The organism is Flagellimonas abyssi, assembly GCF_019457905.1.
GTDB classification, from domain to species: domain Bacteria; phylum Bacteroidota; class Bacteroidia; order Flavobacteriales; family Flavobacteriaceae; genus Flagellimonas; species Flagellimonas abyssi.
Genome location: NZ_JAHZSV010000008.1, coordinates 1 through 115,343, shown reverse-complemented (window position 1 = coordinate 115,343; position 115,343 = coordinate 1). Strand labels below are relative to the sequence as shown.

The 115,343-nt window shown below is 41.6% G+C and carries 90 protein-coding genes and 1 pseudogene; 60 read left to right on the top strand and 31 right to left on the bottom strand.

Annotated elements, in window-relative coordinates:
* Nucleotides 1-208: 208 nt before the first annotated feature.
* The 4 genes from K1F36_RS08070 (at nucleotide 209) to arsM (ending at nucleotide 4,827) form a co-directional block, all read left to right on the top strand.
* Nucleotides 209-2,254, top strand: coding sequence for a response regulator (locus tag K1F36_RS08070; protein ID WP_220113368.1), 2,046 nt, complete (start codon nucleotides 209-211; stop codon nucleotides 2,252-2,254).
* Between the two features lie 130 nt (nucleotides 2,255-2,384).
* Nucleotides 2,385-3,053, top strand: coding sequence for a TIGR04282 family arsenosugar biosynthesis glycosyltransferase (locus K1F36_RS08065; RefSeq protein ID WP_258538986.1), 669 nt, complete (start codon nucleotides 2,385-2,387; stop codon nucleotides 3,051-3,053).
* Nucleotides 3,050-3,865, top strand: coding sequence for a purine-nucleoside phosphorylase (locus K1F36_RS08060; RefSeq protein ID WP_220113367.1), 816 nt, complete (start codon nucleotides 3,050-3,052; stop codon nucleotides 3,863-3,865). The genes K1F36_RS08065 and K1F36_RS08060 overlap by 4 nt, the downstream gene beginning before the upstream one ends.
* Entirely contained in the window at nucleotides 3,862-4,827 is a 966-nt protein-coding gene (gene arsM / locus K1F36_RS08055) for an arsenosugar biosynthesis arsenite methyltransferase ArsM (protein ID WP_220113366.1), read from the top strand. The genes K1F36_RS08060 and arsM overlap by 4 nt, the downstream gene beginning before the upstream one ends.
* A 1-nt stretch (nucleotide 4,828) precedes the next feature.
* Here the strand turns inward: arsM and K1F36_RS08050 are convergent, their stop codons facing one another.
* The 3 genes from K1F36_RS08050 to K1F36_RS08040 form a co-directional block, all read right to left on the bottom strand.
* Nucleotides 4,829-5,851, bottom strand: a complete 1,023-nt coding sequence (locus K1F36_RS08050) for an N-acetylmuramoyl-L-alanine amidase family protein (RefSeq protein WP_220113365.1) — start codon at nucleotides 5,849-5,851, stop codon at nucleotides 4,829-4,831.
* Nucleotides 5,852-6,784: a hypothetical protein gene (locus tag K1F36_RS08045; protein WP_220113364.1), complete on the bottom strand. Its 933-nt coding sequence runs from the start codon at nucleotides 6,782-6,784 to the stop codon at nucleotides 5,852-5,854.
* A gap of 100 nt (nucleotides 6,785-6,884) precedes the next feature.
* The gene (locus K1F36_RS08040; protein WP_220113363.1) at nucleotides 6,885-7,898 is read right to left on the bottom strand and encodes a glycoside hydrolase family 113; all 1,014 of its coding nucleotides are present in this window, start codon (nucleotides 7,896-7,898) and stop codon (nucleotides 6,885-6,887) included.
* 128 nt (nucleotides 7,899-8,026) lie between these two features.
* Between K1F36_RS08040 and K1F36_RS08035 the strand changes: the two genes are divergently transcribed.
* The 23 genes from K1F36_RS08035 (at nucleotide 8,027) to K1F36_RS07925 (ending at nucleotide 36,647) form a co-directional block, all read left to right on the top strand.
* Nucleotides 8,027-9,376 carry an NAD(P)/FAD-dependent oxidoreductase gene (locus K1F36_RS08035; protein WP_220113362.1) on the top strand — a complete coding sequence of 450 codons (1,350 nt, stop codon included), beginning with the start codon at nucleotides 8,027-8,029 and terminating at the stop codon, nucleotides 9,374-9,376.
* A 107-nt stretch (nucleotides 9,377-9,483) separates the two neighbouring features.
* Nucleotides 9,484-11,094 carry a 4Fe-4S binding protein gene (locus tag K1F36_RS08030; protein ID WP_220113361.1) on the top strand — a complete coding sequence of 537 codons (1,611 nt, stop codon included), beginning with the start codon at nucleotides 9,484-9,486 and terminating at the stop codon, nucleotides 11,092-11,094.
* Between the two features lie 92 nt (nucleotides 11,095-11,186).
* Nucleotides 11,187-11,876: a glycosyltransferase family 2 protein gene (locus tag K1F36_RS08025; RefSeq protein ID WP_220113360.1), complete on the top strand. Its 690-nt coding sequence runs from the start codon at nucleotides 11,187-11,189 to the stop codon at nucleotides 11,874-11,876.
* Complete coding sequence (locus K1F36_RS08020; protein WP_207035271.1) at nucleotides 11,876-13,360, top strand: cellulose synthase family protein; 1,485 nt, start codon at nucleotides 11,876-11,878, stop codon at nucleotides 13,358-13,360. Before K1F36_RS08025 ends, K1F36_RS08020 begins: the two co-directional genes overlap by 1 nt.
* 9 nt (nucleotides 13,361-13,369) lie before the next feature.
* Entirely contained in the window at nucleotides 13,370-14,722 is a 1,353-nt protein-coding gene (gene mptB / locus K1F36_RS08015) for a polyprenol phosphomannose-dependent alpha 1,6 mannosyltransferase MptB (protein ID WP_220113359.1), read from the top strand.
* Between the two features lie 221 nt (nucleotides 14,723-14,943).
* On the top strand, nucleotides 14,944-15,558 hold the full coding sequence (locus K1F36_RS08010; protein WP_220113358.1) for a GNAT family N-acetyltransferase: 615 nt from the start codon (nucleotides 14,944-14,946) through the stop codon (nucleotides 15,556-15,558).
* A gap of 129 nt (nucleotides 15,559-15,687) precedes the next feature.
* A complete protein-coding gene (gene argG / locus K1F36_RS08005; protein ID WP_220113357.1) occupies nucleotides 15,688-16,875 on the top strand; it encodes an argininosuccinate synthase in 1,188 nt (395 codons plus the stop codon).
* Entirely contained in the window at nucleotides 16,872-17,846 is a 975-nt protein-coding gene (argC, locus tag K1F36_RS08000) for an N-acetyl-gamma-glutamyl-phosphate reductase (RefSeq protein ID WP_220113356.1), read from the top strand. The genes argG and argC overlap by 4 nt, the downstream gene beginning before the upstream one ends.
* Before the next feature lie 108 nt (nucleotides 17,847-17,954).
* A complete protein-coding gene (gene proC, locus K1F36_RS07995; protein ID WP_220113355.1) occupies nucleotides 17,955-18,749 on the top strand; it encodes a pyrroline-5-carboxylate reductase in 795 nt (264 codons plus the stop codon).
* Between the two features lie 100 nt (nucleotides 18,750-18,849).
* The gene (locus K1F36_RS07990) at nucleotides 18,850-19,974 is read left to right on the top strand and encodes an aspartate aminotransferase family protein (RefSeq protein ID WP_220113354.1); all 1,125 of its coding nucleotides are present in this window, start codon (nucleotides 18,850-18,852) and stop codon (nucleotides 19,972-19,974) included.
* The gene (locus K1F36_RS07985) at nucleotides 19,974-20,912 is read left to right on the top strand and encodes a Rossmann-fold NAD(P)-binding domain-containing protein (protein WP_220113353.1); all 939 of its coding nucleotides are present in this window, start codon (nucleotides 19,974-19,976) and stop codon (nucleotides 20,910-20,912) included. Before K1F36_RS07990 ends, K1F36_RS07985 begins: the two co-directional genes overlap by 1 nt.
* Nucleotides 20,909-21,655: an SDR family NAD(P)-dependent oxidoreductase gene (locus K1F36_RS07980; RefSeq protein ID WP_220113352.1), complete on the top strand. Its 747-nt coding sequence runs from the start codon at nucleotides 20,909-20,911 to the stop codon at nucleotides 21,653-21,655. Before K1F36_RS07985 ends, K1F36_RS07980 begins: the two co-directional genes overlap by 4 nt.
* 1 nt (nucleotide 21,656) lies before the next feature.
* Nucleotides 21,657-22,436, top strand: a complete 780-nt coding sequence (argB, locus tag K1F36_RS07975; RefSeq protein ID WP_220113351.1) for an acetylglutamate kinase — start codon at nucleotides 21,657-21,659, stop codon at nucleotides 22,434-22,436.
* Nucleotides 22,433-23,503, top strand: coding sequence for a M20 family metallo-hydrolase (locus K1F36_RS07970; RefSeq protein WP_220113350.1), 1,071 nt, complete (start codon nucleotides 22,433-22,435; stop codon nucleotides 23,501-23,503). The genes argB and K1F36_RS07970 overlap by 4 nt, the downstream gene beginning before the upstream one ends.
* 94 nt (nucleotides 23,504-23,597) lie before the next feature.
* Nucleotides 23,598-24,884: an argininosuccinate lyase gene (argH, locus tag K1F36_RS07965; RefSeq protein WP_220113349.1), complete on the top strand. Its 1,287-nt coding sequence runs from the start codon at nucleotides 23,598-23,600 to the stop codon at nucleotides 24,882-24,884.
* Between the two features lie 187 nt (nucleotides 24,885-25,071).
* On the top strand, nucleotides 25,072-25,635 hold the full coding sequence (locus K1F36_RS07960; protein WP_220113348.1) for a hypothetical protein: 564 nt from the start codon (nucleotides 25,072-25,074) through the stop codon (nucleotides 25,633-25,635).
* A 353-nt stretch (nucleotides 25,636-25,988) separates the two neighbouring features.
* Nucleotides 25,989-27,584, top strand: coding sequence for a M1 family metallopeptidase (locus tag K1F36_RS07955; RefSeq protein ID WP_220113347.1), 1,596 nt, complete (start codon nucleotides 25,989-25,991; stop codon nucleotides 27,582-27,584).
* A 122-nt stretch (nucleotides 27,585-27,706) separates the two neighbouring features.
* A complete protein-coding gene (locus K1F36_RS07950; RefSeq protein ID WP_220113346.1) occupies nucleotides 27,707-27,901 on the top strand; it encodes a hypothetical protein in 195 nt (64 codons plus the stop codon).
* A 367-nt stretch (nucleotides 27,902-28,268) separates the two neighbouring features.
* Nucleotides 28,269-31,700 (top strand): AAA domain-containing protein, encoded by a 3,432-nt coding sequence (locus K1F36_RS07945; protein WP_220113345.1) that lies wholly within the window; start codon nucleotides 28,269-28,271, stop codon nucleotides 31,698-31,700.
* A 271-nt stretch (nucleotides 31,701-31,971) separates the two neighbouring features.
* On the top strand, nucleotides 31,972-33,144 hold the full coding sequence (locus K1F36_RS07940; protein ID WP_220113344.1) for an XRE family transcriptional regulator: 1,173 nt from the start codon (nucleotides 31,972-31,974) through the stop codon (nucleotides 33,142-33,144).
* Nucleotides 33,144-33,653 carry a DUF4411 family protein gene (locus K1F36_RS07935; protein ID WP_220113343.1) on the top strand — a complete coding sequence of 170 codons (510 nt, stop codon included), beginning with the start codon at nucleotides 33,144-33,146 and terminating at the stop codon, nucleotides 33,651-33,653. The genes K1F36_RS07940 and K1F36_RS07935 overlap by 1 nt, the downstream gene beginning before the upstream one ends.
* A gap of 272 nt (nucleotides 33,654-33,925) precedes the next feature.
* Nucleotides 33,926-36,115 carry a DUF5916 domain-containing protein gene (locus K1F36_RS07930; RefSeq protein ID WP_220113342.1) on the top strand — a complete coding sequence of 730 codons (2,190 nt, stop codon included), beginning with the start codon at nucleotides 33,926-33,928 and terminating at the stop codon, nucleotides 36,113-36,115.
* 100 nt (nucleotides 36,116-36,215) lie between these two features.
* Nucleotides 36,216-36,647 carry a hypothetical protein gene (locus K1F36_RS07925; RefSeq protein ID WP_220113341.1) on the top strand — a complete coding sequence of 144 codons (432 nt, stop codon included), beginning with the start codon at nucleotides 36,216-36,218 and terminating at the stop codon, nucleotides 36,645-36,647.
* Nucleotides 36,648-36,661: 14 nt separating this feature from the next.
* On the opposite strand, the gene K1F36_RS07920 is transcribed toward K1F36_RS07925, so the two are convergent.
* The gene (locus tag K1F36_RS07920) at nucleotides 36,662-38,518 is read right to left on the bottom strand and encodes a hypothetical protein (protein WP_220113340.1); all 1,857 of its coding nucleotides are present in this window, start codon (nucleotides 38,516-38,518) and stop codon (nucleotides 36,662-36,664) included.
* A 204-nt stretch (nucleotides 38,519-38,722) separates the two neighbouring features.
* On the opposite strand from K1F36_RS07920, the gene K1F36_RS07915 reads away from it, so the two are divergent.
* Both K1F36_RS07915 and K1F36_RS07910 read left to right on the top strand, forming a co-directional pair.
* Nucleotides 38,723-40,360 carry a glycoside hydrolase family 43 protein gene (locus tag K1F36_RS07915; RefSeq protein WP_313790066.1) on the top strand — a complete coding sequence of 546 codons (1,638 nt, stop codon included), beginning with the start codon at nucleotides 38,723-38,725 and terminating at the stop codon, nucleotides 40,358-40,360.
* Nucleotides 40,361-40,578: 218 nt separating this feature from the next.
* Nucleotides 40,579-41,337: a class I SAM-dependent methyltransferase gene (locus K1F36_RS07910; protein WP_220113339.1), complete on the top strand. Its 759-nt coding sequence runs from the start codon at nucleotides 40,579-40,581 to the stop codon at nucleotides 41,335-41,337.
* A 75-nt stretch (nucleotides 41,338-41,412) separates the two neighbouring features.
* Here the strand turns inward: K1F36_RS07910 and K1F36_RS07905 are convergent, their stop codons facing one another.
* The 4 genes from K1F36_RS07905 to K1F36_RS07890 form a co-directional block, all read right to left on the bottom strand.
* A complete protein-coding gene (locus tag K1F36_RS07905; protein ID WP_220113338.1) occupies nucleotides 41,413-42,255 on the bottom strand; it encodes a pseudouridine synthase in 843 nt (280 codons plus the stop codon).
* A gap of 60 nt (nucleotides 42,256-42,315) precedes the next feature.
* A complete protein-coding gene (locus K1F36_RS07900) occupies nucleotides 42,316-43,221 on the bottom strand; it encodes a geranylgeranylglycerol-phosphate geranylgeranyltransferase (protein WP_220113337.1) in 906 nt (301 codons plus the stop codon).
* A gap of 10 nt (nucleotides 43,222-43,231) precedes the next feature.
* Nucleotides 43,232-44,170, bottom strand: a complete 939-nt coding sequence (locus K1F36_RS07895) for a mevalonate kinase family protein (RefSeq protein ID WP_220113336.1) — start codon at nucleotides 44,168-44,170, stop codon at nucleotides 43,232-43,234.
* Between the two features lie 142 nt (nucleotides 44,171-44,312).
* Nucleotides 44,313-45,398: a diphosphomevalonate decarboxylase gene (locus K1F36_RS07890; RefSeq protein WP_220113335.1), complete on the bottom strand. Its 1,086-nt coding sequence runs from the start codon at nucleotides 45,396-45,398 to the stop codon at nucleotides 44,313-44,315.
* A 94-nt stretch (nucleotides 45,399-45,492) separates the two neighbouring features.
* Here K1F36_RS07890 and K1F36_RS07885 point away from each other — a divergent pair, with 94 nt between their 5' ends.
* Nucleotides 45,493-45,969 carry a TspO/MBR family protein gene (locus tag K1F36_RS07885; protein ID WP_220113334.1) on the top strand — a complete coding sequence of 159 codons (477 nt, stop codon included), beginning with the start codon at nucleotides 45,493-45,495 and terminating at the stop codon, nucleotides 45,967-45,969.
* On the opposite strand, the gene K1F36_RS07880 is transcribed toward K1F36_RS07885, so the two are convergent.
* A complete protein-coding gene (locus tag K1F36_RS07880) occupies nucleotides 45,966-46,520 on the bottom strand; it encodes a DUF1697 domain-containing protein (protein ID WP_220113333.1) in 555 nt (184 codons plus the stop codon). The two genes, K1F36_RS07885 and K1F36_RS07880, sit on opposite strands and share 4 nt — an antisense overlap.
* 45 nt (nucleotides 46,521-46,565) lie before the next feature.
* Here K1F36_RS07880 and glpK point away from each other — a divergent pair, with 45 nt between their 5' ends.
* Together glpK and K1F36_RS07870 are read left to right on the top strand one after the other, a co-directional pair.
* Nucleotides 46,566-48,062: a glycerol kinase GlpK gene (gene glpK / locus K1F36_RS07875; RefSeq protein ID WP_220113332.1), complete on the top strand. Its 1,497-nt coding sequence runs from the start codon at nucleotides 46,566-46,568 to the stop codon at nucleotides 48,060-48,062.
* Between the two features lie 36 nt (nucleotides 48,063-48,098).
* Nucleotides 48,099-48,827: an MIP/aquaporin family protein gene (locus tag K1F36_RS07870; protein ID WP_220113331.1), complete on the top strand. Its 729-nt coding sequence runs from the start codon at nucleotides 48,099-48,101 to the stop codon at nucleotides 48,825-48,827.
* Nucleotides 48,828-48,829: 2 nt separating this feature from the next.
* Here K1F36_RS07870 and K1F36_RS07865 read toward each other — a convergent pair whose 3' ends face one another.
* From K1F36_RS07865 to K1F36_RS07850, 4 genes are all read right to left on the bottom strand, one after another.
* Nucleotides 48,830-50,095, bottom strand: a complete 1,266-nt coding sequence (locus K1F36_RS07865; protein ID WP_220113330.1) for a BaiN/RdsA family NAD(P)/FAD-dependent oxidoreductase — start codon at nucleotides 50,093-50,095, stop codon at nucleotides 48,830-48,832.
* Nucleotides 50,095-50,790, bottom strand: a complete 696-nt coding sequence (locus tag K1F36_RS07860; RefSeq protein ID WP_220113329.1) for a glycerophosphodiester phosphodiesterase — start codon at nucleotides 50,788-50,790, stop codon at nucleotides 50,095-50,097. Before K1F36_RS07860 ends, K1F36_RS07865 begins: the two co-directional genes overlap by 1 nt.
* Before the next feature lie 109 nt (nucleotides 50,791-50,899).
* Nucleotides 50,900-52,714 carry an alpha-amylase family protein gene (locus K1F36_RS07855; protein ID WP_258538992.1) on the bottom strand — a complete coding sequence of 605 codons (1,815 nt, stop codon included), beginning with the start codon at nucleotides 52,712-52,714 and terminating at the stop codon, nucleotides 50,900-50,902.
* An 86-nt stretch (nucleotides 52,715-52,800) separates the two neighbouring features.
* Nucleotides 52,801-53,820 carry a LacI family DNA-binding transcriptional regulator gene (locus K1F36_RS07850; protein ID WP_176619330.1) on the bottom strand — a complete coding sequence of 340 codons (1,020 nt, stop codon included), beginning with the start codon at nucleotides 53,818-53,820 and terminating at the stop codon, nucleotides 52,801-52,803.
* A 371-nt stretch (nucleotides 53,821-54,191) separates the two neighbouring features.
* On the opposite strand from K1F36_RS07850, the gene K1F36_RS07845 reads away from it, so the two are divergent.
* The 9 genes from K1F36_RS07845 to recQ all read left to right on the top strand — a co-directional run bounded on the left by K1F36_RS07845 (nucleotide 54,192) and on the right by recQ (nucleotide 71,148).
* The gene (locus K1F36_RS07845) at nucleotides 54,192-57,317 is read left to right on the top strand and encodes a SusC/RagA family TonB-linked outer membrane protein (protein WP_220113327.1); all 3,126 of its coding nucleotides are present in this window, start codon (nucleotides 54,192-54,194) and stop codon (nucleotides 57,315-57,317) included.
* Between the two features lie 10 nt (nucleotides 57,318-57,327).
* Entirely contained in the window at nucleotides 57,328-58,905 is a 1,578-nt protein-coding gene (locus tag K1F36_RS07840) for a RagB/SusD family nutrient uptake outer membrane protein (RefSeq protein ID WP_220113326.1), read from the top strand.
* Between the two features lie 82 nt (nucleotides 58,906-58,987).
* A complete protein-coding gene (locus K1F36_RS07835; RefSeq protein WP_220113325.1) occupies nucleotides 58,988-59,248 on the top strand; it encodes a hypothetical protein in 261 nt (86 codons plus the stop codon).
* A complete protein-coding gene (locus K1F36_RS07830; RefSeq protein WP_220113324.1) occupies nucleotides 59,245-62,592 on the top strand; it encodes a VCBS repeat-containing protein in 3,348 nt (1,115 codons plus the stop codon). Before K1F36_RS07835 ends, K1F36_RS07830 begins: the two co-directional genes overlap by 4 nt.
* Nucleotides 62,585-65,824: a VCBS repeat-containing protein gene (locus tag K1F36_RS07825; protein WP_220113323.1), complete on the top strand. Its 3,240-nt coding sequence runs from the start codon at nucleotides 62,585-62,587 to the stop codon at nucleotides 65,822-65,824. Before K1F36_RS07830 ends, K1F36_RS07825 begins: the two co-directional genes overlap by 8 nt.
* 12 nt (nucleotides 65,825-65,836) lie before the next feature.
* On the top strand, nucleotides 65,837-67,168 hold the full coding sequence (locus K1F36_RS07820) for a vanadium-dependent haloperoxidase (protein WP_220113322.1): 1,332 nt from the start codon (nucleotides 65,837-65,839) through the stop codon (nucleotides 67,166-67,168).
* Nucleotides 67,169-67,190: 22 nt separating this feature from the next.
* Nucleotides 67,191-68,090, top strand: coding sequence for a GyrI-like domain-containing protein (locus K1F36_RS07815; RefSeq protein ID WP_220113321.1), 900 nt, complete (start codon nucleotides 67,191-67,193; stop codon nucleotides 68,088-68,090).
* A complete protein-coding gene (locus K1F36_RS07810; protein WP_220113320.1) occupies nucleotides 68,083-68,940 on the top strand; it encodes an NHL repeat-containing protein in 858 nt (285 codons plus the stop codon). The genes K1F36_RS07815 and K1F36_RS07810 overlap by 8 nt, the downstream gene beginning before the upstream one ends.
* Nucleotides 68,941-69,063: 123 nt before the next feature.
* Nucleotides 69,064-71,148 carry a DNA helicase RecQ gene (gene recQ / locus K1F36_RS07805; RefSeq protein ID WP_220113319.1) on the top strand — a complete coding sequence of 695 codons (2,085 nt, stop codon included), beginning with the start codon at nucleotides 69,064-69,066 and terminating at the stop codon, nucleotides 71,146-71,148.
* An 18-nt stretch (nucleotides 71,149-71,166) separates the two neighbouring features.
* Here the strand turns inward: recQ and K1F36_RS07800 are convergent, their stop codons facing one another.
* Entirely contained in the window at nucleotides 71,167-74,880 is a 3,714-nt protein-coding gene (locus K1F36_RS07800; RefSeq protein ID WP_220113318.1) for a metallophosphoesterase, read from the bottom strand.
* A 53-nt stretch (nucleotides 74,881-74,933) separates the two neighbouring features.
* Here K1F36_RS07800 and K1F36_RS07795 point away from each other — a divergent pair, with 53 nt between their 5' ends.
* Entirely contained in the window at nucleotides 74,934-76,127 is a 1,194-nt protein-coding gene (locus K1F36_RS07795; protein WP_220113317.1) for a Pycsar system effector family protein, read from the top strand.
* Between the two features lies 1 nt (nucleotide 76,128).
* Here the strand turns inward: K1F36_RS07795 and K1F36_RS07790 are convergent, their stop codons facing one another.
* On the bottom strand, nucleotides 76,129-78,504 hold the full coding sequence (locus K1F36_RS07790) for a GAF domain-containing protein (RefSeq protein ID WP_220113316.1): 2,376 nt from the start codon (nucleotides 78,502-78,504) through the stop codon (nucleotides 76,129-76,131).
* Nucleotides 78,505-78,621: 117 nt separating this feature from the next.
* Between K1F36_RS07790 and K1F36_RS07785 the strand changes: the two genes are divergently transcribed.
* The 4 genes from K1F36_RS07785 to K1F36_RS07770 all read left to right on the top strand — a co-directional run bounded on the left by K1F36_RS07785 (nucleotide 78,622) and on the right by K1F36_RS07770 (nucleotide 82,651).
* Nucleotides 78,622-79,518, top strand: a complete 897-nt coding sequence (locus tag K1F36_RS07785; RefSeq protein ID WP_220113315.1) for a metallophosphoesterase — start codon at nucleotides 78,622-78,624, stop codon at nucleotides 79,516-79,518.
* 2 nt (nucleotides 79,519-79,520) lie between these two features.
* A complete protein-coding gene (locus K1F36_RS07780; protein WP_220113314.1) occupies nucleotides 79,521-80,684 on the top strand; it encodes a helix-turn-helix domain-containing protein in 1,164 nt (387 codons plus the stop codon).
* Nucleotides 80,685-80,773: 89 nt separating this feature from the next.
* Nucleotides 80,774-81,907: an acyltransferase family protein gene (locus tag K1F36_RS07775; RefSeq protein ID WP_220113313.1), complete on the top strand. Its 1,134-nt coding sequence runs from the start codon at nucleotides 80,774-80,776 to the stop codon at nucleotides 81,905-81,907.
* Nucleotides 81,908-81,988: 81 nt separating this feature from the next.
* Nucleotides 81,989-82,651 (top strand): hypothetical protein, encoded by a 663-nt coding sequence (locus K1F36_RS07770; RefSeq protein WP_220113312.1) that lies wholly within the window; start codon nucleotides 81,989-81,991, stop codon nucleotides 82,649-82,651.
* Between the two features lie 8 nt (nucleotides 82,652-82,659).
* Here K1F36_RS07770 and K1F36_RS07765 read toward each other — a convergent pair whose 3' ends face one another.
* Together K1F36_RS07765 and K1F36_RS07760 are read right to left on the bottom strand one after the other, a co-directional pair.
* Nucleotides 82,660-84,834: an acylase gene (locus K1F36_RS07765; protein WP_220113311.1), complete on the bottom strand. Its 2,175-nt coding sequence runs from the start codon at nucleotides 84,832-84,834 to the stop codon at nucleotides 82,660-82,662.
* Nucleotides 84,835-84,885: 51 nt separating this feature from the next.
* Entirely contained in the window at nucleotides 84,886-86,001 is a 1,116-nt protein-coding gene (locus K1F36_RS07760; RefSeq protein ID WP_258538982.1) for a TPM domain-containing protein, read from the bottom strand.
* Nucleotides 86,002-86,045: 44 nt separating this feature from the next.
* On the opposite strand from K1F36_RS07760, the gene K1F36_RS07755 reads away from it, so the two are divergent.
* Nucleotides 86,046-87,782 (top strand): ABC transporter ATP-binding protein, encoded by a 1,737-nt coding sequence (locus K1F36_RS07755; protein WP_220113310.1) that lies wholly within the window; start codon nucleotides 86,046-86,048, stop codon nucleotides 87,780-87,782.
* On the opposite strand, the gene K1F36_RS07750 is transcribed toward K1F36_RS07755, so the two are convergent.
* The 4 genes from K1F36_RS07750 to K1F36_RS07735 all read right to left on the bottom strand — a co-directional run bounded on the left by K1F36_RS07750 (nucleotide 87,779) and on the right by K1F36_RS07735 (nucleotide 90,673).
* Nucleotides 87,779-88,111, bottom strand: coding sequence for a 2Fe-2S iron-sulfur cluster-binding family protein (locus K1F36_RS07750; RefSeq protein ID WP_220113309.1), 333 nt, complete (start codon nucleotides 88,109-88,111; stop codon nucleotides 87,779-87,781). The genes K1F36_RS07755 and K1F36_RS07750 overlap by 4 nt on opposite strands.
* A 52-nt stretch (nucleotides 88,112-88,163) precedes the next feature.
* Entirely contained in the window at nucleotides 88,164-89,222 is a 1,059-nt protein-coding gene (locus K1F36_RS07745; RefSeq protein WP_220113308.1) for an NAD(P)/FAD-dependent oxidoreductase, read from the bottom strand.
* Between the two features lie 63 nt (nucleotides 89,223-89,285).
* Nucleotides 89,286-89,522 carry a NifU family protein gene (locus K1F36_RS07740; RefSeq protein WP_108246045.1) on the bottom strand — a complete coding sequence of 79 codons (237 nt, stop codon included), beginning with the start codon at nucleotides 89,520-89,522 and terminating at the stop codon, nucleotides 89,286-89,288.
* Between the two features lie 11 nt (nucleotides 89,523-89,533).
* On the bottom strand, nucleotides 89,534-90,673 hold the full coding sequence (locus K1F36_RS07735) for an Mrp/NBP35 family ATP-binding protein (RefSeq protein ID WP_220113307.1): 1,140 nt from the start codon (nucleotides 90,671-90,673) through the stop codon (nucleotides 89,534-89,536).
* A gap of 224 nt (nucleotides 90,674-90,897) precedes the next feature.
* On the opposite strand from K1F36_RS07735, the gene K1F36_RS07730 reads away from it, so the two are divergent.
* Nucleotides 90,898-92,559: an amidase gene (locus K1F36_RS07730; protein ID WP_220113306.1), complete on the top strand. Its 1,662-nt coding sequence runs from the start codon at nucleotides 90,898-90,900 to the stop codon at nucleotides 92,557-92,559.
* Between the two features lies 1 nt (nucleotide 92,560).
* Here K1F36_RS07730 and K1F36_RS07725 read toward each other — a convergent pair whose 3' ends face one another.
* From K1F36_RS07725 to trmB, 3 genes are read right to left on the bottom strand one after another with little or no spacing between them, the layout of a single operon-like run.
* Nucleotides 92,561-92,884, bottom strand: coding sequence for an MGMT family protein (locus K1F36_RS07725; protein WP_207030647.1), 324 nt, complete (start codon nucleotides 92,882-92,884; stop codon nucleotides 92,561-92,563).
* Nucleotide 92,885: 1 nt separating this feature from the next.
* Nucleotides 92,886-93,521 (bottom strand): LysE family transporter, encoded by a 636-nt coding sequence (locus K1F36_RS07720; RefSeq protein WP_207030648.1) that lies wholly within the window; start codon nucleotides 93,519-93,521, stop codon nucleotides 92,886-92,888.
* Nucleotides 93,522-93,524: 3 nt separating this feature from the next.
* Complete coding sequence (gene trmB, locus K1F36_RS07715) at nucleotides 93,525-94,193, bottom strand: tRNA (guanosine(46)-N7)-methyltransferase TrmB (protein WP_220113305.1); 669 nt, start codon at nucleotides 94,191-94,193, stop codon at nucleotides 93,525-93,527.
* Between the two features lie 85 nt (nucleotides 94,194-94,278).
* On the opposite strand from trmB, the gene K1F36_RS07710 reads away from it, so the two are divergent.
* A complete protein-coding gene (locus K1F36_RS07710) occupies nucleotides 94,279-95,421 on the top strand; it encodes a glycosyltransferase (protein WP_220113304.1) in 1,143 nt (380 codons plus the stop codon).
* On the opposite strand, the gene K1F36_RS07705 is transcribed toward K1F36_RS07710, so the two are convergent.
* Complete coding sequence (locus tag K1F36_RS07705; RefSeq protein WP_220113303.1) at nucleotides 95,316-96,401, bottom strand: sensor histidine kinase; 1,086 nt, start codon at nucleotides 96,399-96,401, stop codon at nucleotides 95,316-95,318. The two genes, K1F36_RS07710 and K1F36_RS07705, sit on opposite strands and share 106 nt — an antisense overlap.
* Nucleotides 96,401-97,087: a response regulator transcription factor gene (locus tag K1F36_RS07700; RefSeq protein ID WP_220113302.1), complete on the bottom strand. Its 687-nt coding sequence runs from the start codon at nucleotides 97,085-97,087 to the stop codon at nucleotides 96,401-96,403. Before K1F36_RS07700 ends, K1F36_RS07705 begins: the two co-directional genes overlap by 1 nt.
* 178 nt (nucleotides 97,088-97,265) lie before the next feature.
* On the opposite strand from K1F36_RS07700, the gene K1F36_RS07695 reads away from it, so the two are divergent.
* The 7 genes from K1F36_RS07695 to K1F36_RS07665 all read left to right on the top strand — a co-directional run bounded on the left by K1F36_RS07695 (nucleotide 97,266) and on the right by K1F36_RS07665 (nucleotide 106,987).
* Complete coding sequence (locus tag K1F36_RS07695) at nucleotides 97,266-100,169, top strand: TonB-dependent receptor (RefSeq protein WP_220113301.1); 2,904 nt, start codon at nucleotides 97,266-97,268, stop codon at nucleotides 100,167-100,169.
* Between the two features lie 48 nt (nucleotides 100,170-100,217).
* Nucleotides 100,218-103,160 (top strand): beta strand repeat-containing protein, encoded by a 2,943-nt coding sequence (locus K1F36_RS07690; RefSeq protein WP_220113300.1) that lies wholly within the window; start codon nucleotides 100,218-100,220, stop codon nucleotides 103,158-103,160.
* A 136-nt stretch (nucleotides 103,161-103,296) separates the two neighbouring features.
* Nucleotides 103,297-104,400, top strand: coding sequence for a thrombospondin type 3 repeat-containing protein (locus K1F36_RS07685; protein ID WP_220113299.1), 1,104 nt, complete (start codon nucleotides 103,297-103,299; stop codon nucleotides 104,398-104,400).
* Nucleotides 104,401-104,448: 48 nt separating this feature from the next.
* On the top strand, nucleotides 104,449-104,970 hold the full coding sequence (locus K1F36_RS07680; protein WP_220113298.1) for a hypothetical protein: 522 nt from the start codon (nucleotides 104,449-104,451) through the stop codon (nucleotides 104,968-104,970).
* 174 nt (nucleotides 104,971-105,144) lie between these two features.
* The gene (locus K1F36_RS07675) at nucleotides 105,145-105,456 is read left to right on the top strand and encodes a T9SS type A sorting domain-containing protein (protein WP_220113297.1); all 312 of its coding nucleotides are present in this window, start codon (nucleotides 105,145-105,147) and stop codon (nucleotides 105,454-105,456) included.
* Between the two features lie 147 nt (nucleotides 105,457-105,603).
* Nucleotides 105,604-105,927, top strand: a complete 324-nt coding sequence (locus K1F36_RS07670; RefSeq protein WP_108245916.1) for a T9SS type A sorting domain-containing protein — start codon at nucleotides 105,604-105,606, stop codon at nucleotides 105,925-105,927.
* A 73-nt stretch (nucleotides 105,928-106,000) separates the two neighbouring features.
* Nucleotides 106,001-106,987, top strand: coding sequence for a LuxE/PaaK family acyltransferase (locus tag K1F36_RS07665; RefSeq protein WP_220113296.1), 987 nt, complete (start codon nucleotides 106,001-106,003; stop codon nucleotides 106,985-106,987).
* A gap of 1 nt (nucleotide 106,988) precedes the next feature.
* On the opposite strand, the gene tyrS is transcribed toward K1F36_RS07665, so the two are convergent.
* Nucleotides 106,989-108,287, bottom strand: a complete 1,299-nt coding sequence (tyrS, locus tag K1F36_RS07660; RefSeq protein ID WP_220113295.1) for a tyrosine--tRNA ligase — start codon at nucleotides 108,285-108,287, stop codon at nucleotides 106,989-106,991.
* A gap of 85 nt (nucleotides 108,288-108,372) precedes the next feature.
* Between tyrS and K1F36_RS07655 the strand changes: the two genes are divergently transcribed.
* Nucleotides 108,373-109,374, top strand: a complete 1,002-nt coding sequence (locus K1F36_RS07655) for an NAD-dependent epimerase/dehydratase family protein (protein ID WP_220113294.1) — start codon at nucleotides 108,373-108,375, stop codon at nucleotides 109,372-109,374.
* On the opposite strand, the gene K1F36_RS07650 is transcribed toward K1F36_RS07655, so the two are convergent.
* Genes K1F36_RS07650 through K1F36_RS07640 form a run of 3 tightly spaced genes read right to left on the bottom strand, consistent with a single transcriptional unit; the run spans nucleotide 109,361 to nucleotide 111,881 of the window.
* Nucleotides 109,361-109,813 carry a DUF4296 domain-containing protein gene (locus tag K1F36_RS07650; RefSeq protein ID WP_220113293.1) on the bottom strand — a complete coding sequence of 151 codons (453 nt, stop codon included), beginning with the start codon at nucleotides 109,811-109,813 and terminating at the stop codon, nucleotides 109,361-109,363. The two genes, K1F36_RS07655 and K1F36_RS07650, sit on opposite strands and share 14 nt — an antisense overlap.
* Nucleotides 109,814-109,815: 2 nt before the next feature.
* A complete protein-coding gene (locus K1F36_RS07645; RefSeq protein WP_220113292.1) occupies nucleotides 109,816-111,150 on the bottom strand; it encodes a dihydroorotase in 1,335 nt (444 codons plus the stop codon).
* Between the two features lie 2 nt (nucleotides 111,151-111,152).
* The gene (locus K1F36_RS07640; protein WP_220113291.1) at nucleotides 111,153-111,881 is read right to left on the bottom strand and encodes a polyprenol monophosphomannose synthase; all 729 of its coding nucleotides are present in this window, start codon (nucleotides 111,879-111,881) and stop codon (nucleotides 111,153-111,155) included.
* A 120-nt stretch (nucleotides 111,882-112,001) separates the two neighbouring features.
* On the opposite strand from K1F36_RS07640, the gene K1F36_RS07635 reads away from it, so the two are divergent.
* The 3 genes from K1F36_RS07635 to K1F36_RS07625 are packed head-to-tail and all read left to right on the top strand — an operon-like array spanning nucleotide 112,002 to nucleotide 115,063.
* Nucleotides 112,002-113,657, top strand: a complete 1,656-nt coding sequence (locus tag K1F36_RS07635) for an ArnT family glycosyltransferase (protein WP_220113290.1) — start codon at nucleotides 112,002-112,004, stop codon at nucleotides 113,655-113,657.
* Nucleotides 113,657-114,313 (top strand): DUF4271 domain-containing protein, encoded by a 657-nt coding sequence (locus K1F36_RS07630; RefSeq protein ID WP_220113289.1) that lies wholly within the window; start codon nucleotides 113,657-113,659, stop codon nucleotides 114,311-114,313. The genes K1F36_RS07635 and K1F36_RS07630 overlap by 1 nt, the downstream gene beginning before the upstream one ends.
* A 6-nt stretch (nucleotides 114,314-114,319) precedes the next feature.
* Nucleotides 114,320-115,063, top strand: coding sequence for a uroporphyrinogen-III synthase (locus K1F36_RS07625; RefSeq protein ID WP_220113288.1), 744 nt, complete (start codon nucleotides 114,320-114,322; stop codon nucleotides 115,061-115,063).
* 58 nt (nucleotides 115,064-115,121) lie between these two features.
* On the opposite strand, the pseudogene K1F36_RS07620 reads toward K1F36_RS07625, so the two are convergent.
* A pseudogene (locus tag K1F36_RS07620) lies at nucleotides 115,122-115,343 on the bottom strand (phosphoenolpyruvate carboxykinase (ATP)); the annotation flags it as partial.

The window sequence follows — 115,343 nt, the reverse complement described above, 5'->3', positions numbered from 1 at the left end:
CAGAGCATATAGGTTGGTGAACGATTTTGTGATGTTTTACCAAATACGCAGTGTGAAGCACAATTTTTTTGGCAAAAAAGTGTTTGATAGTAATAACTGATAAATTTTCTTACGACACCAAGTGCGGCGGAAAAATATAGAATGTTCGCTGTTTTGAACAGATGAGTTGACAAGTATTAATAATAAGCTCCCGATTTAGATACTTAACATGCCGTTGATATCCTCAAAAAAAGAACTGATTTTTCCTTTGGCAATATTTGTCTTTTTTATCGCCATAGTATTCGCCCTGTGGAACAATTCGCTCAATACCCAGAAATCAAGCTACGTTAGGGAAATACAAAATACGGGAAGTCTAAGGGCAAAGGAATTCTTCTCCTTGGTAGAGTACAACATCAAATCCTTGGAGAACCTGAAACAGCGAATTGAAATGACCAATGGGTCTTACTTTGATTATTGGGAACGGGATGCCACCTTGATTATGGCACAAAATTCATCCTTTAGGTTTGTGGAATGGCTGGATAGTTCCATGGTCATACAAAAAGTTATCCCTATTGAGGAAAACAAAGCTGCCATTGGGCTAGATCTTACCACCCACCCCAGATATCCCGAATGGAAAAAACACATAAGCGATTCAATCACCAATATTTCACCCTGGACAAAACTGTACCAAGGAGGCAGTGCCTTTCTAGTGGATGCACCTGTCTATTTGAACGGTCGTTTTATGGGTTCGGTAACAGCGGGCATGGATTTTACTGCACCATTTAATGAGTTGGCGGCCGATTTGGACAAGTATGCAATTCAAGTAGAGGACGAGAAAGGCACTATATTTTATTCCAAAAACAATCCGAGAACAAACGAAATCGGAAAAGAATTTATTTTCACCACATCTTTTGAGGTGGACGTACTTGATGGACAAACATGGAAGTTCTCCCTTATGCCCGCCGAGTTAAACTTTTTGGCCGAAAGAAAACAATCCACTTACATCTATTTGGCATTTGGGCTACTGCTTTCCCTGCTAACCAGTTCCTTGGTATACTTTTACAGATCTTCCAGAAAAAAGAACAAGAACTTGCACGATGCCAACCTAAAATTAAAAGACCTCAACACATCCTTGAAAAAAGAACAGTTGAGAGCGGAAAAGGCATCCAGATCAAAAACGGAGTTCATATCCAATATGAGCCATGAAATTAGGACCCCATTAAATGCAATCATTGGGTTTATTGAAGTTTTAAAACTTTCGGAGATACAGAGTTCCCTGCAAGAATATCTTTCCCTTATGGATATTTCCTCCAAAAAACTGCTCCTTTTGGTGAACGACATCCTTGAAATCGACAAAATAGAATCCGGCAAAACAACTTTTAGGAACGACATTTTCTCTCCATTGGATGAACTAAAAAACATTATCAGGATTTATAGGCGAACTGCTGAAGAAAAATGTCTCTATATCGATTTGAACCAAGTATCGCAAAGCCAAGTGGAAGCCTTTGGGGACATCGGGAAATACGGTCAGATAATAACCAATATTTTACGAAACTCCTTGAAATTCACAGAAACGGGAGGAATTACCATCTCCTACGAAGAACATGTAGTGGATAACTACCTTTCAATTGCCATTTCCATAAAAGATTCTGGAATTGGCATCCCAAAAGATAAACTAAATACCATTTTTGATCGATTTACACAAGTAGAGGTCGGAAAAGCCAAACGTCATGAAGGCAGCGGACTTGGATTGTACATTACCTCCAAACTTGTAGAACTCCTAGAGGGGAAAATTGATGTGACAAGTCAAGAAAACATAGGAACCGAATTTCATTTATCCCTTAAATTCCCTGTTTCGGACAGTAGTGGCTCCGTAAACAGTAAAGGACAAGAATCGATTGATTTGAGCGGCTGTCGGGTTTTGATTGTAGATGATAACCGAGTGAATGTAATTGTACTACAAAAGACTCTCGAAAATCTGGGGGTCCATTCCGATTCGGTCTCCAATGGGGTCGAGGCCATTGAAGCTGTTAAAAAGAGCGACTATCTTTTGGTCTTCATGGATGTCCACATGCCAAAAATGGATGGATTCAAAGCCACCAAGGAGATTAGAAAGTTTAATGAAACCATCGGAATTATTGGCCTTTCGGCAGATGTAACAAAAGAGGCGATCGATGAGGCCAAGGGTGTTGGCATGAACGACTACTTTACTAAACCCATTTCTTTTGACAAGCTAAGAAAACACTTGCCCAATTACCTCATCAAAATATCCTAAAGCTTCCCTCCTATTTTTTCTGCACAATACCAAAAAGTCAACTATTGTACATTTAAAAAATCATAATGGTAGTATATTTGGGTAGATGAACAAAAGATGACCATTCTTTGCACAAAATGAAAAGTAAGTATTGGATCGTCTTGCTGACCAACAGCTTAAAGTGTCGGTTACCAAAACAAAGCAATTGAGCAAAAACCTACTTTTGATCCTTACCCGTAACCCCGAACTTGGTAAATGCAAAAGCCGATTGGCCGCCAAAGTGGGAGACCAAGCAGCTTTGGACATTTATAACTTTTTATTGGACAAGACCGTGTCGTTTACCAAAGATTTGAAGGTCGAAAAATGGGTCTATTATTCAGAAACCATTTGGATGGATGATATTTGGGACAACAAGGTCTACAAAAAGAAACTTCAGGTCGGGAAAGATTTAGGCGAACGGATGATAAATGCTTTCGATGAAGGATTCATGGCGGGTTTTGAGAACATCATCATTATAGGCAGCGATATGTTTCACCTGGACCAAACCGATTTGGAAGCAGCTTTCTCCAAACTAATGGACCACGACTTTGTTTTGGGGCCCGCAGAAGATGGTGGATACTACCTTTTGGGGATGAAATCCTTAAAAAAGGAACTGTTCCAAAACAAAGAATGGGGCACAAATACTGTACTTGCTGATACATTATCCGACATAAAAGATGAAAAGTTTGTGCTTTTAGATGAGAAGAATGATGTGGATTACTACGAAGACATTAAAGACATTGAGGCCTTTGCGCCTTTCTTAAAACATATGGAAGAATGACAAAAATACAGATAGCAGAATCCGTTGAATACTTAAAAAAACGAGGTTTTGAAACACCAGAAATTGGTATAGTTCTAGGTACGGGATTAGGACAATTGGTGGACAACATAGAAAACCCCATTGAGGCCCATTACAATCATATTCCACATTTCCCATTGGCAACGGTGGAATTCCATACGGGCAAATTGATCTATGGCACGATCGAGGGCAAAAAAGTCATCGTAATGCAGGGACGTTTTCACTTGTATGAAGGTTACGATTTTATCGATATAACCTACCCCATACGTGTAATGCATCAATTGGGAATCAAAAAATTGTTCGTGTCCAATGCTGCGGGAGCCATCAACCTGGAATTTAAAAAAGGGGATATTATGTTGATCGAAGATCACATTAACCTTCAAGGGGGTTCACCTTTGGCATTTAAAAATGTATCCGAGTTCGGCGACCGATTTGTGGATATGAGCGAGCCCTACGACCCAGAAATGCGTAAAAAAGTTGAAGCCATAGCTGCTCGCGAGGATATTTCTTTGAAAAAGGGAGTCTATGTCTCCGTGGTAGGACCACAACTGGAAACCAAGGCAGAATACCGAATGCTCAAGATCATGGGTGCCGACGCCGTGGGAATGAGCACCGTCCCCGAGGTAATTGTTGCGAATCATTTACGACTACCCATTGTAGCGGTATCGGTATTGACCGATGAATGCGACCCCGACAACCTGCAACCTGTCGAAGTACAGGAAATTTTGAAGATTGCAGGGCAAACGGAACCCAAAATGATCAAACTATTCAAAGAACTAATCAAAGAACTATGAGCTATTTAGACGCCACCCAAGACCTATACAAACAAGCGGCCCTAACACCCGATGTGGGGCTTTGCTGCACCACCAACCCCATTTGGCAGTTCCCCGGGCTTTCCATTCCCAAGATCATGCAAGAGATGAACTATGGCTGTGGAAGCACCGTTTCCGCACAGGATTTGGTCAACAATCCCAAAATTCTATATGTTGGTGTAGGAGGCGGAATGGAACTGCTGCAATTCTCTTATTTTTCCAGACAGATGGGTGGTGTAACCGGGGTGGATTCCGTAGATGAGATGTTGGAGGCTTCCCGAAAGAACTTCAAAATAGCCGAAGAAGAAAACGATTGGTTCAAGAGCGAATACGTGAATTTGGTGAAAGGTGATGCATTGAACCTTCCCGTGGAGGATGAAAGTATCGACGTGGCAGCACAGAATTGCCTTTTCAATATTTTTAAGATAGATGACCTTAAAAAAGCCGTTTCCGAAATGTACCGCGTACTGAAGCCTCACGGAAGATTGGTGATGAGCGATCCCATTTGCGAGCAGCCCATGAGCGGCGAGCTGCGCAACGATGACCGCTTGAGGGCACAATGTCTGAGCGGTAGCATTCCCTTGAAAGATTATGTAAAAGTGTTGACGGATGCCGGTTTTGGCACCATAGAAATCAGAGGCAAACGATCGTACAGGGTGTTATCGCCGAACCATTACCCCACCAAAGAGCTCATTCATATTGAATCCATCGAAATAGCCGCCATAAAAGACCCGATGCCAGCCGATGGTCCCTGCGTTTTTACGGGAAAAACAGCTATTTATTTTGGAGACGAGGCATATTTTGATGATAAGAAGGGACATGTACTACTACAAAACCAACCTTTGGCGGTATGTGACAAAACAGCTGCTGCCTTGGCTAGTGCTTCGGATGAAATCTTTATAAGTGAAAGTACATACCACTATAACGGTGGCGGGTGTTGCTAGTTTATTTTGAAATAGCTTCTTTAGGAGATTCATAATCCAATAAAATCCCCTCGGAAATCCATTTGGCCAATGCCTGTCGGTTATCGGGGTCCAGGATTCTACGTTGGTCCTTTTTGTTTCTGATGTTGCCTATTTCAATGTAAGCCATGGCCGGAAGCGTGTTTTTAACTACGTACAAACTGCTTCTTTCCATAAAGGTACCGTTGTACAATCGGTTGGGCTGGAATTTTTTGTACTTCCTCAAAAATGTCTGGTGAATGCTTTCCGCAAGCCTTTTTCCGTTGGTACTCTTTTCGTGATGGTAGAAAAATACATCAATATTGGTACCCTCGCCCCTACTATCCACATGGGTGACCAAAAGACGTTGATATTTACCCGTATTCTTTGTATATAGATCATTGACAGCTTTGGTACGTTGCTTCAAACGCTCCAATTGGTCTAGCGGGATAGGCTGTGATTGAACAGTTTCGTCCGTATCCAGTTCAAGGATTCTTTTGTCCCTAATGCCATCGTTTCCGTCTTGGACAATGATATGTACTTCCGCCCCGTGGGATATAAGCTCGCGGGCCAATCGCAAGGTCACATCGTAGGCATATTCATCTTCAGCTATCAATTTTCCATTATGTTTTTCTATGGCTCCCGGGTCGGGGCCACCATGGCCAGAAATCAAATAATACACGGTGTTCTTTAAGCGCGAACTTGCCTTATCTACTTTTTTAAAATCCTCCCCAAAAATGGAGTACGTGATGCCCTCTTCCACCGTTTCAACCGTTTTTGTTTCCAAAGTATCGGGCAGCATATAATGCCTGCCCAAAATCAAGGATTCATCCTCGCCCAAATCCTCTGCATTTAGTTTCACAAAGTTGTTGTAGTGTTTTGTTGGGCTCACCCCGTGTCTTCGCAGTAACGAATAAATACCATCACCTTCTTCCGCCATGACTTTGGGAAAATCCTCTTGGCCCCATAAGGTGGACTGAAATATAAACAAAACGCCCAGCAATGGCGTAAACCAATTAAGTCTCATTTAATTCTCAAATTCTAAATCAACATAATCATTAATAATGCCATTACTAATTAGATCGGCAAATTCTTTTTTGTTTGGTTTGAGTGATATCTTGCTTTTTGATGTCCGACTCGTGTTCTCTATCGTCATTATACTGATGGCGGGAAGAATGTTTGTAGCCAAATATAAGCTGTTTTTGTCCTCAAAAACCAAACTGGATTCATCAATGGTAGTACTGGAAACGTTGTTCTCCTTAAACACATTCTGTATATTCTCTGCAAAACGCTGGCCTTGGGCACTTTTATCATAATGGTACACAGCCACTGCCATATTACCAGTCTCGATTACATTTTCAGCCCGAATCAACAAAACCCGTTGGTATTTTCCAGTATTCTTTATGTATCTTTTATTGATGACCTGTACATAGTCCCCAAAAGTATTGTCTACCGAAATTCCTTCGTCTTCAGAGTCACGTAACAAGTCATCACCCATGACATACACATGGGCTCCATTCAACATCAATTCTCCTGCAATACGTTGTGTAACATCATTCACAAAACCATTCTCCGTTCCAGAGATATTCTCAGCAATAAGATAGTATACAGCATCTTTCAGCTTATCACTTTTAAGGGACATTTCAGCCAGTTCCTTATCAAAAATAGGGGCTTCAGAGTCTTTTACCGTCTCGACCATTACCCCAGTTTTCTTTAAGGAATCATCCGCATAAGGAACCCTGTACGCTTCACCCAGTTTGAGGGCAGTACCTTCCGTTATTTTATCAGAATTCAATTCCAAAAACTCCCCGTAGTGTTTGGCAGGGTCAAGACCTTGTTTGCGCAGCAGCGAAAAAATACCGTCGCCCTGCTCGGCAACCACATTGTAATAGGTACTTTCCTGTCCCAACATAAATGTACAGGCCCATACCCAAAAAAGAAGGGATAATTTTAGTTTCATTACTGTATGTTTTTGGGTGGGATGTATTGCAAATATGGGGAAAAAACATATAGCATGGTTACGAATTAGTCCAAAATTTCCGACAAACCTTTACTTGTTCTTAAAGACTTGATTTTTTGACCTGGGTGTACTGCCTTCTAATGATGGATTCCGCTGGCTTATTTTGGGGCGTAAATCGATTGTCCGCATGTCCGCCAACTTGATCGTGCTGCATGAACCATTTCCAGACAAATCCCCCGGCAAACCAATCCTCGCTCCAGAACTCATTAAAAAGAACCTGTGTGGCATCGGCTTGTGCCTTGAGGTTCACATTCATTTGGTTACGGTCCACCAACCAAGGCTTTTTGCCCGTAAAATCCATGCTTCGGTACCCAAACTCTGTAAAAAGAATAGGTTTATCTTCCTGTTTGGCAAGTTCCCGCATTTTGGTCTTCCAGGGTTGCCAACCTTCCGTTAGCGTTTCTATCGTAGGGTTTTCCCGTTCGCAAAGCGGAAAATAGGCGTTCACACCAATAAAATCCAAATCCGACCAAAAAGGTGTTTTTGCATACTCGTCCCAGTTGGCGGCATAGGTAATCTTGCCCGTGTACACTTCTCTTACCTTTTTAATAAGATCGTTCCAAAACCCAGGCCGTTCGTTCACAAAGGTTTTTAGCTCAGTTCCTATACAAAATATGTCGCTTTGGGTTTCTTCCGCCATCTCGGCATAAAGTAGAATAAATGCTTCGTAGGATGCTTCCAGTTTTTCCCAATCTTCTTCTGAAGGCATTTTCATGTTACCAGTAAATTGACCATCAAAAATCCATATTTGGGGTTTTACCATCACGCTTACCCCATTTTGATGCAACTTTTCTATGTACTGCTTTGCTCCTTCCCTGCGCTCACCATACCATTGCCTATCCGTATTAAAAATCAGTTCGGGGGAATCCAAATCCCTAATGAATCCAAACGGCATCACGGCGGCATAATTGGCGCCCACTTTAAGAACGGGGTCGATATGGTGTTGGGCGACTTCCTCCCCCGAGGCGACAAAACTGACACCATTGACTTTATCAAACTTGCTAGTTGCGCAAGAGGCAAAAACAAGCACACATAAATAAATCAGCTTTTTCATAATGATTGCGAACGCTTTAAAAATAATCATTTTAAAACATCATCCGACCGCCAAATTCTTATTAAATTTCATCTTTCTGTTAAGTTTTTACGATAAACCTCGACACATAGAACAATCAAACCCAACCCATGGAGCACATTGTCATTATTGGAAATGGAATTGCAGGTGTAACCGCTGCAAGGCACATTCGAAAGCTTTCCGACAAAAAAATCACCATTGTTTCCGCAGAATCCGAGTACTTTTTCTCCCGAACAGCTTTGATGTATGTGTACATGGGCCACATGAGGTTTGAGCATACCCAACCCTACGAGAACCACTTCTGGAAAAAGAACCGAATAGATTTGGTACAAGCGTACGTGACCAAGGTCAACACCCAAGAAAAATTGCTTCATCTTGATGGTGCTCCAGACCTCGACTACGATAAATTGATTATTGCCACAGGATCCAAACCCAATAAATTCGGTTGGCCCGGACAGGATTTGGATGGCGTTCAAGGGCTTTATTCCAAACAAGACCTGGAACTGCTGGAAGACAACGCACCCAATAACAAGGTTTGCAAACGGGCAGTGATCATTGGTGGTGGGCTTATTGGCATCGAATTGGCCGAAATGCTACGTACTCGTGATATCCCAGTGACTTTTTTGGTTCGTGAAAACAGCTTTTGGAACAGTGTTTTGCCTTCTGGCGAATCAGAAATGATCAACGAACATATCCACGAGCACCATATTGATTTGCGGTTAGGTGCTTCGCTCAAGCAAATCAATCCTGATGAAAATGGAAGGGTAAAATCCGTGACACTGGCCGAAACTGGAGAAGAAATTGAATGTGACTTGGTGGGATTGACCACAGGTGTTACCCCAAATATTGATTTTTTGAAAGACTCGGATATAGAATTAGGTAGAGGAGTAAAGGTAAATCGGTTTTTGGAGACAAATGTTGAACACGTATACGCCATTGGCGATTGTGCGGAACAGCACGAAGCCATTGGAAATCGACGCCCCATTGAAGCTGTTTGGTACACGGGCCGTATGATGGGCGAAACCCTGGCCCAGACCATTTGTGGCAATCGAATGGAATACAACCCCGGACACTGGTTCAACTCCGCCAAGTTTCTGGACATTGAGTACCAAACCTATGGTTGGGTGTTCCCAGAGAGAAAGAAAAAAGAAAACGAGGCCCATTTCCATTGGAGACATTCCAAAGAAAAACTTTGTATCACCATTGCGTTTGATAAGGATTCTGAAACTGTGTTGGGCATCAACACCTTTGGCATTCGTTTGCGGCACGAAGTTTTTGATAGATGGCTCAGTGAAAAAAGAACCATTGATTATGTGATGGAACATCTTAGAGACGCCAATTTCGACCCTGAGTTTTATAAAAGTTTTGAACCTCAGATCGTGTCGAAATACAATTCCAATTTCGGAAAATCCATCAACCCGAAAAAGAAAAACCTAAAACGCATCTTCCAACTGAATTGATTGGTTGATGGCTCAGGGTTAATGGTTTATTAAAGAGTTTAAATTGTACGAAAAACTGGAGAGGTCATGTCCCATTCGAAAATATCAGAACAAAGAAACAACAAACAATGAACAGTCAAACCTATCATAAAAGCATGGCCCTGACAGGCGAACCACCAAAAAGTTTGAGCATAAGTCAAAAACTCGCTGTCTTTTTGGGATTATCTGGGCTGGGCATTCTGCTTTTGGCCGTTTTCAATGTCAATTTTCCGAATAGGACCTTATGGTTGACCTTGTCTCTTTTGGCTATCACCGTCGGGATTGTTTGGTTTTCCTGGGATGCCTATTCCAAAAAAATCCCTGGGATCAAAAATGATGGTGTTTGGTTCAAGTCGATTTCCAGTCGCGGTTTATGGGGATGGGTGGCAGGTTTGTCCTTGACAGGTTTCTACATTGTACTCTATTTTTATCCTGAATATCTCGGTCTGGTGAACGATGGCGACAATAAAGGGGTTATTGGGCTTTTTGACCCGCTCAGTAAATTTTTGAGCGGCAACCCCGCCAGTCAGTGGTTTGTTTACGGCACACTTTATACGGTGGCCATTTTGGCCTTTGGCATCAAGTTCCTTTGGAAATATCGCCATAACCGATACGAAAGGTTGCGCACTTGGAGCGTCATGTTCTTTCAAACCGCTTTTGCGTTCATCATCCCAGAATTGATGGCCCGTTTGAACGGCGATAAAATTTTGGACGGGGGCAGTTTGCCTTATTACGACCTCAAAAATATTTGGCCGCTCAACTATTATAATTTTGAAGGGTATCGCATTAAAGCGTTTTTAAGTTCGGGGGAAATCGGTTTTGCCCTATTGATCTTTGGCATCCTCTCCATTTTTGTGATAACTCCCATCCTTACCTACAAATATGGTAAAAGATGGTACTGCTCTTGGGTCTGCGGGTGTGGTGGATTGGCAGAAACCGCTGGGGATTCATTCAGGCAGTTGAGCGATAAATCTACATTTGCATGGAAAGTAGAACGCTGGGTGGTGCACAGTGTCGTAGTTTTTGTGACTTTGATGACCACCGCGGTCATTTATTCCTACTTGGGAACGGATACCAGTAAATATTGGCTGACCAAGAGCTCTTTTTTAATCGGGGTGGCCGTTTTACTGACCTTGGTGTTCGGTTGGGCCATGATTTTTAAAAGAAATCAACTCCAGAAAGATGCGCAGTACGGAGCCATCGGTTATTTTGTGATCATTATAGCGCTGATCGGGTTTCATTTTTTTAGCGGGGACGGACAAATTTTTCTTTTTAAATCCGAAACACTTCGTAAATCGTACTCTTTCTTGATCGGAAGCATTTTTTCTGGAGTCATCGGAACAGGGTTCTACCCCATCTTTGGGAGCAGGGTGTGGTGCCGCTTCGGTTGCCCCATGGCCGCCATTTTAGGGTTTCAGCAGAAATTGTTTTCCAGGTTCAGAATTACCACCAATGGTGGGCAATGTATTTCTTGTGGCAACTGTTCGGTATACTGCGAAATGGGCATCGATGTGCGGGCCTACGCCCAGAAAGGAGAGAACATCGTTCGGTCGAGCTGTGTGGGATGTGGAATTTGCTCGGCAGTTTGTCCACGGGGCGTCCTTAAACTGGAAAACGGTCCGTTGGAAGGTAGAATCGATAGCAATCAAGTGCTGTTGGGCAATGATGTGGACCTGATGACATTGGTGAACAAAAAATAGATTTCCCTTCTTTTTGAAGATTTTCAATCAAATATCCTTGGAAAATTTTAGTTTTGGCGAGCTCTAACACTAACCAAAACAACATCTGACCAATGGCGGATATCAAGGTCATCATCCCAGCGATCAACGAAGGAGATTCCATTGGTTTGGTGGTCTCGGAAATTCCCGACCATGTGTCCGAAATTGTGGTCGTGGACAACGGTTCCGAAGACGATACCGTAGCCAATGCAGAAAAAGCTGGCGCCACTGTAATCACGGAAAACCGCAAGGGCTATGGGTTCGCCTGTTTAAGAGGATTAAATTACATATCCGAACGATCTAAAACACCCGACATCATCGTATTTATCGACGGAGATTATTCAGATTATCCAGAGGAATTGGATAAGATTGTCGCCCCAATTTTGGAAAATGACATCGATTTTGTGGTGGGAGCGCGAAAAAAATCACTTCGCGAACCTGGTTCCATGACCCCACAGCAGGTTTTTGGGAACCAATTGGCCACATTTTTAATGCGATTGTTTTTTAGGTCAAAATTTACGGATCTAGGACCTTTTAGGGCGATAAAATATGAAAAGCTCAAAGAATTAAGAATGCAGGACACCACTTATGGCTGGACAGTGGAAATGCAATTGAAAATTTTGAGAAAAAAAATGTCATATATCGAAGTACCAGTGCGTTACAAACGAAGAATCGGGGTGTCAAAAGTATCAGGTACGGTAAAAGGTACTATATTTGCTGGCATAAAAATATTAGGTTGGATCTTTAAATACAGTTTAAAATAATGGGACTTGCTATCGCTTACATCATCATTGCTATTTACAGTACAGCCTTAATTTTGATATTCTTTTACAGTCTGGCCCAGTTGAATCTACTGGTCAATTATCTGGGCTATAAAAAACGGAACGAGGAAGCTCCAAAATTTAATCTTCTCGATCCCAAAGAAATCCCGTTCGTTACCATTCAGCTTCCCATTTACAACGAGGAATATGTAATGGAACGTTTGTTGGAAAACATTGCCAAGATAGAATACCCAAAAAGCAAACTGGAAATCCAAGTGCTGGACGACTCAACGGACGATTCCGTAGTGGAAACCGCCAGAAGGATCGAGGAACTCCAAGAAACTGGATTGGACATTAAGCATATCCGTAGGGAAAACAGACAAGGCTATAAAGCAGGTGCCCTCAAAGAAGGACTGGAAATTGCCAAAGGTGATTTTATCGCCATTTTTGATGCCGACTTCCTTCCAGAAGCCGACTGGCTCAAAAAAACAGTTCCTTATTTCAAGGATGAGGAAATCGGTGTGGTACAGACCCGCTGGGGACACATCAATAGGGATTACTCCACTTTGACCCGTATACAGGCCTTTGCTTTGGATGCCCACTTTACTTTGGAACAAGTTGGGAGAAACTCCAAAGGACACTTTATCAACTTTAACGGTACCGCAGGCATCTGGAGAAAAGAATGCATTTTCGATGCGGGCAATTGGGAGGGCGACACCCTTACCGAAGACCTCGATTTGAGCTACCGTGCCCAATTAAAAAACTGGAAGTTCAAGTATTTGGAAGATGTGGAAACTCCCGCAGAGCTTCCCGTAGTGATCAGCGCCGCTCGTTCACAACAGTTCCGTTGGAATAAAGGTGGTGCCGAAAACTTCAGAAAAACGGTATTGAGCGTTATTACCGCCAAAAACATACCTTTCAAAACAAAATTCCATGGGGTAATGCACCTCTTGAACAGCTCTATGTTTCTTTGCGTGTTCACCGTAGCCTTGTTGAGCATTCCCATGCTGTACATTAAAAACACCTATGGCCATTTGGGTTGGGTGTTCGAGGTGACAAGCTTCTTCATTCTAAGTACCATCATCTTGTTTGTATGCTATTGGTTTACGTACAAAAGTATTCAGGGCAGTAGTTTCGACAATTTCGTGGATTACATCAAACTGTTCTTTACCTTTTTCTCCGTGGCATTGGGCTTTTCTTTGCACAATACCGTCGCAGTTTTGGAAGGACATTTGGGCAAACGAAGTGAATTTGTAAGAACTCCAAAGTTCAACATCAACAGTATTAAGGATACCTGGAAAGGCAACAAATATTTAACCGATAAATTGTCGCCAAACATGATCTTGGAGTTTGCCTTGATGATTTATTTCCTTTTTGGGATGTACAGCGCCATACCATTGAACGACTACGGATTGTTCCCGTTCCACTTAATGTTGTTCCTAGGCTTTGGATTTGTATTCTTTAAATCCTTAACTTCCAAGGCATAAACAAACACCATGCAATCTTATTGGCGACTGCACAAATACCCGATACTTTTTGCTGTCGCTTGTATTCTGTTCTACTGGAGTTTTGCATACAACTTGGTCCGTACGGACTTCATTAAGTTGTTCATGCTCTATGGGGCACTTTTTTACCTTACTTCCAAAATTATCCAGTTCGAAAAATGGAACTTTAAGTTCCTATTGGTCGTTGGAATACTTTTTCGGTTGGTATTTTTGATTGCCGAACCCAATCTTTCACAGGATTTCTATAGGTTCATTTGGGATGGTGAACTCATCAAAAACGGCATCAACCCGTATTTGTACACACCCGACCAAATTATGGAGCAGGGCACGGTATCATTCCCCAGCATGAAGGAACTGCATGAAGGAATGACCGACCTCAATGCACGTCACTACAGCAATTATCCCCCAATCAACCAAGTTCTTTTTGCCATTGCATCAATTTTGGGAGGAGGAAGCGTTTTAGGTTCCACCATTGCCATGCGGTTGATAGTGATTCTTGCGGATTTAGGTGTGCTTTATTTTGGAAGAAAGCTTTTACAGCACCTGAACAAGGCCAACCATTTGGCATTTTGGTACTTTTTGAATCCATTGGTCATCATCGAACTCACGGGCAACCTGCATTTTGAAGGTGTAATGCTCTTTTTCTTTGTTTGGGCCCTGTATCTCATTGCCAAAAATAAATGGTTATGGTCAACCCCGATATATGCCATTTCCATCATGGTAAAGCTAATGCCCCTGATGTTCCTGCCGCTTTTTGTAAAATACTTCGGGCTAAAAAAGAGTGTTGTTTTTTACGCTTTGATACTATTGGGGTGCGGGGCTTTGCTGTTTCCTTTTTATTCCTCCGTATTTATCGATAATTATTCGGATACCGTTGGGCTATGGTTCACCAATTTTGAGTTCAATGCCAGCATATACAATGTCGTTAAAAAGATTGCGGTCACTTATTATGAAGCCAAACCTTGGGAATTGATCGATTCCTATGGTTCAGTAATACAAAGAGTGGTGGTCGTTATCATTTTGCTGCTTGCTTTCCTTCGGAAAAACCAAAAACTGGAAAGCGTCATCACATCCATAATGTTAGCATTGGCCTGCTATTATTTTCTCTCCAGCACCGTGCATCCTTGGTATGTGGTGTTCCTTTTGGGCATTGCCGTGTTTACCGATTACAGGTTCCCATTCGTGTGGTCCTTCGCCGTTGTTCTGAGTTACTATGCATATTCTAATCCCGATTACAAAGAAAACCTTTGGTTATTGGCCATTGAATACATTTTGGTAATTGGGTTTTTTATTTATGAAATAATAGGAAGTAGGCCTAAAAAGTTATATTTCCTCAAAAAGTGACCTCAACTTTAGTACAATTCGAATTAATTTGTACTTTAGCTTCAGAATGAAAGGATACCAGTACATACCATTTACTTTGAGCATCGCTGCTCCTATCAGTCCATTTACTCCCCGTCGTCGTCGCCCGTAAGGGTGCTTCATATCTATTGGAAATAGGTGAGTCCATTTCCGCAGAACGACCAAATCTATTTTTTTAATTTTTTACAGAACAATCGCTTGCAATGGAAATTATTGTTGCTAACGAATCACATTTTAAATACGCACAGATCATTAGCGATACCATTACCGAATCGGCCAAAGTCCGCGGTACAGGTATTGCCAGACGTACTCCCGAATATATTATAAAACGCCTCCAGAACGGAAACGCCATCATTGCCTTGGATGGCAATAAATTTGCGGGTTTCTGCTATATCGAGGTCTGGGGAAACAAGGATTTTGTGGCCAACTCCGGTTTGATCGTACATCCCGATTACAGAAACCAAGGACTTGCCAAAAAAATCAAAAAGGCAGTTTTTGATCTATCCAGAAAAAAATTCCCTGAAGCCAAAATATTTGGTATCACCACGGGACTTGCCGTAATGAAAATGAACTACGAACTGGGCTATAAACCTGTTACATTTTCCGAACTTACGGACGATCCCGAATTTTGGAAAGGTTGTCAGACCTGTAAGAACTTTGATATTCTAACACGCACAGAAAAAAAGATGTGCCTGTGCACTGGCATGCTGTACGACCCCAATACAAAAAAACACGAGCCTGAAAAACTCAATAAAAAAGCGTTTCAAAGGCTGAAAAGCATTAAGGAACACCTTTTCCTAAAAAAGAAAGATAGTTAATTTTTGGTCCGAGCTATTATCCCGAGCACAGTCGAAGGATCAGTCGAACCATTGAGAATACACAAACAGATCCCTGCTGGAGTTTATGCTGAGCAAAGCGAATTGCAGGAACGATAAAATAAAAGAAAAATGGAAAAATTAGTTTTAGCATATAGTGGTGGATTGGATACGTCATATTGTGCCAAATACCTATCACAAGAAGAAGGTTTTGAAGTGCATGCCGTAAGTGTGAACACAGGCGGTTTCAGCAAAACTGAAATCGAGGAAATCGAGGAAAAAGCGCTTGCCCTTGGCGCAACCAGCTACACCTCTATTGACGCCGTTGCAACATTTTATGAGAAAGTGGTAAAATATCTCATCTTCGGAAATGTGCTCCGAAACAACACCTATCCCCTTTCCGTAAGCGCAGAACGAATCGTTCAGGCTATCGAGATTGTGAACCACGCCAAAAAAATTGGCGCCAAATACATCGCCCATGGGAGCACAGGAGCAGGAAACGATCAGGTTAGGTTCGATATGATCTTTCAAATCTTAGCTCCGAACATCAAGATCATCACACCAATAAGAGATAAAAAATTGGCCAGGGAGGAAGAAATCAACTACCTACAACAAAACGGTATCGATTACTCTTGGGAAAAAGCCAAATATTCCGTAAACCGAGGATTATGGGGCACGTCCGTGGGAGGCGATGAAACCTTGACTTCTCACCTTTCATTACCAGAAAGTGCGTACCCGAGCCAATTGGAAAAAGAACTATCCAAAGAGTTGAAGTTGACCTTTAAAAATGGTGAATTGGTTGCATTGGACGGCGAGCAGGACACTCCTGTGGCCAACATCGAAAAATTGTCCGCCATTGCATCCAAATACGCCATTGGTAGAGATATCCACGTGGGAGACACGATTATCGGAATCAAAGGACGGGTCGGTTTTGAAGCCGCGGCCCCATTGATCATTATAAAAGCGCACCATTTGTTGGAAAAACACACCTTGAGCAAATGGCAACAATATCAGAAAGAGCAAATGGGCAATTTTTATGGCATGCTATTGCACGAAGGTAACTATTTGGACGAGGTGATGCGAAACATCGAAGCCTTTTTGACCGACACCCAGAAACATGTATCAGGCGATGTTTTCGTCACGTTGCACCCCTACCGATTCGACTTGAACGGCATCACTTCACAACACGATTTGATGAACGCTTCCTTTGGAAGTTATGGTGAAATGAACAAAGGTTGGACCGCTGACGATGCCAAGGGCTTTATCAAAATTTTGTCCAACTCAGGAAAAATAGCCAACCACGTAAACCAAGATTCATGATCAAAACAGGAATCATAGGAGGTTCGGGTTACACAGGTGGGGAACTGATCAGACTCTTGCTCAATCATCCCCAAACCGAAATTGACTTTGTTTTCAGCACCACGAGAGCTGGTAAGCCGATTACCTCCGCCCACCAGGATTTGCTGGGACAAACAGAATTGAAATTTTCAGGGGAGATAAATCCAAAGGTCGATGTGGTCTTTCTTTGTTTGGGACACGGCAATTCAACATCGTTTTTGAACGAGAACCAGTTTTCTGCATCAACAAAAATCATTGACCTCAGCAATGATTTCAGGTTACAAGCGGATTCCAATTTTAAGGGGCAACGATTTATTTATGGCCTTCCCGAATTGAACAAGTCTGCCATACAATCCGCGGAGGCCATTGCCAACCCTGGCTGTTTTGCTACTGCCATTCAATTGGCGTTGTTGCCTTTGGCAAAGGCAGGTTTATTGAGTGATGACGTCCATATCAATGCCGTTACAGGCAGCACTGGGGCTGGCGTTGGACTGTCCGACACCTCACATTTTAGCTGGAGGAACAACAACGTTTCATGGTACAAACCTTTTACGCACCAGCATTTGGGCGAAATCGGTGAAAGCTTGAATTCCTTCGGAAATTCCGTGGGCAAATTGATGTTTTTACCGAATCGAGGCAACTTCACCCGTGGAATTTTGGCCACGGCGTACACCAAATACAACGGCAACTTGGAGGATGCAAAGAAGCTGTACAACGATTTTTACAAAAACGCTGTATTCACCCACATGTCGGATGAAGAACTGCATCTAAAACAAGTAGTGAACACCAACCAGTGCCACATCCATTTGCACAAGCACAATGATATTCTTTTGATTACATCGGCCATTGATAATTTATTGAAAGGGGCATCGGGACAAGCAGTACAAAATATGAACCTAATGTTCGGTTTCCCCGAAACCGAAGGTCTGTTGTTGAAAGCAGGCGTATTTTAAAATTACGAGGTCGAGCTGTCACATCGAGCGGAGTCGAGATGCGAGACCACATGCAAAAACTTTGAAACATCTCTCGACTGCGCTCGAGATGACAAAATTTAAGAAACCATGAAAGTAGCCATCATAGGAGCAGGTAACTTGGGATTGGCCATTGCCAAAGGCATTTTGCACAGCAACGGAGCCACCACCATGTACCTTACCAAACGGAACACCAAATCCATTCAGGAGTTTGAAAAATATGGAATCGTAACCGTTACTTCGGACAATAAAGAAGCGGTGAAAAATTCGGATATATTGATCTTTGCCGTTCAGCCAGGGCATTTTACCCATATTTTGAACGAAACCAAAGACCTTCTTACCGAAAAGCACGTGATCATCAGCACCATTACGGGTTTTAAGATTCCTAGAATCGAGGAAATCATCGGGTCGGACAAGTTTATCATCCGAAGTATGCCCAATACGGCAATCTCCGTGGGCAAATCCATGACCTGCATTTGCTCCAATGAACTGGGCAAGAAAAGAATCGACTTGGCCAAGGCCATTTTCAACCGAATGGGGCATACCATGGAAATTCCAGAAGATCAGATGCAAGCTGCCACCGTTATCTGTGCGAGTGGGATTGCTTTTTGGATGCGTTTGATACGTGCCACCACCCAAGGCGCCATTCAATTAGGGTTTGATGCCAAAGAAGCACAAGAGCTGGCCATGCATACCTGTAACGGTGCCGCAAGCCTGTTGATTGAGTCAGGAAGTCACCCAGAAGAAGAAATTGATCGCGTGACCACCCCAAAAGGATGCACCATTGAAGGTTTGAACGAAATGGAGCACCAAGGATTGAGCTCATCGCTGATCAGGGGAATTGTATCCTCCTATGAAAAAATCAGTCAAATCAGAAAAGGCTAAAGCTATCTGGTCGAGCTGTCACATCGAGCGGAGTCGAGATGCAAGACCTTAAAAAATAAGTGTACCTCTCGACTGCGCTCGAGATGACAAATAAGAAATTATGAAACTATTCGACGTATACCCGCTATATAATGTCACTCCAGTAAAGGCAAAGGGCATTGAGGTCTGGGACGACAAAGGGGAAAAATATTTGGATTTTTATGGTGGTCATGCCGTAATCTCCATTGGCCATACACATCCGCACTACGTAAAGCGAATCAAAGAACAATTGGACCAAATGGCCTTCTACAGCAATTCGGTACAAAACCCGTTGCAAGAAGCATTAGCACAAAAGCTAGGTGATTTGTCTGGTTGTGAAAACTATGACCTTTTTATGTGCAATTCAGGAGCCGAAGCCAACGAAAACGCACTCAAGATGGCCTCGTTCCACACAGGAAATTCAAAAGTGATCGCTTTTACCAATAGTTTTCACGGAAGAACCTCAGCAGCAGTTGCCGCGACGGACAACCCGAGCATCAATGCACCTATCAACAAACAACAAGAAGTCACTTTCTTGCCATTGAACGATTTTGATGCCTTTGAAAAGGCCATTGAGAGTGATGAATACTGTACCGTTATCTTGGAAGCCATTCAAGGTGTCGGTGGTTTGGACGAGCCCACCACGGAATTCTTCCAATTGATCGCCAAAAAATGCAAGGAACATAATGTTGTGCTTATTGCTGATGAAGTACAATCGGGCTATGGCCGTAGCGGAAAGTTTTTTGCTTTTCAACATCATGGTATAGAACCCGACATCATTTCCATAGCCAAGGGCATGGGGAACGGTTTTCCAGTAGGTGGTATTTTAATTCATGAAAAGTTTAAACCATCATACGGTCTTTTGGGAACCACCTTTGGTGGCAACCATTTGGCCTGTGCCGCCAGTCTTGCAGTTTTAGAGGTTTTGGAAAGTGAAAACCTGATAGAAAATGCATCAGAACTTGGAGCCTATTTTAGGGAAAAAGCGGCTGAGATACCAGAAATCAAAAAAGTTAAGGGGAGAGGATTAATGATTGGTTTGGAATTCGATTTTGAAGTTGCCGACCTACGCAAGAAAATGATTCTGGAACAACACATGTTCACGGGAAGTGCCAAAAACAAAAAGTTATTGCGGTTTTTACCTGCATTGAACATCACCAAAGAAGACATTGACCTATTTTTTGAAGCGCTGAAAAAAGCATTATAATGAAGCATTATTTATCCGTAAACGATATAGAATCCCTACCCGATTGGGTGGACGAAGCAATAACCCTAAAAAAAGACCCTTACCTATTTGAGGATTTGGGCAAACGAAAAACGATATGCCTGTTGTTTTTCAACAATAGCCTAAGGACCCGTTTGAGTACACAAAAGGCGGCCATGAACCTTGGTATGGAAGTAATGATCATGAACTTTGGCAACGAAGGTTGGGCATTGGAATATGGTGATGGCACCGTGATGGACCAGGGTACTTCGGAACATATAAAAGAAGCGGCCCAAGTAGTTTCCCAATACGCCGACATTGTTGCGATACGGGCATTTGCAGGTTTGGTGGACAAAGAAAAGGACGAGGCCGAGGAGGTAATCAACGGATTTGCCAAATACGCCACCATTCCAGTGGTCAATATGGAGAGTTCCGTGGGGCACCCACTACAGGCTTTGGCGGATGCCATTACTTTGAAGGAGAATGAAGTAAAAAAGAGACCGAAAGTCGTTTTGTCTTGGGCTCCGCACCCCAAGGCATTGCCACATGCGGTGGCCAACTCCTTTGTTCAGATGATGAAGATGCAAGATGCTGATTTCGTGATAACACATCCCGAAGGATATGAACTCAATGTGGAACTGACCCAAGGATGTCAAATTGAATACGATCAGGACAAGGCACTGGAAGATGCGGATTTTGTATACGTGAAAAACTGGAGCAGCTATTCGGATTATGGGAAAGTATTGAACAAGGATAAAAACTGGACCATTACCAAAGAAAAATTGGGACATGCCAAGTTTATGCACTGTCTTCCCGTTCGAAGAAATATGATCGTGGAGGACGCCGTCTTGGACGGAGAACAATCATTGGTGGTGGAACAGGCCAAAAACAGGATTTATTCCGCACAGATCGTATTGAAAAAAATATTGGAGGAAAAATGAAACTCAAGGACAAGGTCTGCATAGTTACAGGAGCAACCAGTGGAATGGGAAAAGCCATTGCCGAATCCTTTTCTTCTGAAGGAGCAAAGCTAATACTTTCTGGTCGTAACCAAGAAAGTGGCAAAGCATTGGAAAAAGGCCTTAACAATGTGCTCTTTGTTCCAGGTGATGTTACCGACCCGTCCTACAACAAAAAGTTGGTACAAACCGCTATGGAAATCCATGGCAAGCTGGACATCCTATCATTGAATGCGGGCATTCTTGGATTGGGAAATGTCCAAGAGCTGTCCATTGATTCGTGGCGGAATACCATCGATACGAATTTGAGTTCCATCTTTTACCTTTGTAAATATGCACTTCCGCAGTTGCAGAAACAACCACAAGGCAATATTTTGATCAACGCATCGATTGCAGCCTTCAAGAGTTTTCCAAACCATCCCGCTTACTGTGCTTCCAAAGCTGCATCCGTAGCCCTGATGAAGCAAATGGCAGTTGATTATGCGCCAAAAGTCAGAGTGAATGCCATTTGTCCAGGCCCTGTGGACACCCCTTTGTTATGGGAATCCGCCCAGGCTTTTGAGAATCCAGATACTGCTGTCGAAAATGCGAAAAGGACTACATTGTTAAAAAGGTTGGGGGCACCTGAAGATATTGCTAAACTTGTACTTTTCTTGGTTTCCGAGGATAGTTCTTGGATTACAGGAACCACAGTGACCATAGATGGAGGGATTATAAATACATAAAATGAAACAGAAATTATCCGTAGTAAAAATTGGTGGCAATCTTATTGAAGATGCCGAAGGATGCAAAAAGGTATTGGACCTGTTCTCCAAAATGGACGGCAACAAAATTTTGGTCCATGGCGGAGGCAAAAAAGCTACCGAATTGGCCAATCAGATGGGGGTGGAATCCAAAATGGTCAACGGCAGACGAATCACAAATGCTGAAACCCTCGATATCGCCCTGATGGTCTACGGAGGATTGTACAGTAAAAAAATAGTGGCCAAATTACAATCTTTGGGCACCGATGCCATAGGAATGAGTGGAGCGGACGCCGATGCCATCCGCGCCCATAAAAGGCCCAAGAAAAATGTAGATTTCGGTTTTGTGGGCGATGTGGATACGGTAAACACCTACGGAATCTTTAAATTGTTGCAGGCAGGTTTCACACCCATATTTTGTGCCCTCACCCACGATGGTAACGGACAAATGTTGAACACCAATGCGGATACCATTGCCGCGGAAATCGCCATCGCCATGTCCGAACAGTTTGAGACCACACTCTATTATTGTTTCGAGAAAAAAGGGGTGCTTCAAGATATCGAGGATGAAAACTCGGTCATAAAGCACATCGACTCTCAAGGCTACGACGAGTTATTGGCCTACGGCATCATCGCTGATGGCATGTTGCCGAAAATGCACAATTGCTTTTACGCCCTTCGGAACAACGTATCCAAAGTTTGTGTAGGCAATACGAACATGTTGGAAGCGGACAATTCAGAATATACGACATTGACCTTATGAAAATAACCCAGGACATATTAACGGAAAAAGCCATTGAACTGCTTAAAAAACTCATCAGCACGCCGTCATTTTCGGGTGAAGAAGACAAAACAGGTGATGCCATTGAGGAGTTTTTAAAGAGCTTTGGGGTTGATACCAAAAGACAATACAACAACATTTATGCCTTCAACAAATATTTTGATGAGAGCAAACCGACCTTGTTGCTCAACTCCCATCACGATACCGTAAAACCGAACAGCGCCTATACCAAAGACCCGTTTGATGCACATATCGAAGACGGCAAACTCTATGGTCTTGGAAGCAATGATGCGGGCGGATGTCTGGTGTCGCTTTTGGCCACTTTTGTTCATTTTTATGACAAAGAAGGTCTAAGTCACAACATTATTATGGCCGCAACAGGAGAAGAAGAGGATGCGGGAGAGAAAAGCATTAGGGCCCTGCTTCCTATTTTACCACAAATTGATGTGGCCATTGTAGGCGAACCCACGTTGATGGACTTGGCCATCGCCGAAAAGGGATTGGTGGTTTTTGATGCCGTTGTGGAGGGAACCCCATCGCATGCAGCCCATCCCAATGATGACAACTGTATCTATAATGCCATTGAAACCTTACAATGGTTCAAGGATTATTCTTTTGAAAAGGTTTCCGAAGCCTTGGGCGAGGTTAAATTAACCGTCACCCAAATTAATGCGGGAAAGCAGCATAATGTTGTTCCTGCACAAGTGGACCTGGTAGTGGATGTACGTGTGAACGATTGTTACAGCAATCAGGAAATAGCGGATATTCTACAAAAAGAAGCACCTTGCAAAATGACCCCACGCTCCCTACGCTTGAACTCATCTTGCATTAATCCTGATCACGACTTGGTGAAAAGTGGATTGGCCCTAGGCCGAAAAACCTATGGCTCGCCAACCTTATCGGACCAAGCCGCACTGACTTGTCAATCAGTAAAATTGGGGCCTGGTGACAGTACACGTTCCCATTCGGCCAACGAATTTATCTTTGTAAGGGAGATAGAAGAAGGAATAGATATTTATATCAAAACCCTAACGGGATTTTTACAATAGCAAAAAACGAAAATTGGGCCCTGATCGTAGTCGAAGGGCAATAATATCGAAATCAAAAGATTCCCGCCTTCGTGGGAATGACAAAAGAAAAACTATGAAACTCTGGGACAAAGGATTCAGTACCGATAAAAAAATAGACCACTTTACCGTTGGCAACGACCGCGAACTGGATTTGGTTTTGGCCAAATATGACGTAATCGCCTCCAAAGCACACGCCAAAATGCTGGGCAAAGTGGGACTGTTATCCGAAGAAGAGGCCAAAGATTTGGTAAAAGCATTGGATGAAATCGCCAAAGACATTGAAAAGGACAAGTTTACCATCGAGGACGATTTTGAGGACATGCACTCGAAGATAGAGTTTATGCTGACCGAAAAATTGGGCGATACTGGTAAAAAAATCCATTCGGCCCGTTCCAGGAACGATCAGGTTTTGGTGGCCATGCAGTTGTTCCTCAAAGATGAATTGACCGAGATCAAAGATCAAGTAAAAGAACTATTTGACCTGTTGATGAAATTAGCGGACAAACACAAAAATATCTTGCTGCCAGGTTATACCCATCTTCAGATTGCTATGCCCTCCTCGTTCGGACTATGGTTTTCTGCTTATGCCGAAAGTTTGATAGACGATCTGTACTTTGTACAGGCCGCCCATAAAGTTGCGGACCAAAATCCGCTGGGCAGTGCGGCAGGCTACGGAAGCTCCTTCCCTATTGACAGAAGTTTCACTACAGAAGAAATGCAGTTTTCCACTAAAAAATACAATGTAGTGGCCGCCCAAATGGGACGCGGAAAAGTAGAGAAAGCAACCGCTTTCGGAATTTCGAGCGTTGCCGCCACCCTATCCAAAATGGCGATGGACATTTGCCTGTACATGAGCCAAAATTTTGATTTTATCTCCTTCCCGAACGAGCTGACTACGGGCAGCAGCATTATGCCGCACAAGAAAAATCCAGATGTGTTTGAGCTCATAAGGGCAAAATGTAATAAGATTCAAGCGGTGCCCAACCAATTGATCATGATCATGAACAATTTGCCCAGTGGATACCACCGTGATCTTCAACTGGTGAAAGAAGTCATGGTCCCTGCTTTGCAGGACATGCACGCCTGTTTGGAGATGATGACGTTCAGTTTAAAGGAAATCAAAGTGAACAAGGCCATTTTGGAAGACCCCAAATACGATTACCTCTTCAGTGTGGACACTTTAAACGAGCTTGTAAAAAGTGGCATGCCGTTCCGTGATGCCTACAAAACCATGGGCAAGGCCATAGAAAATGGCAACTTTAAACCCAAACGGGATATTGACCATACCCACGAAGGCAGCTTGGGCAATCTATGCTTGGAGCAGATAAAAGAGAAAATGGAGAAATCCTTAAATTCCTAAAAACACTACTACTTATCAAGTGTTGATTTCTGGTTTATCAATCCAAATGGGGCATTGATCAGTTGAGGCTGGAATTTAAACCCGAAAAATACTAACTTCACTGCTGTCTGCCGACAGGCAAGTATCGTACGCTAAAAATCATTGAAACTATATTTAGCTAACTGTTGGCATTCATTAAATAAAACAGATGAAAAGTAGTAATAAAGATTTATTGTTAGGAGGTATTTTTTTTATCCTGACAATTACCTTCATTGTAATTTCAATGACTAACAAACCATTCTTTGATTGGGTTTTTGAACGACACCATAATCAATGGAGTTGGTATTTACGACCTTTGTTTTTGCTTCCATTTTGCTATTTCGCCTACAGAAAAAGTTTTACAGGAATGATGGTTTCAATATTTGCCTTGTTCACAAGTATGTTTTGGTTTCCCAAGCCTGAGATTGTGAGTGAGAGTGTAATTGATTTTTTAGAATTTGAAAAAGAATATCTGTACGGAGAATGGAACTTGAGCAAACAGCTACTGACCTTGACAATCCCTATTTCATTTATAGCTTTAGGGTTAGCTTTTTGGAAACGAAGTGTGATAATGGGCATAGCGGTAGTTGTTCTTATGGCAACAGGCAAAATGGTGTGGAGTATTCAAAATGCAGGAGAGTCAGGAAAATCAATATTGATACCTGCAATTCTTGGCTTATTGATTTGTTGCGGTCTGATTTTCTACGGATTTAAAAGGTTAGAAAAAAAATAACGAAATGCCAACAATATATAGCAAATAGGGCGATTGTTGCTTAAGGAAAGTTAAGTTCCATTTACCAACACCGCCAAATCGTTGATTTAGTTCGCAAGTATTTTGAATTTTCAAAGGAGCTCATGAACTTACGTTTGGCTTTTAAGGATGAATAAATTAAAAACAAAATACAACGCGTTGGCTCGGTACAAAATTGAAAGTTTATCGCTCTCTACTGCCCTACTTGTCATATACTAAACGATAAGTGCCATTCCAAAAATTCCCTTTTTTTAAAATTTTTGGGTTCCTTCAAAAAGTCATACAGGCTTTTTACCAAAATTGTATCTTGAGCCATCAACTATAATGGTTTATTTATGCAACTTCGAACGGTAACCTTTGTATTCACTTTTATTTTTGCTTGCCTTACTGGAAATGCCCAAGACCTCTATACCAAAAATGAATCGGTAGATATCCAAAACTATGTTTTTGGTCTTCATTTAAACGATGCCTCCAACCAAATCAAAGGGGAGACCGAAGTAACGGTTCGTTTTAAGGAGGGCATGGTTCCATTTGCTTTGGACCTCATCCAAAAAACGGGAGAATTTGGCATGGAAGTGACGAGTGTGTTGGAAAATGACTCCAATGCAAGCTACACCTATACCAACAACAAAATCAACATCGTTCCTAAAAATTCGAACGATTCCGTACAGACGTTCACCATCAAATACCAGGGTGTTCCCGAAAGAGGTTTGGTCATCGATACCACCAAATTTGGAAAGCGCTCTTTTTTTGGTGACAATTGGCCCAACTTGGCCAGGCATTGGCTACCGTCCGTAGACCATCCGTACGATAAGGCCAGTGTGGAATTCCGAATCACTGCTCCAGAACAATACGATGTGGTGGCAACGGGCAAGAAAATCGAAGAAAGTAATCTGGAGAACGGTTACAAACTAACCATTTACGAAGAACCAGCTCCTGTGGCCACCAAAGTAATGACCATTGGCGTTACCGAGTTTGCTTCGCGAGTTGTGGACCATGTGGATAATATTGAGGTTTCGGCCTGGGTATATCCGCAAAACCGATTGGAGGGGTTTGGCGACTATACCGTGGCGGGCGATGTACTCGAATATTTTATAGATCATATCGGACCCTACTCATACGCCAAACTGGCCAATATGCAGGCCAAGACCCAATGGGGTGGGCTGGAAAATGCTGGTACCATCGCTTATTTTGAAAATTCTGTGACAGGCAATAAAACGGTGGAGCCATTGATTGCCCATGAAATTGCCCACCAGTGGTTTGGAAATTCAGCCACGGAGAAGAGCTGGAACCACGTTTGGTTGAGCGAGGGATTTGCCACGTATTTCTGTATCCTGTATTTGGAAAGCGAATATGGCGATGAGCGCAGAAAAGAGGAGTTGGCCATCGACAAGCAGCAAATCTTTGAGTATTACCGAAAAAACCCAGCTCCCATTGTCGACCTCACCATCAAAGACCCCATGAAGGTCTTGAGCACCAACACCTACCAAAAAGGGGGATGGGTATTGAACATGTTACGGCACAAATTGGGCGATGGCGTATTCTGGGAAGGTATTCGAAATTACTACGCGAAATACCAAAACAGCAATGTGCTAACAGATGACTTTCGACATGTCATGGAGGAAGTATCCGGCGAAGATTTAAAATCCTTTTTTGAGCAATGGCTATTTGTGAAGGGCCACCCACAGATCAAATGGAACTGGGACTACAGCAATGGGAACATCAATCTTAACATACAGCAATTACAAGACCATCATGTATTTGAGTTCCCTTTGGAAATAGGTGTGGTAAAAAATGGAAAGTTGACCATAAAAACCATTGAGTTGGACCAGCGCAACCAAAACATCCAATTGGAAAGCAAAGACCGACCCGATTCCATTGTTTTAGATCCAAATGAGTGGACTTTGTTCGAAGATATGGGGAAATTATAGCATCCGTCAATTGTAATAGAGCATTGGTCAATTTCCTCTCGAGATTTATCAGGAAATCTGTTAAATCCACTTATCGTATGCTAAAAATCATTGAAACGATATTTAGCTAATCATTGGCGGTCATGCTAAGTGACAACATTGCAATAGAGAAGGACAAAGAAGTGAACCAAATAATCGAACCTCCTGACGAGCTAGACGGGGCAAAAGTAATTAAGTGGGCTTGGTCCGGGGACAAATCTTTTGGCTTTATACCAACAGCGGACTCGAATGACACGATTGAAATATTTGGATTTGCTATTTGCCAATACGATGACTAAGGTAGTATTTACAGATTTAGCTGCGACAAGTACTGGAAAGTCCAACAAGACGGTGTATATGAATCTGTTGACGATGCACTGAGACAACTTCCCGATCAATATAAATTAGCGACCGCCGAATGGAAGACAAAGTAAAGACACCATTTGACGCACGAACCGCCAACAAAAGCTATAAGTACAACACGTAAATCGCCCCTCCCAATCACTCTATACTAAATCCATCAATTCAAAACAGCCATTCGTCAATTGATGTGGAAATTTCTGCCCCATATTTACTAACTTCATTATTTGATTTTTTCTAATCCCCCACTAGATAGACTATTAACATTCAACATTTCCATGGGTTGATTCATTAAAAATTAGGATTGTGGTAGAGGTTTCAGATATAAAAGCTTGGTTGGGTTATTGGAAAAAAACGCTGTTGGATGTTGACAGAAAAAGAATTGATGTCTCCACACATCCGATTCCCGTAGATTCCTACTTTATACAGCAAGTACCTCAAAAACACGCAAAATTCTTGTGGAAAATTTCTGGGGCCAACAGAGATACACCATATATAAACGTAGATATTTGCCCTTGTTCAATTCAACCAGAATTTGAACATGCCAAATCAAAGGAGCTGGAGGAAGAAATAACCTATCCTTTCTGGATTCCAGCAATAATGCATAAAGATGGGACACTTGAGCCACAAAAATCCAATAAGGGAGTATCCAAACCTTTTTTTGTTAGGGAATACCTTTCCCCCACCTACAAAGGTTCCTGTAATATCGCATCCATAAAAGATGTTGATATTGCCTTACAGAAAGTTGAGTTCAAAGACGATTCATGGGAAGCATACTGGAAAAAGTGTGAATCCTTTTTTTCGATTGTAACAGCGAAGAACTTTGATGAGTTCAACACAAAACATGAAAAATATATATTCATACAAAAAGGTGAACTACGCGGCCTAACCGGAAATATCCGAAAACTGTATAAAAGACTGGAAGAGGCGCCTCCTAAAAAAAGTTTACTCAATAACCTGATTGATGCCGGGAGAGTAAAATGCATGTCAATTCCTGATAAATCCACGATCATTCGGAACAAAAATCACATTGGGCAAATGAGTGGCGAGTTTCCTCTTTCCGTATCACAAAGAGAAAGCATCGGTTGTTTTAATCTTCTTACAGATTCCAATGTTTTGGCCGTAAATGGTCCACCAGGAACAGGTAAAACTACCTTTTTGCAATCCGTTGTTGCAAATAGTGTGGTCTCCACTGTTGTAAATCAGCAAAAACCAGAATTACTGGTCGCATGTTCTGCCAACAATCAAGCTATCACAAATATACTTGACAGTTTTGTGCTTGACTCTAAGGATAAATTGACCCAACGTTGGTTACCTGTCGTGTCCTCTCTGGGCCTGTACCTATCCACGAATGAAAACAGTACATATCAAACATGTACATCCGAATTTGGCAACGGTTTTATAAATGATTTTGAAAGTGACTCTATTGATGATAAAAAAGAGTTCTTTTTAAATGAGTTTGGAGCATATATTGAAAAAAGTAAGGACATTGAAGAATGTAAACATCAATTATTCAATATAGTTAAATCAAAAGTCAATCACATTAGGGAGCATCTTGAAATTGCTGAAAACTATGAGAACATAGGCCCGCTTTTAGAAAAAAGTGGATGTTCCAATCTTGATGATTTAAAAGTGCTTATTTCCACTATTCAAACCAAATTGGAGAATTGCAACGCTGAAATTCAACAAATCTCGGATGCAGAAAAGAATCTGATACAAGCAGAAAAACAACAACCATTTATTCAAAAAGCATTTCCTTTTCTTCCAAAATTTAAGAAGCGAAGGGCTTCACTTTTTCAAAGGATACTGTTACATATTGACTTGAAAGAAGTTTCGGATTACGGAAGTTACAGTGCTTTGATTCATTTGCTCAACGAGAGAATTATTTCAAAGACCAACGCGGCAAAACAGCTAAACATAGAGTTGACCCATGCCATGGACACCAAAAGCAAGATTGAGGAGTTTACTTCCAATTATCAATCCTGTATCAATAATTGGAACAACAATTATGGTAATCAATTAACAAAGCTTTACTCCACGACCGGTAAAGAATATCAAGACTTGCAACCTCTTGAGGATATGCAGGTTAGAATGGATATTTCGTTCCGTTATGAAGCTTTTTGGTATGCGATACATTTTAGAGAGGCAGAATATTTGCTGAACCTTGAGGCCAAGCTTGAAAAAAACAGTAAGGATAAAGAGCGGGGCAAAATTGGTTATAAAGAAAAACTACAACGGTTTGCGGGGGTAACACCTATTTATATATCTACCTTTCATTCCATCCCAAGGTTTAGCACCTTTTACGATAATGCCGAAGGTGAACAGGCCTATTACGATTTGTTCGACCTGATCATTGTGGATGAAGCAGGACAAGTTGCCCCAGATATTGCCATACCTTCATTTTCCTTGGCAAAGAAAGCAATTGTTGTAGGTGATGTATTTCAGATTGAACCTGTTTGGTCCGTAGAGGAACCACTAGATATTGTCAATCTTAAAATGAACAACATACTGGCCGAAGACGCCTCTATGGATGTAATAAATAGTTATAAAGATTCGGGGTTACTCTGTTCATCTGGCAATTTAATGAAAATTGCCCAACGTTCCTGTTTCGTAAAAGACGTTGACTTCGGAGGTACCCTTTTGAAGGAACATAGGAGATGTCCGGACAAAATTATTTCCTATTCAAACAAAAACGTATATCACAACAAACTGATCCTGACCAAAGGAAATCAAAGAAAGGTAGATACAGACCTTCCACTAAAAGGTTTTATGCATATTGAAAGTACGAGTGAGAAGGTTGAAAATAGTAGGCATAACAAGCAAGATGGCATCACCATTGCCAAATGGATTGAAAGTAAGAGGACGGAGCTAGAAAGTTCCTTTGGCAAAAAACCTATTGCAGAAATATTGGCCATAATTACTCCCTATAAATCCCAGGCATCCCTTATTAAGGATGAGCTGCTAAAGATTGATAAAAAAGCATATCAACCATTAATATCAGGTACCGTTCACGCCTTGCAAGGTGCTGAAATTGATATTGTTGTTTTTTCGTCCGTAATCACACCTGGTGACAGTATGCTATTTGCAGACAACCTAAATATGCTCAATGTAGCTGTTTCGAGAGCAAAATCGAGTTTTCTTGTTTTTGGCAATCTAAACGCTATTGATGCAACAAAGAAAAATCCATTAGGCCGTTTAAAACAATGGCTACAAGAAGATGAAAATTGTGAATTGTCCAACAAGATTGTTTTTGATACTACAGAAACAAATCATGATGTAATCCGCGTTAGTGATTTGAAAACACATGTTGGCACACTTAACCGAGCGTTTGAGATTGCAAAATCCGAATTGATCATTGTTTCCCCGTTCATTTCTTCAAATGCGATAGAATGCAATACAATCAAGTGCTATGATAACAATGACAAAAGAAAATTGAACTCAATTAAAATTGATTCCGTTAAAGAACAATTGAGCGCTACAGTGAGCAAAGGAGTAAAGGTGATTATAATTACCGACTCCACACTTGATCTACAAAATAATCAGCTAAAACCTGTAGCCCAGAAAGGCCGTGAGATAATTATACAAAGTGGAGCAAAGTTGAAATTGGTAAACGGCATCCATAGCAAAACAATTATAATTGACAATGACATAATTATTGATGGTTCGTTCAACTGGTTTTCTGCACTTCGTGTGATGAAAACAGCAAGTATTTTAGAAACGAATCATCTATCGTGGTAAAAGGTGAGCCTGCCAAAGCAATGATCAAAAAGGCTAAAACATTTTTGGAAAAGGCAATCAAATAAATTGCGTACTGCGCAAGATTGATATAGATGCTCGCTCTTGAAAATCTTCCTAGGCACATAAACCAATTTAAATTTTGTCTTAGAAGATGGTAAATTATAGCATCCGTCAACTGAAATAGGGCATTGGTCAATTTATACTAAAGATTTATCCGGAAATCTACTTACTTCACTCTCTGAATTAAAATTTTACCTTTGTATAAAAAATAATGGCGGATAAAGCATTTATAACATCCGAGATTTTAAAGTGGGCAAGAAAGTCCGCTAATATCTCTGTGGAAGATGCTGCCAAAAAAGTTTCTGTATCACCCGAAAGATATTTGACTTGGGAGGACGGAAATGATTTTCCGACAATTCGACAAGCTCAAATCTTGGCAAAAAGTTTTAGAAGACCATTTTCACTTTTCTTTTTACCAGAAATACCAAAAGATTTTCAACCACTACAAGATTATAGAAGAGATGATGCTCAGAAGTTAGATACAGCATCATTATTTATAATTCGTGATGTTCAAGAAAAACAGAACTGGATAAGTGAATTATACGAAGAAATTGGCGAAGACAAACTTCCTTTTGTTGGCAAATATTCTATCAATGATAACCCAGAAATTGTTGCTAGAGATATATTGAACACCTTAAAAATTAGTCCAAGTAATTATCAGAAAACACCAATTAACGAATGGATTGATAAAGCAGAAACTGCGGGAATATTTATATCTCGTGCTAGCTATTTGCATTCACATTTGGTACTAGATAGAGACTTAATTCAAGGTTTTGCGATTGCTGACAAATTCGCCCCTTTTGTGTTTGTTAATTCAAAAAATTGGAATGCACCACAACTCTTTACATTAGTCCACGAATTAGCACATATTTGGATAGCTAAATCGGGTATCTCAAATGAAATAGATATTGATTTTACTGATAGACCTAAATCAAAATTTCATCCAGTAGAATTGTTTTGTAACCAAGTTGCAGCCAATGCACTAATGCCAACGGAATTAATCACACAATTGGGAGCCGATACATTCGATTCAAATGATTTAATTTTTAAACAGGCAAAAGAACTAGGCATAAGTTCTTTCGCGTTATTAGTTCGTGCTTTAAACTTAAATTTAATTTCCCAATCAGAATATAAAATTCTGAAACAAGATGCTCAAGATGAATTTGAGAAGTTTTTAGAAAGAGAAAAGATAAAAAAGGAAAAACAAAGAGAAAGAAAAGGAGGTCCAGATGCTTACCTTTTACGCTTAAATAAAAACAGTAAACTATTCACGAGAATTGTAATGGATTCTTTCAATAACGGTTCATTGTCACCATCAATTGCAAGTAATCTTCTTAACACGCAGATTAATAAATTCCAAAAATTTGAAAAACTGCTAGCCTAATGTTCGAAGATGAAAAAGTAGTTTACTGTATTGACGCCAATATTCTTATTCAAGCTTGGCAAAAATATTATTCTCCAGAAATTTGTCCTTCTTATTGGGAGGTTTTAAACGATTTAGGTAAAAAAGGCGTGATTTTTATTCCCGAATTAGTTTATGAAGAAATAGAGAAAGGTGAGGACAATTTATTTGAATGGTTAAAAAACAGTGATATTCCGATTAGAAAAATTGATGGAGAAATAGCAAACTGTTTAAAAGAAATATATGCATCTAATCCAAGTCATAAATATTTAGTTTCAAGTAACGGAATTCACTCAAAGGCTGACCCTTGGGTAATTGCCCACGCAATTAAAGAAAATGCAATTGTCGTGACAAAGGAAACGAAAGATTATTTTAAGAAACAAACCAAAATTAAAATCCCTCATGTTTACGATAATATGAATGTTAAGTGGATTGACGATTTTGACTTTATAAGGGATTTGAACATAAAATTTACTTGTAAATCAGAATAAAGCCAGTGTATAAAAATAATAGCGGTTTAGTCGCTATAACGAAGTGAGTAATTTTATAATAAAGGTCGGTGATTAACATCAAAAGAGTGTATAAAATCCGCTACTGCTCATACACGAGACCGATAAGTACAACACCTAAAACACTCCCAACCACTATATCCTAAATCCACCAATATTGATTGAACTTAGTTATTTGATAGTATAGCCACGCTAGTTTTAATTCATTGTTAAAAAACAAAGTAAATTATTACATTTACTTCACTAAACAAACAATGATCAACCGAACCAACCCCACCCCCGCTTTTATAGCTTTTGCTATATTCTTTTGCGCATTTTCGTTTGCCCAAAAGAAAAATGCCGATTACAAAATCCATCTGTACAAAACCGACGAAACCCTCACCATCGATGGTATTGGTGATGAGGCCACTTGGCAAAAAGCTGAGGCCGCCAAGGACTTCTTTATGGTTTTGCCCATGGACGACCGTAAGGCCACACAGCCATCAGAAGTTAAAATGGTCTATGACGACAAACAGCTCTATCTCTTGGCCACCTTTTACAAAACGCCTGGAAACACCTATGTGGTGGAATCGCTTCGTAGGGACTTCTCCTTTGGGGGCAACGATAATTTTTTGTTGTTCATGGACCCGTTCAACAACCAGACCACGGGGTTTAGTTTTGGGGCAAACGCCTATGGCGCCCAATGGGACGGAACCATGTCCAACGGTGGCAGCATTGACCTTAACTGGGACAGTAAATGGGTTTCCGAAGTACAGAGCTATGAAGACAAATGGGTCGTGGAAATGGCCATCCCCTTTAAATCCATCCGTTATGAAAAAAACGTGACCGAGTGGGGCGTCAATTTTTCCAGATTGGATTTGAGCACCAACGAAAAATCGAGCTGGACACCGATTCCACGCCAATTTCCAACAGCCTCTTTGGCCTATACGGGCACAATGGTCTGGGACAACCCACCACCTAAACAAGGGCTCAACTACTCCATCATCCCCTATGTACTGGGCACGGTCGGCAATTCTAGCATCGAGGATATTACGTACGATAATGAATTTAAGGTAGGTGGGGACGTAAAACTTGGACTCACTTCTTCACTTAATTTGGACCTGACCATTAACCCTGATTTTTCGCAAGTGGAAGCCGACCGTCAAGTTGCCAATTTGACCCGTTTTGAGCTATTTTTTCCTGAAAGACGGCAATTTTTCCTTGAAAATGCGGACCTCTTTGCCAGTTTCGGATACGATGAGATTCGCCCGTTCTTTTCACGCAGAATTGGACTTGGCGTACCCATTGTTGCCGGAGCAAGAGTAAGTGGTAACTTGAACAAGAACCTTCGTTTGGGGCTAATGGATATGCAGACCGACAAATTGGACGAAACAGGATTGCCCAGTCAAAACTTTGCGGTACTATCTCTACAACAAAAGGTATTTTCCCGCTCCAATATTGGCCTCATGTTCGTAAACAAGGAATCGCTGGATTACAATTCCTTAGCCGATAGCCTGCAGACACAATACACTAAATTCAATAGAAATCTCGGGCTTGAATACAATCTGGCCTCTGCTGACAATCAATATAATGGCAAGGTATTTATGCTGAAATCGTTCGGTCCTGATTCCACCTATAATGGTTTTGCCCAAGGTGCCCATTTGGAATACAGTAGTCGTAAATGGAACTGGCGCGTACAGCAGGAGTATATCTCCGAGAACTTCACTTCGGAAGTAGGTTTTGTGCCCCGGAACAATTACATTAAATTGGAAGGTACCGTAGGGCATCTGTTTCTGCCGTCCAGCGATAAGGTGGTGAGCCATGGTCCGCAGTACACCGGTTATTACTACTTCGACCCGAGTATGAATTCAACCGATTATGTCTCCATTTTGGGGTACGCGGTAAACTTTATGGACCGTAGCTCGTTGGGAGTGGATGTTTTTAACGAATATGTACAGCTTTTGGCTCCGTTCGACCCTACTAATACCGGAAAAGAGGAATTGGCCGCAGGGACCCGCCACCATTGGAACGGCGTATACCTCTCCTATAATTCGCGACCTAAAAGTCTGTTCACTTACAATCTGACCACTCGTCTGGGACATTATTTTTCAGGAGGATACCGCACCAACCTTAATGCGGAACTCGGGTATAGGTTTCAGCCCTATGTTAGTTTAAAGGCTGTTCTCAGTTACAACAATTTAGATTTGCCCGAACCATGGTACACCACGGATTTTTGGCTCGTGGGCACTGAAGCCGATATTACTTTTACGAATAAATTGTTTTGGAACACGCTGTTCCAATACAACGAACAGGTCAATAATTTTGGCATCAACTCCCGATTGCAATGGCGCTATGCCCCTGCTTCGGATTTGTTTTTGGTCTTCAACAACAACGAGCAATTATCACCGCTTGAAGGTAATTTATGGTCGCTGACGCTCAAATTTACCTATTGGTTTAATCGGTAATTGCAATCCATCAACCCAAAAGGGGTATTCGTCAATTTTAGGTAAGCTGTCCTCCCGAAATTGCAGAACTTCGGTTAAATTATATATAAAACACGAAGAGATGCTAGACAAGAATACCGGCACTTTGTCCATTGACGAAGGGATAAAATTTGGTCCCAAAACCGATTTCAATATAATAAAGGATTTCATGCTTGGCGAAAACCCAGAAGTAATTGGAACCTCTGATGCTCAGGAACAAAAAATAATCTTTAGAAATGTAGCGATCGATGGCAGGTATTTTATTTTGCGTTTGAGTTTTAGCTATAACAAATTAATTCTCCTTGAAATTTTTATAAACACTGTCCCTTTTTACTTTAAAGAAAATTGGAACAATTGGAGCTATGAAGACGAAATGGAACATTTGGAATATTGTAAAAACTGGCTCCAAAGAGAGGTTGGGACTAAACGAAATTTTGACTGGGGAAGCATCTGGTGCGGATACGATAGCCTTGGTGGATTTAGCAGTATCAAAATCAATTATTCCCGACAATAATCAGAACCTCAAATTTAAAATGGAAATTCATTAGCTGGCAACCATTGTGGTCCCTGAGACTTAAACACTCGCTCTTTAAAAGGTGATGCTATGTAAAAAGGAACGGACGGAACCAATACGTTTTGAATATATTCTTGATAGGAAGTAAAGACCGAGTAGTTTTCTGCCGCCCCTTGTGTTATTTCGAAATATTTATTTGCAAACATCTCTGTTACTGCTTCTGGAAAGAGTCCTTCAGGTACTTCGGGTATCGTCGGATTCGTATTTTGACCATCAAAAATAAATTCCATTCTAACAGATGGGTTTTCAGGTGTAAGCAATCCAGTACCAGAACTTGTACCCACTAACCGCAGACGACCAACTTCAAAATTAGGCAACCCGGTAAAGCTTAGTTGTTCATTGGAGAAGCTATAATCTACAGATGCAGTGGGTACGGTAATCGTGGACGGTATGGTTCCGGAGCCTTCGAAGGTATAGTTTAACAACTGACCCCAATAGGTTGTATACTCAAACATATTTGGATAAATATATGCGTTGGTAAATGAGCCACTTGGTCTGAGATAATCTGCGTATAGCAAATGGCCGCTTCTGGCTCGGTACATAGCTTCATTTTCGTATCCAGTAATTTTGATCAGCGTACTTTGATACGTTCGATTGAGATCAAAGCTATTTATTTCCACATCATCACTTGAAAAATCTTCCTCCAGCAAGGATGTTCTGTATTGTAAATCGCTGATAAAGGCCCATTGATAACTGTTTTCGATGTTTGAATTAAAGTAACTGATAAATGTTTTGTTTGTTGCCAAATCATTACTGAACTCTCTTGAGACATGACCCGAAAATTCATCGCCGGTATAGATAAGCGAATTCCATGGACCTGAAGCCCTCATTTGGTATCCTTCCTCAAAAAAGGGCACTTCGATATTCAGTATTGCTGGGGACAACCCCCCGGACTTTTGATTTAAGGTGATTTCTTCACCAACCATGTTCAATGTTAGATTATTGTATACGTAAAAGTTGAATATGGTATTATCAAAGTCCTCAATAAAGGAAATTGTAAACTCCGTAGCAGGATTCATTTCTTCCATGGAGCAGAATGACAATGTCTCGATTTCGCCAGACTCGTGTGTTTTACTGTCGATATAATTTCCGTCCTTATCTGAAATTAACACATGTACCTTCTCTATATTCTTCCTCATAAAATCATTAGGAAAGCTAATTCGAAAGAACTGGTCTGCAACATTGATTGCAACAGAATCTTTGGTAATATTACCTGAAGTGTCCTCCATTATAAATTTAAGGTTTCCAATACCTGTGGGAAGCTCTCTTGGGTTCAATAAAAAAGAACAATCGGTCGTTCTTTGCTTTTCCAATAATAGCAAATCATCGATATAGACCTGAAGTAGTTCAACATTTGAAGCCAGATCTGTTATACTTGGATGTAATTGCACTTCCTCACAGATAATCTCATTTTCGGAGATATCATCCAAAACAAAAATTGGACCTTCATTATCAATTTTGACAGATATTGTCTTGGTCCCTATTATTTTGCCTTCAGAATAGGCATCAACTTTTAAACTATGCTCACCGTCCTCTAATGCCTCTGTCTCAATCTTTATGATAAAAGGTGGTGCATTAAACTTGTGAATCATCCCATTATCCAAAAAAACCTCTAAACTGGATATTGCCGCATCTCCAGTTATTGTGATGGTTATCTCGTCCGAAGTAATGATTTCGTCATTTTCAATATTCAATTCTATTAGGACATTTTCAACGATCTGCTCTTCTTCTTGTTCGCTAGAAGAGCCTTCATCTGAGCATGCAATCAGTAAAAAAAGGAACGATACAAATAGGATATGTTTTCGAAACATGGTTTTTTAATTTTGACCTGAACCACATCATTAAATTCTTCAAGAACTTACAATGTAAGTTAAAAAAAGGACTTTAGTAAATTATAACAATTTTCCAGAAATAGATTTCATAATAGCAGTACTGCATTTTTACAGCAACACAATACAAGTGTGTAAATTACATTTTTTTAATTAACTTCACTCTCTGTTTGAAAATAATACATTATGGCGATGAATATGGGCTGTAGATTCCTTTTATCTCTCTTTTTTTTAGGTATAATCAATACCTCTTGCCAAGTTGCAGAAAACCCCATTATTTGGGCCGATGTTCCAGATGTAAGCGTCATGCGAGTGAATAACACTTATTATATGAGCTCCACCACCATGCACATGAGCCCTGGATTGCCTATCATGAAATCAAAGGATTTGGTCAACTGGGAAATCGCTGGCTACGCCTACGACCGATTGGTGGAAAACGACAAAATGAATCTGGAAAATGGTAAAGAAGCCTACGGAAAAGGGTCTTGGGCCAGTAGCCTACGATATCACAATGGCCTATTTTATGCGTCAACTTTTTCCGCCACTTCTGGAAAAACACATGTTTACAAAACCAAAAACCCAGAGACCGGACCATGGGAATCCCATTCTTTTGAACCCGTTCTGCACGACAATTCACTGTTTTTTGATGATAACGGACGTGTATATATGATCTATGGAGGTGGTCAAATCAAATTGGTGGAATTACTTCCTGACGCATCCGATATAAAACCCAATGGGCTTGAAAAAGTAATCATTGAGAATGTAAACCTTGCATTCGGTGAAGATGAAGTAGGCGGATTACCAGGAGAAGGTAGCCAGCTACATAAAATCAATGGCAAATATTATCTGTTCAACATTGCATCTCCAAAAAGCAAATGGGAACGCTCAGTGATCATACATAGGGCAGATAATATTGAAGGACCTTATGAAGGCCGTGTCGCCCTACAACATAAGGGCATTGCCCAAGGGGGATTGGTAAACACGCCCGATGGCGATTGGTACGCTATGTTGTTCGGAGATAGAGGAAGTGTAGGACGTATCCCCTACTTGGTTCCTGTGACGTTCCAAAGTGGTTGGCCGGTACTTGGCGTTGATGGAAAAGTGCCGCAAAGCTTAGATCTAGCCGATAACTCCAAAGGTATTTTTGGAATTGTAGCTTCCGATGAATTCGAACGTGATATAAGCGATCCAAAATTGCCGCTCGCATGGCAATGGAACCACAACCCTGATAACAACAACTGGGATATTTTGGAAAACCCTGGGCGATTGCGTATTACCACAGCACGCGTGGACAACAACGTTCTCCTTGCCAAAAACATGCTCACCCAGCGCACGTTTGGTCCAAAAAGCACCGCCAGTACTTTGATCGACATATCCCAAATGAAGAATGGCGATATAGCAGGCCTAATTGCTCTTCAAAACAAATACGGATACGTTGGTGTGAAAAAAGAAGATGGAAAAAACTTCATTGTGATGGTTGAGTCAAAGTTGGATATGGAAGGGGAAGATGAGAAACAAGGTGTTCTTGCTTATAACGACTTAAGTACTACATCCAAAATTATTGAACAGGTCCCCATTGATCAAGAAAATGTCCATTTTAGAATCGATTGCGATTTTGATACCGATAAAGCACTTTTTTATTACAGTCTTGATGGAAAAGAATGGCAACCAATCGGCAAACCGTTACAGATGGTGTACACCTTTACCAAGCACTTTATGGGCTATCGTTTTGGACTGTTCAATTATGCTACACAAGAAGCAGGCGGATATGTTGATTTTGATTATTACCGAATAGGTAAAGTTACAAAGCAACCTAAGCCTTAACAAAGAATTTATCACCTCGCCGCAAACATGGCACTCCCATGTTCCAAATTCCTATTTGAGACTATCCGATACCCTTCAAATTGATGTCTTTTTGTTCAGAAAATCCTCATCAATGGTCTACATTTTGTAAATCCGTCAACCCAAAAGGGGCATTCGTCAATTGGGAGTGATTGTTTTGGGCAGTTTTACCCATCTTTATTTTTCAAATCTGAAAAATAATGAACAGCCTGCTTAAATTTTCCATCAAACAAAAGCATAGGGAACACCTTAAAAAGAGAAAGGAAAAAATATTCAAGGGAAATATTGTCCAATGTTCCATCTGTAATTCAGAGTACCGCGAATTTGGACCATTTGGAAATACAAAAAGAAAGAACTCCAAATGCCATAATTGTGGCTCACTGGAAAGGCATCGATTGATTTGGAAATATATTCAGGACAAAGAGTTAATCAACAAACCATTGAGATTACTCCATTTTGCACCCGAAAAAGTCTTTTATGACATTTTTTCGGAATCTTCCCAGATAGATTATTTTCCCTGCGATCTTCATCCGGATATTTATAACTATAACGGCAACATCCCAGTCAGGAAGGCCGATATCACCAAAATTCCGTTCGAGGACGATTATTTTGATTTTATTTTATGCAACCATGTCCTGGAGCATATTCCAAACGATGCATTGGCAATGTCAGAACTTTATAGGGTGATGAAACCAAATGGTTTAGGCATATTCCAAGTTCCCATTGATTATGATCGAGAAAAAACTTATGAGGATTTTTCCATAACATCCCCCAAAGCAAGGTTAAAAGCGTTTGGAAGGCGTGACCATGTGCGGTGGTACGGACAAGACTACAAAGAACGGTTGACAAATGCCGGCTTTGAGGTAACGGAAGATGATTTTATCGACTCGTTCTCCACAGAAGAACAATTTAAGTATGGATTTGATTGCACAGAAAAAATCTACTTATGCCGTAAATAAGGAAAAAATCTATGGTTTGAAAAGAGACAAATCAACGAACGCTGTATCGATCGCTCCAAGAATACTATCAGTTGTTTATTTAATATTCTTCAAATTGATTACCTCCTGCTCCGTTAAGTACCTCCAATGGCCCCGTGGCAAATCTTTCTTGGTCAGGCCGGCGAAGACCACGCGGTCCAATTTGGTCACATTATAGCCAAAATGCTCAAAAATACGGCGCACAATTCGGTTTCGTCCGCTGTGGATTTCCACGCCCACCTCTCGCTTTGGTGCCCCTTGGATGTAACTCACGCTATCCACGGATATGGGCCCATCTTCCAGTTCCAGACCAGCCTCGATTTTATGGAGGTCGCCCAAACTAAGATTATTGTCCAAATGCACGTGGTAAATTTTGCGTACGTTGTGCGTAGGGTGCGTTAACTTTTTGGTGAGGTCTCCATCGTTGGTAAAAAGCAACAGCCCTGTGGTGTTCCTGTCCAATCGGCCTACCGGCAACAAACGGTTGTTGGATGCACTCGAAATCAGTTCCATTACGGTACGGCGCCCTTTTTCATCACTTGTGGTAGTAATAAAATTTTTGGGCTTGTTCAACAGCACGTATTCCTTTTTTTCCAAATTAAGGCGCTTTCCATCAAAACGCACATCATCGGATCGCTTTACCTTGTAACCCATTTCGGTCACCGGTTTTCCGTTTACGGTTACGTTTCCGGCAGCAATATAAGTGTCAGCTTCCCTACGGGAACAAATCCCGGCATTGGCAATATAGCGGTTCAATCGAATCTCATCTGGATTGGATTTTTTCTGGGGAGCGTTCTGCTTGGGTCTTGAAGAAAAATTTTTGTTGAACGGTTTTTTTCTTTCACCGCCCTTGAAGTTTTTGGAAGGTCTTTTACCTCTGTTGTTGTCTGATTTCGCCATCAGTCGAATTTTTTGCAAATGTAGTCTTTTTAAGTTCCAAAAATCCTAAAGAACAAAGAATTACAAAATTCGGTTGAGTACCACATCCACATCTATCAACAAAATACTGAAAACGCCCACTACAATAATAAATTTGATGATGTTGTGCAGCCAAACGTAGTGTCTTTTGCCTTCGGCTTTCCATAACAGTATCAAGAAAAGAATAAGAAGGGCCACGCAGGCCATAAAGTAGTAATGCATATAGCCGACATCAAAACTTTTGATGAGCAACAGGGCGGGCACCAAGGTGAGTACAATCAAAGAGGTGATAATGGATTTTGAGACCCCGGCCCCATATATTATGGGAATGGTTTTATAGTTCTGCGCCAAATCGCCTGCCATATTTTCCAAATCCTTTATCATTTCCCGGGCTAAAATCAATAGGAACAGAAAAAGGGCGTGTACAAAAATCACAGTCTGAAAGTTCTGGTAGTAAACAAAAACCACAAAAAACGGTGCTATGGCCAAAGTGGAGGATACCAAATTACCAACAAAAGGTATACGTTTCAGCTTGTGTGAATAAATCCAGATACCAAAAATATAGGCCGAAAAGAACAAAACCGCCTTAAATGAAATATAGCTCGCTGCAAAAACAGTCAAAAAGTTAAGGATAAAATAGGTGGTCAGTTTAAAACGCTGGCTCACCAAACGATCCAACATACTTTTGGTAGGCTTGTTGATCAAGTCTTTTTCCGCATCATAAAAATTATTGATGATATATCCGCTCGCTATGGTAAGCGCAGAGGCGGTAACGATAAGGAACAGATTCACATCCAAAACCACTTTACGCAAAGGAATGTTGGGTGACAATATGTAGATGGAGGCCAAGTATTGTGCAAAGGTTATCACGAGGATATTGTAACCCCGAACCACAGAAAACAGACTCAATAGCTTAAACAGCAAGAGTTTGTTTTTTCTACTAAGCATGTGTTTGCTGTTAGAAGTTGTACACTACTTCCAGATTATGGCCTTCAAGCGCTTTTTTGGCCCTTTCCAAATCTTGGGTAAAGCCCAAAATATATCCACCGCCTCCAGAACCACAAAGTTTGAGGTAATAATCGTTGGTTTCGATGCCCTTTTGCCAAAGTTGGTGAAACTTAGCCGGAATCATTGGTTTAAAATTGTCAAAAACCACATGGGAAAGTTGCTTTAAATTTCCGAACAAAGATTTCACATTACCGTTCAAAAAGTCCTCCACACAGGCATCGGTATGTTTTATGAACTGGTTCTTGATCATATTGCGGAAACCTTCCTGCTTCATGTTCTCCATAAACAACTGTACCATAGGTGCGGTCTCACCCGTCATTCCACTATCCAATAAGAAAACCGCTCCTTTTCCCTCCATGTTTTGAGACGGAATACTGGTGGATTCAATATTATCCTTGGAGTTGATGAGAATGGGTAAGCTCAAATAACTGTTCAACGGATCCAGTCCGGAAGACTTGCCGTGGAAGAAGGATTCCATTTTCCCGAAAATCTTCTTCAATTGAAGCAATTTTTCACGGGTAAGATTTTCCAGTACCGTGATTTTATCGGTGGCATAGCGGTCGTAAATCGCAGCGACCAATGCGCCGCTACTGCCAATTCCGTAGCCTTGGGGGATGGAACTGTCAAAGTACATCCCATCTGCCACATCCTTTTCCAAAGCTTCAATGTCAAAAGAGACCAAACCTTCCTCCTTCATTTCGAGCACTTTCAAATACTGCGCATAGGCTTTCAGGCTTTTGTTCGATTTTTGAGCCATTTCGGAATTGTCGTTGTCCCATTTTAGCGCTCCTTTAAAAAAATTATAGGGTATGGATAGTCCTTTGGAGTCTTTGATGATACCGTACTCCCCGAACAATAAAATCTTGGAATAAAATAATGGACCTTTCATATAATACTACTAAGATACAAACAAATTTTGTTTAATGATGAACGAAATTCGATAAACAAATCGATTTCATCTATAAAAAAACTTCTCCCGTCTGCCTAAAATCTTGGCAAATAACGTAAAAAAACAGCTTAGCTGTTCATTTTTAAGTGTTTATTTTGATGGCGCCCTCGCCTACTTGATCGTGGATGTACTGACCATTTTCGCAGTGTTCGGCCAATGTATCTTTGATAAAGTCCAGTACTTTTTCCTTAACATCTTCCGGATATAGTAAATGTACGTTGGCGCCCGCATCCAATGTAAAACAAACTGGGGTTTTGGTCGCTTCGCGATATGCCCAAATTTTATTGATGATTTGCAAAGTATCGGGCTTCATCAACATAAAATAGGGCATGCTGGTCATCATCATGGCATGCAGGGTAAGTGCTTCGCTTTCCACTAGTTTGATGAACTCTTCCAGATTACCATCGGCCAAAATGGGTTTTAGCTTGTCCAAGTTATCAAATGCTTGCTTAAATCGGTTTTCCGCATACGGGTGACCGTGCATCAATTGGTGGCCCACTGTACTGCTCACCTGTTTTTGACCTTTGTGCACCAATAAAATGGTGTCGCAATAGCTTTTAAAAACAGGGTTCACCTCGAACGGGTATTCAATTCCGCATACGTCGGAACTATTTGGAATATTTTTGTGTTCTCCCCATTGAACCAGACTGCCCTTAATACTTCGGCAGGCACTTCCAGAGCCCAAACGGGCCAAATGCGAAGCTTTGGCATAAAAGGACGCTTCATCCAAGGCAGGATCTAGTTGCTTTTCTATATCCATCAAACATAAGGACAGTGCTGCCATGCCACTGGCAGAGGATGCTATTCCGCTGCTGTGCGGAAAGGAATTTGACGTTTCAATGATGAAATGATATTCCTTCAAAAAAGGCAGGTACTTCTCAATCCGCTCCAAAAAGGTTAGGATCTTCGGCTTAAAATCGTCCTTCGGTTTTCCCTCAAAAAACAAATCAAATGAAAAACTTTCCCTATCCTCTTTTTTTTCGAAAGAAACGGAAGTGGTCGTTGCGCAAGAATCCAACGTAAAACTAATGGACGGATTGGCAGGTATCTGAACGGGACGTTTTCCCCAGTATTTTACAAGGGCAATGTTGCTTGGTGCCTTCCAAGTCACCTTACCTTTCTCGGGCGAATTTTGATAGCTACTGGGCAAAAAATCATTTTCCGTCATTGGGAATGGATTATTTAAACAAATATAAGCAGCGACAAACTTACTGGAAATCGGATGCAAATAAATTCTTATTTTAGTCGAAGTTGTGCCAGCCATGAAAAAAAGAATTATCTACATAACCCTGAGCGTTTTGGTCTGCCTTGCCATTGGTTTTTTGGCGAGCATTGCTACCCAAAGTTCTGTGAATGATTGGTACGTTACCCTGAACAAGCCATCTTTTACCCCCCCAAACTATCTTTTTGCCCCCGTTTGGACGGCATTGTACATTATGATGGGCGTTGCCGCGGGCATAGTTTGGTCCAAAGGCTACCATCATATTTGGGTTAAGACAGCGCTGTACCATTTTGTGTTCCAACTGTTATTGAATGCCCTCTGGAGCATTGTTTTCTTCGGGCTTAAAAATCCGTTGGGTGGAATGGTTGTTATCCTGGTATTGTTGACGATGATCATCCTTACCATAAAATGGTTCAGGGTCATCAGTAAACCTGCGGCACTGTTAATGGTTCCTTATGTACTTTGGGTGGCCTTTGCATCGGCACTGAACTATAAAATTTGGGAACTGAACGGTTAATTACTAGCTATTTCCAATAACTTCAGCATTGTTTTATGATTTCGGGTAGTAGCCTCTACTTGTAGTTTCTTTTCAATAAGATTGTTGTTCAGTTTTGCCTTACCATAGCCGCTTTTACAGAAAAGATATACGCAGGTATCGGTGATTTTAAAACCTTCATGTTCAAATTGAAGCTGATTGAACTGCTCCACCAGCTCTTCTTTAGGGGTACTTTTCAGCAAAACATAATACAGTTTGTTTTCCTCCGCCTCTTCGTGAAAAGGATTTGCTTTCAATATATGTTCCACGTCATCTTTCTGAACCACTAAGGTCGGTACATCAAATCCAAATTGTTGACGTATGATTATCGCTATTTTTTCCTGAAGTTTACGCCTATCTGTTTGTTCGTCATCAAAAATAATATTGCCACTTTGGATGTAGGTTTTGACGTTTTTCAGTCCGTTTTCCTCCAAAACTTGCCTCAAATCGGCCATTTTTATCTTTTTTTGACCACTTACATTGATTCCGCGCAACAAAGCTATATGTGTATTCCCCATATTGATGGATTCCAAACCCGAATTAATTTTAGTAAATTCAAACGCACTTAAATTAGCAAAATGAATCAATATATCCTTGCCTTGGACCAAGGTACCACAAGTTCCCGTGCCGTAGTCTTTGATCAAAAGGGAACCATTATCTCCGTTGCCCAAAAAGAATTCACACAAATATTTCCCAAACCAGGTTGGGTAGAACACGACCCCGATGAAATCTGGTCCACCCAAGCTGGTATGGCCGCAGAAGCTGTGAGCAAAAAAGGATTGAAGGCTTCGCAAATGGCCGCCATTGGCATAACCAATCAGCGGGAAACCGTTGTGGTGTGGGACAGGAATACCAGCGAGCCCATTTATAATGCCATTGTTTGGCAAGACAAACGGACGGCAGATTATTGCGATGAGCTGAAAAAAGAAGGCAAGTCCCAAATGATTAGAGAAAAAACGGGATTGGTCATCGATTCCTATTTTTCCGGAACCAAGGTAAAATGGATTCTGGACAACGTGGAGGGCGCTCGAGAAAAGGCAGAAATGGGTGATTTGATCATGGGAACCATAGATTCGTGGTTGATATGGAAAATGACGGATGGGGGACTTCATATAACGGATGTGACGAATGCTTGCCGCTCCATGCTGTTCAATATCAACACGATGGATTGGGATGATGAGCTTTTGGAACTGTTGACGATTCCTAAAAGCATGTTGCCCGAAGTGAAGCAATCCAGCGAAGTCTATGGGCATACCACTCCCAACTTATTTGCCACTCCTATTCCGATTGCAGGCATTGCGGGCGATCAGCAAGCTGCCCTGTTCGGGCAAATGTGCACCAAAAAAGGAATGGTCAAGAACACCTACGGGACTGGTTGCTTTATGTTGATGAACATTGGGGAAAAACCGATTGTTTCGGACAACAACCTGCTGACCACGGTCGCTTGGAAAATCAACGGAAAAACACAATATGCCCTTGAGGGAAGCATCTTTATCGCAGGTGCCGTGGTACAATGGTTACGAGATAGCCTAAACATTATAAAAACCTCGGCTGAAGTAGAAAAACTTGCCAGTTCGGTAGACAGTACAGAAGGAGTGGTTTTTGTTCCGGCGTTTGCAGGTTTGGGCGCGCCCCACTGGAACCAAAAGGCACAGGGAACTATTTTTGGCCTTACACGGGGCAGCACCGATGCCCATGTTGCACGTGCCGCTTTGGAGTCCATTGCCTACCAGACCATGGATATCCTAAAAGCAATGGAAGCAGATTCGGGTATTTCTATAAAAGAGCTTCGTGTTGATGGCGGTGCCACTGTAAATGATATGCTGATGCAATTTCAGGCCGATGTTTTGAACACTGTTACGGTACGACCAAAGATTGTGGAGACCACTGTAATGGGAGCTGCGTATTTGGCAGGATTGGCCGTTGGCTATTGGGAAAGTCCTGAAGAAATACAGGATATTTGGCAAACTGATGTCCATTTTAATCCAACTCAGGAACGTGAAACTATTAATGAAGGCATAAAAAGATGGTACAAAGCCATTAAAGCGTTGGAGTTCTGGACGCAGAACCCTTAATTTTCAAAATATCATAAACACTAACATTTCCTTTATATGACTCCTTTTATAGCTGAAATTGTAGGCACTTTTTTGTTGATGGTACTCGGATGTGGCGTAAATGCCAACGTATCCCTACATAAAACCTACGGGAACGGCTCCGGCTGGATCGTGATCACTACAGGCTGGGCTTTTGCCGTTTATACCGGTGTTGTCGTCGCTGGCCCATACAGCGGCGCGCATATAAATCCCGCAGTAAGTATTGGATTGGCCGTAGCGGGTGAATTTCCTTGGGCGGAGGTTCCTTCCTATATATTGGCCCAATTTATCGGTGCAATGTTTGCCGCATTTTGTGTGTGGCTCGTAAACAAAGACCATTTTGATGTTACTGAGGATGGAGGCACCAAACGAGGGGTCTTTTGTACGGCACCGGCCATTCCAAATACATTTACAAATCTATTCTCCGAGGTATTGGGAACATTTGTATTGGTCTTTTCCGTGCTCTATTTTACCGACGCAGTACTATCTACGGACGATGCGATTATAGGTTTGGGTTCTCTGGGCGCTTTACCTGTTGCTCTTATTGTTTGGGGCATCGGTCTGTCCTTGGGTGGAACCACAGGTTATGCCATAAATCCTGCACGGGATTTGGGTCCGCGCATTGTTCACGCACTTTTACCTTTAAAAAACAAGGGGAGTAATGGTTGGGGCTATGCTTGGATACCTGTTGTTGGGCCTATTTTGGGAGCCTCGATAGCTGCATGGATTGCTTTGGCCCTACAATAATTTTAGGAGGCAATGGCCTGCGCAGCAATATAGGCCCCTGTCCATGCATTTTGAAAATTGAATCCACCTGTGATAGCATCCACATTGATTATTTCGCCTGCAAAATAGAGATTGGGATGCAATTTGCTCTCGAAGGTCTTAAAGTTGATTTCTTTTAAATCAACTCCACCGGCTGTAACAAACTCTTCTTTGAAAGTACTCTTACCCTCTACTTTAAAAGATGAAGCTGTCAATTGTTCTGCCAACGCAAGTAACTGCTCTTTATTAATATCGCCCCAACGTTCATCCGGCATTATTTCGGCGGCTTCCACCAAGCGCTTCCATAAACGTTTGGGCAATTCTGTAACATTGGTACGCATAACAGTTTTTTTGGCCTCCACCTCTTTGAGTTCTTTAAGGTAGGCCTCCATGGATTCGGTACTGTATTCGGGCAACCAGTTCACTCTTATTCTGAAAGAATAATTATAATCGTGCAAAATATTCGCCCCCCATGCAGAAAGCTTCAGAATGGCAGGCCCGCTCAAACCCCAGTGTGTAATCAAAAGTGGCCCATCTGAATAAAGAACCGGTTCATCTTTTACGTTACTCTTAAGGTTCAAGTTCCTTTTATCGGTATAAAAAGTCTTTTTTGGAAGTACCTCTACGGTAGCATACGCACTTATCCCTTGAATTCCCTGAATCCTTTTATCCTTTATATTGAATGTGAACAAGGAAGGTACGGGAGATATTATTTGATGTCCCAATTTTTGTAGCTGTGCCCAAATTTTAGGGTTACTCCCCGTAGTGAGCAATAGTTTTTTGGTCTGGTAATGCTTGTTCATGGTAGTTACCTGCCAACCATCATCCAATTTATCGATGACCTTTACCGAACTGTTTTTCAAAACTTGTACACCTAAACGTTCTGCCTCAGTGAGCAAGCAATCTATTATGCTTTGGGATGAATCACTTTTAGGAAAAACCCGTCCGTCTTCCTCTATTTTGAGCAGCACTCCCCTTTCCTCAAAAAATGACATCACATCCATTGGGGCATATTTGTGGAATGGCCCTAAAAGCTCTTTTTCTCCACGAGGATAGTTTGTGGCCAATTCTTTGGGAAGAAATTCGCCATGGGTCACATTGCAACGTCCCCCGCCCGAAACCTTTACTTTGGAAAGTACGGTTTTGCCCCTTTCAAAAATGGCTATGTTCAATTGTGGCGACAATTCCGCAATTTGAATTGCTGCATAAAAGCCTGCTGCTCCTCCCCCTGCTATAACAATATCGTACATTACTTCACACGTTCCGGATAATTGGTAATGATTCCATCTACCCCGAACTCGGTCATTTTTTGGATGTCCTCGGGTTCGTTAACCGTCCATGTGTATACTTTTAGTCCTTCTTCGTGTATTTTTGCTGTATTCTCTTTCGTAAGTGTTTCAAAATGGGGGTTGATGGCAACGGCCTTCAGCTCTTTGGCCACATCAATTGCTATAATCGGGTCTTCAGAGGTTAAAACTGCAATTTTTATATCTGCATTACGAGACCTCATATCTCGCAGTTCATCCCAATTAAAACTCGAAATCACAAAATTCTCCGGACTCCATCCTTTGGATTTGATGTAGTAATCTACAATGAAATTCACCCTATCCGCAGTCCCAGGGCCTTTGAGCTCTATATTCAAAGCAACTTTGTTGTCTATCTGTTTTAAAACATCTTGAAGCATTGGGATTTTATGCCCACCATCCAAAATAAGTTGCCGAAGTTGAACAATATTATATTCTTCAATATTGCCGCCACCATTTGTAAGCCTATCCACTTTTTCATCGTGAAAAACGACAATTTCACCACTTTGGATTTTAAACACATCTATTTCTATCATATCCACACCTAGATCAAGTGCTTTTTGAACGGATGCCAAGGTATTCTCTGTTTCGTGCCCCATAGCACCTCTATGGCCAATTACCAATGGTTTCGATGTTTTCATTTCACAACTGGTTAAAAATAGAAAAGCTCCGAGAGCTACTAGCAAGGTCTTACTCATTTTGGTTTGGTTTTAGAAACTAAAAATACGATTTGCAAATGAAAAAAATGAATCATTCATCAACCTTAAAAATATATGATTGAAGCGGTGCCAAATCCAATTGGATTTTACCTTGCCCATTAGTAACGACCATGTTTACATTGATTTCTTGGTAAAGCTCCTCTGTGAGTGGATATGTACCGCTTTTTAATTGCCAACTGGCAATTATATCTTCGGGTATTTTGAGTTCGAAGGAATAACTCTTGTATTCATCAAAATTGGTAAGCACAATGATTTTCTCGTTGTTTGTCCATCTCACATAAGACAAAACCCTATGGTCGTATCCCTCTGTATTGCCTTTATTATAAAAATGGATTTCTTGGTATTGGCCCATCAGCGCTTCACTATTGATAGTGAAATTTAGGAGGCGCTTGTAAAAATCCCTGAGATGTTTCTCTTCATCCGATAATTGGCCACCATCATATTTTTTGTTGTTGAGCCACCTTTGATGGTGCGGCACTCCGATGTAATCAAAAATGGATGTTCTTGTAGGCTTTCCGAACCCGGCATCTTCCGCACCTGGTTCACCAACTTCCTGACCAAAGTATATCATCGTCGGTGACGTGCTGATGGTAGCGGAAACCACCATTGCAGGTTTTCCCAATTGGGCGTTACCCACAAAATCGGGACTGGCGATACGCTGTTCGTCGTGGTTTTCCAGAAAGTGGAGCATATGGTGCTCTATATCGGCCATTCCTCTTTGCACTACGGGGATATGGTCGGTCCAACCGTACCCCTTCATAATATGTTTTATGCTATCATAGAGTTCTACCTTATCATATAGGTAATCCATTTTCCCCTTCTGAATGTAATCGCGGTACAATCCCGGATTATATACCTCGGCCAACAGGAATGCATCTGGATTTGTCATTTTGATGTTGGAGTTAAGATAGCTCCAAAACTCTACGGGTACCATTTCGGCCATATCAAAACGGAAGCCGTCCACGCCAAAACTTAACCAATATTGGGTAATATCCTTGAATTTGTGCCAAGAATCGGGCAATTCTTTATCCTTCCAGAATTTGTAGTGCTCCCTATAATCCTTTTGACGATATTCTTCGGGTAATTCTTCAAAATCCTTTGTCCCATCCGGTCGAACTCCATAATTTATCTTTACGGTTTCGTACCAATCATTAAAATGAGGCTGCGCCAAACGGGAACCGTTTCCTGTCCATTTTGCCGGGTTTTCCTCAAACTTGGAATCTGCCAACGTATTCTCCCTACCTCCCAATGGCAAATATCCATCTTGCCACTCGGGCACTTTAAAGGCTTGACCTGGGATATAGTAAAAATTGTTGTTGATGTCGTATTCCTTGGAAGTATCGTCGGCGGCACCAAAATCTTCTATGCCCTCTGGATTTGTAAGCCCCTCATAACCTCGGGCCACGTGGTTGGGAACAATATCGATTATGACTTTTAAACCTGCCCGGTGGGTTCTTTCTATCAACTCTTTGAACTCTTCCAAACGTTTGGCGGGATCAAGGGCCAAATCGGGGTTTACATTATAGTAATCCCTTACCGCGTAGGGAGAGCCTGCCCTTCCTTTTACCACATCGGGATCGTCGTTTGAGATTCCGTAAGCGCTATAATCGGCTATTACCGCATGATGGGGCACCCCTGTGTACCAAATATGGGTCACTCCTAACTTCTTGATCTCTGACAAGGCTTTTAGGGTAAAGTCGGCAAACTTGCCTACTCCATTTTCTTCGATAGTGCCCCATGGCTTGTTGGTCGTATTGGTATTTCCAAAAAGTCGGGTAAATACCTGATAGACTACTGCTTTGTTTTTCATGAGCAAAGGGGTGGTCTTTTGGTCTGGTTTATCCATGCACGAAGATAACGTCAGAAATGCTAGTACTAAAATATGGACGAATATGGTTCTCATGCTTAATACATTTAACCATTTGGTTGAAGTCAGTGGGCGATGGAATCCCTTATTACCAAAGTAGGCTCTAGAATTTTGGTTTGATAGGTCTCCTCTTCCGCCTCGCTCTCAACCTTATCTATCAACATCCTTGCCGACTCCTCGCCCATTTTTTCACCATGTTGTGCCACAACGGTAAGACTTGGATTGGCATATTTGGACAAAACTCCATCAGTAAATCCGATAAATGCAATATCCTCGGGTATTCTTAGGCCTTTTTTCTGAACAAATCGCATACCGCAGACGGCAAAGATTTCATTTACACATAAAACGGCATCGGGCTCCTTCTTATCCAAAAAGGTTTTGATGGCTTCTTCGTCCATCTCCATTGATGGCATCTTTAGAATCATGGATTCATCGGCTCCCATTTCACTTTCCTGCAATGCTTTCCAATATCCCTTGGTCCGGGCCTTGCTTACACTTAGGTAGTCATCCGTGGTAATCAGTGCTATTTTTCTCTTACCTTGGTCTATAAATTTTTTTGTTGCCTGGTAAGCACCAAGCTCATCGTCTATAATCACTTTATCACAATCGATCTCATGGGTAATTCTATCAAAAAGCACCACAGGAATACCTTGATCGGTCACTTCCTTTAAATGATTGTAATCCCCTTTCTCCTGTGTTTGGGAAGAAAGCGACATGATGAAACCGTCGATACTACCATTGGCCAACATTTCCATATTGATGACCTCCTTGTCAAAAGACTCTTCAGAAAGACAAACGATAACATTATAACCACGAGCATTTGCATACTTCTCAATACCACGGATAACGGTGGTAAAGAAATGATGGACAATGTCCGGAATCACTACCCCAATATTTTTGGTTCTCTTGTTTTTTAAGCTGATTGCTATATTATTTGGCTTGTAATTATAAAGCTTAGCAAAGGCCTGGACCTTCTCTTTGGTATCCCTGCTGATTTCCTCGCTGTTCTTTAGTGCTTTGGAGACGGTAGAAATGGACACTTCAAGTTCTCTTGCTATATCCTTTAATGTAATCTTGGCTTTCAATTATATTTTTTTTGTAGTAGTCTAATTCGGTCTTGAAAATTACTCAATAATCAAAACAATGCAATCTACGTGTTTTACTTTTTTAACAAAACATGAACATCCATTGTCTGGAGATGTCTTCAATAAAAATATTGTTCAAAAAATAAAATTGCTATATTAGAGGGATTATTGCTGATTTCGTAATTCCCGCAAACTTAATTGGGAATTAAACAAACTTGCAGATTTAAAATTGTGAAATCTACACCCCATAAAGTTGTTAACACGAAAACGGTTTCGTTGAATATTGCAATATACTTAAATTTTGATTAACCTTTTTTTTATATATGTTTAACACTTGAATTAAAATTAACTAAACTTAAAATTAATTATTTATGAAGATTACGCTACTAAGGAGCTTTTTAATGCTCGGAGCATTCCTGTGCTTTGGGTTGGTAAAAGCTCAAACAGTATCAGGTACCGTTTCGGATGCGAACGGACCTTTGCCAGGGGCAAGCGTATTGGTAAAAGGTACTACCAACGGTACGCAGACCGACTTTGACGGTAACTACACACTTAACAATGTGGAAGGTGCCGCTACCTTGGTTTTTAGCTACATCGGTTACAAGACCCAAGAAATTGCAGTCAATGGACAATCCTCCATTGATATTACCTTGGCCGAAGATGCACAAGCTTTGGACGAGGTTGTAATTATAGGTTACGGCCAAACTACCGTAAAGGATGCAACAGGTGCTGTATCGGCCGTTACCTCGGAGGATTTTAACAAAGGGGTTATTTCCTCACCAGAACAATTGATCCAAGGTAAAACCGCTGGTGTTCAGATAGCACAAGGTAGTGGAGAGCCCGGTTCCGGTGTCGCCATTAGGATTAGAGGTACCTCTTCGGTAAGGTCCAACAATAATCCTTTATTTGTAGTTGATGGAGTTCCGTTACCTTCTGGTGACACTTCATCCGAAGGAACAAACATTGGTGTTGGATCCAGCTCGGCAAGAAACCCGTTGAGTTTCCTTAACCCTAATGATATTGAAAGCATGAGTATCCTTAAGGATGCTTCTGCAACAGCAATATATGGTTCCAGGGGTGCCAATGGTGTTGTTATCATTACTACTAAAAGTGGTAAAACTGGTGCAAGAGGCGGAACTTGGGAATATTCTTCTGATTTGAGCTACTCCACGCCTGCTGAAAGTTTTGACATTCTTAACGCCTCTGAATTCCTTTCTGCAGTTGATACATTCGGAGGACAAGCTATTAATGCCGGAGGAAATACAGATTGGCAAAATCTTGTTACAAGGTCTACAGCTTCCACCAATAATAACTTGGCTTATTCCCAAAATTACGGTTCCGGTAACGTAAGGGCAACCTTTAACTATGGAAAGCAATTTGGGGTAATCGAAAAATCTTCTCAGGAAAGAATTACCGGAAGACTTAATGCCACTCACCGATTCTTGGAAGACAAGTTACGTCTAAATTTGCAGGGTACACTTTCGAGGGTGAATGACGAAGCACCTCCATTGAGTGGTAGTGCCGGATCTACTGGGGACTTGCTGGGAGCTTCTTATGCGGCCAATCCTACTTGGCCAGCCAATCCAGACTTCAATCCTGGGGATAGGATCAATCCATTGAACCTTTTGAACAACTGGCAGAGTATGACGTACACTGATCGTGTATTGGTCAATTTCTCCGCTGAATATGATATTACAAGCGAATTGACGGGAAAAGTTACTGTTGGTTACGATAAATCAGACTCTAAAAGAGAGGCCTCTTTGACTTCTGAGTCCTTCAACGTGGCACGTGGTGCCGCTAATAATGGTAGAGGTGCATTGAACGACCTTATAAATGAGAACCGCCTATTGGAAGCCACATTAAATTATACCAAAGAGTTTGACAATTCCAATTTGGATGCCTTGGTAGGTTTCTCTTATCAGGATTTCAATAGAAGAGGAAGAAATATAGAGGGATGGGGATATGCATCAGCAGACCTTAATCAAATGCCAAGAGATCTTTTCAATTCGGCTGCCACTCTTGAATCCATGATTTCAGGGAATTACCAACAGTACGGATACTCTTTCGATGTACCCAATAATCCCAATGGACTTTTCGTGAACCGATTGTTCACAGAGACACCGGAAACAGAGTTTTTAGGTGAAACCTCAGGGGTTGATGTAAGGGCATTGTTTGCCGACACATTTGATAACACAGATGAACTTCAATCTTTCTTTGGAAGGGTCAACTATACCTTGGCCAATAAATATTTGTTCACAGCGACCGTAAGAGCAGATGGTTCTTCCCGTTTTGGTGAAAACAACAAGTATGGTATTTTTCCATCCGCAGCCTTTGCTTGGAAAATCAACGAAGAGGATTTTATAGGAGATGCCGTATCTACCCTTAAATTAAGATTGAGCTACGGTATTACAGGTAACCAAGATGGTATTGGCTACGGTAGGTTTGTAAGAAGGGAAAGATACTCGGGAGGAAGTGTAGGTGACGGTGGTGCCGTTAATGTACCTGGTACTAGCACTGTGGATTTTGCCAATCCTGACCTTAAGTGGGAGGAAACAACACAATACGGTGTTGGTATCGACTTTGGTTTTGCCAACGACCGTTTAAATGGTAGCGTGGATGTGTACCGTAAAGAAACAAGAGATTTATTGCTCAGCGTTGAAGCTGCGCAACCATCCCCACAACCATTCTTTTTCCAGAACTTGGATGCAATGGTCTTGAACCAAGGTGTGGAATTCTCCCTTAATTATGATATTATCCAAGGTGAGGACTTCTTCTGGACCGCAGGTTTTAACATGGCGTACAACAAAAACGAAATTCAAGATTTTGACGGAGCCATTCCTGCTGGAACAATTAGAGGTGCCGGTCTTACCAACGCTTTCGCACAACGTTTACAGTCTGGACAACCTCTTTATTCTTTCTATTTAAGGGAGTTCACTGGGTTTGATGAGAATGGAAACCCTGTTCACGAGGGTGGTACGGACAACCAACAATTTGTTGGCAAAAGTGCTCTGCCCGATTTCACAGGAGGTTTCTCGACTTCAGCAAACTATAAAAACTGGGATGCATCTTTGTACTTCACAGGACAATTTGGAAATTACATTTATAACAACACCGCTAATGCCTTCTTTACGGCAGGTGCTATTGGAAGCGGTAACAATGTTATTAAAGATGTAGTGGACTTGGCGGGACAGGAAAGCCGATTTGCAGAAGCTTCTGTTTCTACAAGATTCTTGGAGAAAGGTGATTTTGTCAGGTTACAAACAGCTTCGATAGGGTACAACGTGCCCCTTTCTGGTGATGGCCTATTCAAAACAATGAGGTTGAGCATCACAGGCCAGAACCTTTTTGTAATCACTGATTACAGTGGTTTAGACCCTGAAGTAAGTGTTACTCCAGCATCTAACGACCTTTTGAACGGTCTGCCGATCGCCGGTATCGATTACTCATCATTCCCAAGGCCAAGAACATACACTTTTGGCTTTAGCGTAACTTTTTAAAAAAATAAGCATGAAACTAGAAACATATAAAAAATTTGTTTTTGCTTCACTCTTTATATTAGGTCTTACCTTCTCTTGTACCGATTTGGAAATTGAAGAAACAGACTCCCTAATTAGTGAAGACACAGGAGACACTGGGTTTTCTGGAGTATCGAATCCTTCCAGTGCATTGAACGATTTGTACAACAAAGTTGGGGGCGATTTCGCCACCCAAGAAAGCATGTACTCGTTATCTGAAGTAACTTCCGATGAGCTGTTGGTCCCTACAAGGGGAACAGACTGGGGAGATAACGGTGTTTGGAGACAATTGCACACACATACCTGGACTCCGGACCATGCCTTTATTAAAGCTGCATGGAACAATTTGAACCAGAACATCTTCAGGTCTTCTGAAATCATTGAGACAACAAGCGCCGATGCCAGCACTGTAGCCCAAGCCAAGTTCTTAAGAGCTTTCAACATGTTCTTTGTTATGGATCTATTCGGTTCTGTTCCTTTTAGAGGGGTGGATGAAGGTCCGGATGTTAATCCTACTGTTCTAACAAGACTAGAAGCATATAGCTTTATAGAAACAGATTTGACGGATGCGATTGCAGCTTTGCCATCTGTTGGACCCGGTGTGGAAAATGTTGGATTGGCAAGTCAAGAAGCCGCCAAGTTTCTATTGGCCAAACTTTACTTGAACGGGCATGTTTATAAAGGCACTGGCACTGCTGACAATGCTGACATGCAAAATGTGATTGATTTGGTTGATGAAATCAGTGCAAGTGGCTTTGCAGTTCAAGAAGGATACTTCCAAATATTTGAGCCTACCGATGATAGCGAGACTATTCTGTTCCTTAGAAGTGACTTAGGAGCTAGGATCTGGAACAGTCTGCACTATAACCAAAACTCTCCCGACAACGCAGGGGGTGGATGGAACGGTTTTTCGACTTTGGCCGAATTCTACGATCTTTTCGAAGGAGATCCCAACACGAACTATGTGGGGGACGGACAAGAGGAAAGAAGAGGTTTTGTACCTGATGCCGCTACGGCAAATAGTGAGAATCTTGGTATTGGATATGGTTTCCTAATAGGCCTGCAATACAATGAGGATGGTACTCCATTGACCAACAGACAAGACCAGCCATTGGTCTTCCAAAAAGAATTTCCATCACTTGTTGGTAACGGTGAGGCAGAAGGTGTTCGTGTAATCAAATACCACCCTTACGATCCAACTGATGAGGATGATCAAGTGAATTCATACAGACAACACCAGATTATTTTCAGATATGCCGATGCTCATTTGATGAAGGCCGAAGCAATGATGCGAATGGGAGGTAACCCAACAGCAATGGTCAACGAGCTAAGAAGTTTAAGAGAGGACACTCCTGATTTGGGCAGTGTTGATGAACAGGCACTTCTTGACGAAAGAGCACGAGAACTATTTATTGAATTCTGGAGAAGAAATGATTTGGTAAGATTTGGTCAATTTTCAGCTCCATGGGGTCTTAAGGAAATTAGTGGTGATGATAATGTAAACCTGTTCCCCATACCGGCAACAGCATTATTATCCAACCCTAACCTAGTTCAAAATCCTGGGTACTAAACTTAAAGTTTAAGCAGTTTAATATTAATGCCGTCCTTTATCCAAAAGGGCGGCATTGCTTTTTAGTCCAAAACCATAAAAAATGGGCAAAAAAAGGATTAATGAAATATTAATGGCTACCAATAATTTTGAGATAAGCACCCAACTTGGTAGATTGGACGCTTCACATGGGTTTTTATTGACAAATGATGAATTTGGGGATGTACGTTGGAAAGAAAATATGGGAATATCCGGTGCTGCCAGAAAAATTGAAATGATACGTATTGATGGGAACCAAGAATTCATTGTCACGATGAATAATGATGCTCCCATTTTTTTGGTAAAAAAACAAAACGCTAAATGAAACTGAAATATATAGCAGCATGCCTTGTAGTTCTTGCCTTTACTTCCTGTAATAACAAGAGTGAAAATCAAACGGGGGAACAAGCCACCACCGAGACTCTTTTCACACTTTTAAAACCAGAGGAAACAGGTGTGAACTTTATCAATAAAGTAGAAAATCAGAAAAACTTCAACATTTTTAAGTACCGGAACTTCTACAATGGTGGGGGTGTTGCCATTGGGGACATCAACAACGATGGGTTACAGGACATTTACCTTACCGGCAACATGGAACCTAACAGGCTCTACCTGAACAAAGGGGGCATGAAGTTCGAGGATATTTCCGAAAATGCAGGTGTACTCGGCAACAAACCATGGTCCACCGGGGTTGTAATGGTCGATATTAACAACGATGGCTTGTTGGACATATACGTCTGCAACGCAGGGAACATGGAAGGCAACAACCACGACAATGACCTATACATCAACAATGGGGACCTTACATTTACAGAAAGAGCAGACGAATACAATTTGGCCAAAACAGGCTTTACCACACATGCTTCCTTTTTTGATTATGACAAGGACGGTGATTTGGATGTCTATATTCTTAACAACAGTAATATTCCCGTAAGCAGCCTGGGGTACGCAGAGCAGCGAGAAGTTCGTGCTCAGGACTGGGAGGGGGTTCCGGACATCTTCAAAGGTGTTGGCGATATGCTCCTAAGAAACGACAATGGTAAATTTGTGGATGTAAGCGAAGAAGCTGGAATCTATGGAAGCCTTATCGGTTTCGGTCTTGGTGTAATGGTCACGGATTTTAATGGCGACCTTTACCCCGACATTTATATTTCCAATGATTTCTATGAAAGGGATTATCTCTACATCAATCAAAAAGATGGTACGTTCAATGAAGAAATCAAGGAATGGGTCTCGCATTTGAGCCTTTCCGCCATGGGAATTGATATTGCAGACATCAATAATGACGGACACAACGACATCTTTATTACCGAAATGCTGCCAGAACAAGAACATCGTGTAAAATCCGTGATGGAATTTGAGGGATATAACATTTTTGACCTCAAGCAGAACAAGGATTTTGGTCAGCAATACATCCAGAATACATTACAGCTCAACAACGGCAATGGAACTTTCTCAGAAGTCGCCAACTACAGTGGTGTCGATGCCACAGATTGGAGCTGGGCAGGGCTCATGTTCGATATGGACAACGATGGCCTTAAGGACATATTCATCACCAATGGTATCAATCATGACCTCACCGATTTGGATTTTGTGGATTTCTTCGCCAATGAGATAGTCCAAAAAATGGCTTTAACAGGCAAAAAGGAATCCATTGATTCCATTATCAATAAAATGCCGGTGAACCCACAGCCCAATTATGCCTACAAGAACAATGGCGACATTTCCTTTACAAATGCCAACAAAGAATGGGGTTTCGAACTCCCTACCCGCTCCAACGGTTCCGCATATGCCGACTTGGACAACGATGGGGACCTGGATATAGTGATCAACAACGTAAACACACCTGCTTTTATTTATAGGAACAATACCGAATCCCAGTTGAACAACAACTTCATCCAACTAAAGTTCAAGGGACCAAAGAACAACCCCTTTGCCATAGGCACTTTGGCCAAGGTCTATTTTGATGGAAATATCTTAAACCAAGAATTGATCCCATCAAGAGGTTTCCAGTCCTCTGTACAATATGAAATGACCATCGGACTGGGGAAATCCGAAAAATTGGACTCCATCCGCATTATATGGCCAGATGACCTTACCCAAAAATTGGAAAATGTACAAGCCAATCAGGTACTTAACTTGAACCACGCCAATGCAACCGAAACGTACTCCATTCCTAAAAAAGAAACCAAAAGATCATTCTTGACAGAATTGGACAATAACCTAATGGTCCAACATAAGGAAGACAACTATAACGACTTTGATTATGAAGGCCTGATTTCGCATAAACTTTCGCAAGAAGGACCATCATTGGCAGTGGCAGATGTAAATGGCGACGGAAATGAGGATTTTTTTATCGGTGGGGCCAAAGGTCAACCAGGGGCCATTTACACCCATCTAGGAAATGGAAAAGTTTCTCTCAACAAAAACACGGTCTTTGAAGAGGATAAGGAGCATGAGGATGTCGCAGCAACCTTTTTCGATGCCGATGGCGATGGCGACATGGACCTGGTCGTGGGCTCCGGCGGAAATGACGTGGGTAGGCAACGTAATTACAGGGCACGTTTGTACTTAAATGACGGGAAGGGTAACTTTTCAAAATCGGAAAACGAACTGCCATCAACATTTAAGAATATTTCCACTATAGCTCCATATGATTATGACAACGATGGTGATGTGGACCTTTTTATCGGTTCACGGAGTGTTGTTGGTGTATATGGTGTGTCCCCAGACCATCTCCTCTTGGAAAATATGGGAGATGGTACCTTTACCAACGTAACGGAACGTTTGGGTTACGACTTAAAAGATGCTGGAATGGTCACCGATTCCAAATGGATCGATATCGATGGTGATGGTAAAAGCGATCTAATTGTCTCAGCCGAATGGGATACCCCAAAAATTTACAAGAACACCGGTAGAAGATTGACCAAAATGTCCACCTCATTGGACAGTTTGTACGGATGGTGGAACACCGTGGAAACCGCGGACTTGGATGGTGATGGCGACCAAGACTTAATATTGGGCAACCAAGGCCTGAACCTTCATTACAAGCCAAAAGAATATGCCCCAATGAAAATGTACATCAACGATTACGACAACAACGGAACCATAGAGCAAATCGTTACCATGCAAGAAAATGGCGGTGATTACCCAATTCACCAAAAAAGTGAGCTTACGGGACAATTGCCCTCGCTCAAAAAGCAAAACCTCAAGGCTTCGGACTATGCCCATCGTACCATTCACCAACTTTTCCCTAAAGAGGTGATGGACAAATCCATTGTAAAAAAGGTAGAAACCTCGGCATCGGTAATTGCCATTAACGAAGGTGGGGGGAAATTTACCATTATAAATTTACCACTAAAGGCACAACTTTCCTGCATTTGCGACATTACCTGTACCGATGTAAACAACGACGGCAACTTGGATTTGATCATGGCAGGCAACAACTACGAGTTTAAGCCACAGTTTTCCCGATTGGATGCGAGCCAAGGAAACTTGTTGCTAGGAGACGGAAAAATGGGATTCACTTGGCAAGATTACGAGACCAGTGGATTCAAAATCAGGGACGAGGTAAAATATTTGAAACAGTTCAAGGACAAAAACGGAAAAATTTATGTTATTGCCGCCGTCAACAACAACAAACCAAAGATCTTTGCCCTAAATGAATAGGTTTCCCATCATATTGTCCCTTGCCTTACTGGTCATTTCCTGTAATAAAGGAGGTAGCCTTTTTGAAAACCCCGACCCCAAAAAAACCGGGTTGGACTTCACCAATACCCTTACCTCCACCAAAGACCTGAGTATTTTGGACTATCTCTATTTTTATAATGGTGGTGGCGTATCCATTGGAGATATCAACAATGATGGACTGCCAGATATTTTCTTTACCGGAAACCAAGTAAAAAACAAGTTGTACCTCAACAAAGGAAACCTTGAGTTTGAAGACATCTCAAGTTCGGCCGGAATCGAGGGAAACAGCGATTGGAATACCGGTGTTGCCATGGCCGATGTAAACGGGGACGGACTTCTGGATATATACGTTTGTGCCGTAGTCGGAATCAATGGTTTTAACGGGCACAACGAACTGTACATTAACAATGGCGACAACACTTTTACGGAAAGTGCTGTCAAGTACGGACTGGATTTTGACTCCTATAGCTCCAATGTAGCATTTTTTGACTATGATCTGGACGGCGACCTCGATATGTACCTGCTCAACCATGCCGTGCACACACAAAATTCCTTCGGGCGTTTTGACCTTAGGTACGAAAGATTGTATGAAACCGGGGACAAATTACTTCGAAACGACAATGGCAAGTTTACCGATGTTAGTGAGGAGGCCGGTATTTATGGCGGTGTAAACGGTTACGGCCTAGGCTTGGCAATAGCGGATTTCAATCAGGACGGATATCCTGACATTTATGTAGGCAACGATTTCCACGAAGATGATTACTACTACCTCAACAATGGGGATGGCACTTTTACAGAGAGCTTGAAAAAATATTTTGGACACACCTCCCGCTTCTCCATGGGGAACGATGTGGCCGATATCAACAACGATGGCAGACCGGATTTTCTTTCCTTGGATATGCTACCTGAAGACGAAGTTGCACTTAAATCTTCCGAAGGGGATGACAACATCCAGACCCAAAAAATGCGTATTGACCGTTTTGGGTACCATTATCAGTTTACACGCAACATGCTCTTTGTGAACCAGCCCGATGGCAACTTTATGGAAACCGCATTGATGAGTGGCATTGCCGCTACCGATTGGAGCTGGAGCGCACTTTTTGGCGACTACGACCTTGATGGACGGCAGGACCTATTTATTTCCAACGGAATTCCAAAAAGACCCAACGACCTCGATTTTATCAAATTCGTGTCCAACGACCAGATCAAGAGCAAAATGGACAACACCAAACTGGTAGACCAACAAGCTTTGGACCTTATGCCTTCCGGCAGCGTCCATAATTATGTCTTTAAGGGCGGCGAAGACCTCCACTTTCAGGACATGTCCGACAAATGGATTGCCAAGGACACCTTGGTTTCCGGAGCAACCGCCATGGGAGACCTCGATGGCGATGGCGATTTGGATTTGGTCACAAACAATATCAACCAACCTGTAACCTTGTACGTCAATAAAACCAACGACACGGGCAAGTATCTTAAATTACAGTTCGACTATACCGAAAACAATAAATTTGGAATAGGTACCAAGGTATATTCCTATGCGAATGGAGGGCTTCAGTTCAAGGAATTGTTCCCTACCCGTGGTTTTCAGGCCTCTTCCGAACCCATGGTCCACTTTGGATATAAAAATATATCCGCAATAGACTCCATTAAAGTCATTTGGTCGGATAAGACCTATCAAGTATTACGAAACGTTACGGTAAACCAAACCTTGACGGTGACCCCAAAAGGCACCAAACCATTTGATTATAATTCACTTTATGAAGGTAAAAAACCCTTGTTCAGTCCAGTGGAAAATAATCTAGGCCTGGATTTTACCCATGTTGAGGACAACTACACGGACTTTAACCGTGAAAAACTGATTCCGTATCAACTATCGGATAGAGGTCCAGCGTTCGCCACGGGCGACTTAAACAATGATGGCAAGGAAGATATTTTCATAGGGGGATCAAAATATGAACCATCGCAAATTTTTGTACAACAGGATTCCATTTTTATAAACCAAAAAATGAAAAGCCTTCAAAAAGACTCCATTCAGGAAAATATTTCTGCAAGCATTGCTGACTTTACCAATAATGGTAAAAATGACCTTATGGTCAGTTCGGGTGGAGGTGACTTTTTTGGAAAGTCGGAAGCCTTGCTGGATGCCTATTATGTTCAAAAAGATTCAGTTTTCCAACGGATTGCATTACCGGAATCCTATCAAAACTCATCCGTTGTGGCTCCTTTTGATTTTGATGGTGATGGCGATTTGGACGTTTTTATCGGCGGACACACCATTACAGCAAAGTTTGGAGCCCCTGCCACTTCCTATTTGCTGGAAAATGACAAAGGAACCTTCAACATAAAGAAAGGTTTTGAAAAATTTTCCAAGGGAATGGTAACCGATGCCATTTGGAGCGATTTTGATGGCGATGGCACCACCGACCTTATTTTGGTCGGGGAATGGATGTCTCCCAAGTTCTTAAAATATCAAAATGGTACGTTTACCGAAGTAGAGCACGTAAACATTCCAGGACTGTGGCAAGCCATTGAGGCCTTTGACATTGACGGGGACGGAGACACCGATTATCTTCTTGGAAACTGGGGCACCAATTCTAGGTTCAAAGCTTCCGAAGAGCATCCCATGAAATTGTATTTCAATGATTTTGACGATAATGGTCAAACGGAAACGGTAACGGCCATGGAAAAAAACGGAAAATACTATCCATTGGAAACTTTGGATGGATTGGCATCGCAGTTGGTGTACCTAAAAAAGAAATACACCACCTACAAATCCTTTGCCGGCGATACCATGGAAGAAATATTTGGGGAGGATGTTTTGAAATCGTCCACCCAACTACAGGTAAATACATTAAAATCCGGATACTTAAGGAATGACGGCGGCAGCTTTGTTTTTGTTCCATTTAAAAATGAACTTCAAGTATCTCCCATTCTTGCATTTGTTGTAGATGATTTTACCGGTGATGGAAATACCGAAGTGCTGCTCGGAGGCAATTATTTTGGTGTGAAACCCTATCATGGTAGATTGGATTCGTTTCCAGGAGCCCTCATCAAAAGTGATGGCAGTATTATTCTGGGCAACCAATTGGGATTGGATTTTACCAAAAAATCAATCCGACATTTAAGAACAATTACACTCGACCATAAAAAATATTTGTTGGCTATATTCAATAACGATAAAGCACAAGTCTATAAAATCAATGATTAATCTCTCAAGGCCATGAAAAAAAGAATACGTTTGATCACAGCAGTAGTATTGGTTTTGGCATCATGCCAAAAAAAAGAGGAACCTGTTGAAGTTTCTCCAGAGGAATTCCATGCGTCTGTGGACAAAGTGATCGAAATAATGATCCACGATATATTCTCTCCACCGGTGGCCAGTAGAATATTCGCCTACTCCAACATTGCAGCATACGAAATTGTTGCCAAGGGCAACGATGACTACAAATCCTTGGCAGGGCAGGTAACCGATTTGAAAAATATTCCGGACCCTAAAAACAGTGAGAACATCAACTACGAAATGGCCGCCTTGATCGCCCATATGGACATTAGCAAGAGACTCATCTTTTCCGAAGAAAGAATGGAAAGTTTTAGGGATAGTCTCTACACCATTTGGATGGACAAAAACGAGACCGTTTTTAATGCCAGTAAGGAATACGGGGTGGAAGTGGCCAACTTTGTAGGGGATTGGATGAACAAGGACAATTACAAGGAAACGCGTACTATGCCCAAGTTCTCCGTAGATTCGGAAGACCCTTCTCGCTGGCAGCCCACTCCCCCGGCCTATATGAACGGGATTGAGCCACATTGGATGAAGATACGCCCCTTTGCAATTGATTCCGCACAGCAGTTCAAGCCCATTCCGCCACCAGAATTTTCCATGGAGAAAGACTCCAAATTCTATGAAGAAGTAATGGAGGTATACGAAGTCAGAAAAAGTATGGTGGGCAAAGGCGACAAATCCGATGAAATAGCCATTGCCCAGTTTTGGGATTGTAACCCATATGTTTCCGTGACCAGAGGACACCTAATGTTTGCCACTAAGAAGATTACTCCCGGGGCCCACTGGATAGGCATCACAAAAATTGCATCAAGAAAAACCAATGCCGATTTTGCCAAAACAGTATACGCTCACACAAAGACATCCATTGCCATCGCCGACGGTTTTATCAGCTGTTGGGACGAAAAATACAGAAGTAACCTTATTCGCCCTGAAACCGTTATCAACGAGTACATCGATGACAGTTGGGAACCCGTACTGCAAACACCTCCGTTCCCTGAATACACCAGTGGACACAGTGTTGTATCCGGTGCGGCGGCCATAGCGCTGACCGATATATTCGGCGACAATTTTGCCTTTGATGATGATACCGAAGTGCCCTACGGTTTGCCTGTACGTTCCTTTACATCCTTTAACCAAGCCTCGGACGAGGCCGCATTGAGCCGCATGTACGGAGGAATCCATTATCGTGCTGCCATTGAGGTAGGTATTAAACAAGGAAGGGACCTAGGAAAATTTATAGTCGACAAATTGGATATGACAAAAGGCTAATCCGTATTTTTGCTCCTTAGTTATGAAGAAGATTATTTCTATGATCCTTGCCCTAGTGGTAGGAGTAATTTTGTGGTACCTGTTGTTAAAGCCCCAAGATTATCAGGTCAATTTTAAGGCCAAGGCAATTCCTGGGACCATATTTGAAACCGTAAAAGCATGGAACAACAGTTTTGACTCTGTAGGCCCTATAGATTATATAAGCCCACGTCACTTTAAGCAAACCATATATGTGAACGATTCCGTTCATGTATATGAATGGGAAATAAACCCTATTCACGATTCTTTGAGCGATGTTCAAGTAAACATCAAGGATATTGAAAATTCGGTCAACAATAGGCTATCCGTGCCTTTTTCAGATACCAATTTTGAGAAAGGTTCCCGAAAACGACTTTTAGACTTCAACGGTTTTTTGACTGAACACATAAAAAAATTCAGTGTTTCCATTGAAGGTGAAGCAGAAATATTCTCATCATTTTGTGCCTGCGTCACACTGAACACCGCTCCCGAAAACAAAACACAGGGAATGATGGCCAATTATAACCTTTTGGACATATTGCTTATGGAAAATGAAGTCCAGTTGAACGGCCCCCCTTTTGTGGAAGTATTGGATTGGGATTTGAAAAACAACAGTCTTTCCTTTAATTTTTGCAATCCCATCATCCGTTCAGAAAAACTCCCCGATCACCCGGATATAAAATACAAACGGATTTACCGTAAAAATGCCATCAAGGCTGTTTACCATGGACACTATATAACATCAGATCGTGCATGGTACGCTTTGCTGGATTACGCCCAAAAAAACAACATTCCCGTAGAGAAAAAACCTATCGAGATTTTCTATAACAACCCCAATATGGGTGGGGATGGACTGGATTGGACCACCGAAGTATTCATGCCCATAAAAGAATCCGATGAATAAACTTGCCCTTGTTTTTTTATTGATTGTAGTGCAGGGCTGTGCCCAGAAAACCTATGTGGTCGAATTGGAAAAACTGGCCAAATTCCCTTCCAAGCTCAAAGAAGTTTCTGGTTTGGAGGTGACCAAAGATGGCAAGATATGGGTTATTGAAGATAGTGGTAACAAGGATAAAATTTATAGGGTCGATAAAAAGGGTGATATTAAGGAATCACTGAAAATTGACCATGCCAAGAACGTTGATTGGGAAGATTTGACCATGGATACCGAAGGCAACCTGTATATTGGGGATTTTGGCAACAACAAAAATGCTCGGGAAGATTTGGTCATTTATAAGGTTACCAAAGATGAAATGGGGAAAAAAGAGCCCAACTCGGATAAGATTGAGTTCTCTTACCCTCAGCAAACCAACTTCCCACCAGAGAAGGACAGCCTTTATTTTGATACAGAAGGCTTTTTCCATCTGAACGATTACCTCTACATTTTTACCAAAAACCGTACACGACCCTATTCTGGAAAAACTTTGATGTACCGTGTGCCCGATAAAAAAGGGGAATATGAGGCTGAATTTTTAGGTGACTTGTTCCTATGCGGAGATCAGGATCATTGTTCGGTGACCAGTGCGGATATTTCTCCCGATGGCAAAACCATTGCCCTGTTAAGCTATGGATATATTTTTCTACTGACGGATTTCACCGCTCCGGATTTTACAAAAGCCTCTATTGAGGTCATTGATCTACAGACCGACACCCAGATTGAATCAGTGTGCTTTTATGATGATAAAACCCTCTTGGTCGCCGATGAGGAAAACAAGCACGGAGGTAGAAAGCTTTATCAATACCGATTTCGATAAGTCAATTATATTGATATAACGTTCACACATACTATTTTTATGACGCTCTCTTGGTCATAAAACAATTTCCCTGTAACCTTTCTAATTTGCTTTTAATCATTTAATTAATGACATTTGGGAGTTATGGTTCCCAAACAACAACTTAGCCTACAGCTCTTAAAAGAGCACTTTGGTTTTGATTCCTTTTTGCCCAATCAGCAAGCCATTGTCAGTAGTATTTTAGAAGGATCGGACCTTTTGTGCATAATGCCCACCGGTGGTGGAAAGTCTATTTGTTTTCAGTTACCTGCACTTCTTCTTAATGGGACGGCCATTGTGGTTTCCCCCCTTATAGCCTTAATGAAGGATCAAGTGGATGCACTCCGGGCCAACGGTATTGCAGCATCATTTTACAATAGCAGCCAGGCGCATGCAACACAAAACGAAATTTTAAAAAAACTTCAGTCGCAGCAAATCAAGCTTCTATACATAGCTCCCGAAAGCCTACCACATTTGCTACCATATTTAACCGATGACAATGTGAGTTTGTTCGCAGTGGATGAAGCTCACTGTATTTCGGCTTGGGGACACGATTTTCGTCCAGCCTACACGCAGTTAAATCAACTGAAGGAACTTTTCCCAAACGTTCCAATAGCTGCATTTACTGCCACTGCCGATAGTGCAGCGCAAAACGATATTCTTGAACAGCTCAATATAAAAAATGCAGAAAGGCACATTGCTTCTTTCGACCGAAAGAATCTATTTCTCGAAGTACGTCCCGGGACGAATCGGTTTCAACAAATAATCCAATTCTTGGAACAACGGACAGACCAAAATGGAATTATTTATTGTCTGAGCCGAAAAGGCACTGAAAAACTAGCTGAAAAATTAAACAATAATGGATTGAACGCCAAGGCATACCACGCCGGAATGGAAGCAGAGGCACGCAACAGGGTGCAAGAAGACTTTGTCAATGACCGCACATCAATAATCGTGGCGACCATTGCTTTTGGGATGGGTATTGACAAAAGCAATGTACGGTGGGTAATCCATTATAACATGCCTAAAAATATTGAGGGGTACTATCAGGAAATTGGTCGAAGTGGGCGCGATGGTCTGCCCGCAGACACTTTGTTGTTTTACAGCTTTTCCGATGTGATCCAACTGCGAAAATTTATAGAAGATTCACCCACAAGGGATGTACAGCTAGCCAAATTAGAACGTATGCAACAGTTTGCCGAAGCCTTAAGCTGTCGTCGTGTTGCCTTGTTGAACTATTTTGGCGAACATGTTTCGGAAAATTGCGGTCATTGTGACAATTGTAAATCCCCTCCCCAATATTTCGATGGTACCATATTGGCACAGAAAGTCTGCTCGGCAGTATATCGGTTAAAGCAACAAGAAGCTATAACCATAGTTGTAGATGTACTCCGTGGTTCTCAAAATGCCCGAGTATATGACAAAGGCTATCAAAATATAAAAACCTTTGGTGCTGTTAAGGACATTTCTTGGCAGGATTTGCAACAGTATATCATCCAAATGGTCAATCAAGGTATTTTGGAGATTCGTTTTCATGAGAATGGGCGCTTGCTGCTTACCCCTTTGGCCAATCAAATTTTATTTGAAGGTCGAAAAGTCCAGCTTGCGTTATTCCGGAAAGTGGAAAAAACTTCCCATGGCAAAAAAACCGAAAGAATGCAATCCACCGGTCTGTTCGATAAATTAAAAGCTCTCCGTACAGAAATAGCCGTTGAAGAAAAAGTACCTGCCTACATCGTATTCAGCGATTACACGTTGCGGGATATGGAAGCCAAACTACCCGAAACAATTACAGATTTTATGGAAGTAAGTGGCGTGGGCGAAGCAAAAAAGAACAAATATGGCGCACGCTTCCTTACAGTCATCAATGCTTGGTCGGCATCCAAGAAAAGCACTCATGAGCTCTCATTTTCACTATTTGAAAAAGGCATGAAGGTCTCCGATATTTCTAGACAACGGGAATTGAAGGAAGATACCATTTATAATCATTTTATTAAAGTCCACGAAGAGGGTGGGTCCATTGATTTACATCAATTCATATCCAAAGAAGATATCAATAAAATCCAATCGGCCAAAGCCGAGCTTGGTGATGAAGTGGAAGGCCTGAAACCTTATTTTATTCATTTTAAGGAAGAGATACCTTATTGGAAAATTAGAATGGCACTCTATCTTTTGGAAAACCCGGATTGATAAGACACTTAAAAATCATTAAAACCCAAATCCGAGCCCAAAAGCAAAACGTAGCCCATCCACACTGTTGAAAAGCCCAAAGTTGGCCGTAAGCACATCCACTCCATTTAAGAAGAATCCTCCTCCGTACGAATTGTGCCATTTATTCGATTCTTCACCGGGATACCAAACGCGGCCATAGTCAAACCCTCCATAAATTCCTGGTGTTATTGGCATCAGGCCGGTCTTCATACTTCTAAAGCTATACCTAAGGTCGGTATTTTGAAAATAGGCTGTTTTGCCGGAAAATCTTTGGAAACGGAATCCTCGCAACCCATTGTTTCCACCAATACTGGCAGCTTGGTAAAATTCGTAGCCATCCCCGATAATAAAATGTCCCTTGAACTTGGTAGCGAGCACTAACATGCCATCTGCGGTAAGTTTGTGATCTATAGAAAATGATGGAACCACATATCCGAACGACTTGGAGGAATCATCCAAATTGGTCTTAAACCCACCTTCGAGGGCAAATGCCATTCCCAAAGTCGGAAAGGCCTCGTTATCGGTATTGGAATAGCTGTATTTGCCATCGACCCCAAAAAAGCTCAGGTGGTTTTCCTCTCCATTTTCTAAGTAAAATTCATTAATGAACCTGTCTTCGGTTTCCTCGATTTCAATGTTCTCATAGGATACTCCCAATCGTGCCTTGGAACCAAAAAATCCGCGCCACACCAATGATGGTGCAAATCTCAAGTTTCGGATACGGACCCGGTTATAATCCAACTCTAAGGGTTCTTCATCATCATTATTGACCGTCTCGTTCCCAAAACCAAAAAAGTTTTGGGTGAAATTAGGACTTGTGAACCTTGCTCGAAGCTCCAAATTCACCTTGTTGAAAACATGTGCAAATTCTCCGCGATAGCCCAAATCAAAACCATCCGTGGCAAAATAGTAGGCTGCACTTACCGTATGCTGCTGCGTAAATGGATTTTTTCTGAATCCATTAAAGGTATAGGTATTGGCCAAGCCTATCCTAACGCCATCGTCTGGATTGAATCCTACAGTAGGCAACGTTTGATTGTTACTGCCCTTTATGTTCAGAAAGTCGTACGTATTGGTATCGTAATCATTAACCAATTTTACCTTACCGCCGTAGGCTTCCTCCAAAGTGTTTTTCTTTGATTTAAAATCATAGATCAAAAGCCGTTTGGAATCTTCCGAGACCTTATAAACGTCATTGTTTTGACCTCCAGCGATACGCACTTTTATTTTTGATGTTTCCGTGTTGGCCTCAAAAACATCGCCATCATCAAGTCCATAAATCCATATTTCTTTGGTATAATCGAGACTATACACCTTATTGAAGAACAGATCCGTATACTCCCCGCCTTTGATTCGGTACGCCCTCACCTCAACATCACCATTGGAAAGAGAAGTAATATTGAAATAATCATCTTTATCCGTGCCCGTAATTACGCTGTATTTGTTCAAAACGGCATAGTACTCACGTGCCGTTTGCACCAAGTTTTCTTTTCGGGCCAAAAGAATTCTTTTGATTTCTGTCAAGGTTTCGTCCCTTACCTCTTCGGGAAAAGCCAAAAAAGCCTCGTCGATTATTTCACCTGTCAGGTTTTGTTGAATAAACTTGGCCTGCTCTACCCACATTTCCATATCGGTTTCTGTAAGCAAGGCCATATCCAAGGCAAAGGTTCTGGGTGAAGATGTCAACCCTTTCACGCTTCTAACCTCTTCATGGAATCCTTCAAAAATACGAAGCGCCGGAACTGCCCTGGATCCAAAGTTCATGATGAGGCCATCTCCCCAACGGGAAAATACCTGATCTCTATCACGGGCAATAGGTTTGTATACCTTGTTTCCGTCTTCGGTTTTAAATTCTGCCCAACGCCATTGATCCACATGCCTGTCCCAATCCCCGATCAAAATATCGAACAATCTGGCCTTTACATACTCCTTTTGATCAATACTGTACTCCTCATCTTCCCGGAGCTTGTCCATCAAATCGTAGGTACTTTCTATTTTCTTGGTGTATCCGAAGCTTTCCAGATTATCGTGGTCATCGGAAACATGCTCCTCTATCATGTACAGGCCATCACCGAACTCCTTGTTGTAATCTCCCAAAACAGATTGCTTTGGCACATAGTACAGCTTAGGGTTGGTATGGTAAATTCCAAGCGCGTCCGATAGTCTATCAATGGTAAATGGTGCATACGGATGCGCACCTGTATATAGATCCAACAACAATTTTTCGGGGTATGTGTCCTCGAACTTTCCAATGACGTATTGATCTTGAAAAGCTATGGCCTGAAGGTATCGCTCTGCACTTTTTCTCAAGCCCCTCATTACATACTCCCTACCATCTTTATCGGCCAATCGCAATGAGTTAGATTGATTCCCGCCTCCTTTTCGAACAACGGTCAGCCCTCCAAAGAGGGTATCCAACCGAACGGTGGGTGCTTTTACTTTGGTCCCATAATACTTCCTGTACCGTTCGCCCCAAAGCAACTTGTGAAACCCACTCTTCTCGATCTCTTCCGGTTCGTATACGGACGCCATTTTATACGGAGGAAAATCTTCGGACAGTCCCATTCGTTCCGTGGACCTATCGGGAGGTAGCACTTCAGTTTGATATAGCAGTGCAGTTGCATTGGCATCGGCACCATAAAACTCGACTTGGGACGAGCCATCTTTATACACCCTCAAAATTGCATAGCCAGTTTTACCTGTTGAAAATTTACTGCCGTTCAACAGTCGGGTGGTACCTGTTTTGGCTCCCGAACCACTTACAATTTGAGGTTTCCCATATTCCTCGATGTACTGAAGCGTATGCTCATGACCGGACGCAAATATGATCTTATCGGAATATTGGGAAAGGGTCACAATTCTTTGCTTAAGCTCGTTATACTTTCTGTTGGATATATCTTCCGAAGTGGCTCCTGAAGTTTTTCGCAGCAGATTAATGGCAGACCCCAAAATAGGCAACGGAACTTTTCCTCCGTTGGGATATATGCCTTGCTTAAATGAAAATTGACCACCGTGCGAGCCATAGGTAAACATAGGATGGTGCATGGCCAAAATGATGGTTTTGTCCCTATTTTTCTTGATTATGCTCTCCAATTCCTCAAAAAAACGGTTTCTGCTCTTTATTTCGCAATCATCATTTATTGTGGGATGCTTGTCCCAATTTACAATGTACCACTCTGTATCAATGGCGACGAGCAGGACCTTGTCATTGACCTCTATCTCCTCGATGGGGCATCCGTTCTCCGGCTGAAAAGCATCATTATCATCCAATGCATCCTCTATGTATTTCTCTTCACGCTTTAGTCCTTTGAGCCCCTCGGTATACCAATCGTGGTTTCCCGGGATAAAAAGCTTTTTTCCCTTGTAGTTCTCCAAAGTGCTCAATTGGGCATCCAAATGGTTTTTGGCTTCCAGATATGCAATGGTGGAATCCTTTTTATCGGGTAGGCCAGCAGGATAAATATTATCTCCCAAAAAGATGGCGGTACTATTGGCGTCGGCCTGATCTAAAACTTTTTTAAACGCTTTTAGAGTAGGGTTTACATCACCCATCGGGGATTTCCCTGCATCGCCAATCAAATAAAACGTATGTTCGACCTCCTTTTCGATTAGAACATTGTGTGCGGAAAAAGGCTCTGCATATTTGACTTCATATGTTGCACAAGCAGAGGCCAAGACCATTAAAAACAGTAAAAAGTAATGTTTCTTCATATACACGAGGTTGATTCCAAAATTTTGTAATTTGGATGCTCTAATCTGGAACTATGTCGGAAATCGTTGAAAAAACTGAACACTTTGTTTCTGAACTACTAACAAAAGAACTAGATGCAAGGTTCTTGTACCACAACTTGCGACACACCCAAAGAGTAGTCAAAAGTACTAAAGAATTGCTCAACTATTATAACATGAGCGAAGTTGAAAACGAAAGGTTAATGCTAGCTGCCTGGCTACACGATACGGGGCACACCAAAGATTGGGAAAACCATGAGGAAAACAGTTGTGAGATTGCCAGGGATTTTCTCCAAAAGAACGACTATGACCCGGAAGGGATTGAACAGGTCTGCTCCTTGATCATGGTCACTAAAATGTGCAACGAGCCATCCAATTTGATGGAAGGAATTATCAGGGATGCCGACATATCCCATTTTGCCAAAAAAAGCTATTGGGAGACCACCGATTTCTTAAAAGAAGAACTCAAAGCTTTGGATATCGCCGATTATTCGAACAAGGAATGGCGGGACAAAAACATTAAAATGTTCCGCACCAAACATAATTTCTTCACCGACTATGCCAAGGAAAATTGGGAAGAAGGCAAACAACAAAACCTTAAAAAATTGTTGAAAGAAAAGAAAGAAGAAAAAAAGATTGCCAAAAAAGAAGCCTTGAAGGCCAAGTACAAAAATGAGAGTCCCGATAGAAGCGTTCAAACCCTATACCGGGTCACGCTAAAAAATCATTTAAAATTGAGCGATATTGCCGATACCAAAGCGAACATCTTACTTTCGGTCAACGCCATAATCATTTCTTTGGTGCTTGCCAATCTATTGACCAAGTTGGACAATCCGTCCAATACCTATATGATCTATCCTACCTTGATTTTGATTATGTTCAGTATTGTTTCCATGGTACTTTCCGTATTGGCCACCAGGCCCAATGTTACGAGTGGTAAATTCACCAAGGATGATGTGGAAAAAAGAAAGGTTAACCTCCTGTTTTTCGGAAACTTTCACCAAATGGAGCTTTCCGAATACGAATGGGCACTGAAAGAGCTGGTAAAGGATAAGGACTATGTATACTCTTCCTTGACCAAAGACCTGTATTACTTGGGCATTGTCCTTAACAAAAAATATAAAATACTACGGATTACCTATAACATTTTTATGTTGGGCATGATCATCTCCGTAATCTCTTTTATAATCGCCTTTAGGTATTTTGGCCCGGAAAGGTTGATTTTCTGACCTAGGAGTTTAGTTCTTCCATTAAATCATCGTAAGTATAGGTGCGCTCCGATTTTTTGTCCTTTTGATAAAGAATCTCTGCCCGTATCGCTTTTAATCCAGATACACCTTGAACTCCTTCGAGCTCCACGATTTCAATGTTATTGGTAAAATAGCCTTTCGCCTTTAGGAAGCTAATATATCGCATATACTCCTTTTCATCTTTACGTTGGGAGTACACAATGGCCAATTTACCCTTTTGTGTCAAACGTTCATTGGTTCCCTTTATGAATGATTTATCGATACGTTTTTTGATCACTTCGTAACGTGCATTGTATGTACCGTCCACATCAAAACGCTTCTCGTCCATCCTAAATCGTATCGCCAATGATGTGCTGTACACCAACACCAAGGAAGCCACGTCCAATTTTACAGGCAACTTTGGCTTTAGACTGTAGTATTTATTTTCCATTTCGCACATTACCTGGAGCTGCCACAATCTAAGATTGCTCAAGAACAGTTCACTGAACTCCCTGTCCTTTGTAATGGAACTTCCAATATACATGTTGTGCTCAACGCCATCGGTTTTATAGCGTTCAAAATAGTGCGGGAACATTTCCTGTGCTTCTTCCTGCCTTTTATCAAGAAGAGCGGCAAGCTTCATATTGGCCTCCATTACACTGTTATCGTAATTTCTACGGTGATCGTAATAGCTCTCGGTGGCCTTATCTATTTTTTGATTGTATTGCTCCAACAAACCGGCAATTTCTTCATCTTCTTTTTGGAGATGATTAAATACAGGGTCTACTTCTTCCTTCACAAAATCAAAAACGGCTTGCTCTGTATGTGTGTACAAGGCTTCTTTTACCTCGCTCAAATAATTGTTCACCCTAAATTGCAATTCTTCGTAAATAGGGAGTTTATATTTTTGAAAAGCGATATCCAGCACATCGTTGATCTCCGAAAGTTGAATCATTAAATCCCTTTGGATGGCGAGATTTCGCTCTTGGGCCGAATCTTTGATATCAATTTGGCCATACAAAGGGTATACGTCCTTGAAAACCACTTCTTTGAACACAGGTTCGTTGCCCGCAAGTTCGTCTGCCATAAAACGCTTGGCTTCTTCTTGGAATTTCCAATACACGGACGGATGGACCGAGGTACACTCATGCTGGATTACGGCATCGATCAAGTTTTCCTCTTCTTCTATGGTCCGCATCACGGCGGCGACAATGTAAGGCATCACATCATCCAACTTGTTTGCGTTAACACTATTGAGTTCGTTGACCTTGCCCGATACCAATTCCAAAACGCCCAAAAGGTTCCCATTTACGGCGATGGGAGCCAATATGGCACTTTTGATGCCTTGCTCCATCAAACTTTTATAAGGTTGAATCTCACCGTGCGAACCTTCAAAATATTTTTCTACATTGGAGATGGCAAAATACTTGTTCTCCTTGAACAATTTTCCATGGGTATGGTTGCAGAACATGGAATCGCATTCTTCCATATCCTTCCCATTAAGGATGTAACTTTCCATCCCCTTGCCATATATCTTAAAAAAGCGATTGGCACTGGAATCGTATCCCGAGAAACCAACTTTGATATCGTTAAGATTGAAGAACGACCTAAAGGTATCATCAAAACTTTCCATAAAGGTGTCCTTTCCTCTTTGGGCACGGCCTATCAAGGTCGATTTTATTTCTGATACGGAATGTTCCGACGTTACATCGAACATATTGGAAATAACAAAGCCTTTGGCAATAAAGCTATTTGGCGGAATTTTCTCCCTCCATATATCCAAATTGTAGAAGTTGTCCAGCAACTCGTCCACGTCTTCCTGCGTAAGTTCCTTGGCATTTTCGGTGGGAATGATTTCCATAAAATCCGCATTGTACAAAATACGGTACCTGCGCATCACACTATTGGTATCCGGTATATCGTAAAAGAAGGGACGCTTAAAATCAAGGTTATATCCGTAATGGAATTTTAAAATCACGGTACACCTCATAATATAATCAAACTCCCTAGGGATATTGGTGATGGTTAAATCAAAATCTTCGCCTGCATCTTTCAAAATCTGACGAAAACGTTCGGATGAGTTGAACACCAAATTCTCAAATGGCGTAGATGCGGTCTTGATTTCGTTCTTGGTCAAAATGGGCGAAAAAGAATCCTCCAAAATCACTCGAATCACATCCTTGTGCTTTTCCAACAAGGACAAATCGGTGAAACCTTCTCTCAACTCTGGGTATGGGGCCTGTTTGGCCAAGACATACTTTGCGCGTTCCACTTCATGTACATTGTTACTATGAAGCTGTTCATCGTAATGCTCCAACAATTTATTGAAGCTTACCAATTGAACCAGAGGGCTCTCCGAATTGAGGTTGTGATTCATACCCAACTTAGTCGTGGATTAGGGAACAAAGTTACAAAAAGTAAAAATGCAGTTCCAATATTGTGGTTCTTTATGGACAAATCACCATTTTTAAGGATATTTAGCAAAAACTTTTAGATGTCCTCATCAAAACGATTAGACAGAGCCTACAAAAATGCTGTGACGATTCCATTCGACGAAGATTCCAAGTTTATCTTTTTCAGCGACTGCCATCGGGGGGACAATAGTTTTGCGGACGATTTTGCCAATAACAGGAATATTTATTTCCATGCACTCAATCATTACTACCGGGAGGGTTTTACCTATATCGAATTGGGGGATGGTGATGAACTTTGGGAAAACATCAGTTTCGAAGCCATTTTTGAGGCGCATAAGAATGTTTATCAATTATTAAAACGGTTCCATTTGGAAAAACGCCTCCATATGCTTTGGGGCAACCATGATATGGTTTATCGTGATTCTGAATATGTTGATAAACACCTCTCACATTATTTTGAGCCCATCGACGGCTCCGACAAAGAACTTTTTGAGGGAATCACCTATCATGAAGCGCTTATTTTAAAACATACCAAAACGGGTCAGGAACTTTTTTGTGTTCACGGTCACCAAGCGGATTGGTGGAATTATGTGTGCTGGCGCATTGGTCGTTTTTTGGTGAGGATCTTATGGAAACCTCTACAAGTTGTCGGCATTGCCGACCCTACCAGCCCTGCCAAAAACTACAAGGAGCTTATCCGTATCGAAAAACGAATCAAACGTTGGATACTCAAAAAAGACTTGCTGGTCACTTTAGCGGGTCATACGCACAGGCCTCGGTTTCCCGAGCCCGGCCAAATTCCTTTTTTTAATGATGGAAGTTGTGTTCATCCAAGGAGCATCACCGGCATCGAGATTCTAAATGGGGAAGTATCTCTTATCAAATGGCACATAGATACCAAACCCGATGGTACTCTTCAAATCGTGCGGGTCTTATTGGAAGGTCCTGAAAAATTGGCTGATTACCAGACTGAGTAAAAATGCAGGCAGTACAACACATCTTTGATCAAATCCCCGTCCGTCACGACCTATCGTCGCATATCATGCTACTGGGCATCATCCAAGGTTTTTTTCTGGCATTCGTCATCTTTTTAAGGGCCAAACGGAAATCGGCCATCAATCTCTTCGGATGGTCACTTTTAATACAGTGCCTCGTTTTTTTGGATGTATACCTATGCTACACCGGGCTCATCAAATATGCTTTCCATTTAAATGATTCCACGGAATTCTTGGTACTGATGATAATGCCCACCATGTACTTTTTTTTGCACACCCTTTTAAACAGAAAACCATTTAACCTTAAAAAACATTGGCCGCATTTTTTGCTTCCAGTGCTGTACGCCATTTCCCAGTTCAATTATTATACAAGTCCTGTTGAGGTGAAAATCAATGCATATTTAGGGGCATATTACAGGAATTTGGGATTTTTGGATGTACCGGATACCATGGACTACTCCTATCATTTTATAAAGGACAAGTTTAGATGGTTGGTACTCCTCAATTTCGCTTTATATCTGTTCCTATCACTAAAATTGGTTCTCAAAACACGCAAAAAAGGTTGGACTTCCTCCAAAAACATAAAAGTGGACAAATATATTTTCTCGAGAAACACGGTTGTTTTCATTTTTGTATTGATGTTTACCTTGCTATGTATTTACCTGAATTATGATGATGATGGAGGAGATCATATCATTGGCATCGTACAGACCATCACCATATTCATCACCTCATTCTTTATTCTTTCGGAATCACGCTTTTTTGAAAAATCTTGGATTGCGGACAAATATGAGACCCTTGCCAACAATTCCATTCAATTTGAGACGATTGAAATTTTTATATCCGAATCGCAGTATTATGCCCAACAAGAAGTCAGTCTAAAAAAAGTGGCCGAACAGTTGGGTACCAATAGCAATACCGTTTCCAAGCTCATAAATTCCGAAACCAGCACCAATTTCAACGACTACATCAACCAAAAAAGAATTGTTTTGGCGCAAAGAAGGTTGCTGGATGATGAATTCAAACAACTCACTGTTGAAGCCATTGGCGAATCAGTCGGGTTTAAGTCCAAATCGGCATTTTACAATGCCTTCAAAAAACATACCGGTCAGTCTCCCTCTGCATTTATGAAGCAAAGCAAAGAGTGATTTCTCCACAATTGCAATTCAGGACGTCTTACCGACCAAAAAAAACATCTAGACTAAAGGCAGTTACCATCTTTGGAAAAATTTTTAAGATGAAGACCACTATTAGGCGATATGATTTGGATTGGCTACGGGTAATTGTGTTTGCGTTGCTCATATTTTATCACGTAGGAATGTTTTTTGTGCCATGGGGATGGCATGTAAAAAACAACCAAATCTATGATTGGCTGCGTTGGCCCATGATGTTCCTTAACCAATGGCGCCTCCCTGTTCTTTTTGTGATATCTGGAATGGGCACCTATTATGCCCTGGGCAAAAGAACCTTGGGAAAATTCATGTGGGAGCGTTTCCTTCGTTTAGGCATTCCTTTGGTAGCGGGTATGATCTTGATCGTACCTCCGCAAGTATATTTTGAACGGTTGGCCGAAGGACAATTTTCCGGTTCATATTGGACATACTTTACCTCTGTTGCTTTTGATGGTGTCTACCCCGAAGGCAACCTAAGCTGGCACCACCTTTGGTTTTTGCCCTACCTTCTGGCGTTTTCGTGGATTTTGGCCCCGTTGTTCGTCTATTTGAGAAATCACCAAACCCTTTTTATTGAATGGGTCAAACGATTGATTCAAAAAACCTGGGGAATCTATGCCTTTGTGATTCCGCTCTACTTTGTAGAATCACTGGTGGAACCCTTTTTCCCGGTCACTCATGCTTTAGTGGATGACTGGTTCAATTTTATATTCAGTATCATCCTGTTCTTTTATGGCTTCATTTTGATAGCAACAGGAGATGTTTTTTGGCAAGCACTGACAAAAGTAAAATCCAAGGCTATAATTCTAGGAATAATAGGATTTGCTTCCCAAGCTTTTATATGGCTGTTTTTGGAAGATGGCTACGTTGTCCATTTTACCGAAGCATTTTTAAAAGTAGTGAACATCTGGTCATGGATATTGGTATTGTTTGCCTACGCCTCAGAATACCTCAACAAGCCAAGCAAGGGATTGGCCTATTCCAATAGAGCAGTTTACCCATTTTATATTTTGCACCAGACCGTTACAGTGGGCATTGCCTATTATGTACGAGATCTGGATTGGGGGTTGGCCCCCAAAGCATTGGTATTGGTAATCGGTACCTTTGGTATCAGTTGGTTGATCTATGATTTGATTATTTTACGTATTCCGATACTGCATCCACTCTTTGGACTTAAAGCAAAAAAGAAAAATATGTAGGTTAACGATTTAACGTCAATTTATAATGCTGATGGCAAGGTATTTGCTAACTTTATTCTTTAGATAATTACCCGTCTAGCCATGAAAAAGAAGATATATATCGTTTTGGGAACTGTTCTTTTCAGCTTACCCATGTTCGCGCAGGGCGACTTGCCCACTACGCGACCTTTAAAGATTGGCGAGAAAAATAATCTTGATATAAAAGCAAGCAATCAGGGTACTTTGCTACGGATGCCTTCGGTACTCGATGAAAGCCTTACCTCCAAAAACGAAAAACCCGGTGTTAAAATGTTGCCCGACAGAGAACTTCTTCAGGCAGGTCACGATATGGTCATAGACCCCAAGGTTGTCGAAAAACGTGAAAAGGGAGCCAATGAACATTTTGGTGACCAATATCTGGGTGATTTCAAAACCACGGCAAAATTTGTCGGTATCGTTGCTAGGGACCATGAGTATGTGGACGGGGACCGTATCAAAATATACGTGAATGGTGAAGTAGTTGAATACAATTTACTGCTTTCAGGTTCTTATAGAGGAATCAACCTAGACCTTGTGGAAGGTTTCAACCGAATTGAATTTGAAGCCCTCAACCAAGGTTCTTCCGGGCCAAATACCGCTCAAGTAGTAGTAACGGACGATAAAGGTATTGTTATCCACAACAACCGCTGGAACCTATCCACAGGCTCCAAAGCCAGTCTAATTATTGTTAAGGAAGAGGACAGCGGAATTACAAAGAACAATTGAATTTTTCCTCAATACTTCTCTCCCGGCGAGTAGGTTGCTTCCGCACGTTTTAGCACATCCTCTTTATAGTAAGCAGCATCTTTAAAATCCTTGTCGGCGTAGCGTTGGGCCTGATTATCAAAATGGGGCGACTCTGGGTCCCCACTCTGACCTCCTGCCAATATGGTTTTCGCTTTTACCTTATCTCCAAACTCTACGACCGCAACAAAACTGTTTCCTCTTGTACCGTAGATTTTTTTGGTATTGTTGTCATATCTAGCACCGTATGCGGCCAAGGCTCCCCATGTACCACTGGCAAAACCAATGGGAATACTGGGTTTGTCGTCATCAAAAGGTTGACGGATGTCTCCATTCAAACGCTGATAACGGTTGACCTCGCCCCATGGCATTTTCCATGTACCAAAATCATTTTGAAGCTTGGTCAACGTTTCCTGAAACATATCCAATTTTTGAGCATCGGGCCAATCACCGCCCCAATATTCTACCCATTGCATGGAATACATGCCTTCGGGCCTTTCTGCCTTAGAATAACAAAGTGTACCGTAGTAATGCGCCAAAGTCATGGCAATGGATTCTTTTGATGTGGTAAAATCCCATTCCCTGAGCACTTCAATCGGTTCTTGCAGTTCCGGGTATGCTTTTGCATTCTCATTGTAGGCTTTTACCAACCCAGGAATCAACGCCTCAAAAGCGGGCAAATAAGGGTCATGGGCCAGTTCGATAAGTCCATCCAAGGTATAACCACTTCGACCGGTCAACAACCCAATGGCATGAATACCCCTAAAATTTTCTTGGTCTCTGGACATATAATTGGGGTAATCCTCATGTTTTGGGCTGAACTCAAGTGCAGAAGTGTAGGGAGTGGAGTTACAGTTTTGAATCCAACCGTTTTCTGGATTTAATACCAAAATATTTTCATCCACAGTATGCAATCCTTGCCAATCCGTTTTGGGATTGCTACCATCAACAGGTTGGGTATAATCAAAAATGGTATCGCGTTTTGGTACAAAATTGCCGTGGAAATACGCAATGTTCCCTTCGGCATCAGCATAAACGGTATTATTGGACGAATTTGTCCGGATATCCATCATTTTTCGAAAACCATCATAACCATCTTGCTTGGTGCGGATATAGGATTGTTCCAAGGCCTTTACAGGTTCCCACATCATGGCAGAAGCCGTCCATTGGTCATCCACTTGATGGGTAATGGGTCCGTGATGGGTGCGGTACATTGGGAATGTTTTCTCCTTCATACTTTCCCCATCCTTATATTTTAAGGTAACCGAACTGGAATCCACTGGTCGTAGTTCCTCACCATATTGATAAAATAGTTTCCCATCATTTTTTATGATGGTTTCCTTGAACTCATCCATCACATCGGTATAAGTGGATGTATGCATCCACCCCGTTCTCTCATTGAATCCTTGGTACACAAAAAATTGCCCCCAGGTAACAGCGCCGTATGCATTCAACCCTTCCTCGCTTACGACGTGCACTTCGCCCCTAAAGTAAAATGACGTATGTGGATTGATTAAAAGCATCGCATTGCCAGATTCTGTCAAGTCTCCAGAAATGGCAATTCCATTGGAACCTTGTGGCTCTGCCATTTCCTCCTCTTTTTTGATTTGAAGCGCTTCCATTTCGGGCAATTCCATTCCACTTTCATAAAAACTTTTGATTTTTCTAGTAGATATGCGCTCAATATCGCCGCCGATGGAACCCTCACTAAAATACATGGGCATCCAAGGTTCAAAACGGGTCAATAATTTGGGTTCTACTTCGGGATGGGTATGCAAGTAATAATTGATTCCATCCGCAAAGGCATCACAAAGTTCCTTTAACCACTCAGGGCTATTCTCGTAGTTGGCCTTGGCCTCCTCTTCCGTCATAAAAAGCTTTGCACGAAGATCGCTGTACAAGGCATTCTCGCCTTCCACTTCGGCCAAACGTCCCGTGGCCCAAATGTAGTTTTGTTCCACACGGTTAAAATCATCCTCACACTGGGCATATAGCAAACCAAAAACGGCATCGGCATCTGTTTTCCCATAAATATGGGGAACCCCAAAATTGTCCCGGATTATGGTAATGTTTTCAGCTTGTGCTTCCCATTGTTCCACCTCCGTTTTGTGCTTTTCAGAACAGGAAACAACTAAAAAAAGTGCTGCAAGGACAATAATTCTCATCTCGGGGTTGGTTTAGTTAGTTTGTGTGAAAATACGGGAAATCGGCAACAATTACCAACTTCCACTTGCTCCACCACCACCAGAACTTCCACCGCCACCGGAAAAACTACTGGAGCTACTACCAGAACTTGAGCTTGAACCAAAAGAGTGGGTGCCCGAAGAGGAGAAAGTTTTTTTCATGTAAGCCTTATCGGATTTAAAAAGCGACAGTTTAAAACCCTTATCTCCTTTCTTCCTGATTCTTAGGATAGCCAAGAGTATGGTGACTCCTATAAATGCGGCAATGACCAATAATACCCAAGTAAAATCTTTAGCAAGTGCATTCAATACATCATCAAAACCGAACAACATGGCCATAAAAAACAACGGCATACCTATAAAAACCAATCCAAAAATTAAGGGAAACATCATAAAAACTCCCATAAACACCCCTCGTACCACTGCCAGTTTTCCAATGAAAATGCCTCGTATTATTTCAATAAGTGTGGAATAGCCCTTATAAAAAACGAATCCTCCAGCTGCAACGAACATCATCAAAAACAAGCCTATAATTATATATAACCACCAAGGCATATCGGCTTCAGCATCTATATCTGCTTTGAACTCTTCCAAAGCTTCAGGGTCGTTCAAAAATTCAATGATCTGGTCTGTAGCAAGATCTATCCCTTCAAAGTAATCTTCATCCTTGAACCTTGGGATCATGGTATTTCGAATGATTCTAGAAGCAACAGCATCGGTTATATAGGATTCCAATCCATAGCCCACCTCAATTCGTACCTCTCTATCGAGTTTGGAAAACAAAATCAAAATCCCATTGTCCTTACCCTCTTGGCCAAGTCTGTTTTCATTGAATACTTCCAAGGCATATTGCTCAATGGTCTCGCCCCTCAGGTTATCAATGGTCAAAACCACCAGTTGATTGCTGGTCTCCGATTCAAATCGGTACAGTTTGTCCCGAAGCCCATCCAGCTGTGCTTGGGTAAAAATTTGGGCATCGTCCACAACAATTTCAGATAACCTAGCATACTCCTCTTGTGCAGCACACAACGAGAACATCAAGAACAAAAAACCGAACCAGTTCGCCTTTAACATGTCTATTTTAGTATTATAGCTCCTAAATATAGTGTTTGTAATCTTTTCATGAACAAAAGCTAATCTGTTCGGCATCCTTTTAATTTGCCGTAACTTGCGGTCTCTTTCTATATTTTGATATGCCCGATAAAAAAGTAAGCATCCTTACCGCGTTCAAAACCATAATTTGGCCGAAGCGCAAACTCGTTTTTCTTGGTCTACTTTTGATTGCCATCAGCAAAGCGGCAAGTTTTGTAGCGCCGATAGCATCCAAATATCTAATCGATGATGTGATCGTAAAAAAAGACGTGACCATGCTCAAGTATCTGGTCGCAGGGGTTATGCTGGCCATACTGGTGCAAGCCGTTACTTCTTTTCTGCTGACCAAAATTCTGAGCGTACAGGCGCAATATCTCATTTCGGAACTAAGGGCACAGGTTCAAAAAAAGGTACTGGCTTTGCCCGTCCGTTTTTTCGACAATGCCAAATCGGGAGCCTTGGTATCCCGAATCATGTCGGATGTTGAGGGGGTCCGAAACCTCATCGGAACGGGTCTGGTGCAATTGGTGGGCGGTATCATAACGGCTGTTGTTTCTTTGATTCTTCTCATGGAAATCAGCGTTTTTATGACGCTTTTTACTTTCATTCCGCTGACCATTTTTGCCATTATCGCGCTAAAGGCCTTTAAGATCATCCGACCTATTTTTAGGAATCGGGGCAAGATAAACGCCGAGGTAAAAGGACGGTTAACGGAAACCTTGGGCGGCATACGGGTGATCAAAGGTTTCAATGCCGAAAAACAAGAGGAGGAAGTTTTTGAAGTCGGCGTGGAACGTCTCTATCAAAATGTAAGAAAGAGTTTGACGACGACAGCTTTTATGACGAGCTCCTCCACCTTTTTGCTGGGCGTGGCAACCACCAGCGTTATGGGTTTTGGTGGCTATAAGATTATTCATGATACCCTTACCTTGGGTGAATTCGTTCAGTTTACGGTGCTATTGGGGCTTATGATCGCGCCCATTGTGCAAATGAGCAGCGTGGGAAGTCAATTGACCGAAGCTTTGGCAGGTCTGGACCGTACCGAAGAATTGATGAACCTTGAAGAGGAATCCGATGAGGAAAACCGTACGGTTGAATTGGATGGAATTCTGGGGCGGATGTCATTTTCGGATGTCAGTTTCTCCTATGAAGAAGACAAGGAAGTGTTGCACCATATTAGCTTTGATGTGGACCCTGGGCAAGTTGTGGCCCTAGTGGGCAGTTCCGGTTCTGGAAAATCCACCATTGCAGGATTGGCGGCAAGTTTTCTAAATCCTGATTCGGGAACCATCACAATAGATGGCCAGGATCTGTCCAAGGTGAATCTTAAAAGCTTCCGAAGGCATCTTGGGGTCGTGCTTCAAGATGACTTTTTGTTTGAGGGCACCATAAGAGAAAATATTCTTTTCCCAAGACCCAATGCCAGTGAAGAAAAGTTATTGGAAGCGGTAAAGGCGGCTTATGTGGATGAGTTCACGGACCGTTTTGATAAAGGGCTAGATACCCTGATCGGGGAACGAGGTGTTAAGCTCTCTGGAGGTCAGCGTCAACGGATTGCCATTGCACGAGCTATTTTAGCAGACCCAAAAATCTTGATTTTGGACGAAGCCACCTCCAGTTTGGACACTGAATCCGAAGCACTTATCCAAAAAAGTTTGGGAGAGCTCACCAAAGGCAGGACCACTTTTGTGATTGCGCACCGATTGAGCACTATCCGCAAAGCGGACCAGATTCTAGTTATTGAAAACGGGCACATTTTGGAACAGGGCACCCACGAACAATTGATTGCTTCCGAAGGAAGATATTTTAACCTGTTTACCTATCAAGCCAGGATTTAAGCTTCTTCTGGAGCCAATTCTACTTGTAGACCGTCCAAATCTTCGGTGATATGGAGCTGACAACCCAAACGGCTATTGTCTTTCACATTAAATGCCTCCGAAAGCATAGCTTCTTCGTCATCGGACATTTCAGGAAGTTCATGATCGGATTGCACATAGCATTGACAAGACGCACACATGGCCATTCCACCACAAATACCTATAGTTCCTTCTGGAGCAAGTTCGTAGGAACGTACTACTTCCATCAAGTTCATGTTCATATCTGTTGGTGCATCCACTTCGTGCGAAACACCTTCACGGTCTATAATTTTTATTTTAATATCGCTCATACCTATTTGAAGCTGAATCAAGCTTCCTAACGATTAATTGTTTGTTTTATTCTTAGTCGATTGCCTTAACAACAGCTTTTGGTGCTTCTTTTTTACTTCCGTCAAATCCTGTAACGCCGCCTACGGTGGTATACTTCATCACATATTTTTTATCTGGATTGATTCTTTGATAGGCGCTTTGGCACATCAAAGTAGCTTCATGGAACCCACAAAGTATCAATTTTAGTTTTCCCGGATAGGTGTTTACATCCCCTATAGCATAAATTCCAGGAATATTGGTCTGATAATCGTAAGTATTGTCCACCTTGATGGCATTTTTCTCTATTTCGAGTCCCCAATTCGAAATCGGGCCCAGCTTAGGCGACAATCCGAACAATGGAATAAAGTCATCCACCTCCACATCGGTTTCTTCGGAAGTAGAAGTATCCTTAACAGTCACTTTCTCCAACCGATTTTCACCTTTGAGCGCAACAACCTCTGCGGGTGTAATCAAATTGATTTTACCCTCATTCTTGAGTTGCTGTACTTTTTCAACCGAATCCAAAGCGCCCCTGAATTCGTTCCTACGGTGTACCAAGGTTACTTCCTTGGCAATATCGGCCAAAAAGATGGACCAGTCCAACGCAGAATCACCTCCGCCAGCAATCAACACTTTTTTATTTCGGTAGATTTCAGGTTCCTTGATCATGTAGGCCACACCGTTATCCTCGTACTTTTCCAGATTTTCCAACAAAGGCTTTCTGGGCTCAAAACTGCCCAAACCGCCAGCAATGGCCACAACGGGCGCATGGTGTTTGGTGCCTTTGTTCGTGGTGACAATAAAGGAACCATCCTCCAATTTTTCGATGGTCTCGGCACGTTCACCCAACGTAAAACCGGGCTGGAACGGTTTGATTTGTTCCATAAGGTTATCTACTAAATCACCAGCCAATACTTCTGGGAACCCAGGAATATCGTAAATGGGTTTTTTTGGATATATTTCGGAACATTGACCACCTGCTTGTGGCAATGCGTCTATTAAATGACATTTGAGTTGCAACAGGCCTGCTTCAAAAACAGCAAAGAGACCCGTAGGTCCCGCTCCTATTATCAGAATATCTGTTTTGATCATATATTAGAGGTTTTGGCCTGCAACTTACTGCATGCACAAAAAAAGATTCATGATTTTTATCAATTAGGAGATATTGATGACCTCTTCGATTTGAGGCGCATATTTTTTGATGGTCATTTCCACACCGCTTTTCAATGTCATTTGGTTTACACTGCAACCGATACAGTTGCCTTCCAAACGCACCTTTACGGTATTGTCCTCGATGGAAATCAACGTAATGTCGCCTCCATCGCTCTGCAAAAATGGACGTATTTCTTCCAACGCCTTTTCTACATTGCTCCTTGTTTCTTCTGATGTCATTGTTGTCATGCTCATTTCTTTTTAACAGCGGAACAACCTGCCATGGTTGTTATTTTTATTGCCTCGGTCGGTGGAAGGTCTGTGTTCCTCCTCACCAATTCTTGGACTACATTTTTGGTAAGCTCTTCAAAGGCCTCTTCGGTAGGGGTGGCCGTTTGCAAAGCAGCTGGTCTTCCTATATCGCCCGCCTCCCTGATGCTCTGTACCAAAGGAATCTCTCCCAAAAATGGGACTCCCAAATCCTCGGACAGGTTTTTTGCTCCGTTCTCACCAAAAATATGGTATTTGTGATCGGGCAGTTCCGCAGGTGTAAAATACGCCATATTCTCCACGATTCCCAATACGGGCACACTAATAGCTTCTTGCTGGAACATGGCCACTCCTTTTCTGGCATCGGCCAGTGCAATTTCCTGTGGAGTGCTCACCACTACGGCACCGGTTACGGGCAGGGATTGCATGATGCTCAGGTGGATATCACCTGTTCCCGGGGGTAAATCCAACAACAAAAAGTCCAATTCTCCCCAGTGCGCATCAAAGATCATTTGATTCAATGCCTTTGCCGCCATAGGCCCTCTCCAAATTACGGCCTGATTGGGCTGGGTAAAGAATCCTATAGAAAGTAGTTTTACACCATAGTTTTCGATGGGCTTCATCTTGGCTTTGCCATCCACATTAATGGACAAAGGTTTTTCCGTGGCCACATCAAACATAATGGGCATGGAGGGCCCGTAGATATCGGTATCCAACAATCCCACTTTAAAGCCCATTTTGGCCAAGGTGACGGCGATATTGGCGGTTACCGTGGATTTGCCCACACCTCCTTTACCGGACGCAACGGCAATGATATTTTGAATTCCGGGAATTGGATTTCCCTTGATTTGATTGACCTTGGACTGTGCAGGAGCATCAACCTTTAGGTTGACCTTTATTTTTGCTTTTTCGTATACCTCTCTATGGATGCATTTCAAAATTTCCACTTCGGTCTTCTTCTTTGCCTGAAGACTTGGATTTTTGATGGTCACATCCACTTCAACCTCATCACCGAAAACTTGAACATTGGTCACTGCACCGCTCTCGACCAAGTTTTGGCCTTCACCGGGTGCGGAGATCTTTTCCAGTGCCTTAAGAATATCTGTTTTTTTCAACTTCATGGATCAATTTTTTTAAACCAACTGTTTGAACTGGTTCTAAACTACAAAGATACGGTGTTGACGTTAGATTAAGAAGTTGTGCTGTCGAATTTCAAAAAAATCAGAACTTGAATTATGGGGAATCGAATAAAGTATGTCCGATGGGCACAAAAGAGCTGGATTATTGTGTTCGTTTTTTTGAAAAAATGTAGCTTAGAAGCTGCTATTTGAAATAACCGACCAACATGCTACCAAAAACCAGAATCCCCCATTTTTTTCTATTGCTTATTTCGTTGATGTGGCTCTCATGTTCCACCAACAAAAATTCTTTCACAAAAAGAGATGTAAAAAAGTCGGAAAAACTGATTGGACTTCATTTTGCCAACAAAAAAATTGATACGCTCTATCCCTATTTAAAGCGAAACCGTAGTGGTTTTGATTCCCTGCGCAAATACCCAATAGGAAATGATGTTTTCCCTGCAATTCGCTTTGACCCAACTCCTTTTGGATTTACCATGCCCGAGCAACAAAATGGAACCGAGTGGAACATTCCGGACAATGTTGAAGTACCAGAACCTTATGATTTGTTGGCTTTTTATACGATTCCCCAACTGGCATCGCTCATCAAAAACCAAAAAATTACGTCCACGGAACTCACGAAATTTTTCTTGGCACGACTCAAAAAATATCAGCCTACGCTGCAATGCAGTATCTCCATCACCGATAGCTTGGCTTTGGAACAGGCAAAACGTGCCGATGAGGAAATCAAAAATGGGAAATATCGGGGTATCCTGCACGGAATTCCCTATGGCACCAAAGATTTGATGGCGGTTCCTGGTTACCCCACCACTTGGGGGGCTGCTCCGTACAAAGACCAATTCATCAACGAAACGGCTACCGTTGTTAAAAAACTGGAGGAAGCGGGTGCGATTTTAGTGGCCAAACTAGTTTCTGGGGCATTGGCCCGAGGTGATGTATGGTTCGATGGAAAGACCAAAAACCCATGGGATACCACCCAAGGAGCCAGTGGTTCCTCTGCTGGATCGGGTTCCGCTACGTCTGCAGGTCTTGTGCCTTTTGCTCTGGGAACGGAAACATTGGGCTCGATTACTTCACCCAGTACGCGAAATGGTGTCACAGGTCTTAGGCCCACTTACGGGAGAGTAAGCAGACATGGAGTGATGAGCTTGAGCTGGTCCATGGACAAAGTCGGCCCATTGGGACGAAACGCGGAGGACTGTGCCATTGTTTTTGAAGCCATTCAGGGAAAGGATGAAAACGACCTGACCACGGTTGACCTTACTTTTGGCGTGGATTGGAAAAAAGACTACAAAAACCTACGGGTCGCCTATTTGAAAAAAGATATTGAAAAAGATACTACGGAATCTGGAAAAAATCTTAGAAATGCACTTAAATCCCTAAAAGAAATGGGTATTGAGCCCACAGCAGTGGAGATGCCCGAAGCAGTTCCATATCGTGGGTTTGATATTATTTTGAGGGCCGAAGCAGGTGCTTTTTTTGATGAGCTGGTACGTTCGGAAGGTGTGGATATTATGGTAGAACAAGATCAACGTTCGCGTGCCAATTCCCTAAGGCAAAGTAGATTTATTCCCGCGGTAGAGTATATCCAGGCCAATAGGCAACGACAGGTACTCATCCAAAAAATGCAGGATCTGATGAAGAATTATGATGTTTTGATTTCACCCACCTTTGGAAACGACCAACTTTTGGCCACCAACCTTACGGGGCATCCTGTAATCGCGGTTCCCACCGGCTTGGATGACAAAAACCATCCTACGAGTATGACGTTTGTCGGCAATTTGTACGATGAGGAAAGTATTCTACTGTTGGCCAAGGCGTTTCAGGACAATACCTCTTTTGATGAATTGCATCCTCCAGGATATTGATTCAAAGTTCCTGCGCAGGATCCCAAAAATATTTTCGAAAATCGACGATTTGATTGTCCTTTACTGGGATACCTTCATTTTCAAGAAGCTGTTGCATAATGTTGCTTCCATCAAAATGGTGCTTTCCTGTTAACACGCCCACTCGGTTCACCACGCGATGTGCAGGAACGTCCTTTGCCAAGGAATTGTTCATGGCCCAACCCACCATTCGGGCACTTCGAGCAGCCCCTAAATATTTGGCAATGGCACCATATGAGGTAACCCTGCCATAAGGAATCTCCTTGGCAACTTCATACACTTTATCAAAGAAGTTTTTTTCTTCCATATCAGCGATACATGATTCGAATCAGTGTAATGATCAATAGCAAGAGCATCAAAGCACTCAAAATATAATTGGAGTTCTTGGAGAACCGGTTGGTCTTGGTTTCCATCTTATCAAAATAGAAAGTGTAGAGGTATAAAACAGAAAATGTCCCTACCCCGGCAGCCACAACAAAGGTAGTGATGTCCTTGGCCTCGAATTTAATCCACCCAGCCTCGTTCCACATGGCGTTTAATCCACTATAGTATGGAATGGTCAATAAATTGAGAGCTGCCAACAAAACCCCTTTAAAAAAACTGTTCTTTTTGCTCAGATTGACCTCTTTAATAGCCTGCGACTGAGTTTTGTTACGCTTGGCCATAATAAAAAAATAGACGGCAAAAAAGGCAAAAACAGCGACCGCAATCTTAAATAGAACATCGATTACCTCTGGATTACGGTACAAAAACTTGGAAATATAAACCGCAATGTATGCCTGTACCATTATGGTACTGGAAACGCCCAAGCTAAAAATAATTCCGTTCAGCTTCCCTTTTTCCACACTAACCTTGGCCGCATTCATATTGAGCAAGCCCGGTGGCACGGTGGCCATAAAGGCCGCCGAAAATGTGGCAAAAAAGAGTATGAGTACGTGGGTCATTGGTTAGTTGATCCTAAATTGGATATAGGTAATTGATTTTCCTTTCTCAAGATACTGATTTTCGTAGAAAGTCTGAATTCCAAGAACTTCTTGAGGGGCTCCCTCATTCTTATAAACATCATGATTCGCATACACAATTTCGTGTCCCAAGCCTTGTAAAAGTCCCAATGTATAGCCGTGCATATACTCGCTATCGGTCTTTAAGTTGATCAATCCTCCTGGGGCCAGAATTTTTTTGTAGCGCTCCAGAAACTCAGGGTTCGTCATTCTATGCTTGGCTCGTTTGTATTTAATCTGAGGATCAGGAAAAGTAATCCAGATTTCGCTGACCTCTCCCTCTGCGAATAGGTGGTCCACCAGCTCTATTTGCGAGCGCAAAAAGGCGACATTATTTAATTTTTCTTCCAAAGCGGTTTTTGCACCTCTCCAAAAACGTGCTCCTTTTATATCTATTCCGATATGGTTCTTGTCCGGATTTATTTGTGCAAGTCCAACGGTGTATTCGCCCTTACCACAACCCAATTCCAATACAATGGGGTTATCGTTTCCGAAAAAAGAGGCCCATCTGCCTTTGTATTCGAATCCATCCAAAACCTCTTCCCGCGCGGGTTGCACCACATTGGTAAATGTTTCGTTCTCCTTGAACCTTTTTAATTTGTTTTTACTTCCCACTTTGGTATTTGATTGAGCAAAAAATTAATGATTTGGCAAAACTAAGGAAATCTAAAAGCAATTCGCATTTTGTTTTTTTGTGGGTATGAATTCTTCCAAACGTATTCTGGTAGCTCCATTGAATTGGGGACTGGGACATGCTACTAGGTGTATCCCTATTATTCATGAATTATTGCGGCACGGTCATCAACCCCATATCGCATCGGACGGCGTTGCACTATCACTGTTGAAGAAAGAGTTCCCCCATATCCCGGCATTTGAACTCCCCTCTTACAAGATTTCTTACGCAGAAAAGGGGAAGAACTTCAAAATAAAAATGATCTGGGACTCACCAAAGGTGCTGAAGGCCATGGCCAAGGAGAAAAAAGCGGTGAAAAGATTGGTGAAAGAACATGGTTTGGACGGAATTATCTCCGATAACCGATTGGGTGCCTACTATAAAAAAGTGCCCTGTGTATTTATTACGCATCAACTCAATGTACTTTCCGGTAACACGACTTGGATGAGTTCCAAAGCACATCAAAAAATCATTAAAAAATTTGATGCTTGCTGGGTACCCGATGTAAAGGACAAACCCAACTTGACCGGAAAATTGGGCCACTTAAAAAAATCCAAATTGAACATTGTGTATTTGGGTCCTTTAAGCCGGTTTGAAAAAAAACAACTTGCCATCACCAATGACTTGATGGTTTTACTATCCGGTCCGGAACCTCAACGAACAATGCTGGAGGAGAAACTACTTAGTGAATTACAACCATTTGAAGGCAATATTCTCTTTGTAAAAGGTAAAATAGAGGACGAACAGGTTGTGGAAGAGATTCAAACCCCAAGAGGAAAAATACGGCACTACAATTTTATGAAATCCGCCGAACTAGAAACTGCCATAAACCAGAGTGATAAAGTGCTATGTAGATCGGGATACACCACGGTTATGGATCTAGCAAAATTGGAGAAAAAGGCATTTTTTATTCCTACTCCAGGGCAATATGAACAAGAATACTTGGCCAAACGAATGCAAAAACAAGGACTTGTCCCTTTTTCCAGTCAAGAGGATTTTACTGTGAAAGATTTATCCAGAATCGAAAAATTCTCGGGTTTGGCTCAGTTTGAATCGACCACTGACTATTCTTCCTTGTTTGAAGTTTTCTCTGCTACGGATACCGGAGCCTTAGCTTTTTCCAATGTAAATGAGAATTCGGAACCTACATCGACCTCGCTCTCCACATAAATTTTTTCGCCGTGGCCTTCTACAATGTGCTTCACAATGGAAAGTCCAAGACCGGACCCTCCCTCGGCTCGGCTGCCACTTTGGTCCACACGATAAAATCGTTCGAACAATCTTGGAATATGCTGTTTGGGGATACCCCCTCCATTATCAGTTACCCGAACGATCACCTTATTTTTAATTAAGTTTTCTACACTTACCTCCGTGGTTCCTTTGGGCAGCCCATATTTAATAGAGTTCACCAAAAGGTTACTTATTACTTGTTGTATCTTTTCCTTGTCCCCGTTCACGTAGACAGGGTTTGGGTATTCCATATCAAAGGTGAGTGAGATTTCCTTTCTGGCCGCTTTCATTTCCAATAGGTCAAAGGTGTTCTGTATAAGCTCGATGATATCAAAATCCTCTCTTTCCAATTTCAGTTCACCTGCTTCCAGTTTGGTGATAAGATCAAGATCCTTTACAATATATATGAGCCTTTCTACACCCTTGTTAGCACGTTGCAGATATTTTTTTCGCAGCTTTTTATCCTTCATGGCACCATCGAGTAAGGTCAAAATATAACCTTGGACCGTAAATAGTGGTGTTTTTAGCTCGTGGGAAACGTTGCCCAGAAAATCCTTTCTGTATTCTTCACGGATTTTAAGAGTATCTATCTCTATTTTCTTTCCTTCGGCAAATTTTTCAATTTCCTGTACCAAGGTGCGCATATCGGTGGTTACAGGTTTTGAGGAGAAGGAAGATGACTCCAGAAGGGAGACATCATCATAAATTCTTTTGATTCGCCTATAAATGAAGCGTTCTACACGGATTTGAATGATGGCAAAACAAATACCAAAACTTATCAAGGCAAAAAGTAGGGTGTGCGACCAATCTATATGGTCAACATCCATATGAAATCCTATAAATACCAGAGTGATCAAAATGGTGATAACCAAAGAAGATCGAAGTGCAAATTTGTATGATTTCTTTAGTTTTATGGCCATTAGAGTACAAACTTATACCCCACACCTTTAACGGTTTTAAAGTGGTGATCTCCGATTTTTTCGCGTAATTTTCTAATATGAACATCTATGGTTCGGCCACCAACCACCACTTCGTTGCCCCAAACTTTATCCAAGATTACTTCTCGTTTAAAGACTTTGTTTGGTTTGGATGTTAAAAGTGAAAGAAGCTCAAATTCCTTTCTTGGCAGGACCATTTCTTCACCATCGTTCACAATTTTGTACTCTTCCCTATTGATGATAATCTCTCCGACTTTGACGATATCTTCCACTTCCTTCTTGTCATCTTTCAACCTTCGCAACAAGGCCTTCACTTTGCTAACCAATACTTTTGGTTTTATGGGCTTGGTGATATAATCGTCTGCCCCTGCATCAAAACCGGCCACTTGGGAATAATCTTCTCCTCGTGCCGTCAAGAAAGTGATTATAGTATGATCCAACCCCGGTGTGCTTCGGATTACTTCGCATGCCTCAATACCATCCATTTCCGGCATCATAACATCCATAATAATAAGATGGGGGCTTTTCTTCTTGGCCTTCGCAACTCCTTCCACTCCGTTTTTGGCAGTGAATACTTCGTACCCTTCGGCAGAAAGGTTATAGCTTATAATTTCCAGAATATCAGGTTCATCGTCTACCAATAGAATCTTAATGTCCTTGTTTTTCATGGGATGGTATTTCTGTGTTAAACGCCCAAATGTAAAGATAATACACTTACGGGATAAACGCTTAACGTTGATTTAATCTAGTAACCTTATTGTAACAAAACTGAAATAAACACTTAACATACAACTAACACGGCTTTTACAACCTGTGGCGTTCTTTGCGCCAAATATATACCTGATAATGAAATATTTTTTACTGATTTTTGCCTTGTTTGCAACATCACTGAGCAGCGCCCAGCAATCCACGGGTAGCATTGTCGGTAAACTAACCGACCAAGAGTACAACAATGAGCCACTTGCTTTTGCCAATGTGGTAATTAAGGGTACCACTATTGGAACTACTTCCGATTTTGATGGCCTTTATGAAGTTTCCGGGATTGCCCCGGGCACTTACATTTTAGTATATAGTTATTTAGGTTATGAAACCGTAGAAATCCCAAATGTAACAGTAGAAGCTGGAAAAGTTACTAGCGTAGACGTTCCAATGAGTGCTGGACAGGGAATGGCACTAGATGAAGTAGTAGTTACCACTGTAGCCAGGAAAGATTCCGAGACTGCCTTACTATTAGATCAAAAAAGAGCAATTGAAATAAAGGAAAGTATCGGCGCTGTAGAATTAGGAAATTTAGGAATCTCCGATGTAAAATCTGCCGCTACTAAAATCTCCGGTGTTACTGAAAGTGAAGCTTCTGGAGATGTATTTGTTCGTGGTCTTGGAGATAGATATTTGACCACTACCTTTAATGGTCTTCCTATTCCATCCGATGACATCGAGAAAAAAAACATAGACCTTGGCTTGTTCCCAACTAGGGTAATCCAAAACGTGAGTATTAGCAAAACCTATTCTGCTGCCACTTCTGCCGACCAAGCTTCCGGTAATATAAATATTGCCTCAAGGGAATTGTCCGGAACCAGTGAATTGGAAGTGGGTGTTTCCATTGGAGCCAACACCAATGCTATTGGCGATGGATCGGACGGGCAAGGTTTTAAGGTAACAGCAAACTACGAAGATACCTCTCTCGGATTTTACGATACCGATATCGACATTAGAGATCAAATCACCAACCAATCATGGGACGCCAGTACTGTTGAAACACCAGCCAATATGGGCGTCAACATTAGTGGTGGAAAATCCTTTTTTGACAACAAGTTCAAAGTGTTTGGTACATTGTCCAACTCCAAAAATCATAAATATTACAGCCCTGGCGAATTTTTGATTTATGATCAGGTAACGGTTACAGATTCCATTACAGATTTTCAACAGTGGGAAACAGAGCATGTAAACAATGCCATGTTGGACCTTACCTACCAAGATGAAAAAAACATAATAAAATCTGTAACGCTTTTTGTAAATACATTAAATGATGTAGTGTCAGAAGGAGGTAGAAACGGTTTTGGTAACATTCAGGAAGAGACCATAGGAGATTTTTCTGATTTTTTAAGAGATCAAAACACCAAGCAGACCCGTTTGTTTGTTACCCAATTAATCGGTAACCACAAGTTTGGAGAAAAAAATGTATTGGACTGGGCCGTTAGTTATAACAAACTTAACGCCGATGAGCCGAACAGGATTCGTAACATCATCAACTTTACCTCAGACCCCGTAAATGCTTTTCTCTACGAAAACAGTGCCTTTGAATCAAGAAAACTTTCCCAGACAATTGATGATGAAGAGTACAACGGTCTCTTAAAAGATAGGCTGAAAATCATTGATGAAGAAAATAAAAAATTTTACATTGACCTTGGGGCGAACTATAGAAAAAAGACAAGAGATTTTGAATCTACTTTTTATGGAGTTTCCAACGTAGATGACAATAGACCAAGCTCCACTTCATTGGATGATCTTGATCAGATTTTTACAGATGCCAACTTCAATAACAATATTTTGGAAATCATCGCTTTCCAGTCCAACGAAGCTGGAGAAGTAAAGGATGAATATACCGGTGAGTATGAATCCATTGCAGGGTTTGCTCTTTTTAACGTTGGCTTTGGAAACTGGAACTTTAACGCCGGACTTAGGGCACAACAAGATGAAATCGTAGTAAACTATGATGTGGCCAATGCACCTGGCGGTGAAGTTGGTTCCGTTTCAAGGGATTATACCAACGTTTATCCTAGTTTGAACATAAAATATGCACTTAACGAAGAACATGCCCTTCGTTTTGCTGCCAGCCGCAGCATCACACTTCCAGAGTTTAAGGAAATTGCTCCTTTTCGATACATTTCCCCCACAGGGCAACAAGTTTTTGGTACTGTTGGAGATAATGCATTGGAAGCTTCGTTCGCCAACAACTTTGACCTTAAATGGGAGTTCTTTCCAACTAGGGGTCAGCTGGTTTCTGCTTCCTTGTTTTATAAAAGCATAGAAGACCCCATCAACAAAGTACGTGCACGTGGTTCCGATGGTGCCTTGTTCACCTTTAGAAACACAGGGGAAGAAGCCACTATCTATGGTATCGAGATAGAATCCAAAATAGATATCATCACTCCTGAAATGAACGATGAGAACGGCAACCCATTAGGACCAACACTAAGTTTGGTACTAAACGCCAGTAGAATGTGGCACGAGCAAGACCTTATCGAAAGAACCACGGAAGAAGGTGCAATTATAGAAACTTTTAGATACGGAACCAATAAAAATGCCCCCCTACAAGGTGCTTCCGATTGGATCATGAACAGTAGTTTAAACTTGGAAACCTCCAACAATTGGGTAGCCAACGTATCAGCAAGCTATGCTTCGGACAAGATTTTTGCCATGGGATTTGCAAGAGCTCAAGAAGATTGGGATACCCGTTATAATGATGCCATTTTGGAAAAAGGATTCGTGGTGTTGAACTCAAAAATCAGTAAGCAGTTTGGACAAAACTTTCAAGTATCGTTATCCGGACAAAACTTGTTAAATCCAAAAATAGAACAGTCCATAAACTACTTGACTTCTGAAAGTAGAGCGGAATTGGAAGCATTTTCAGATGACAGAGAAGTACGTTTGGGACCAGGCGCCCCACAAAGAGAGACTATTACCGATGTAGTTCGCTCTTATACTTTGGGCAGAACATTTAGCCTTGGACTTAAATATACTTTTTAACGCTAATCAATACAATAGTCTAATAATTAATCTAAATCCATTTCTTTTATGAAAACGAAAATTTTGAAACTTTCAATGTTATCGCTAGCCACAATGGCACTGGTTTTTACCAGTTGTAGTGGTGATGATAATGGCGGGGATAATCCAACCACGCCTACCTGTGATGACAATATCCAAAACGGGGATGAAACAGGAGTAGACTGTGGTGGTTCTTGCGAGCCATGTGAAAATCCAGCTACAACGCTTACAGGTTCAATATCCGAGGATATGACCCTAGACCCAGCTGAGACCTATGTTCTACAAGGTTCTTTTAGCGTGGAGTCCGGAGCTACTTTGACCATCCCTGCTGGAACAACAATTACAGCCGAGGTTGAAGATGGTACCGAAACCAAAACTTACATCGTTGTACAAAAAGGAGGTATGATTGATGTTCAAGGTACCGAGGCCAACCCTGTTATCCTTACTTCTGCAAACGAAGAGCCAGGTGATTGGGGTGGTTTAATTCTTGCTGGTAACGCAACCACTACCGAAGGCGTGGATGCCGAAGCTGAAGTAGGCGGTATCATCTATGGAGGTACTGACGATGCCGACAATTCTGGTAGTATCGATTACTTGATCATCAACTATGCCGGCGCACAGATCAGTACAGAATCTCAGTACAATGGTCTTACTCTTTACGCAGTTGGTTCAGGTACCACAATAAGCAATGTTGCCGTACTTAACGGTACTGATGATGGTGTTGAGTTTTTCGGCGGAACTGTTTCCGCTTCCAACTTCTATTTGGAAAACAACGAAGACGACGCTATTGATTGGACTGAAGGATGGAACGGTACATTGACAAACGCTTATGTAGTTCACACTTCTGGATTCTCTACTGTTGTTGAAGCAGATGGAGAGAACAAAAACCCAAGTTTGGTTAATTTGACCGCTGTTTCTTCCGTTGGAGGTACAGCCCTCCAGTTTAAAAAAGAATCTGGAGCAACCATTACAGGACTTTCTTTGAACGGATACGATACATCTGTATTGATGAGCGACGCTGGTCCATTGGCTAACGTTCAAATTGAAGGAGCAGATGCCAATCCCAACCTATCTTACGTTGGTGATGCCACAGTTGACGTAGAAATGTTTGGATGGGTAAATTCTGCACTTGTGATAGAAGAAAGCAAATTGACAGGTTCCCTAACTTCCGATTTAACTTTAGATCCAGCTGTAGACTACTTTTTGGAAGGAAGCTTTAGCGTGGAATCCGGTGCTACTTTGACCATCCCTGCTGGAACAAGAATCGTTGCCGATGTTGAGCAAGGTACTGAAACCAAAACATACATCGTAGTACAAAAAGGTGGTATGATCGATATTCAAGGTACCGCTACCGACCCTGTTGTTATGACTTCTTCCAACGAAGAGCCAGGTGACTGGGGTGGATTGGTAATTGCTGGTGATGCAACCACTACCGAAGGTGTGGATGCCGAAGCCGAAGTAGGTGGTATCATCTACGGTGGAACAAACGATGCGGACAACTCTGGTAGCATTGAATACTTGATCATTAACTACGCTGGTGCTCAAATCAGCACTGAATCTCAGTATAACGGTCTTACCCTTTACGCTGTAGGTTCTGCTACTACAATCGATAACGTAGCTATCTTGAACGGTACCGATGATGGTGTTGAGTTCTTCGGAGGAACTGTTTCCGCTTCCAACTTCTACTTGGAAAACAACGAAGATGACGCTATCGACTGGACAGAAGGATGGAACGGTACATTAACCAATGCTTACGTATTGCACACAGCTGGTTTCTCTACTGTTGTTGAAGCAGATGGTGCCAATGGCAACCCAAGCTTGGTTAACTTGACCGCTGTTTCCACAGTTGGTGGTACAGCTCTTCAGTTCAAAAAAGAATCCGGAGCAACCATTACAGGACTTTCTCTAGATGGATATGATACATCAGTATTGATGAGCGACGCTGGTCCATTGGCCAATGTTCAAATTGAAGGCGCCGATGCCAACCCAGCAGAAACTTATGCTGCCGTTGCCTCTGTTGACATCAATACATTTACTTGGGCTACAGGAAATGCTGAAGCACAATCTGCTACGTTGACAGGTTCTCTTAACTCTACACTTACATTGGATGCCGATGTAACTTACTACTTGAACCAATCTTTCAGTGTCGAAGATGGAGCTACTTTGAACATCCCTGCTGGAACAACTATTATTGCCGATGTTGAAAATGGTGACGAAACCAAAACATTCATCGTGGTTCAAAAAGGAGGTACAATCAATGTACAGGGTACTGCTGCTAATCCTGTTGTTATGACCTCATCCAACACAACTCCTGGTGACTGGGGTGGTTTGGTAATTGCCGGTAAAGCTACTACTACCGAAGGTGTGGATGCCGAAGCTGAAGTTGGAGGTATTCTTTATGGTGGTACTGAAGATGATGACAATTCAGGTAGCATCGAATACTTGATCATTAACTATGCCGGTGCACAGATTAGCACCGAATCTCAGTATAACGGCCTTACACTTTATGCAGTAGGTTCTGGAACCACAATCGATAATGTTGCCATCAAAAATGGAACAGACGACGGTGTTGAGTTCTTTGGTGGAACCGTTTCTGCTTCCAACTTCTATTTGGAAAACAATGAGGATGATGCCATTGACTGGACAGAAGGATGGAACGGTACGTTGACCAATGCTTACGTATTGCACACTTCTGGCTTCTCCACTGTTGTTGAGGCCGATGGCGCTAACGAAAACCCAAGTTTGGTTAACTTGACCGCTGTTTCCACGGTTGGTGGTACAGCTCTTCAGTTCAAAAAAGAATCTGGAGCAACCATTACAGGACTTTCCTTAACAGGGTATGATACTTCTGTATTGATGAGCGATGCTGGTCCATTGGCCAATGTACAAATTGAAGGTGCAGATGCTGATCCTGCAGAAGTTTATGATGCAACTGCAACTGTAGATGTAACAATCTTTGATTGGGCCAACTAATCAAGATTATATATACTTATAATTTTAAAAGCCCCCGCAATTGCGGGGGCTTTTTTGTTTACTATTCATTAATAATTACTTAATCATAGGGTAGTCTTTTTCTTATATTTTTAGTTCAAAATAAAACACTAATACCATGAGAAAAATTACTTTATGTTTATGCTTAATCTTTTCTTTTTACGTTTCCTCCGCTCAGACTTATAATTATCATAGGTTCGAAACCTATGCTACAGCAGAAAAAGCATGTGTTGGGAATACTTCTGATGCCTTTGTTGTTAAAGTGAACTTAGACATTGATTATTTGTTGAACAATGGGGAATATTATGTAATTGATTTTGGCAGCAACTTTAATCTGGGGGTCCGGTATGCAAAAGTTCTTAATAGATACTCCGGAACCGGGGATGCAGATTTTTACTTGAATGGCTCAGGAATTGGGTCTTCTAAGGACGTATGCAGCTATGTTTTTAATAGATATCATAGGTTTGAAACGTTCACTACCCTACAAAAAGCAAAGGATAGATATTGTGGTAATTCAACTGCCCATGATGGTAGATATAAGGTCAATATTTTAATTGATAGATTATTAGATCATGATGAAGTTTATCAAATAAATCTTGGTGGCAGTCTAGGAACCAGATATTGCAGAATTTTAAACAGATATAATGGAAAAGGTGATGCAGATTTTAGTCTAGATGGACAATCAATAGGAAATCCTATTAATATCAATTGTGTTATTGATAGTGATAATGATGGCATACCTGATGACCAAGATAACTGCCCCAACGAATCCGGTCCAGCATCCAATAATGGTTGTCCGGGAGAACCTGATCTCTCCATCAATTTAAACGGATCCGTAATCAATAGCGATTGCTTTGGCTGTGATAATTATTTCAGCCAAATTGGAACAGATAGACACTACTTAAATAATCCCAGTGGAATTGCAAATATTGATGTACTCGTCCAAAATCTTGGCAATGCCACTTCTACTTCCACTACAGTTGGGTATTATATTTCAGCAAACAGCACTTTTGAAAGTAATTCAGATACGCGAATAAAAACATCCAACATTGGATCACTCAGTACAAACAGTGGAGATTATTCCTCTGTTACACTTTTTACATACGATTTTAATAGTGTCGGTGGTAATTTTTGGTTGCTGATTCGAGTTGACGATGATGATGACAATGATGAATCCAATGAAAATAATAATGTATTCGCTCTACGTTTTGCAATCAACTAAAAAGACTCAACAAATATAACTCTGTCATAAGAAAACAAAATCCATAACATGAAAACAAAATCCTTCATATCAAATATATTCTCAATAAGCTTAATCATATTGTTTATATCATGCTCAAACGATGACAGTTCCTTTGATGGGAACCCAGAAACACAACAAAGCCTTGTAAAGGCTGATGCAGCCCTAATCGCTCTTGGCAAAAATACCCTTAGAGATAGTTTAAGCTTGGACTTGGTTATTCCAGAAAATGACTATGGTTTATCCAATACTGAGCCATTATTACTATTCCCGTTCTATAAATCCGCTGAAGCGGAATCTAAAACTTGGCTTCCTGTTCCAAATGTGCAGATTGAAAAAAATCTAAAGACTTATTATTCCAGAAGCAATGGTTTGACCCTTGTTCTCCATGCTGAAAAATTTGATAGCTCTATGCCCTACGGAAATAATTTGAAATTCAAGGAACTCAATATCATTGCGGTAAGGCCATCCAAAATATCTGGATTAACACGTAATGAGCTAGATGTAAGGGATTATAACCAAATGATAGACTATTTAGATTTAAAACAATAAAAACCGAGCGTTTGAATATTAAAATGGCGGGTAAGCATATCCGCCATTTTTATTTTATGGTTTCTTGTAATTGGTTGCATTTCATCGAAAAGTAACCCCCTAATCGTCAAATAGTTCAATAATCACATCACTATTTTTATATATTTGTGGCATACCGTTTGCAACCATTAACGTATGAAGCACTTTTACTTCGTCTTTTTCTTTTTTATCTGTTCACTTGGGTTTTCTCAGCAAAGCGCCAGTTCAAGTGCGGATATTGACGGGTTTAAGCTGTATCCCAACCCTGTTACCCAAGGCAAGGTTTATATAGAAACCAAAGAAAACGCTCCCAAGAAAATTCTGGTTTTTGATGTATTGGGCACGCAGGTACTCGAGACCACCATCTTAGGCAAAGAACTCAACTTATCAAACCTAAGCAAAGGAGTTTATATTTTAAGGGTTTTTGAACAAAACAAAGTAGCTACTAGAAAGCTCATTGTGAAGTAGTTCACCGATTTCCACGGCTTTTCTGCCAATCATATACCACAGCTTTCAACGCTTTACAACCCATTTTAGTGCTTTCACAACATAAAATAGTCAACAATATACTGTTTACCTACTTTTATCATGCACATATACCCCAAATCAGCTTGCATGAAGAAAATCTACTTTGTTTTACTTATGGCTTTACCACTACTCTCATTCGGTCAAGACCTAGTTACAGTCAACAACGAGCCCGTACAGGAGCTCAAGGGTTTTAAAATGTACCCGAATCCAGCTTATGGCAATGAGGTATACATCTCTACAGAAACCAACGGCACCAAAGAAATAAGGATTTATGACGTTTTTGGTGAAGTAGTGCTAACAGAAAGAATCAGCACCAATACTTTGGACATTTCCCGACTAGTACCTGGCGTTTATGTACTTCAGGTTACGGAACAGAAAAAAACAATGACCCGAAAACTGGTCGTCAAATAAAATCAAACAGCATATCACATTTTAAGCCCTTTTCCCGAAGGGCTTTTTTATTTTTGGGTACTTTTGATCCACAATGAAACAGTTTGATACCCATCGGATTTTCAATATCAACAATGCGGACGATTTTGAAGAAGTCGCATTGGATATTTTCAAGTTTCAATACGAAAACAATGAGGTGTACAGGGACTTTTGCATCTATTTAAGAAAGTCTCCCAAAAATGTTTCAAGCTCATTGGAAATACCATTCCTGCCTATTTCCTTCTTTAAGACACATAGGGTTATTTCAACTCAAAAAGAGTCACAGACCATCTTTACCAGCAGCGGAACCACGCAAAGCACTACTAGCAAGCATTTTGTTCCTGATATCGGTCTTTACGAAGAAAGTTTTTTAAGAGCGTTTGAACTTTTCTACGGAAAATCCAAAGATTTCTGCATTCTAGCTCTTTTACCCTCCTATTTGGAAAGAGAAGGCTCTTCATTGATTTATATGGTAAATAGCCTGATTGCAAAATCCGGACATCCTCACAGTGGGTTTTATCTTCATAATCTCGAAGAACTTCATCAGAAATTAAAAGTATTGGAAAGTAAAGGTACCAAAACATTGCTCATCGGGGTTTCTTTTGCGCTCTTAGATCTGGTTGAACAATTTCCTTCAACCTTAACAAACACCATTGTGATGGAAACCGGTGGCATGAAGGGTAGACGCAAAGAATTGATTCGGGAGGAACTCCATCAAATCCTAGAAAAGGGATTGGGTGTTGAACATATCCACTCAGAATACGGTATGACGGAACTGTTGTCCCAAGGTTATTCCAAAGGCAACGGAATTTTTGAGACACCTCCTTGGATGAAAATCGTTACGCGCGACACCGAAGACCCACTTTCAATCCAACCCAATGGAAAAACAGGCGGCGTCAATGTGATTGATCTGGCGAACCTATATTCCTGCTCCTTTATCGCTACCCAAGATTTGGGGAAAACACACCCAAACGGAACTTTTGAAGTTTTGGGCCGTTTTGATGATTCGGATATCAGAGGATGTAATTTAATGGTGTTGTAATCTACTCGACGACTACTAGCACAAAATAATTCTTCTTTCCGCGCTGCAACAGTACAAACTTATCGTTGATCAAATCTGACGACGTAATCAGGTAATCCTCTTTCACCTTTTCCTTGTTCACGGATATGGAGTTTTGCTTCAATTCTCTTCGAGCTTCACCATTGGAACCCAAAAAACCGGTTTTTGCGGCAAGGGCGCCGATCATGTCCAAACCTGGTTCAAGTTCATCCTTGCTCACCGTAGCTTGTGGAACACCTTCGAAAACATCTAAAAACGTTTTCTCGTTAAGTTGTTTTAAATCATTGGAAGTTGATCTGCCAAAAAGAATGTCACTTGCCTTAATGGCATTGTTCAAATCTTCTTCTGAATGCACCATTATGGTCACTTCCTCGGCCAATTTTCTTTGTAATGCCCTCTGATGGGGAGCTTTTTTATGTTCGGACACCAAATTTTCTATCTCCTGTTGACTTAGAAAAGTGAAGATTTTAATGTACTTCTCCGCGTCTTCATCCGAAGTATTCAACCAATATTGATAAAATTTATAGGGAGATGTTCTTTCTGCATCCAACCAAACATTTCCACCTTCGGTTTTTCCAAATTTGGTTCCATCTGCCTTGGTGATCAACGGGCAAGTAAGTGCAAAACCTTTTCCTCCACCAATTCGTCGAATCAATTCTGTTCCAGTAGTTATATTGCCCCATTGATCACTGCCTCCCATCTGAAGACTACAATTGTGGTTTTGGAACAGATATAGAAAATCATATCCTTGAACCAACTGATAGGTAAACTCGGTAAAGGACATACCTTCTTTCGCATCTGAAGAAAGACGCTTTTTAACGGAATCCTTGGCCATCATATAGTTTACGGTGATGTGCTTACCAACATCGCGGATAAACTCCAAGAACGAAAAATTCTTCATCCAATCGTAGTTGTTCACCAAAACGGCCGCGTTGGGCTCGCCGCTCTCAAAATCCAAAAAACGGCCCAACTGGGCCTTGATGGCCTCCTGATTATGACGTAGGGTTTTCTCATCCAACAAATTGCGTTCCGCAGATTTGCCCGACGGATCACCGATCATTCCGGTTGCACCTCCCACCAAGGCATAAGGCTTATGACCTGCCAGTTGGAAGTGCCGCAACATCATCACGCTCACCAAATGCCCAATGTGCAAGGAGTCCGCTGTTGGATCTATACCCACATATGCACCTCGCATTTCTTCCATTAGGTGTTCTTCGGCTCCTGGCATCACATCGTGCACCATTCCCCTCCATTGCAGTTCTTGAACAAAATTCTTCGTCATAATCAGTTTTTTGGAATAGCTGCAAATATAAAATGAAGTTGGCATTTCCCTCAATTTTTACGTCACAAATAGGTACTTTTACTTTATGATTTTGGTTACAGGAGGCACTGGACTGATCGGTTCCCATTTACTTTTCCATTTGATCAACAGTGGGAAGACCGTCAGAAGCAACTATAGGAGCAAAGCATCCATAGAAAAGGTCCGTAAGGTTTTTGGGTATTATACCGATGACCCATCCTCTTTAGTGGAGAAAATTGATTGGGTACAGGCAGATATCACCGAACTTGGGAATCTGGACAACCTTTTTATTGATGTGGACTACGTGTACCATTGCGTCGCCCTGATTTCTTTCGACCCTAAAGATTATAAAATTCTTGAGCGTACAAACGTTGAAGGCACGGCGAACGTAGTCAATCTATCCTTAAAATATGGTATTAAAAAACTGTGTTACGTAAGTTCTATTGCTGCAATTGGGTCCAACCCCAAACAAACGGAAGTAACCGAGGAAAATGAATGGAACGAAGCCAAGGCCACAGTTTACGGCATTACCAAATATGAGGCAGAACTAGAAGTTTGGCGCGGCTCACAAGAGGGACTTGATATTGTTGTTGTAAACCCTGGTGTTGTAATCGGCCCAGGATTTTGGAAGTCGGGTAGTGGATCCTTTTTTACCTATGCTTCCAAAGGAAAGAAATATTACATTCCCGGTGGAACTGGTTTTGTTACCGTATCGGATGTTGTAAAAGCAATGACTATGCTCATGGAGTCGAACATCCGCACGGAGGGCTTTATTTTGGTCAATCAAAATATGACCTACAAAGAGTTTTTTGATAAAATTGCGCCTAAACTTGAAGTCTCCCCACCCACCAAAAAAGTTTCAAAATTTATGATCGAGTGCTTTTGGAGATGGGATTGGGCAAGAAGCAATCTTTTTGGGAAAAGAAGAAAATTATCCAAAGCTGTAGCCAAAGGATTATTCCATAAAGAAGATTACAGCAGCGAAAAAATAAAATCTGAATTAGACTTTGAATTCGAAGACTTGGATAAGGCAATCGAGTTTTGCTGTGATAGGTTTATCGAGAAGTAATAGTATCTGACTTTTTCACACCTTCCTTTTGCTCCCTAATGGCCTTTAAGGAATCATTTCGTTGAATACTTGCCTCACGGATACTGTCGTTCAGCCTCTTTCCAATAGCCTCCAAGGTATCCTTTTGCCGCTTCAGCCTAGCTTCTACATCTTTGTATATGGTTTGGTATTCCAAAGGAATAGACGCATAATAAAGGTCGCTCTCCGCAAACTGGGTGCTATCTATATCATATTTGGTATATAGGAACTCCATGATATCGATACCTGAATCCTCAAATTTTCTGGCAGCGCCAGATTTTGCTGCATTTAAAATCGCAAGATCATGTAAAATCTCGGTCATTTTCTCCTTGGAAATAAGGTTTTCAGGTTCATCCACAACCTTTTCGGCACAGGAAACCAAAATGATGAAACCCAAAATGTATGTAACGATATATTTCATCCCTAGCGATTAAACGTAAGCCTCTTTGCTTTCTTTTCTGCACTAAAATTGCCATTCTCATAGGCCAAAAGACCATTCACAAAGGTGCGCTTTACTTCCGAATCAAAAGTAACACCTTCAAAGGGAGACCAACCACATTTATAGAAAAGATTGGCTTTTTTAACCTCATTTTTGGAACTCTGGTTAACCTGAACCAAATCTGCGTAATAGCCTTCGCGTATAAACCCACGTCGGTCAATATCAAACAACTTTGCAGGATTATGGCACATTTTTTCGACGATTTTCTCCAAACTTATGATTCCTTCCTTTTCCTTTTGGAGCATAGCCAGCAAAGCGTGCTGTACCAATGGTCCACCAGATGGCGCAGTGGTGTATGGATTATCCTTTTCTTCGAGCGTATGTGGTGCATGGTCGGTGGCAATCACATCAAAACGGTCGTCCAACAGCGCTTCCCAAAGTTTCTGCCTATCGGTTGCCGTCTTTACAGCTGGGTTCCATTTAATATGGGTGCCTTTTTTTGCATAATCCTCATCGGAAAACCAAAGATGGTGAATACATACCTCAGCGGTAATTTTCTTCTCCTCCAAGGGAATCTTGTTCGTAAACAAATTGGTTTCAATTCCTGTGGATACATGGAACACGTGCAACCTTGCCCCTGTTTTTTTGGCAAGGGCAATAGCATTTGATGAAGATAGGTAACAAGCCTCCGCACTTCGGATAATAGGGTGCATTTCTATTGGGATATTGTCCCCATACATCTCCTTGTACTTGGCCAAGTTGGTCCTTATGGTACCTTCGTCCTCACAGTGGGCTGAAATCACCATTTCGGTATTACTGAAAATTTTTTCCAGTACTTCCTCATTGTCAACCAACATATTTCCCGTAGAAGAACCCAAGAACAGTTTTACCCCGGAACATGCATTTTTGTCGAGTCGTTTTAACTCTTCCAAGTTATCGTTGGTACCTCCAAAAAGGAACGAATAATTGGCTGATGAATCCTTAGCGGCAATGGCAAATTTTTCTTCCAGTTTTTCAATGGTAGTGGTCTGTGGAATTGTATTGGGCTGCTCCATAAATGTGGTGATGCCCCCAGCAATGGCCGCCCTACTTTCCGTTGCAATGGTACCCTTATGTGTAAGTCCTGGCTCCCTAAAATGCACTTGGTCATCTATGATTCCGGGCAATAACAGATCACCTTCCAGATCTATCACCTTGGCATTGGCATCCGAGATGTCCGAATCGATTCTCGCGATAAAATCCCCATCCAACAATACATCCGATTCAAAAATGCTGTTCTCGTTCACGATTTTGGCATTCTTCAACAGTATTTTTGACATAATTAAAAGCTCTTTTTAAAAAATATACTCCTAAACTTCATAGCTATCACACCAAAAATTGCCTCCCGAATAATGGCGGAGTTCATTTTTGATTTTCCGTTTACCCGATCGGTAAAAATTATCGAGACTTCCTCTATCTTGAATTTTCTGAGATAGGCCCTGTACTTCATTTCTATTTGAAAAGCGTAGCCAATAAAGCGTACATTATCCAATTTAATGGTTTCCAGCACATTTCTTTTGTAACAGACAAATCCGGCAGTAGGGTCATGTACCTTCATTCCGGTAATCAATTTTACATAAAAAGATGCCCCGTAAGAAAGTAATATTCTTGCCAAAGGCCAGTTGACCACATTTACACCCTTTTTGTATCGGGAGCCTACGGCAACATCGGCACCATTTAAGCAGGCCCTGTGCAAACGGGACAAATCCGCTGGCCGATGCGAAAAATCCGCGTCCATTTCAAAAATATACTCGTAACCTCTTTCCAGAGCCCATTTAAAACCATGAATATAAGCTGTACCCAGACCCGATTTCTCTTTGCGAACCTCTAAAAAAAGTCGGTCCGGGTATTCCTTCTGCAATGTTCTTACACAATCCGCAGTACCATCCGGGGAGTTATCGTCCACCACAAGAACATGAAAGTCCTTTTTTAGGTCGAAGACCGTTTTTGTTATGGCCTCGATGTTCTCGATTTCGTTGAATGTGGGTATAATGACCAAGCCGTCTGCCATTCGCACTGGATTAGAATGTTCAAAAATACGGTTTTCTAAATTGTACACGCAAGAGATATAGGATGCTTAAACAGGACTTCCCCAATATTTGTAACTTTGCCCCTTTAAAATCACATTTTGATGTCTCAAAAGTTTCCCAGACTTTTTTTTGTTCTCTTGGCCGTTCTATTTGCACTCAACCTGCTGCAATCGTCGGTAACAGAACTCATTTATGATGAAGCCTACTACTGGTACTATGCGCAAAATATGGCTTGGGGGTATTTTGACCATCCGCCCATGGTCGCGTTTTTGATAAAGCTTAGCAGTTTTCTTTTTGATGGAGAACTTGGGGTACGATTTATGAGCTGCGTACTTTCTGCTGGGACCTATATACTATTGTGGTCGATGGTGGAAAATCCAAGGAAAAAGGATTATGTAACCCATTTTTTCCTTTTGGTATTCTCATTTACTTTGATGAATGCCTATGGTTTTTTGACGCTCCCCGATACAGCATTATTATTTTTCACTGCCCTGTTCCTTTGGCTGTACAAACGTTTTTTAAAGCATGAGGGTATCATGACCACAATAGGCTTAGGGTTAACAATGGCCTCATTGATGTACAGCAAGTACCATGCAGTATTGGTAATTCTTTTTGTGTTCTTATCCAACTACAAGCTCATTTTCAACAAAAAAGCGTGGTTCGCCGTAATTTTGGCCCTTATTTGCTACGCCCCCCATTTTATATGGCTCTATCAGAACGATTTTGTTTCCATCACCTTCCATTTATCCGAACGCCCGAACCAAGCATATAAGTTTGATGAATTTACCTTGGGCTTTTTCTTGAACATTGTAGTTATTATTGGCCTGCTTTTCTATTGGGTCTATGGCGCCCTTTTTAAATTCAAGGCAACGGACAAATTCTCGAAGGCATTGATTTATCTGGTTTATGGAATATTGATTTTCTTTTTCATTTCCAGCTTCAACCGGAGGGTGCAGGCGCAATGGACCATTGCTATATCAATTCCTTTGGCATTAATTGCTTTCGACCATCTTTTACACAACACCAAAAGCAGAAAATGGATGTACCGGATGGGTATCGTAAGTTTGCTTCTTTTGATGTACGCAAGAGCCTGGATGGTCAACTACCGATTATTCCCAATGTACTTTGAAACTCATGGAAACAAGGAGTGGGTGAACGAGCTTAAGACAAAATCCGGTGGGATTCCCGTTGTTTTTGAAAACTCGTACCGCCGTTCCTCCATGTATGAGTTTTATTCGGATGTACCTGCCATTTCGCTCAACAATTTTATGTACCGCAAAAACCAGTATTCCATTGATAACTCTGAGGAGCGAGTGCGCGGAAAAAAGATCTTATATGTTTCCCAGTACAGAAAAAGGGGCGACATTAGTTACATGCATCTGGACAGTACAGTTTTTCACGGAATATATATTGATGATTTTCAGTCCTACCGAAAATTGCAATGCATTGTGGAAAAGCCGGAGACCGGCATCAAACACTCGCTCAAGGTGTATAACCCATACCCTTTTGATGTGCCCTTGGAACAATTGGAATACACTATTTCTTACTCCAATAAGTACAAGCAGGTTAAGCAGATGCTTCCCCTAAAGGTTGAGAACACCTTGCCCCAACAATCTTTGTTGAAATCTAAAGACACCATCAACTACTCCTTTGAGCTACCTTTATCCACTATGGAAAGACCTGCATATTTTAGGATTGGGATTGCAGAAAACGGACTTCTTCCCGGACTCAATGGAAAACCTGTTAAAATCGAATAATGGAACCCATTGAAAAAACAATAGTTTCATTGGATTGGATGACCATAACCCTGTTTACAAGCTTGGTTGTTTTCGCACTTGGCAAATACCTGTTTCATAAGAAGTTTTTAAACTTTATCATTTTGCCTTTTAATGATAAATACATCCTGCTCCATAACAAAAAAGGACAATTTTCGCATTGGTTCCATTTGCTGTTGACCTTGTTTCAGCTTGTCAACCTATCCTTTTTTATTTTTCTGATTCTTCATACTTTCGACTTGGTTCCCCAGGATAACACCATGACCAACTATTTGATCATTCTAGGGTTTTTGGCCCTTTTTGAACTGGTCAAGTTCTTGGTACAGATGTTTACAGGATTCGTTTTCAACAACTTAAGCTTGGTTTCTAGTTTTGTTTTCAGTAAAATTTCTTACCTCAATTATAGTAGCATTATAATCTGCATTGCCAATATTTTATTGATTTACATCGCAAACGACTCAAAAACAATAATATACACGGCATTGACCCTGATTTTTCTTATAAATGGCATTGGCTTGACCAAGCTATTAAAGAACCATCAAAAAACACTCCTCCCGTATTTTCTGTATTTTATTTTGTACCTTTGCGCACTCGAAATTGCGCCCTTGGTGTTAATTGGAAGCTATTTAAAAGGTTGATAACTTATGAAAGTAAAAACAATTTTGGTTTCCCAACCAGAACCCAAAGTCGAAAACTCCCCCTATTCAAGACTAATTGAAAAAGAGAAAGTTAAAGTAGATTTTAGACCTTTCATACACGTTGAAGGCGTAGAGGCCAAAAATGTGAGACAGCAAAAAATCGACTTGAACAACTTTACGGCGATTATCCTTACGAGCAGAAACTCTGTGGATCACTTTTTTAGGATTGCCGATGAAATGCGCTTCAAAGTTCCGGATTCCATGAAATATTTTTGTCAGTCGGAGGCCGTTGCCTACTACTTGCAAAAATATGTGGTGTACAGAAAAAGGAAGATTTATGTTGGGAAAAGGACTTTTAACGAGTTGATTCCCTTGATCAAGAAGTACAAGGATGAAAAGTTTCTATTGCCTTCTTCCGATTCATTAAAACCTATTGTTCCCGAATTGTTGGACGAACTAGGTGTAAATTGGACAAGAGGAATCTTCTACAAAACGGTAATCAGCGACCTTTCTGACCTTAGAAATGTGTACTACGACATTTTGGTATTCTTCAGCCCATCAGGAATCGAATCTTTAATGAAGAACTTTCCCGATTTTGAACAAAACGATACAAGAATTGCCGTTTTTGGCAATAGTACGGTAAAAGCAGCAACAAGTGCAGGTCTTAGGATAGACATTCAGGCACCAACGCCCGAAACTCCTTCCATGACCATGGCATTACAAAAGTACATTACCAGCGTTAACAAGTAATTTTAATTCTGGCCTAAAAACTAAAACGCCCTCGGTAGACCGGGGGCGTCTTTTTTTTCTAGAATGCGTACCGTTGTGGTCCTCCCCTCCGGATTTCCTCGCTGGCGTGCTCCTCGAATTTCTTGAAATTCTCCCTAAAAGCATTGGTAAGCTTAAAGGCCGTTTTGTAGTAAGCCTCGTCATTGTTCCATGTAGCCCTTGGGCTCAGTACCTTAGTAGGCACTCCCGGGCACTCCCTTGGCTGGGCCACGCCAAAGACCGAATGGATATGGTACTTCTC

Coding starts and splice junctions, on each gene's coding strand:
- glpK (WP_220113332.1), top strand. CDS start 46,566: ATGAATCAATATATCCTTGCCTTGGACCAAGGTACCACAAGTTCCCGT.
- K1F36_RS07655 (WP_220113294.1), top strand. CDS start 108,373: ATGATTTTGGTTACAGGAGGCACTGGACTGATCGGTTCCCATTTACTT.
- K1F36_RS07670 (WP_108245916.1), top strand. CDS start 105,604: ATGAAGAAAATCTACTTTGTTTTACTTATGGCTTTACCACTACTCTCA.
- K1F36_RS07650 (WP_220113293.1), bottom strand. CDS start 109,813: ATGAAATATATCGTTACATACATTTTGGGTTTCATCATTTTGGTTTCC.
- argC (WP_220113356.1), top strand. CDS start 16,872: ATGATCAAAACAGGAATCATAGGAGGTTCGGGTTACACAGGTGGGGAA.
- K1F36_RS07730 (WP_220113306.1), top strand. CDS start 90,898: ATGCTACCAAAAACCAGAATCCCCCATTTTTTTCTATTGCTTATTTCG.
- K1F36_RS07635 (WP_220113290.1), top strand. CDS start 112,002: ATGTCTCAAAAGTTTCCCAGACTTTTTTTTGTTCTCTTGGCCGTTCTA.
- K1F36_RS07990 (WP_220113354.1), top strand. CDS start 18,850: ATGAAACTATTCGACGTATACCCGCTATATAATGTCACTCCAGTAAAG.
- K1F36_RS08045 (WP_220113364.1), bottom strand. CDS start 6,784: ATGAAACTAAAATTATCCCTTCTTTTTTGGGTATGGGCCTGTACATTT.
- K1F36_RS07980 (WP_220113352.1), top strand. CDS start 20,909: ATGAAACTCAAGGACAAGGTCTGCATAGTTACAGGAGCAACCAGTGGA.
- K1F36_RS07710 (WP_220113304.1), top strand. CDS start 94,279: ATGAATTCTTCCAAACGTATTCTGGTAGCTCCATTGAATTGGGGACTG.
- K1F36_RS08030 (WP_220113361.1), top strand. CDS start 9,484: ATGAACAGTCAAACCTATCATAAAAGCATGGCCCTGACAGGCGAACCA.
- argB (WP_220113351.1), top strand. CDS start 21,657: ATGAAACAGAAATTATCCGTAGTAAAAATTGGTGGCAATCTTATTGAA.
- tyrS (WP_220113295.1), bottom strand. CDS start 108,287: ATGACGAAGAATTTTGTTCAAGAACTGCAATGGAGGGGAATGGTGCAC.
- K1F36_RS07810 (WP_220113320.1), top strand. CDS start 68,083: ATGAATAAACTTGCCCTTGTTTTTTTATTGATTGTAGTGCAGGGCTGT.
- recQ (WP_220113319.1), top strand. CDS start 69,064: ATGGTTCCCAAACAACAACTTAGCCTACAGCTCTTAAAAGAGCACTTT.
- K1F36_RS08010 (WP_220113358.1), top strand. CDS start 14,944: ATGGAAATTATTGTTGCTAACGAATCACATTTTAAATACGCACAGATC.
- K1F36_RS07885 (WP_220113334.1), top strand. CDS start 45,493: ATGAAAAAAAGAATTATCTACATAACCCTGAGCGTTTTGGTCTGCCTT.
- K1F36_RS07740 (WP_108246045.1), bottom strand. CDS start 89,522: ATGACATCAGAAGAAACAAGGAGCAATGTAGAAAAGGCGTTGGAAGAA.
- K1F36_RS07915 (WP_313790066.1), top strand. CDS start 38,723: ATGGCGATGAATATGGGCTGTAGATTCCTTTTATCTCTCTTTTTTTTA.
- K1F36_RS07900 (WP_220113337.1), bottom strand. CDS start 43,221: ATGCTTAGTAGAAAAAACAAACTCTTGCTGTTTAAGCTATTGAGTCTG.
- K1F36_RS07665 (WP_220113296.1), top strand. CDS start 106,001: ATGAAACAGTTTGATACCCATCGGATTTTCAATATCAACAATGCGGAC.
- K1F36_RS07795 (WP_220113317.1), top strand. CDS start 74,934: ATGTCGGAAATCGTTGAAAAAACTGAACACTTTGTTTCTGAACTACTA.
- K1F36_RS07765 (WP_220113311.1), bottom strand. CDS start 84,834: ATGAGAATTATTGTCCTTGCAGCACTTTTTTTAGTTGTTTCCTGTTCT.
- K1F36_RS08025 (WP_220113360.1), top strand. CDS start 11,187: ATGGCGGATATCAAGGTCATCATCCCAGCGATCAACGAAGGAGATTCC.
- K1F36_RS07625 (WP_220113288.1), top strand. CDS start 114,320: ATGAAAGTAAAAACAATTTTGGTTTCCCAACCAGAACCCAAAGTCGAA.
- K1F36_RS07690 (WP_220113300.1), top strand. CDS start 100,218: ATGAAAACGAAAATTTTGAAACTTTCAATGTTATCGCTAGCCACAATG.
- K1F36_RS07970 (WP_220113350.1), top strand. CDS start 22,433: ATGAAAATAACCCAGGACATATTAACGGAAAAAGCCATTGAACTGCTT.
- K1F36_RS07680 (WP_220113298.1), top strand. CDS start 104,449: ATGAAAACAAAATCCTTCATATCAAATATATTCTCAATAAGCTTAATC.
- K1F36_RS07640 (WP_220113291.1), bottom strand. CDS start 111,881: ATGGCAGACGGCTTGGTCATTATACCCACATTCAACGAAATCGAGAAC.
- K1F36_RS07935 (WP_220113343.1), top strand. CDS start 33,144: ATGTTCGAAGATGAAAAAGTAGTTTACTGTATTGACGCCAATATTCTT.
- K1F36_RS08035 (WP_220113362.1), top strand. CDS start 8,027: ATGGAGCACATTGTCATTATTGGAAATGGAATTGCAGGTGTAACCGCT.
- K1F36_RS07815 (WP_220113321.1), top strand. CDS start 67,191: ATGAAGAAGATTATTTCTATGATCCTTGCCCTAGTGGTAGGAGTAATT.
- K1F36_RS07920 (WP_220113340.1), bottom strand. CDS start 38,518: ATGTTTCGAAAACATATCCTATTTGTATCGTTCCTTTTTTTACTGATT.
- K1F36_RS07735 (WP_220113307.1), bottom strand. CDS start 90,673: ATGAAGTTGAAAAAAACAGATATTCTTAAGGCACTGGAAAAGATCTCC.
- K1F36_RS07905 (WP_220113338.1), bottom strand. CDS start 42,255: ATGGCGAAATCAGACAACAACAGAGGTAAAAGACCTTCCAAAAACTTC.
- K1F36_RS07910 (WP_220113339.1), top strand. CDS start 40,579: ATGAACAGCCTGCTTAAATTTTCCATCAAACAAAAGCATAGGGAACAC.
- K1F36_RS07895 (WP_220113336.1), bottom strand. CDS start 44,170: ATGAAAGGTCCATTATTTTATTCCAAGATTTTATTGTTCGGGGAGTAC.
- K1F36_RS07890 (WP_220113335.1), bottom strand. CDS start 45,398: ATGACGGAAAATGATTTTTTGCCCAGTAGCTATCAAAATTCGCCCGAG.
- K1F36_RS07800 (WP_220113318.1), bottom strand. CDS start 74,880: ATGAAGAAACATTACTTTTTACTGTTTTTAATGGTCTTGGCCTCTGCT.
- K1F36_RS07940 (WP_220113344.1), top strand. CDS start 31,972: ATGGCGGATAAAGCATTTATAACATCCGAGATTTTAAAGTGGGCAAGA.
- K1F36_RS07695 (WP_220113301.1), top strand. CDS start 97,266: ATGAAATATTTTTTACTGATTTTTGCCTTGTTTGCAACATCACTGAGC.
- argG (WP_220113357.1), top strand. CDS start 15,688: ATGGAAAAATTAGTTTTAGCATATAGTGGTGGATTGGATACGTCATAT.
- K1F36_RS07750 (WP_220113309.1), bottom strand. CDS start 88,111: ATGAGCGATATTAAAATAAAAATTATAGACCGTGAAGGTGTTTCGCAC.
- K1F36_RS07790 (WP_220113316.1), bottom strand. CDS start 78,504: ATGAATCACAACCTCAATTCGGAGAGCCCTCTGGTTCAATTGGTAAGC.
- K1F36_RS07770 (WP_220113312.1), top strand. CDS start 81,989: ATGAAAAAGAAGATATATATCGTTTTGGGAACTGTTCTTTTCAGCTTA.
- K1F36_RS07950 (WP_220113346.1), top strand. CDS start 27,707: ATGCTAAGTGACAACATTGCAATAGAGAAGGACAAAGAAGTGAACCAA.
- arsM (WP_220113366.1), top strand. CDS start 3,862: ATGAGCTATTTAGACGCCACCCAAGACCTATACAAACAAGCGGCCCTA.
- K1F36_RS07855 (WP_258538992.1), bottom strand. CDS start 52,714: ATGGATAAACCAGACCAAAAGACCACCCCTTTGCTCATGAAAAACAAA.
- K1F36_RS07830 (WP_220113324.1), top strand. CDS start 59,245: ATGAAACTGAAATATATAGCAGCATGCCTTGTAGTTCTTGCCTTTACT.
- K1F36_RS07745 (WP_220113308.1), bottom strand. CDS start 89,222: ATGATCAAAACAGATATTCTGATAATAGGAGCGGGACCTACGGGTCTC.
- K1F36_RS07845 (WP_220113327.1), top strand. CDS start 54,192: ATGAAGATTACGCTACTAAGGAGCTTTTTAATGCTCGGAGCATTCCTG.
- K1F36_RS07645 (WP_220113292.1), bottom strand. CDS start 111,150: ATGTCAAAAATACTGTTGAAGAATGCCAAAATCGTGAACGAGAACAGC.
- K1F36_RS08060 (WP_220113367.1), top strand. CDS start 3,050: ATGACAAAAATACAGATAGCAGAATCCGTTGAATACTTAAAAAAACGA.
- K1F36_RS07960 (WP_220113348.1), top strand. CDS start 25,072: ATGAAAAGTAGTAATAAAGATTTATTGTTAGGAGGTATTTTTTTTATC.
- K1F36_RS07705 (WP_220113303.1), bottom strand. CDS start 96,401: ATGGCCATAAAACTAAAGAAATCATACAAATTTGCACTTCGATCTTCT.
- mptB (WP_220113359.1), top strand. CDS start 13,370: ATGCAATCTTATTGGCGACTGCACAAATACCCGATACTTTTTGCTGTC.
- K1F36_RS07755 (WP_220113310.1), top strand. CDS start 86,046: ATGCCCGATAAAAAAGTAAGCATCCTTACCGCGTTCAAAACCATAATT.
- K1F36_RS07825 (WP_220113323.1), top strand. CDS start 62,585: ATGAATAGGTTTCCCATCATATTGTCCCTTGCCTTACTGGTCATTTCC.
- K1F36_RS07775 (WP_220113313.1), top strand. CDS start 80,774: ATGAAGACCACTATTAGGCGATATGATTTGGATTGGCTACGGGTAATT.
- K1F36_RS07985 (WP_220113353.1), top strand. CDS start 19,974: ATGAAGCATTATTTATCCGTAAACGATATAGAATCCCTACCCGATTGG.
- K1F36_RS07720 (WP_207030648.1), bottom strand. CDS start 93,521: ATGACCCACGTACTCATACTCTTTTTTGCCACATTTTCGGCGGCCTTT.
- K1F36_RS07930 (WP_220113342.1), top strand. CDS start 33,926: ATGATCAACCGAACCAACCCCACCCCCGCTTTTATAGCTTTTGCTATA.
- K1F36_RS07865 (WP_220113330.1), bottom strand. CDS start 50,095: ATGTACGATATTGTTATAGCAGGGGGAGGAGCAGCAGGCTTTTATGCA.
- K1F36_RS07630 (WP_220113289.1), top strand. CDS start 113,657: ATGGAACCCATTGAAAAAACAATAGTTTCATTGGATTGGATGACCATA.
- K1F36_RS07785 (WP_220113315.1), top strand. CDS start 78,622: ATGTCCTCATCAAAACGATTAGACAGAGCCTACAAAAATGCTGTGACG.
- K1F36_RS08040 (WP_220113363.1), bottom strand. CDS start 7,898: ATGAAAAAGCTGATTTATTTATGTGTGCTTGTTTTTGCCTCTTGCGCA.
- K1F36_RS08070 (WP_220113368.1), top strand. CDS start 209: ATGCCGTTGATATCCTCAAAAAAAGAACTGATTTTTCCTTTGGCAATA.
- K1F36_RS07725 (WP_207030647.1), bottom strand. CDS start 92,884: ATGGAAGAAAAAAACTTCTTTGATAAAGTGTATGAAGTTGCCAAGGAG.
- K1F36_RS07820 (WP_220113322.1), top strand. CDS start 65,837: ATGAAAAAAAGAATACGTTTGATCACAGCAGTAGTATTGGTTTTGGCA.
- K1F36_RS08050 (WP_220113365.1), bottom strand. CDS start 5,851: ATGAGACTTAATTGGTTTACGCCATTGCTGGGCGTTTTGTTTATATTT.
- K1F36_RS07840 (WP_220113326.1), top strand. CDS start 57,328: ATGAAACTAGAAACATATAAAAAATTTGTTTTTGCTTCACTCTTTATA.
- K1F36_RS08020 (WP_207035271.1), top strand. CDS start 11,876: ATGGGACTTGCTATCGCTTACATCATCATTGCTATTTACAGTACAGCC.
- argH (WP_220113349.1), top strand. CDS start 23,598: ATGAAACTCTGGGACAAAGGATTCAGTACCGATAAAAAAATAGACCAC.
- K1F36_RS07675 (WP_220113297.1), top strand. CDS start 105,145: ATGAAGCACTTTTACTTCGTCTTTTTCTTTTTTATCTGTTCACTTGGG.
- K1F36_RS07760 (WP_258538982.1), bottom strand. CDS start 86,001: ATGCCGAACAGATTAGCTTTTGTTCATGAAAAGATTACAAACACTATA.
- K1F36_RS07860 (WP_220113329.1), bottom strand. CDS start 50,790: ATGAAAACATCGAAACCATTGGTAATTGGCCATAGAGGTGCTATGGGG.
- K1F36_RS07685 (WP_220113299.1), top strand. CDS start 103,297: ATGAGAAAAATTACTTTATGTTTATGCTTAATCTTTTCTTTTTACGTT.
- K1F36_RS07780 (WP_220113314.1), top strand. CDS start 79,521: ATGCAGGCAGTACAACACATCTTTGATCAAATCCCCGTCCGTCACGAC.
- K1F36_RS07925 (WP_220113341.1), top strand. CDS start 36,216: ATGCTAGACAAGAATACCGGCACTTTGTCCATTGACGAAGGGATAAAA.
- K1F36_RS07700 (WP_220113302.1), bottom strand. CDS start 97,087: ATGAAAAACAAGGACATTAAGATTCTATTGGTAGACGATGAACCTGAT.
- K1F36_RS07870 (WP_220113331.1), top strand. CDS start 48,099: ATGACTCCTTTTATAGCTGAAATTGTAGGCACTTTTTTGTTGATGGTA.
- K1F36_RS07835 (WP_220113325.1), top strand. CDS start 58,988: ATGGGCAAAAAAAGGATTAATGAAATATTAATGGCTACCAATAATTTT.
- K1F36_RS07955 (WP_220113347.1), top strand. CDS start 25,989: ATGCAACTTCGAACGGTAACCTTTGTATTCACTTTTATTTTTGCTTGC.
- proC (WP_220113355.1), top strand. CDS start 17,955: ATGAAAGTAGCCATCATAGGAGCAGGTAACTTGGGATTGGCCATTGCC.